Annotated in this window: 111 protein-coding genes, 1 tRNA gene and 1 pseudogene (2 of these 113 only partly in view); 66 read left to right on the forward strand and 47 right to left on the reverse strand. The window is 63.7% G+C overall.

The window, feature by feature from the left end:
- On the forward strand, nucleotides 1–118 hold the final stretch of the coding sequence (locus ACR0LD_RS11685) for a helix-turn-helix transcriptional regulator (protein ID WP_480637060.1). Its footprint begins 404 nt before the window's first position; 118 of the gene's 522 nt are visible here — the last part of the coding sequence; the start codon falls outside the window, past its left edge; its stop codon occupies nucleotides 116–118.
- 6 nt (nucleotides 119–124) lie between these two features.
- Here the strand turns inward: ACR0LD_RS11685 and mtaB are convergent, their stop codons facing one another.
- Nucleotides 125–1,381: a tRNA (N(6)-L-threonylcarbamoyladenosine(37)-C(2))-methylthiotransferase MtaB gene (gene mtaB, locus ACR0LD_RS11690; RefSeq protein ID WP_480637061.1), complete on the reverse strand. Its 1,257-nt coding sequence runs from the start codon at nucleotides 1,379–1,381 to the stop codon at nucleotides 125–127.
- Nucleotides 1,378–2,220 (reverse strand): diaminopimelate epimerase, encoded by an 843-nt coding sequence (dapF, locus tag ACR0LD_RS11695; RefSeq protein ID WP_170361322.1) that lies wholly within the window; start codon nucleotides 2,218–2,220, stop codon nucleotides 1,378–1,380. The genes mtaB and dapF overlap by 4 nt, the downstream gene beginning before the upstream one ends.
- Before the next feature lie 211 nt (nucleotides 2,221–2,431).
- Between dapF and ACR0LD_RS11700 the strand changes: the two genes are divergently transcribed.
- Nucleotides 2,432–2,507: transfer RNA gene (locus tag ACR0LD_RS11700), tRNA-Lys, on the forward strand.
- 33 nt (nucleotides 2,508–2,540) lie between these two features.
- Here the strand turns inward: ACR0LD_RS11700 and ACR0LD_RS11705 are convergent.
- The 5 genes from ACR0LD_RS11705 to ACR0LD_RS11725 are packed head-to-tail and all read right to left on the reverse strand — an operon-like array spanning nucleotide 2,541 to nucleotide 6,729.
- Nucleotides 2,541–3,062, reverse strand: a complete 522-nt coding sequence (locus ACR0LD_RS11705; protein WP_480637416.1) for a DUF3833 family protein — start codon at nucleotides 3,060–3,062, stop codon at nucleotides 2,541–2,543.
- An 8-nt stretch (nucleotides 3,063–3,070) separates the two neighbouring features.
- A complete protein-coding gene (locus tag ACR0LD_RS11710; protein WP_480637063.1) occupies nucleotides 3,071–3,688 on the reverse strand; it encodes a DUF3833 domain-containing protein in 618 nt (205 codons plus the stop codon).
- Nucleotides 3,685–4,908, reverse strand: coding sequence for an MFS transporter (locus ACR0LD_RS11715; RefSeq protein WP_480637065.1), 1,224 nt, complete (start codon nucleotides 4,906–4,908; stop codon nucleotides 3,685–3,687). The genes ACR0LD_RS11710 and ACR0LD_RS11715 overlap by 4 nt, the downstream gene beginning before the upstream one ends.
- Nucleotides 4,908–5,444: a hypothetical protein gene (locus ACR0LD_RS11720; protein ID WP_170360385.1), complete on the reverse strand. Its 537-nt coding sequence runs from the start codon at nucleotides 5,442–5,444 to the stop codon at nucleotides 4,908–4,910. Before ACR0LD_RS11720 ends, ACR0LD_RS11715 begins: the two co-directional genes overlap by 1 nt.
- Entirely contained in the window at nucleotides 5,395–6,729 is a 1,335-nt protein-coding gene (locus tag ACR0LD_RS11725) for an NAD(P)/FAD-dependent oxidoreductase (RefSeq protein ID WP_480637067.1), read from the reverse strand. Before ACR0LD_RS11725 ends, ACR0LD_RS11720 begins: the two co-directional genes overlap by 50 nt.
- A gap of 239 nt (nucleotides 6,730–6,968) precedes the next feature.
- On the opposite strand from ACR0LD_RS11725, the gene ACR0LD_RS11730 reads away from it, so the two are divergent.
- Entirely contained in the window at nucleotides 6,969–7,694 is a 726-nt protein-coding gene (locus ACR0LD_RS11730) for an SDR family NAD(P)-dependent oxidoreductase (RefSeq protein ID WP_170360389.1), read from the forward strand.
- 3 nt (nucleotides 7,695–7,697) lie between these two features.
- On the opposite strand, the gene ACR0LD_RS11735 is transcribed toward ACR0LD_RS11730, so the two are convergent.
- Together ACR0LD_RS11735 and ACR0LD_RS11740 are read right to left on the reverse strand one after the other, a co-directional pair.
- Nucleotides 7,698–9,350, reverse strand: coding sequence for a Y-family DNA polymerase (locus tag ACR0LD_RS11735; RefSeq protein ID WP_480637069.1), 1,653 nt, complete (start codon nucleotides 9,348–9,350; stop codon nucleotides 7,698–7,700).
- A 67-nt stretch (nucleotides 9,351–9,417) separates the two neighbouring features.
- On the reverse strand, nucleotides 9,418–9,705 hold the full coding sequence (locus tag ACR0LD_RS11740; protein ID WP_170360393.1) for an I78 family peptidase inhibitor: 288 nt from the start codon (nucleotides 9,703–9,705) through the stop codon (nucleotides 9,418–9,420).
- Nucleotides 9,706–9,835: 130 nt separating this feature from the next.
- Here ACR0LD_RS11740 and ACR0LD_RS11745 point away from each other — a divergent pair, with 130 nt between their 5' ends.
- A complete protein-coding gene (locus tag ACR0LD_RS11745) occupies nucleotides 9,836–10,948 on the forward strand; it encodes an S-(hydroxymethyl)glutathione dehydrogenase/class III alcohol dehydrogenase (RefSeq protein WP_170360395.1) in 1,113 nt (370 codons plus the stop codon).
- An 89-nt stretch (nucleotides 10,949–11,037) separates the two neighbouring features.
- On the forward strand, nucleotides 11,038–11,757 hold the full coding sequence (locus ACR0LD_RS11750; RefSeq protein WP_170364572.1) for an NYN domain-containing protein: 720 nt from the start codon (nucleotides 11,038–11,040) through the stop codon (nucleotides 11,755–11,757).
- A gap of 8 nt (nucleotides 11,758–11,765) precedes the next feature.
- Here the strand turns inward: ACR0LD_RS11750 and ACR0LD_RS11755 are convergent, their stop codons facing one another.
- The 3 genes from ACR0LD_RS11755 to ACR0LD_RS11765 form a co-directional block, all read right to left on the reverse strand.
- Nucleotides 11,766–12,704 carry a DMT family transporter gene (locus ACR0LD_RS11755; protein ID WP_170360399.1) on the reverse strand — a complete coding sequence of 313 codons (939 nt, stop codon included), beginning with the start codon at nucleotides 12,702–12,704 and terminating at the stop codon, nucleotides 11,766–11,768.
- A gap of 115 nt (nucleotides 12,705–12,819) precedes the next feature.
- Nucleotides 12,820–13,233, reverse strand: a complete 414-nt coding sequence (locus ACR0LD_RS11760; RefSeq protein ID WP_170364574.1) for a group III truncated hemoglobin — start codon at nucleotides 13,231–13,233, stop codon at nucleotides 12,820–12,822.
- A gap of 16 nt (nucleotides 13,234–13,249) precedes the next feature.
- Nucleotides 13,250–16,204 (reverse strand): error-prone DNA polymerase, encoded by a 2,955-nt coding sequence (locus ACR0LD_RS11765; protein ID WP_480637072.1) that lies wholly within the window; start codon nucleotides 16,202–16,204, stop codon nucleotides 13,250–13,252.
- Nucleotides 16,205–16,326: 122 nt separating this feature from the next.
- On the opposite strand from ACR0LD_RS11765, the gene ACR0LD_RS11770 reads away from it, so the two are divergent.
- Nucleotides 16,327–16,797, forward strand: coding sequence for a DUF1203 domain-containing protein (locus ACR0LD_RS11770; protein ID WP_170340942.1), 471 nt, complete (start codon nucleotides 16,327–16,329; stop codon nucleotides 16,795–16,797).
- Here ACR0LD_RS11770 and ACR0LD_RS11775 read toward each other — a convergent pair.
- Nucleotides 16,787–17,779 (reverse strand): ABC transporter ATP-binding protein, encoded by a 993-nt coding sequence (locus tag ACR0LD_RS11775; protein ID WP_170370318.1) that lies wholly within the window; start codon nucleotides 17,777–17,779, stop codon nucleotides 16,787–16,789. The two genes, ACR0LD_RS11770 and ACR0LD_RS11775, sit on opposite strands and share 11 nt — an antisense overlap.
- An 89-nt stretch (nucleotides 17,780–17,868) precedes the next feature.
- Here ACR0LD_RS11775 and ACR0LD_RS11780 point away from each other — a divergent pair, with 89 nt between their 5' ends.
- The 3 genes from ACR0LD_RS11780 (at nucleotide 17,869) to polA (ending at nucleotide 21,466) form a co-directional block, all read left to right on the forward strand.
- On the forward strand, nucleotides 17,869–18,045 hold the full coding sequence (locus ACR0LD_RS11780) for a zinc-finger domain-containing protein (RefSeq protein WP_149774196.1): 177 nt from the start codon (nucleotides 17,869–17,871) through the stop codon (nucleotides 18,043–18,045).
- Between the two features lie 81 nt (nucleotides 18,046–18,126).
- Nucleotides 18,127–18,597, forward strand: coding sequence for a hypothetical protein (locus tag ACR0LD_RS11785; protein ID WP_480637074.1), 471 nt, complete (start codon nucleotides 18,127–18,129; stop codon nucleotides 18,595–18,597).
- Between the two features lie 70 nt (nucleotides 18,598–18,667).
- Nucleotides 18,668–21,466: a DNA polymerase I gene (polA, locus tag ACR0LD_RS11790; protein ID WP_480637076.1), complete on the forward strand. Its 2,799-nt coding sequence runs from the start codon at nucleotides 18,668–18,670 to the stop codon at nucleotides 21,464–21,466.
- Between the two features lie 49 nt (nucleotides 21,467–21,515).
- On the opposite strand, the gene ACR0LD_RS11795 is transcribed toward polA, so the two are convergent.
- Both ACR0LD_RS11795 and ACR0LD_RS11800 read right to left on the reverse strand, forming a co-directional pair.
- A complete protein-coding gene (locus tag ACR0LD_RS11795; protein ID WP_480637078.1) occupies nucleotides 21,516–21,746 on the reverse strand; it encodes a DUF2798 domain-containing protein in 231 nt (76 codons plus the stop codon).
- Nucleotides 21,747–21,822: 76 nt separating this feature from the next.
- Nucleotides 21,823–22,575, reverse strand: coding sequence for a hydroxypyruvate isomerase family protein (locus ACR0LD_RS11800; RefSeq protein ID WP_480637080.1), 753 nt, complete (start codon nucleotides 22,573–22,575; stop codon nucleotides 21,823–21,825).
- Nucleotides 22,576–22,749: 174 nt separating this feature from the next.
- On the opposite strand from ACR0LD_RS11800, the gene ACR0LD_RS11805 reads away from it, so the two are divergent.
- Nucleotides 22,750–23,694 carry a DMT family transporter gene (locus ACR0LD_RS11805; RefSeq protein WP_480637082.1) on the forward strand — a complete coding sequence of 315 codons (945 nt, stop codon included), beginning with the start codon at nucleotides 22,750–22,752 and terminating at the stop codon, nucleotides 23,692–23,694.
- Here the strand turns inward: ACR0LD_RS11805 and ACR0LD_RS11810 are convergent.
- Entirely contained in the window at nucleotides 23,691–24,266 is a 576-nt protein-coding gene (locus ACR0LD_RS11810) for a DUF1285 domain-containing protein (protein WP_480637084.1), read from the reverse strand. The two genes, ACR0LD_RS11805 and ACR0LD_RS11810, sit on opposite strands and share 4 nt — an antisense overlap.
- Nucleotides 24,267–24,331: 65 nt before the next feature.
- Here ACR0LD_RS11810 and ACR0LD_RS11815 point away from each other — a divergent pair, with 65 nt between their 5' ends.
- The 6 genes from ACR0LD_RS11815 to ACR0LD_RS11840 all read left to right on the forward strand — a co-directional run bounded on the left by ACR0LD_RS11815 (nucleotide 24,332) and on the right by ACR0LD_RS11840 (nucleotide 33,766).
- Entirely contained in the window at nucleotides 24,332–25,339 is a 1,008-nt protein-coding gene (locus ACR0LD_RS11815; protein WP_170364062.1) for an AAA family ATPase, read from the forward strand.
- A complete protein-coding gene (locus ACR0LD_RS11820) occupies nucleotides 25,336–26,211 on the forward strand; it encodes a DUF58 domain-containing protein (RefSeq protein WP_480637086.1) in 876 nt (291 codons plus the stop codon). Before ACR0LD_RS11815 ends, ACR0LD_RS11820 begins: the two co-directional genes overlap by 4 nt.
- Entirely contained in the window at nucleotides 26,208–28,970 is a 2,763-nt protein-coding gene (locus tag ACR0LD_RS11825; RefSeq protein ID WP_480637087.1) for a DUF4159 domain-containing protein, read from the forward strand. Before ACR0LD_RS11820 ends, ACR0LD_RS11825 begins: the two co-directional genes overlap by 4 nt.
- On the forward strand, nucleotides 28,967–31,009 hold the full coding sequence (locus tag ACR0LD_RS11830) for a hypothetical protein (protein WP_480637089.1): 2,043 nt from the start codon (nucleotides 28,967–28,969) through the stop codon (nucleotides 31,007–31,009). Before ACR0LD_RS11825 ends, ACR0LD_RS11830 begins: the two co-directional genes overlap by 4 nt.
- Before the next feature lie 72 nt (nucleotides 31,010–31,081).
- Nucleotides 31,082–33,295 carry a response regulator gene (locus tag ACR0LD_RS11835; protein WP_480637091.1) on the forward strand — a complete coding sequence of 738 codons (2,214 nt, stop codon included), beginning with the start codon at nucleotides 31,082–31,084 and terminating at the stop codon, nucleotides 33,293–33,295.
- A 9-nt stretch (nucleotides 33,296–33,304) separates the two neighbouring features.
- Nucleotides 33,305–33,766, forward strand: a complete 462-nt coding sequence (locus tag ACR0LD_RS11840) for a VOC family protein (RefSeq protein WP_170364067.1) — start codon at nucleotides 33,305–33,307, stop codon at nucleotides 33,764–33,766.
- On the opposite strand, the gene yaaA is transcribed toward ACR0LD_RS11840, so the two are convergent.
- The 3 genes from yaaA to ACR0LD_RS11855 form a co-directional block, all read right to left on the reverse strand.
- The gene (yaaA, locus tag ACR0LD_RS11845; RefSeq protein ID WP_170600360.1) at nucleotides 33,757–34,527 is read right to left on the reverse strand and encodes a peroxide stress protein YaaA; all 771 of its coding nucleotides are present in this window, start codon (nucleotides 34,525–34,527) and stop codon (nucleotides 33,757–33,759) included. The genes ACR0LD_RS11840 and yaaA overlap by 10 nt on opposite strands.
- A 34-nt stretch (nucleotides 34,528–34,561) precedes the next feature.
- Nucleotides 34,562–36,601, reverse strand: a complete 2,040-nt coding sequence (recQ, locus tag ACR0LD_RS11850; protein ID WP_480637093.1) for a DNA helicase RecQ — start codon at nucleotides 36,599–36,601, stop codon at nucleotides 34,562–34,564.
- A gap of 76 nt (nucleotides 36,602–36,677) precedes the next feature.
- Nucleotides 36,678–36,965 carry a YggT family protein gene (locus tag ACR0LD_RS11855; protein ID WP_005980077.1) on the reverse strand — a complete coding sequence of 96 codons (288 nt, stop codon included), beginning with the start codon at nucleotides 36,963–36,965 and terminating at the stop codon, nucleotides 36,678–36,680.
- 131 nt (nucleotides 36,966–37,096) lie between these two features.
- On the opposite strand from ACR0LD_RS11855, the gene ACR0LD_RS11860 reads away from it, so the two are divergent.
- The 10 genes from ACR0LD_RS11860 (at nucleotide 37,097) to smpB (ending at nucleotide 45,282) form a co-directional block, all read left to right on the forward strand.
- Nucleotides 37,097–38,464, forward strand: a complete 1,368-nt coding sequence (locus ACR0LD_RS11860) for an MFS transporter (RefSeq protein ID WP_480637096.1) — start codon at nucleotides 37,097–37,099, stop codon at nucleotides 38,462–38,464.
- On the forward strand, nucleotides 38,461–39,324 hold the full coding sequence (mepA, locus tag ACR0LD_RS11865) for a penicillin-insensitive murein endopeptidase (protein ID WP_170364071.1): 864 nt from the start codon (nucleotides 38,461–38,463) through the stop codon (nucleotides 39,322–39,324). Before ACR0LD_RS11860 ends, mepA begins: the two co-directional genes overlap by 4 nt.
- A complete protein-coding gene (locus tag ACR0LD_RS11870) occupies nucleotides 39,297–40,181 on the forward strand; it encodes an esterase-like activity of phytase family protein (protein WP_480637098.1) in 885 nt (294 codons plus the stop codon). The genes mepA and ACR0LD_RS11870 overlap by 28 nt, the downstream gene beginning before the upstream one ends.
- Nucleotides 40,182–40,272: 91 nt before the next feature.
- Complete coding sequence (locus ACR0LD_RS11875; RefSeq protein WP_170340977.1) at nucleotides 40,273–40,917, forward strand: queuosine precursor transporter; 645 nt, start codon at nucleotides 40,273–40,275, stop codon at nucleotides 40,915–40,917.
- Between the two features lie 262 nt (nucleotides 40,918–41,179).
- On the forward strand, nucleotides 41,180–41,599 hold the full coding sequence (gene arfB, locus ACR0LD_RS11880) for an alternative ribosome rescue aminoacyl-tRNA hydrolase ArfB (protein ID WP_170360441.1): 420 nt from the start codon (nucleotides 41,180–41,182) through the stop codon (nucleotides 41,597–41,599).
- Between the two features lie 60 nt (nucleotides 41,600–41,659).
- Nucleotides 41,660–42,406 carry an SDR family oxidoreductase gene (locus ACR0LD_RS11885; protein WP_480637100.1) on the forward strand — a complete coding sequence of 249 codons (747 nt, stop codon included), beginning with the start codon at nucleotides 41,660–41,662 and terminating at the stop codon, nucleotides 42,404–42,406.
- 82 nt (nucleotides 42,407–42,488) lie between these two features.
- Nucleotides 42,489–43,502 carry a P1 family peptidase gene (locus tag ACR0LD_RS11890; RefSeq protein WP_480637102.1) on the forward strand — a complete coding sequence of 338 codons (1,014 nt, stop codon included), beginning with the start codon at nucleotides 42,489–42,491 and terminating at the stop codon, nucleotides 43,500–43,502.
- 112 nt (nucleotides 43,503–43,614) lie between these two features.
- Nucleotides 43,615–44,028, forward strand: coding sequence for a c-type cytochrome (locus ACR0LD_RS11895; RefSeq protein ID WP_170405871.1), 414 nt, complete (start codon nucleotides 43,615–43,617; stop codon nucleotides 44,026–44,028).
- 187 nt (nucleotides 44,029–44,215) lie between these two features.
- Nucleotides 44,216–44,758 carry an isopentenyl-diphosphate Delta-isomerase gene (idi, locus tag ACR0LD_RS11900; protein ID WP_093964071.1) on the forward strand — a complete coding sequence of 181 codons (543 nt, stop codon included), beginning with the start codon at nucleotides 44,216–44,218 and terminating at the stop codon, nucleotides 44,756–44,758.
- Nucleotides 44,759–44,805: 47 nt separating this feature from the next.
- Nucleotides 44,806–45,282 carry an SsrA-binding protein SmpB gene (smpB, locus tag ACR0LD_RS11905; protein WP_170360447.1) on the forward strand — a complete coding sequence of 159 codons (477 nt, stop codon included), beginning with the start codon at nucleotides 44,806–44,808 and terminating at the stop codon, nucleotides 45,280–45,282.
- A 28-nt stretch (nucleotides 45,283–45,310) separates the two neighbouring features.
- Here the strand turns inward: smpB and glpK are convergent, their stop codons facing one another.
- From glpK to panB, 3 genes are all read right to left on the reverse strand, one after another.
- Nucleotides 45,311–46,789 carry a glycerol kinase GlpK gene (gene glpK / locus ACR0LD_RS11910; RefSeq protein WP_480637105.1) on the reverse strand — a complete coding sequence of 493 codons (1,479 nt, stop codon included), beginning with the start codon at nucleotides 46,787–46,789 and terminating at the stop codon, nucleotides 45,311–45,313.
- Between the two features lie 72 nt (nucleotides 46,790–46,861).
- A complete protein-coding gene (gene panC, locus ACR0LD_RS11915) occupies nucleotides 46,862–47,713 on the reverse strand; it encodes a pantoate--beta-alanine ligase (protein WP_480637106.1) in 852 nt (283 codons plus the stop codon).
- Nucleotides 47,710–48,549, reverse strand: a complete 840-nt coding sequence (gene panB, locus ACR0LD_RS11920; RefSeq protein WP_480637108.1) for a 3-methyl-2-oxobutanoate hydroxymethyltransferase — start codon at nucleotides 48,547–48,549, stop codon at nucleotides 47,710–47,712. Before panB ends, panC begins: the two co-directional genes overlap by 4 nt.
- A 171-nt stretch (nucleotides 48,550–48,720) precedes the next feature.
- Between panB and ACR0LD_RS11925 the strand changes: the two genes are divergently transcribed.
- The 6 genes from ACR0LD_RS11925 to ACR0LD_RS11950 are packed head-to-tail and all read left to right on the forward strand — an operon-like array spanning nucleotide 48,721 to nucleotide 56,207.
- Nucleotides 48,721–50,208 (forward strand): ABC transporter substrate-binding protein, encoded by a 1,488-nt coding sequence (locus tag ACR0LD_RS11925; protein WP_480637110.1) that lies wholly within the window; start codon nucleotides 48,721–48,723, stop codon nucleotides 50,206–50,208.
- Nucleotides 50,209–50,261: 53 nt separating this feature from the next.
- A complete protein-coding gene (locus tag ACR0LD_RS11930) occupies nucleotides 50,262–51,323 on the forward strand; it encodes a ligand-gated ion channel (RefSeq protein ID WP_170444018.1) in 1,062 nt (353 codons plus the stop codon).
- Nucleotides 51,324–51,372: 49 nt separating this feature from the next.
- Nucleotides 51,373–52,320, forward strand: coding sequence for an ABC transporter permease (locus ACR0LD_RS11935; RefSeq protein WP_170360460.1), 948 nt, complete (start codon nucleotides 51,373–51,375; stop codon nucleotides 52,318–52,320).
- Entirely contained in the window at nucleotides 52,317–53,132 is an 816-nt protein-coding gene (locus tag ACR0LD_RS11940; RefSeq protein ID WP_170341884.1) for an ABC transporter permease, read from the forward strand. Before ACR0LD_RS11935 ends, ACR0LD_RS11940 begins: the two co-directional genes overlap by 4 nt.
- A complete protein-coding gene (locus ACR0LD_RS11945; RefSeq protein WP_480637112.1) occupies nucleotides 53,129–54,727 on the forward strand; it encodes an ABC transporter ATP-binding protein in 1,599 nt (532 codons plus the stop codon). The genes ACR0LD_RS11940 and ACR0LD_RS11945 overlap by 4 nt, the downstream gene beginning before the upstream one ends.
- 34 nt (nucleotides 54,728–54,761) lie before the next feature.
- Nucleotides 54,762–56,207, forward strand: a complete 1,446-nt coding sequence (locus ACR0LD_RS11950; RefSeq protein ID WP_480637114.1) for an aldehyde dehydrogenase family protein — start codon at nucleotides 54,762–54,764, stop codon at nucleotides 56,205–56,207.
- A 6-nt stretch (nucleotides 56,208–56,213) separates the two neighbouring features.
- Here the strand turns inward: ACR0LD_RS11950 and pncB are convergent, their stop codons facing one another.
- On the reverse strand, nucleotides 56,214–57,506 hold the full coding sequence (gene pncB / locus ACR0LD_RS11955; RefSeq protein WP_480637116.1) for a nicotinate phosphoribosyltransferase: 1,293 nt from the start codon (nucleotides 57,504–57,506) through the stop codon (nucleotides 56,214–56,216).
- Nucleotides 57,507–57,672: 166 nt separating this feature from the next.
- On the opposite strand from pncB, the gene ACR0LD_RS11960 reads away from it, so the two are divergent.
- Complete coding sequence (locus tag ACR0LD_RS11960; RefSeq protein ID WP_170391289.1) at nucleotides 57,673–58,206, forward strand: hypothetical protein; 534 nt, start codon at nucleotides 57,673–57,675, stop codon at nucleotides 58,204–58,206.
- Nucleotides 58,207–58,210: 4 nt separating this feature from the next.
- On the opposite strand, the gene pncA is transcribed toward ACR0LD_RS11960, so the two are convergent.
- Complete coding sequence (pncA, locus tag ACR0LD_RS11965) at nucleotides 58,211–58,804, reverse strand: bifunctional nicotinamidase/pyrazinamidase (protein WP_480637118.1); 594 nt, start codon at nucleotides 58,802–58,804, stop codon at nucleotides 58,211–58,213.
- Between the two features lie 96 nt (nucleotides 58,805–58,900).
- On the opposite strand from pncA, the gene trhO reads away from it, so the two are divergent.
- The gene (gene trhO, locus ACR0LD_RS11970; RefSeq protein ID WP_480637119.1) at nucleotides 58,901–59,806 is read left to right on the forward strand and encodes an oxygen-dependent tRNA uridine(34) hydroxylase TrhO; all 906 of its coding nucleotides are present in this window, start codon (nucleotides 58,901–58,903) and stop codon (nucleotides 59,804–59,806) included.
- 79 nt (nucleotides 59,807–59,885) lie between these two features.
- Nucleotides 59,886–60,404, forward strand: coding sequence for a potassium channel family protein (locus ACR0LD_RS11975; RefSeq protein WP_170364636.1), 519 nt, complete (start codon nucleotides 59,886–59,888; stop codon nucleotides 60,402–60,404).
- Nucleotides 60,405–60,423: 19 nt separating this feature from the next.
- Here the strand turns inward: ACR0LD_RS11975 and ACR0LD_RS11980 are convergent, their stop codons facing one another.
- Complete coding sequence (locus ACR0LD_RS11980; protein WP_170364639.1) at nucleotides 60,424–60,753, reverse strand: hypothetical protein; 330 nt, start codon at nucleotides 60,751–60,753, stop codon at nucleotides 60,424–60,426.
- A gap of 186 nt (nucleotides 60,754–60,939) precedes the next feature.
- On the opposite strand from ACR0LD_RS11980, the gene betB reads away from it, so the two are divergent.
- The 3 genes from betB (at nucleotide 60,940) to ACR0LD_RS11995 (ending at nucleotide 66,336) form a co-directional block, all read left to right on the forward strand.
- Nucleotides 60,940–62,394: a betaine-aldehyde dehydrogenase gene (betB, locus tag ACR0LD_RS11985; RefSeq protein WP_480637120.1), complete on the forward strand. Its 1,455-nt coding sequence runs from the start codon at nucleotides 60,940–60,942 to the stop codon at nucleotides 62,392–62,394.
- A gap of 142 nt (nucleotides 62,395–62,536) precedes the next feature.
- Complete coding sequence (locus ACR0LD_RS11990) at nucleotides 62,537–64,981, forward strand: GcvT family protein (protein ID WP_480637122.1); 2,445 nt, start codon at nucleotides 62,537–62,539, stop codon at nucleotides 64,979–64,981.
- Nucleotides 64,978–66,336 (forward strand): MmgE/PrpD family protein, encoded by a 1,359-nt coding sequence (locus ACR0LD_RS11995; protein ID WP_480637124.1) that lies wholly within the window; start codon nucleotides 64,978–64,980, stop codon nucleotides 66,334–66,336. Before ACR0LD_RS11990 ends, ACR0LD_RS11995 begins: the two co-directional genes overlap by 4 nt.
- Here ACR0LD_RS11995 and thpR read toward each other — a convergent pair.
- From thpR to ACR0LD_RS12025, 6 genes are all read right to left on the reverse strand, one after another.
- The gene (gene thpR, locus ACR0LD_RS12000; RefSeq protein WP_170364647.1) at nucleotides 66,309–66,872 is read right to left on the reverse strand and encodes an RNA 2',3'-cyclic phosphodiesterase; all 564 of its coding nucleotides are present in this window, start codon (nucleotides 66,870–66,872) and stop codon (nucleotides 66,309–66,311) included. The two genes, ACR0LD_RS11995 and thpR, sit on opposite strands and share 28 nt — an antisense overlap.
- Before the next feature lie 123 nt (nucleotides 66,873–66,995).
- Entirely contained in the window at nucleotides 66,996–69,140 is a 2,145-nt protein-coding gene (locus ACR0LD_RS12005; protein WP_480637126.1) for a hypothetical protein, read from the reverse strand.
- Nucleotides 69,137–70,006 carry a flagellar motor stator protein MotA gene (motA, locus tag ACR0LD_RS12010; RefSeq protein ID WP_170364651.1) on the reverse strand — a complete coding sequence of 290 codons (870 nt, stop codon included), beginning with the start codon at nucleotides 70,004–70,006 and terminating at the stop codon, nucleotides 69,137–69,139. Before motA ends, ACR0LD_RS12005 begins: the two co-directional genes overlap by 4 nt.
- A 46-nt stretch (nucleotides 70,007–70,052) precedes the next feature.
- On the reverse strand, nucleotides 70,053–70,634 hold the full coding sequence (locus ACR0LD_RS12015) for a MotE family protein (RefSeq protein ID WP_170364654.1): 582 nt from the start codon (nucleotides 70,632–70,634) through the stop codon (nucleotides 70,053–70,055).
- Nucleotides 70,634–71,188 carry a hypothetical protein gene (locus tag ACR0LD_RS12020; protein WP_170364656.1) on the reverse strand — a complete coding sequence of 185 codons (555 nt, stop codon included), beginning with the start codon at nucleotides 71,186–71,188 and terminating at the stop codon, nucleotides 70,634–70,636. The genes ACR0LD_RS12015 and ACR0LD_RS12020 overlap by 1 nt, the downstream gene beginning before the upstream one ends.
- Before the next feature lie 9 nt (nucleotides 71,189–71,197).
- Complete coding sequence (locus ACR0LD_RS12025; RefSeq protein WP_170364659.1) at nucleotides 71,198–71,695, reverse strand: flagellar basal body-associated FliL family protein; 498 nt, start codon at nucleotides 71,693–71,695, stop codon at nucleotides 71,198–71,200.
- Nucleotides 71,696–71,814: 119 nt separating this feature from the next.
- Between ACR0LD_RS12025 and fliF the strand changes: the two genes are divergently transcribed.
- Genes fliF through fliP form a run of 4 tightly spaced genes read left to right on the forward strand, consistent with a single transcriptional unit; the run spans nucleotide 71,815 to nucleotide 75,014 of the window.
- Nucleotides 71,815–73,410, forward strand: coding sequence for a flagellar basal-body MS-ring/collar protein FliF (gene fliF, locus ACR0LD_RS12030; RefSeq protein WP_480637128.1), 1,596 nt, complete (start codon nucleotides 71,815–71,817; stop codon nucleotides 73,408–73,410).
- Nucleotides 73,410–74,006, forward strand: a complete 597-nt coding sequence (locus tag ACR0LD_RS12035) for a FliH/SctL family protein (RefSeq protein ID WP_480637129.1) — start codon at nucleotides 73,410–73,412, stop codon at nucleotides 74,004–74,006. Before fliF ends, ACR0LD_RS12035 begins: the two co-directional genes overlap by 1 nt.
- Nucleotides 73,999–74,286, forward strand: coding sequence for a FliM/FliN family flagellar motor switch protein (locus ACR0LD_RS12040; RefSeq protein WP_480637131.1), 288 nt, complete (start codon nucleotides 73,999–74,001; stop codon nucleotides 74,284–74,286). Before ACR0LD_RS12035 ends, ACR0LD_RS12040 begins: the two co-directional genes overlap by 8 nt.
- Nucleotides 74,286–75,014 carry a flagellar type III secretion system pore protein FliP gene (gene fliP / locus ACR0LD_RS12045; protein WP_437342547.1) on the forward strand — a complete coding sequence of 243 codons (729 nt, stop codon included), beginning with the start codon at nucleotides 74,286–74,288 and terminating at the stop codon, nucleotides 75,012–75,014. Before ACR0LD_RS12040 ends, fliP begins: the two co-directional genes overlap by 1 nt.
- Before the next feature lie 17 nt (nucleotides 75,015–75,031).
- Here the strand turns inward: fliP and ACR0LD_RS12050 are convergent, their stop codons facing one another.
- Together ACR0LD_RS12050 and ACR0LD_RS12055 are read right to left on the reverse strand one after the other, a co-directional pair.
- Nucleotides 75,032–76,471: a sensor histidine kinase gene (locus ACR0LD_RS12050; protein WP_480637133.1), complete on the reverse strand. Its 1,440-nt coding sequence runs from the start codon at nucleotides 76,469–76,471 to the stop codon at nucleotides 75,032–75,034.
- On the reverse strand, nucleotides 76,468–77,205 hold the full coding sequence (locus ACR0LD_RS12055; RefSeq protein ID WP_170341928.1) for a response regulator transcription factor: 738 nt from the start codon (nucleotides 77,203–77,205) through the stop codon (nucleotides 76,468–76,470). Before ACR0LD_RS12055 ends, ACR0LD_RS12050 begins: the two co-directional genes overlap by 4 nt.
- A gap of 218 nt (nucleotides 77,206–77,423) precedes the next feature.
- On the opposite strand from ACR0LD_RS12055, the gene ACR0LD_RS12060 reads away from it, so the two are divergent.
- From ACR0LD_RS12060 to ACR0LD_RS12075, 4 genes are read left to right on the forward strand one after another with little or no spacing between them, the layout of a single operon-like run.
- Entirely contained in the window at nucleotides 77,424–78,668 is a 1,245-nt protein-coding gene (locus ACR0LD_RS12060) for an ABC transporter substrate-binding protein (RefSeq protein WP_170360522.1), read from the forward strand.
- A gap of 57 nt (nucleotides 78,669–78,725) precedes the next feature.
- Nucleotides 78,726–79,598 carry a carbohydrate ABC transporter permease gene (locus ACR0LD_RS12065; protein WP_170360524.1) on the forward strand — a complete coding sequence of 291 codons (873 nt, stop codon included), beginning with the start codon at nucleotides 78,726–78,728 and terminating at the stop codon, nucleotides 79,596–79,598.
- Nucleotides 79,591–80,490, forward strand: a complete 900-nt coding sequence (locus tag ACR0LD_RS12070) for a carbohydrate ABC transporter permease (RefSeq protein WP_093964103.1) — start codon at nucleotides 79,591–79,593, stop codon at nucleotides 80,488–80,490. Before ACR0LD_RS12065 ends, ACR0LD_RS12070 begins: the two co-directional genes overlap by 8 nt.
- Before the next feature lie 3 nt (nucleotides 80,491–80,493).
- Nucleotides 80,494–81,591: an ABC transporter ATP-binding protein gene (locus tag ACR0LD_RS12075; RefSeq protein ID WP_170341040.1), complete on the forward strand. Its 1,098-nt coding sequence runs from the start codon at nucleotides 80,494–80,496 to the stop codon at nucleotides 81,589–81,591.
- Between the two features lie 61 nt (nucleotides 81,592–81,652).
- Here the strand turns inward: ACR0LD_RS12075 and ACR0LD_RS12080 are convergent, their stop codons facing one another.
- Both ACR0LD_RS12080 and ACR0LD_RS12085 read right to left on the reverse strand, forming a co-directional pair.
- Nucleotides 81,653–82,261: an MlaC/ttg2D family ABC transporter substrate-binding protein gene (locus ACR0LD_RS12080; RefSeq protein WP_480637136.1), complete on the reverse strand. Its 609-nt coding sequence runs from the start codon at nucleotides 82,259–82,261 to the stop codon at nucleotides 81,653–81,655.
- Nucleotides 82,251–83,078 (reverse strand): MlaA family lipoprotein, encoded by an 828-nt coding sequence (locus ACR0LD_RS12085; RefSeq protein WP_170341043.1) that lies wholly within the window; start codon nucleotides 83,076–83,078, stop codon nucleotides 82,251–82,253. Before ACR0LD_RS12085 ends, ACR0LD_RS12080 begins: the two co-directional genes overlap by 11 nt.
- Before the next feature lie 296 nt (nucleotides 83,079–83,374).
- On the opposite strand from ACR0LD_RS12085, the gene ACR0LD_RS12090 reads away from it, so the two are divergent.
- From ACR0LD_RS12090 to ACR0LD_RS12105, 4 genes are read left to right on the forward strand one after another with little or no spacing between them, the layout of a single operon-like run.
- Entirely contained in the window at nucleotides 83,375–83,830 is a 456-nt protein-coding gene (locus tag ACR0LD_RS12090) for a RidA family protein (protein ID WP_005980179.1), read from the forward strand.
- Nucleotides 83,827–84,594: a glycerophosphodiester phosphodiesterase family protein gene (locus tag ACR0LD_RS12095; RefSeq protein WP_170341045.1), complete on the forward strand. Its 768-nt coding sequence runs from the start codon at nucleotides 83,827–83,829 to the stop codon at nucleotides 84,592–84,594. Before ACR0LD_RS12090 ends, ACR0LD_RS12095 begins: the two co-directional genes overlap by 4 nt.
- A gap of 47 nt (nucleotides 84,595–84,641) precedes the next feature.
- Nucleotides 84,642–85,829, forward strand: coding sequence for a GNAT family N-acetyltransferase (locus ACR0LD_RS12100; protein WP_480637139.1), 1,188 nt, complete (start codon nucleotides 84,642–84,644; stop codon nucleotides 85,827–85,829).
- Complete coding sequence (locus ACR0LD_RS12105; RefSeq protein WP_170341049.1) at nucleotides 85,826–86,119, forward strand: 4a-hydroxytetrahydrobiopterin dehydratase; 294 nt, start codon at nucleotides 85,826–85,828, stop codon at nucleotides 86,117–86,119. The genes ACR0LD_RS12100 and ACR0LD_RS12105 overlap by 4 nt, the downstream gene beginning before the upstream one ends.
- On the opposite strand, the gene ACR0LD_RS12110 is transcribed toward ACR0LD_RS12105, so the two are convergent.
- The 4 genes from ACR0LD_RS12110 to ACR0LD_RS12125 all read right to left on the reverse strand — a co-directional run bounded on the left by ACR0LD_RS12110 (nucleotide 86,116) and on the right by ACR0LD_RS12125 (nucleotide 87,687).
- The gene (locus ACR0LD_RS12110; RefSeq protein WP_170360533.1) at nucleotides 86,116–86,427 is read right to left on the reverse strand and encodes a hypothetical protein; all 312 of its coding nucleotides are present in this window, start codon (nucleotides 86,425–86,427) and stop codon (nucleotides 86,116–86,118) included. The genes ACR0LD_RS12105 and ACR0LD_RS12110 overlap by 4 nt on opposite strands.
- Nucleotides 86,428–86,476: 49 nt before the next feature.
- On the reverse strand, nucleotides 86,477–86,824 hold the full coding sequence (locus tag ACR0LD_RS12115; protein ID WP_170360535.1) for an EF-hand domain-containing protein: 348 nt from the start codon (nucleotides 86,822–86,824) through the stop codon (nucleotides 86,477–86,479).
- A gap of 11 nt (nucleotides 86,825–86,835) precedes the next feature.
- A complete protein-coding gene (locus tag ACR0LD_RS12120) occupies nucleotides 86,836–87,081 on the reverse strand; it encodes a glycine zipper 2TM domain-containing protein (RefSeq protein ID WP_170439942.1) in 246 nt (81 codons plus the stop codon).
- Between the two features lie 120 nt (nucleotides 87,082–87,201).
- Nucleotides 87,202–87,687 (reverse strand): peroxiredoxin, encoded by a 486-nt coding sequence (locus ACR0LD_RS12125; protein WP_170360950.1) that lies wholly within the window; start codon nucleotides 87,685–87,687, stop codon nucleotides 87,202–87,204.
- 99 nt (nucleotides 87,688–87,786) lie between these two features.
- Between ACR0LD_RS12125 and ACR0LD_RS12130 the strand changes: the two genes are divergently transcribed.
- The 4 genes and pseudogenes from ACR0LD_RS12130 (at nucleotide 87,787) to ACR0LD_RS12145 (ending at nucleotide 90,390) form a co-directional block, all read left to right on the forward strand.
- Nucleotides 87,787–88,998 (forward strand): NAD(P)/FAD-dependent oxidoreductase, encoded by a 1,212-nt coding sequence (locus tag ACR0LD_RS12130; protein WP_480637142.1) that lies wholly within the window; start codon nucleotides 87,787–87,789, stop codon nucleotides 88,996–88,998.
- Nucleotides 88,995–89,558: a 16S rRNA (guanine(966)-N(2))-methyltransferase RsmD gene (gene rsmD, locus ACR0LD_RS12135; protein ID WP_480637144.1), complete on the forward strand. Its 564-nt coding sequence runs from the start codon at nucleotides 88,995–88,997 to the stop codon at nucleotides 89,556–89,558. The genes ACR0LD_RS12130 and rsmD overlap by 4 nt, the downstream gene beginning before the upstream one ends.
- Nucleotides 89,551–90,187, forward strand: a pseudogene (locus tag ACR0LD_RS12140) (HAD family hydrolase). Before rsmD ends, ACR0LD_RS12140 begins: the two are co-directional and overlap by 8 nt.
- Nucleotides 90,188–90,210: 23 nt before the next feature.
- Complete coding sequence (locus tag ACR0LD_RS12145) at nucleotides 90,211–90,390, forward strand: hypothetical protein (RefSeq protein WP_170596459.1); 180 nt, start codon at nucleotides 90,211–90,213, stop codon at nucleotides 90,388–90,390.
- On the opposite strand, the gene map is transcribed toward ACR0LD_RS12145, so the two are convergent.
- Entirely contained in the window at nucleotides 90,378–91,190 is an 813-nt protein-coding gene (map, locus tag ACR0LD_RS12150) for a type I methionyl aminopeptidase (RefSeq protein ID WP_170360548.1), read from the reverse strand. The two genes, ACR0LD_RS12145 and map, sit on opposite strands and share 13 nt — an antisense overlap.
- Before the next feature lie 251 nt (nucleotides 91,191–91,441).
- Here map and ACR0LD_RS12155 point away from each other — a divergent pair, with 251 nt between their 5' ends.
- The gene (locus ACR0LD_RS12155; protein WP_254429964.1) at nucleotides 91,442–91,837 is read left to right on the forward strand and encodes a RidA family protein; all 396 of its coding nucleotides are present in this window, start codon (nucleotides 91,442–91,444) and stop codon (nucleotides 91,835–91,837) included.
- A gap of 29 nt (nucleotides 91,838–91,866) precedes the next feature.
- Here the strand turns inward: ACR0LD_RS12155 and sfsA are convergent, their stop codons facing one another.
- Nucleotides 91,867–92,574 carry a DNA/RNA nuclease SfsA gene (sfsA, locus tag ACR0LD_RS12160; RefSeq protein WP_480637147.1) on the reverse strand — a complete coding sequence of 236 codons (708 nt, stop codon included), beginning with the start codon at nucleotides 92,572–92,574 and terminating at the stop codon, nucleotides 91,867–91,869.
- Between the two features lie 50 nt (nucleotides 92,575–92,624).
- Between sfsA and ACR0LD_RS12165 the strand changes: the two genes are divergently transcribed.
- From ACR0LD_RS12165 to ACR0LD_RS12180, 4 genes are read left to right on the forward strand one after another with little or no spacing between them, the layout of a single operon-like run.
- Nucleotides 92,625–93,347, forward strand: a complete 723-nt coding sequence (locus tag ACR0LD_RS12165) for a competence/damage-inducible protein A (protein WP_170360552.1) — start codon at nucleotides 92,625–92,627, stop codon at nucleotides 93,345–93,347.
- Nucleotides 93,344–94,054: a GNAT family N-acetyltransferase gene (locus ACR0LD_RS12170; RefSeq protein ID WP_480637150.1), complete on the forward strand. Its 711-nt coding sequence runs from the start codon at nucleotides 93,344–93,346 to the stop codon at nucleotides 94,052–94,054. Before ACR0LD_RS12165 ends, ACR0LD_RS12170 begins: the two co-directional genes overlap by 4 nt.
- A 12-nt stretch (nucleotides 94,055–94,066) precedes the next feature.
- Complete coding sequence (locus ACR0LD_RS12175) at nucleotides 94,067–94,639, forward strand: peroxidase-related enzyme (protein ID WP_170360556.1); 573 nt, start codon at nucleotides 94,067–94,069, stop codon at nucleotides 94,637–94,639.
- A complete protein-coding gene (locus tag ACR0LD_RS12180; protein ID WP_480637152.1) occupies nucleotides 94,636–95,535 on the forward strand; it encodes an OmpA family protein in 900 nt (299 codons plus the stop codon). Before ACR0LD_RS12175 ends, ACR0LD_RS12180 begins: the two co-directional genes overlap by 4 nt.
- A gap of 56 nt (nucleotides 95,536–95,591) precedes the next feature.
- Here ACR0LD_RS12180 and ACR0LD_RS12185 read toward each other — a convergent pair whose 3' ends face one another.
- Nucleotides 95,592–96,497, reverse strand: a complete 906-nt coding sequence (locus ACR0LD_RS12185) for a LysR family transcriptional regulator (RefSeq protein ID WP_093964122.1) — start codon at nucleotides 96,495–96,497, stop codon at nucleotides 95,592–95,594.
- Between the two features lie 229 nt (nucleotides 96,498–96,726).
- Between ACR0LD_RS12185 and ACR0LD_RS12190 the strand changes: the two genes are divergently transcribed.
- Complete coding sequence (locus ACR0LD_RS12190) at nucleotides 96,727–97,164, forward strand: DUF4399 domain-containing protein (RefSeq protein WP_170341071.1); 438 nt, start codon at nucleotides 96,727–96,729, stop codon at nucleotides 97,162–97,164.
- 125 nt (nucleotides 97,165–97,289) lie between these two features.
- Entirely contained in the window at nucleotides 97,290–98,222 is a 933-nt protein-coding gene (locus ACR0LD_RS12195) for a glycosyltransferase family 8 protein (RefSeq protein WP_480637155.1), read from the forward strand.
- Nucleotides 98,223–98,329: 107 nt separating this feature from the next.
- On the opposite strand, the gene ACR0LD_RS12200 is transcribed toward ACR0LD_RS12195, so the two are convergent.
- Nucleotides 98,330–100,357 (reverse strand): FAD-dependent oxidoreductase, encoded by a 2,028-nt coding sequence (locus tag ACR0LD_RS12200; RefSeq protein WP_480637157.1) that lies wholly within the window; start codon nucleotides 100,355–100,357, stop codon nucleotides 98,330–98,332.
- A 135-nt stretch (nucleotides 100,358–100,492) separates the two neighbouring features.
- Between ACR0LD_RS12200 and ACR0LD_RS12205 the strand changes: the two genes are divergently transcribed.
- On the forward strand, nucleotides 100,493–100,984 hold the full coding sequence (locus ACR0LD_RS12205; protein ID WP_170364701.1) for an RNA pyrophosphohydrolase: 492 nt from the start codon (nucleotides 100,493–100,495) through the stop codon (nucleotides 100,982–100,984).
- An 81-nt stretch (nucleotides 100,985–101,065) separates the two neighbouring features.
- Entirely contained in the window at nucleotides 101,066–102,331 is a 1,266-nt protein-coding gene (locus tag ACR0LD_RS12210; protein ID WP_170364703.1) for a SulP family inorganic anion transporter, read from the forward strand.
- Nucleotides 102,332–102,555: 224 nt separating this feature from the next.
- Here the strand turns inward: ACR0LD_RS12210 and ACR0LD_RS12215 are convergent, their stop codons facing one another.
- Entirely contained in the window at nucleotides 102,556–103,545 is a 990-nt protein-coding gene (locus ACR0LD_RS12215; RefSeq protein ID WP_170364705.1) for an adenosine kinase, read from the reverse strand.
- Nucleotides 103,542–104,186: an endonuclease III gene (gene nth, locus ACR0LD_RS12220; RefSeq protein WP_170364707.1), complete on the reverse strand. Its 645-nt coding sequence runs from the start codon at nucleotides 104,184–104,186 to the stop codon at nucleotides 103,542–103,544. The genes ACR0LD_RS12215 and nth overlap by 4 nt, the downstream gene beginning before the upstream one ends.
- A 132-nt stretch (nucleotides 104,187–104,318) precedes the next feature.
- On the opposite strand from nth, the gene ACR0LD_RS12225 reads away from it, so the two are divergent.
- Together ACR0LD_RS12225 and ACR0LD_RS12230 are read left to right on the forward strand one after the other, a co-directional pair.
- A complete protein-coding gene (locus ACR0LD_RS12225) occupies nucleotides 104,319–105,170 on the forward strand; it encodes a bifunctional helix-turn-helix domain-containing protein/methylated-DNA--[protein]-cysteine S-methyltransferase (RefSeq protein WP_170364127.1) in 852 nt (283 codons plus the stop codon).
- Nucleotides 105,171–105,347: 177 nt separating this feature from the next.
- Nucleotides 105,348–105,782: a glyoxalase superfamily protein gene (locus tag ACR0LD_RS12230; RefSeq protein WP_170364710.1), complete on the forward strand. Its 435-nt coding sequence runs from the start codon at nucleotides 105,348–105,350 to the stop codon at nucleotides 105,780–105,782.
- Nucleotides 105,783–105,845: 63 nt separating this feature from the next.
- Here ACR0LD_RS12230 and ACR0LD_RS12235 read toward each other — a convergent pair whose 3' ends face one another.
- Nucleotides 105,846–107,285: an aldehyde dehydrogenase family protein gene (locus ACR0LD_RS12235; RefSeq protein WP_480637161.1), complete on the reverse strand. Its 1,440-nt coding sequence runs from the start codon at nucleotides 107,283–107,285 to the stop codon at nucleotides 105,846–105,848.
- 217 nt (nucleotides 107,286–107,502) lie between these two features.
- Here ACR0LD_RS12235 and ACR0LD_RS12240 point away from each other — a divergent pair, with 217 nt between their 5' ends.
- Entirely contained in the window at nucleotides 107,503–108,153 is a 651-nt protein-coding gene (locus ACR0LD_RS12240; RefSeq protein WP_093964131.1) for a peroxiredoxin, read from the forward strand.
- Nucleotides 108,154–108,206: 53 nt separating this feature from the next.
- Here ACR0LD_RS12240 and ACR0LD_RS12245 read toward each other — a convergent pair whose 3' ends face one another.
- Nucleotides 108,207–108,819 carry the 3' portion of a type 1 glutamine amidotransferase domain-containing protein gene (locus tag ACR0LD_RS12245; protein WP_170439133.1) on the reverse strand. The gene runs 83 nt beyond the window's last position, so only the last 613 of its 696 coding nucleotides appear in the window; its start codon lies off the right edge, out of view; the stop codon is at nucleotides 108,207–108,209.

A 108,819-nucleotide genomic window follows, 5' to 3' on the forward strand; every position in this document is an offset into this window, starting at 1 on the left:
CGTGGGTACCGTACGCGCGCAGTCGGCTTCGATCTATGGAAAAGCCGGCGTGGACGGACGCGCCCAACTGATCAGTGTCTTCATGGAAGAGCTTCTGGCAAGCGACGGTCCGGCCTGAGAGACGTCAGGCCACCAACTGCTGATCGCGAACCCCGGTGATGGTGGCAGTCACGATCTGCCCTTCGGGTTGCGCGTTCGCAAATGTTACCTCGGTGAACTGCTCGGTCCGGCCCATGTGGGGATTTTCCATCAGTATGTGATGGGTCTTGCCCAGCTGGGCTTCCAGGTGTCTGGCTACCTGCGCGTCACCCGCCTCACGTAGCCTGGCGGCACGTTGCTTTGTCACCTTGCCGTTGACCTGCTGCGGAATGCGCGCCGCCGGCGTGCCTTCGCGCTTGGAATAGGGGAAGACGTGCAGCCAGGTCAGGTCGCAGTCGGTGACCAGTTTCAGCGAGTTCTCGAAATGGGCCTCGGTTTCCGTCGGAAAGCCCGCGATGATGTCGGCACCAAAGGTGATCTCGGGGCGCAGCCTGCGGGCCTCTTCGGTGAAGCGTATGGCGTCGTCGCGCAGGTGGCGGCGCTTCATCCGTTTCAGGATCAGGTCGTCACCATGCTGCAGCGACAGGTGCAGATGCGGCATCAGGCGCGGCTCGGTCGCGATGGCCTGCATCAGGTTCTCGTCCACCTCGATCGAATCGATCGAGCTGATGCGCAGGCGCGGCAGGTCGGGCACCAGTTTCAGGATGCGCATGACCAGATCGCCCAGCTTGGGGCTTGCGGGTAGGTCGGCGCCCCATGAGGTCAGGTCGACCCCGGTCAGCACGACCTCGTTGTAGCCCCGGTCCACCAGCCGCTTGATCTGGTCCACCACCACGCCCGCCGGGACGCTGCGCGAGTTGCCGCGGCCATAGGGGATGATGCAGAAGGTGCAGCGATGATCACAGCCGTTCTGGACCTGCACATAGGCGCGCGAGCGGGTGCCGAATCCGTCGATAAGGTGGCCGGCGGTTTCGGTGACCGACATGATGTCATCGACCTGAACCGTCTCGGTCTCGCCGATGAAATCGGCGGCCATGCCTTTCCAGGTTTCGGGGCGCATCTTTTCGGTGTTGCCGATCACCGCATCGACCTCGTCCATCTCGGCAAAGGTCTGGGGTTCGGTCTGGGCCGCGCAGCCGGTGACGATCAGCCGGGCGTTGGGGTTCTCGCGGCGCAGCTTGCGGATCTCCTGCCGGGCCTTGCGGACGGCTTCGGCGGTGACGGCGCAGGTGTTCACGATCACCGCGTCCGTCAGCCCGGCCTGCTGCGACAGCTCCTTCATCGCCTCGGTCTCATAGGCGTTGAGCCGGCAGCCCAGCGTGGTGAATTTCGGCGGGATCATCCCAGCGACTCCAGAAACTCGGGCTTCAGCGTGCCCGAGAAGACATGGCAGGTGGGGCCGGTCATCCAGACGCCGTCCTCGCGCCAGTCGATCCAGATGGTGCCGCCGTCCAGTTCGATCTGCACCTTGCGTCCGGTCAGGCCGCGCCGCGCCGCGGCCACGGCCGTGGCGCAGGACGACGAGCCCGAGGCCAGCGTAATGCCCACGCCGCGCTCCCACACCCGCATGCGGATTTGATCCGGGCCGATGATCTGGGCGACCTGCACATTGGTGCGCTGCGGATAGAGCGGGTGATGCTCATAGCGCGCGCCGAATTCCTCCAGCGGAATCGCCTCGGCGTCTTCGACGAAGAAGGTGCAATGCGGGTTGCCCATGCCGGTTGCCACTGGTCCGCCTTCGATCGGCAGTTCCAGCGTATCCACCTCTTCGGCCAATGGAATGTCGGCCCAGTCCAGCTGTGGGTGCCCCATGTTGACCGAAGTCAGCCCGTCGCCCGCGTCCCGCGCCTGCAGCGTGCCGTGGCTGGTGGTCAGCGTCAGTTCGGATTTGCCGCTTTCCTGCATCAGGAACCGGGCGATGCAGCGGGTGGCGTTGCCGCAGGTGGCCGAGATCGACCCATCAGCATTGTAGAACACCAGATGCGCATCCGATTCGCCGTTTTCGATGACGGCCAGCTGGTCGAATCCGACCCCGAACTGCCGGTGTCCGATCCCGCGCGCCAGCGCCGGCGTGATCTGCACCGGATGCGCGCGCGCGTCCACAATGACGAAGTCATTGCCAAGCCCGTGCATCTTCATGAAGGGCAAACCGGTGTCGGATCGTTGCTGCATGGCGGGCATATAGCCTTGCCGCAGACATGAATCCAGCCCGGCGCGAAGATTCCTGAAAAAAGGGGTTGACCCCCCGCCGCCTCAACCCTAATTAGGCCGCCTATCGGGACGCCGGGAACACAATGATTTCAGGCGGAACGCGGTGCGAAAAAGGGCTTGTACCCGGTCGGGAAAATGCCTTAGACAGCGCCACGGATCGCAACGATCCGATGAAAAGAGTGGGCCGTTAGCTCAGTTGGTAGAGCAACTGACTTTTAATCAGTGGGTCGCAGGTTCGAATCCTGCACGGCTCACCACTTTTTCCAAAGATTGATCGAGACGCCGCGCGGTCACTTCTTTTCAAAGAACAGCACGACTTCGCCCAGCCGGATGCCAAAGCGCGAGACATAGGCGCGGTTCAGCAGGCGGTCATCGTCCAGCAGCCACATCCAGTCGTCGAAATCGACACGCATCGTACCGTCCTTCACTGGCAGGTCGATGCGGTACTTCCAGTTGAACGTGTCACCACGCTCGGTTCCCGACGCCGTGCCCAGAACGCCGGGCGCGGTGCCGGTCCAGGTATCCTCGCCGGTTTTGGTCAGGGTCCAGATGCGCTGTTCGGTGGCGCCGTCGTCATAGACGAAATCCTCGACCAGAGTCAGCATCTGGCCGTCCCATGTTCCGTTGATGTCGACCGTGAACCGGCGCGGGATGTTGCCCAGAACGTCCTGGAACTGCCCATAGGCAACGGTGTGGCCCTCAAAGAACTCTTCGAGGTTCAACTGGCGGTCCGACAGAAAAGTGGTCGGAACTTTCGGTTTGAAGGCACAGGCCGCCGTCAGTAGCAGGCACGTGAAGGCCAGTCGTTTCATGAGCCGGGTCATTGCAGGGCCCTCGGGTCGGCGGTCCGGTCATGGCCGTTTGCGCCGGGCACATGCGCGGTCTTTTCCGGCGGGGCGGGGCGCATCGTGGCGACCAGCTCGGCCACCTTCAGCCCGAACTTGCGCATTTCCGAGCGGTTCATGATCGCCCCGCTCTCGGTCAGGTACATCCAGTCGGTGACGTCCAGGGTGTGGCCTCCGGCGTCTTCGGGCAGAACGATGCGATAGGTCAGCTTGACCGTCGCGCCCGAGATCGCACCGCGGCCTTCGCCGACGATGTCGTCGGCGGTTGCGGTAAAGCTGTTGCCTGTGCCCATGGTCAGGTACCATTTGCGGGTCATCTGCTTGCCGTTCGAATAGGTGAAATACTCGGTCAGGGTGCCGGAATTGCCGTTCCATTCCCCGATCATCCGCGCCACGAAGCTGTTCGACATCTTGCCGGTCGGGCCATAGATCAGCCCTTCTGACAGGATTTCTCCATTCAGATTGTCCTTCAGCGAGAAATCGGGGCCGGTTCCGGCATAGTCCGACGGCGATTGCGCCCGAAAGCTGAGAAGGCGGGTTTTGACCGCGATCAGGGCCAATACGGCCAGTGCGGCAATCAGAAGGAATGTCATTTTGCGGGTACCTCTGTAGGCAGCGTCAGGACCATTCCGAACGCGCCGAGTTTCAGGATGCAGGGCAGCACGGCATAGGCCAGGTTGAGCGTTTCCAACGCCTGCGCCGAATTCGTCTGACCGGGCACGAAGCCGCTGCGTTCCAGCAGCGGAAGGGTGAAGAATGCGGCCAATGCCAGCCCCAGTTTGCCGGCGAAAGACCAGATTCCGAAGGCCGCCGAGGCATTCAGCCCCGCGCGTGTCAGCACCACCGAGAACATGGCCGGCAGAACCACCATGTCCGCCCCCAGCGCCGCCCCCGACGCCAGGCAGATCACCGCGAACCCGGCCAGGTTGCCGGCTGCCAGCATGGCCGCGCCGACAAAGCCCAGAATGGCCAGCGGCATCGCGATGATCAGAGTCTGTTTCGGGCCGATCCGGTTGCTGAGCCGCGCCCAGAGCGGCACTGTGGCCCCGGCGCTGAGGAAGAACAGGATCAGCAGCGGCCCGGCCTTGCCCGGCAATTGCAGCCGGTCCTCGACGAAGAACAGGAACAGGGTCGAGGTGATCGCAACCGGCAGGCTGTTGACCAGCGCCAGCGCCAGCAGACGCAGGGCCCCGGCCTGACCCAGCCCGTCGAAGGACAGGCCCTGCCCGGTGACGGGCGCGCGCCGCCAGATCGGCAATGTCAGCGCCATGGTGACCAGCGCCAGCGCGCCCAGAAACAGCCCGAAGGCCGGATAGCCCTGCGCGCCCGCGCCCAACGCCACGAACAGCGCCGGTGCGCTGGCGGCCAGAACCACGCCGGCCAGTTGCCCGCCCTCACGAAAGGCGGCGAGGGTCATCAACTCGCGCGGGGTGGCCTGTTTCGCCAGCGTCGCGCTGCGGCCATAAAGCAGGATCGTGCCCAGGCTGTAGGCGGAAAACAGCAGGATCAGGATCGCCACAAGAGCGCCGACGCTCGCCCCCTGCGGCAGTGAGAACAACAGCGGAAAACCGATCGCTAGGCCTCCGGCGGCCAAGACGGCAAAACCCATCTGCGCGCCGGGCCAGCGGTCAATCGCCCAGCCGATCAGCGGGTCTTGTACCAAATCCACCAGCCGGATCAGCAACAGAACTGTGCCGATCACGCCCAGGCCGATCCCGAGGTTCACCGCCGCAAAGCGCGGCAAGTGGATGTAGAGCGGGATACCCGCCGCAGCAAGCATCAGCGCATAGAGGCTGACACGCGGATACAGCATCACTGACCCCGCAGCTGACGCGTGAAAGCAGCGGACCGGGTGTTGTTGCCCAGAAAGATCGACATGAAGCTGCGCTTGATCCCCGGATAGGAGAGGGTGCAGGTCTTGCGCCCGTTGCGCCAGAACTCGATCGCGTCGGGGCCTTTGGTGACGGCCAGATAGCTGTCACCGGCGCCGACCGCCTGATAGCAGGTTTTCAACTGCGCCTCGATCGGGGCGCTGTTGCCCTGCCGGGCCATCTCGTCCAGCGTGGATTCGATCAGCGCCTTCTGCTTCAGCGATTTCCGATAGGTCAGCTTCAGCCCGAAATCCTGCGACCAGCTGAGCGGGCCGCCGCCTTTGGTGAACAGCTGCGCGTCGTAGATCGGCAGACCGAGGAACCGGAAGGTGGCAGTGCCACGCAGCTCGGCATCGGGCAGCAGGTTGGTGACGGGGGTGGCCGCAAGCCCGGCAGGGGCCAGCAGAACCAGGCTCAGGATCGCTGCGTTACGGGCTGGCCGTAACCGGGACAGCGACGCTTGGATCAGATATCGCATTTTCAGCTCCGTTGGTTTGCGGATCGCCGGTCAACAGCCCGACCACGTGCATCGCGCTGGCGATTCCGTCTTCGTGGAACCCGTGCCGGTTGTAGGCGCCGGCGAACCAGGTCCGGTTGCGGCCCTGCATCTCGCGGATCTGGCCCTGCGCTTTCAGCGCGGCCTTGTCGAACACCGGATGGGCGAATTCCACCTCGTCATAGATTTTGTCTGGCGCGATGTCGGAAGACGGGTTCAGGGTGACGAACAACGGGTCGATTTCAGGGATGTTCTGCAACCGGTTCATCCAATAGGTCACGCCCACGTTGCCCGCCTGCGAGCGGTAGGTCCAGCTGGACCAGCAGGCGCGGCGGCGCGGCATCTGGCTGGGGTCGCAGTGCAAGACCGCGTGGTTGGGCTGATAGCGGATCGCGCCCAGCGCCGCGGCCTCGTCGGCGGTGGCGTTCTGGCCCAGAATGGCCAACGACTGGTCGGAATGGGTGGCCAGGATGATCTCGTCATACTGATCCGAGCGGCCCTGCGCCTGAACGGTCACGCCCAAGGCATCGCGTTCGACGTTAGAGACCGGCGCGCCCAGGCGGATGTCGCAACCCCGGCCGCGTAACGCGGATTCGATCCGGCGGACATATTCGATGCTGCCACCCTTTACCGTCCACCACTGGTGCTGGGCGCCGCGTTTGCTGGACAGCAAGGCGTGGTTGCGGAAGAACTGCACCAGCGACCGCGCCGGAAACTGATCGACGAACTCCACCGGAGTTGACCAGATCGCGCCGCACATCGGCATCAGGTAATTGTTGCGGAACCAGTGGCCCAGCCGCATCTGGTCAACCAGCTCACCAATCGTGGTGTCATCATCCCGGGCGGCCTCGGGCGCTTCTTTGCCAAAGCGCAGGATGTCGGCGATCATCTTGTAGTAGGAGGGCCGCACGAGGTTGCGCTTCTGCGCGGTGATGGTGCGCAGATTGTTCAGGCCATATTCGATGCGACCATTGTCGATGGTGGCGCCAAAGCTCATCTCGCTTTTGATGACCGGCACGTCCAACTCGCCAAACAGCTTGGTCAGGTAGGGATAGGTGGCGTAGTTGAAAACGATGAACCCGGTATCGACAGGTTGGTCGCCGTTGCGCCCGGCCATCACTGTGCGCGCATGTCCGCCCAGACGGGGTTCGGCCTCATACAGGGTGACGTCGTGACTTTCCGACAGGTAATAAGCCGCTGATAATCCTGAGATGCCTGCGCCTACAATTGCGATTTTTTTCCGTACGCCCCGGGTTTCGTCGAACATGCCATCCTCTTTATGCGACATTTTACAATAAGATACGCAGGGTAGGCCGGAGCGGATCAAATCCGGGCCATGTTTTTACCTGTTTCCCGCTGATCGGCGGGCTGTGCGTCAGGATTGCATCAATCGCGTTTGCTGGTGATCCGAGGTATGCCCTTCCGCGTAATGAAAGGTGTTATGATCGAGACAACCCAACCCAAGACCGCGGCTGTTCACGCTTCGGCACATGTGAACCGCGCGGTATGAGTAGTTTTGACGGAAAAATCTATTGGATCATCGGCGCCAGCGAAGGGCTGGGCCGGGCGCTGGCCGAGGCCTTGGGCGGTCAGGGCGCGCACCTTGTGCTGTCCGCGCGTAGTGCCGAGCGGCTGGAGCAGATCTGCGCCGCGCTGCCCAATGCCCGTGCGGTACCGCTGGACGTGACCGATCTGGCGCAGGTGCGCCGCGCCGTGGCCGAGATCGGCCAAGTTGACGGTCTGGTCTACAACGCCGGGGCCTATGAGCCGATGCGCGCGCAGGACTGGCAGACCGAAGCCGCGCTGGCCATCAGCGACGTGAACTACTCAGGCGCGCTGCGGGTTCTGGGGGAAACCGTGCCGGCCATGGTGAAGGCGGGGCGTGGCGACATTACCCTGATCGGGTCGCTGGCGGGCTATCACGGACTGCCTGCGGCGATCGGGTACGGGTCCAGCAAGGCGGCGCTGATCTCGCTGGCCGAAACGATGCGGCATGACCTGGCCGGAACCGGGGTGACGGTGCGCATCGTCAATCCGGGGTTCATCAAGACCCGGCTGACCGACAAGAACAGCTTCAAGATGCCGATGCTGATGGAACCCGAAGACGCCGCGCAGCGCGTGCTGCGCGCAATGGCGCGCCGGCGCTTCCGGACCGACTTTCCGGCGCCGTTCTCGTGGGTCATCCGGCTGATCGATTACCTTCCGGATATTCTGGTCTATCGTGGAAAATAGACTCTAACCAAGGCGCCCTTGGCAGAACCAGCCCGCCGACATGGTGCCGCCATGGCCGTAGAACAGCCACAGCCGCTCGCCCTGTTCAGTCACCACCACCCAGTAATCGCGCACGCCGCTGCGCCAGTTGGGGTCGTCCAGCCACCATTCCGGGGCGATCCGCTCCGGGCCGGTGGCCTGCGCCAGGTGCCAGTCGCGCCCGCGCCAGCGGAAATTGGCGGGCACATCGGGACGGTCGGGGGCCATCACCGGCTCGGGCCGCCACATCAGCAGGGGGCGCGGGCGCGGCGGGGCGGGCCAGTCGCGCGCCGGTTCCGACCAGGCCGCCGCCAGCGTCTGTGCGGTTTTCTCAGGGATGTGCGAGGCCGCCGGGTGCTGCCGCGTGATCGCCTCGAGCCCCACCCGCGCGCCCAGCTTTCCGATCAGATCGTCCAGCGCGGTGTTCCCCTCCAATCGGTTGCGGACGGCGCGGCTGGCTTCGGCATGGCCGGTCAGGGTGCGGGCATGCACCGGCTCGGTCTGCACCGCCGCAAGGCGCAGCATGTCGATGCCATAGCCCGCGTCGATCTGGTCGATTTTTATCTCTAACAAAGGGCGAATGCGGTGTTTGTCGTGGCTCGGCCGGGCCAGCCCGATCTCGATGATCTCGGCCGCCTGATCGGTGCGGTGCGCCTCGAGCCGCAGGGTCCGCGCCCCGCGCGCCTTTTCTTCCAGCCGCGCGCACAGGGTCGGCAGCATCCGGTCGATGGCGGCCATCACGTCCTCGGCCAGGCCGATCGGGTTGGGCAGGGTCATCCGCACCGCAAAGTGATGCGGGGGCCGCGCGGGCGAGACCGGCTCGGGTGCGCTGCCCATCGCCTGATCCAGCCGCAGAACCAGCCCGCGCCCGAACCGGCGGGCAAGGGACGCGCGCGGCTGGCCCAGCAGGTCGCCGATCCGCCGCAGGCCCAGCCGGTTCAGCTGCGCCACGGTCTGGTCGTCCAGCCGCAGCGCGGCGATGGGCAGGGGGGCAAGCGCGCCATAGGCCTGCCCCGGCGGCGCGATCCTGGCTCCGCCGCCCACGGTCACCACCTGCGGCGCGGCGCCGCCCTTGGTCCAGTGCCGCCGCTTGCCAGCCCGGGCGCGGGTGGCGCGGGCCTCTTGGGAAATGGCGTCGCCATTGCGGTCGGACGTGGCCTCTTGCCCGGCATAGCGCGCCAGCGCCCAGGCCGCGCCCAGCGTGTCGGCGATGCCCATCTGCACGCTCAACCCCATGTCGGCGCAGTCGGTTTCGATCACGTCCAGCAGCGCCTCTTCCCCGCCGAACAGATGGGCGCAGCCCGACAGATCGACGATCAGGCCATCGGGGGCCTCTTCGGCCACCCAGGGGCTGAACTTGCCCGCCCAGCGGCGCAGCGCGGTCAGAAATGCGGCCTCGGCCGGGGCGTTGCGGGGGCGGGTGACAAGGGCCGCGCACATGGCATGGGCATCGCGCACCGGCTGGCCCACGCGCAGACCGGCTGCTTGTGCCTCGGCATTCAGCGAGGTGATGACCTGCATGTTCGACTGTTCGGCCACCACCGCCAGCGGGCCTGTATGCAGGCCCCGCGCGGCGCGGATCAGCCGTTCGGCCCCCAGACGGGGAAACCACAGCGAGAGTATTCGGCGTTTGGGCATCGGGCAGACATCAAAATGTTCTCATTTTGTTCTTATCCGAGAATCATGCTCCGAGTCGAGTCCGCCCTTATCCGCAGGTCAGCCGCTGAATGACCCCGGCTCCGTTCACATAGACGTTCAGCCGGTCGATGCGGTAATCCTGCGTGGCGATGTCATCAGGGCCCAGAACGCGGCTCCGTTCCGGCAGGCTGGCCTGAATGGTCGAGACCGGTTGCCCCACGGACTGGGCAAAGGGTTCGCCCTTGCAGAAGGCCAGATCCACCGGGGCGGCATCCAGCTCGGCAGAGCCCGGTTCGGGCAGGTCGGTTTCGGCGCAGGCGGCCAGGACGATCAGGATCGGGATGAACCGGTACATTGGCGCTCCTCTTTTCGGCAATGTCGTTTCTGAAATATCAAAAGCTTACAGAGACTGCCATGAAAGCGCAGTTGAAAACACCCTGTATTTGACGCAGGGTCGGGTCAAACAAGACAGGGAGACAAGCAACATGCGAACCCGTGCCGCCGTCGCCGTTCAGGCGGGCAAGCCCTTGGAAGTGATGGACGTGAACCTCGAAGGCCCCAAGGCGGGCGAGGTTCTGGTCGAGATCAAGGCCACCGGCATCTGCCATACCGACGAATTCACCCTGTCGGGCGCCGACCCCGAAGGCCTGTTTCCGGCCATTCTGGGCCACGAGGGCGCGGGCGTCGTGGTCGAGGTCGGCCCCGGCGTGACCAGCCTGAAGCCGGGCGATCACGTGATCCCGCTCTACACCCCCGAATGTCGCGAGTGCGAATACTGCCTGCACCCCAAGACCAACCTGTGCCAGGCCATCCGCGAGACGCAGGGCAAGGGTTTGATGCCCGACGGCACCTCGCGTTTCTCGACGCTGGATGGGGATCCGATCCTGCATTACATGGGATGCTCGACTTTCTCGAACCACACGGTTCTGCCCGAGATTGCACTGGCCAAGGTGCGCGAGGACGCGCCGTTCGACAAGATCTGCTATATCGGCTGTGGCGTGACCACCGGCATCGGCGCGGTGATCAACACCGCCAAGGTGGAAATCGGCAGCCGCGCCATCGTGTTCGGCCTGGGCGGCATCGGACTGAACGTGATTCAGGGCCTGCGTCTGGCCGGGGCCGATCAGATCGTCGGCGTCGACCTGAACCCCGCCAAGGTCGAGATGGCCGAAAAGTTCGGCATGACCGATTTCGTGAACCCGTCCGAGGTCGAGGGCGATCTTGTCCCCTATCTGGTGAACCTGACAAAGGGCGGAGCGGATTACACCTTTGACGCCACCGGCAACGTGCAGGTGATGCGCGCGGCGCTGGAATCGGCGCACAAGGGCTGGGGCGAATCGATCATCATCGGCGTGGCGCCCGCGGGGGCCGAGATCTCGACCCGTCCGTTCCAGCTGGTCACCGGCCGATCGTGGCGCGGCACCGCCTTCGGCGGCGCGCGTGGACGCACGGACGTACCCAAGATCGTCGACTGGTACATGGAAGGGAAGATCGAGATCGACCCGATGATCACTCACACCATGGGTCTGGACGACATCAACACCGGCTTCGACCTGATGCACAAGGGCGAAAGCATCCGGTCGGTGGTGGTTTACTGACAATCGGAAATTGCAAGGGCGGGGTTTATCCCGCCCTTTTTGTCGCCTATCATCAGAACATTGATGAATATCTGAATAGAGAGATCAAATTGACCACTGAAACAACGGAACGTTTGGCCGTTCTGATTGACGCCGAAAACGTACCGGCAAAGCATGTTGCCGAGATTTTCGAAGAAGTTGCCACATTGGGTGAGGCCGGTCTGCGCCGGATTTATGGCGATTTTTCGAACAGCACGCTACAGGGTTGGAGCGCTGAGAAACTGGCGGAATACGCCATCGTTCCGCACCAGCAATTCGCCAATACCACCGGTAAAAACGCCGGGGATATCGCCCTAGTAATTGATGCCATGGATATACTGCATTCTGCCCGATTTGGCGGCTTTGTGCTGGTGTCGTCAGACAGCGATTTTACGCGGTTGGCCAGCCGAATCCGCGAGCAAGGGTTGAGCGTGTTTGGGATCGGCGAGGAAAAGACGCCCAACGCCTTCAAGAAAGCCTGCAACCGCTTCATTCTTATTGAGAACATCAAAAAGGAAGAGACGAATGGCGGCGAGAAGGTAAAGACAGTTCAGCCCAAAAAAGAACTGAATCATGCGTTCCAGTTGATTCGGAATGTCGTGCTTAAGTCCGAGGAACCGGACGGCTGGGCGGACCTTGGTTGGATAGGTAGTCAGCTCAGTATGAACTATTCGGATTTTGACACGCGAACTTATGGCTTCAAGCGGCTGAGCGACTTGGTACGAGCCACCGGAAAGTTCGAGGAAACAGGCGAAAACGGCGGCCTTAAGATCAGACTGAAGGATCAGTAGCCGCCGCGTTATGACCCCGGCCGTGCTGAGGCGCCGGTGTCAGAGCGCGGTGAACGCACGCGCAGAACCGGCTTATTCGGCGATACATTTGCGCGGCTTTCGCGCCAGACGACGAAGATGCCCGATGCGATGATGATCGCGGCCCCCACGGCCACCCATTTGTCGGGCTTTTCCCCAAAGAACACCGCGCCGAAAATCGTGGCCCAGATGATCTGGCTGTACTGGCTGGGGGCGACCACGCCTGCTGGTGCCGCGCGATAGGCCAGGATGATCAGGTGCTGGGCGATCACCGAAAACACGCCGACCAAGGCCATCATCGCCAAATGGATCAGCGAAGGCGGCTGATAGACCGCCGGTTGCGCAAGGCTCATGACCGCGATCGCCAGCAGCATCGGATACAGGATCAGCACTGCCGAGCGTTCCTCGTTTCCGATCTTGCGCACCAGCACGGATGCGAAGGCGCTGCAGAACGCGGCCGTCAGGGCGGCAAGGTGGCCGAGGGTGATCTCGGTCGCGCCGGGGCGCAGGACGATCAGCACTCCGATCAGGCCCACGCCCACTGCGGCCCAGCGTTGGGCGCGCACGACCTCGCCCAGTATCGGGATCGACAGGACGGTGACGATCAGCGGAAAGGAAAACAGCAGCGAATAAACCTCGGCCAGGGGCAGGACCGAAAAGGCGTAGAAGGCACAGGACATCGACGTGACCATCAGCCCCGAGCGTAGCATCACCAGCCACGGGTGATGCGGCCGAAAATTGCCAGCGGTCCGGTCCGCGAGGATCGTGACCGCCATCGGCACAAAGGAAAACAGCGTGGCAAAAAAGATGATCTGCAGCACGGAATAGGTGCCGCCCAGCGTCTTGATCAGCGCGTCATGGGTGGCAAAGACGGCAAACCCGAGAAAGGCAAAGCCAAGTCCCTGCAGGGTCGAGTTCTGTGTGCTCATCTGGCTGGTCCCGGGCGATTGGATGCTGTGGCAGGTGTCTGAGGCCTGATTAAACCCAATCGGCAGAGTCGGATAGTCCAAACTTTACCGCTAACATCCCTGCAGGGCCGGCCGTTCAGCGCAGGATCGGCGGAGCCCCGGCCGGTTGGCGGGCGGCCGCGACACCGGCCTGCATCCCCGCGCCGATGCGTCGGGCCAGCGCCACCCAGGGCGTGGCCGTTTCCGGGGGCAGGGTGCCGTGGGCGACCTCTTCGAACAGGTCCAGCCAATGGGCAAACATTTCGGGTTTCACGTCCGGACGCTCGATATGCACACGCTGCGGATTGCCGCTGTAGCCGCGCTCGTACAGGATGGCGTTGCGCCAGAAGGCGGCGATCCGGTCCTCATGCGCGGGCCAGTCGGTGACGTGGCGGTTGAAGATCGGGCCCAGCAGGGGGTCCTGCCGGACGCGGGCGTAGAATGCGGTGACCTGCGCCTGGATCTGGTCGGGCGTGGCGGGAAAACGCGGGGGCAGTACGGGCCGGGTCATGATCGGGGCTTTCGATTCAGGCTCTGTTCCGGGCAGATACCGCGTTTTTCGGCCCGGATGCAGGGGCGGAATTGTCGCGCTGCCCCGGCGTCAGCAGGTGCCGCAACAGGGCCACCGGGTGTGCCCGCAGGCTCAGGCGGGTGGCGACGTAATCCTCGACCACCTGCTCACCCAGCGACATCTGCGGCAGATGGGCGGCGGGTTCGTCCAGCGCCTCGCCTTCCAGATCCTGCGCGAACAGGGGCAGGGGTTTGGCGGTGGCGATCGCCTTGGCCTGCCACAGCGCCTCGCGCCGGGTCAGGCCGCAGGCGGCAAAGGCATCGGCCTCGGCCAGACGCTCGATCACCGAGGGGCCAAGGCCCGCGCGGCGCCAGACATCCTCGACCTGGGTATAGCCGTTGCCGCGCGCGGCGGTCAGCCAGCTGGCGTCCTCTTCGCTGAGGCCCTTGATCTGGCGAAAGCCCAGCCGCAGGGCCAGCCCGCCATGGCCGTCGGGCTCCATCACGTTGTCCCAGAAGCTGGCATTGATGCAGACCGGGCGCACTTGCACGCCATGCTCGCGCGCATCGCGCACGATCTGGGCGGGAGCATAGAACCCCATCGGCTGCGAATTCAGCAGCGCGCAGGCAAAGATGCCCGGATGGTGGCACTTGATCCAGGCGCTGGCATAGACCAGCAGCGCAAAGCTGGCCGCATGGCTTTCGGGGAAGCCGTAGGAGCCGAACCCCTCGATCTGCGAGAAACAGCGCTCGGCAAATTCGGCGTCATAGCCGTTGCGCTGCATCCCGCGCAGGAACAGGGTGCGGAATTCGCTGACATTGCCGTGCTTCTTGAAGGTCGCCAGCGACCGCCGCAGCCGGTCGGCCTGTTCGGGGGTGAAGCCCGCGCCGACGATGGCGATCTGCATCGCCTGTTCCTGAAACAGCGGTACGCCCAGCGTCTTGCCTAGCACCTCGCCCAGCGCGTCCGAGGGGAAGCTGACCTCCTCTTCGCCGTTCCGACGCCGGATATAGGGATGCACCATGTCGCCCTGGATGGGGCCGGGGCGAATGATGGCGACCTCGATCACCAGATCATAGAAATTGCGCGGCCGCATCCGGGGCAGGAAGTTCATCTGAGCACGTGATTCCACCTGGAACACGCCCACCGAATCCGCGCGGCACAGCATGTCATAGACCGCCGGGTCCTCGGGCGGCAGGGTGGCGAGCGTGTAACTCGTCTGATGGTGCTGGGCGATCAGGTCGAAGGCCTTGCGGATGCAGGTCAGCATGCCAAGGCTCAGGACATCGACCTTGAGGATGCCCAGACTGTCGATGTCGTCCTTGTCCCAGCAGATGACCGTGCGGTCCTCCATCGTGGCGTTCTCGATGGGCACCAGCTCGTCCAGACGGCCCTCGGTGATGATGAACCCGCCCACATGCTGGGACAGGTGGCGGGGGAAGCCGTTGATCTGATGCACCAGTGTCAGAGTCTGTTTCAGGCGGCGGTCCTCGGGGTCGAGGCCGATTTCGCGCATCCGTTCCGCCTCGAGCCCTGCGGTCGAGAAGAACCCCCACAGCTGCGAGGACAGGGCGGAAATCGTGTCCTCGGTCAGGCCCATGGCGCGGCCCACCTCGCGGATGGCGCGCTTGCCGCGATAGTGGATCACCGTGGCGCACAGCCCCGCGCGGTGGCGGCCATAGCGTTCATAGATGTGCTGGATCACCTCTTCGCGGCGTTCATGTTCGAAATCCACGTCGATGTCGGGCGGCTCGTCCCGCGCCTCGGAGACGAAGCGTTCGAACACCATGGTGCCCATCTCGGGGCTGACCGAGGTGACGCCCAGGCAGTAGCAGACCACCGAATTGGCCGCCGAGCCGCGCCCCTGGCACAGGATCCCGCGACCGCGGGCGAAGTGCACGATGTCGCGGACGGTCAGGAAATAGGGCTCGTATTTCAGCTTGCCGATCAGGGTCAGCTCATGCGCCAGCATCGCCTTGACCTTTTCGGGCGCGCCGGCGGGATAGCGCCAGGCCAGCCCCTCATGCGCCAGACGGTGCAGGCGCTGGGCGGGGGTTTCGGTGCCGCTGACCTCGCTGGGGTATTCATAGCGCAGCTCGTCCAGCGAGAAGGTGAGGTCCTGGCTGAGCGCATACGCACGGGCCACAGCGCCTTCATGCCCCTTGAAGATGCGCAGCATCTCGGGTTCCGAGCGCAGGCGCTGTTCGCCATTGGCCAGCGCGTGACGGCCCAGATCGTCCACCTTGCGGCGCAGCCGGATCGCGGTCAGCACATCGGCCAGCCGGCGGCGCGAGCCGTGATGCATCATCGGCGCGGCGCTGGCGATGGTGAGCAGGCCCAGATGGCGCGATTCAGTCTCTAACAAATGGAAAAACATCGAATCCGCCCCGTCATAGCGCGGATGCATCAGCAAATGCATGCGCCCGGCAAAGCGGCGCGTCAGCTGTTGCGCCTGTGTCCGCCATCCGCTCGCGCCGCCGGTCGGACGGCCCGCCTGTGGCCAGAGCAGCAGGTGGAGGCCGTCGGAAAACTCCAGCAGGTCGGACAGGTGCAGGATGCAGTCGCCTTTGGCCGCGCGCAGCCGTCCGGTGGACAGAAGGCGGCACAGGCTGGCCCAGCCCTGCCGGTTGAGGGGCAGGGCGGTGACGGGCGGGGCGTCGGTAAAGATCAGCCGCGCCGCCGGGATCAGGCGCGGCACCGCATGCACCGGGAACGAGGGCGGTTTCGGGATGTGATCGGGGCGGGGCGGGCCGATGGGCGTGTTCTGCTCCTCCCACGCGCGGCGCTCGCGCACCTTGCGGGCGATCTCGCGCGCCTGGGTATGGGCGCGGACGATGCCGGCCACCGAGTTGTCATCGGCGATGGCGATGGCGGGCAGGCCCAGGGTGACGGCGCGCTCCATGTACTCCTCGGGGTGCGAGGCCCCGGTGAGGAAGGTGAAGTTCGACGTGATCGACAGCTCGGCATACATGGCGATTCCACATTATATTCACGTTTTGTTCTTTTTCGAGTCCCTGTCTGCATTGCGCAGGAAACGGGTCGTCTGCCCGCGTGTGGCAGGCGCATTGTCAGGGCAACAAAAGGAGACTCGAGATGTTCAAGATCACCGCCCTGCCCACCGACGAAGTACGCGCCTTTCAGGCAGGCGCGCCCGATGCCTACGGACACGCGCCTGAACGCGCGGTATCAACCGGAACCGGAAATCCGTGCCGCCATTGCTTGCAGCACATTCCCGAAGGTGCAGAAATGCTGATTCTGGCCCATCGGCCTTTTGCAGAGACACATCCTTATGCCGAAACGGGGCCGATCTTCCTGTGTGCAAGCCCTTGTGAACGGTATGAAGGGACTGATCTGCCAGAGGTTCTGACCTCATCGCCCGATTATCTGATCAAGGGCTATGGCCGCGATGACCGGATTGTCTACGGTACCGGCGTCGTGACACCCACCGGACGGATCAGCGCGGCGGTGGATGCAATACTTGCCCGCCCCGAGGTGGCCTATATCCATGTACGCTCGGCCCGGAACAACTGCTATCAGGCGCGGATCGACCGGGTCACAGCTTGACCCGGTGCAGGCCCCGGCGCGGCTGGTCCTGATCGTCGGCCGGGGCATCGTCGGCGCGCGAGGAGGTGAGGGCAAGGAACACGTCCTCGAGATCGGCCTCTTCGGTGCGCACGTCGCGGATGCGGATGCCGGCCTGGCGGACCGCCTCGAGCACTTGCTCGGCGCTGGTTTCCGGGCTGCGGTAGTGCAGCGCCAGGCTGCCGTCGTCGCGCAGGCTGGCCTGAACGCCGGGGGCGGCGGGCAGGGCGGTTACCGGGGCCTCGGGGGTGATGACCATGGTGCGTCCGTCCATGCGGCCCAGCAGGTTGGCGGTGCTGTCCTGCGCCACCTTCTCGCCGTGGTTGATGATGGCGATCTCGTCGCACATCTCCTGCGCCTCTTCCAGGTAGTGGGTGGTCAGGATGATGGTCATGCCCTGCTGGTTCAGCTTGCGCACATTGGCCCACAGCATCTGCCGCAGTTCGATGTCCACGCCGGCGGTGGGTTCGTCCAGAACCAGGATTTTGGGGTGGTGCACCAGTGCCTTGGCCAGCAGCAGGCGCCGCCGCATCCCGCCTGACAGCGTGCGGGCATAGGCCTCGGCCTTGTCGCTGAGGCCGACCAGTTCGAGGATCTCGTCGCTGCGCCTCTGCGATTTGGGAACGCCATACAGCCCGGCCTGCACCTCGAGCGCGCCGCGGGGAGTAAAGAACGGGTCGAGGTTCAGCTCCTGCGGCATCACCCCGATGGCCGCGCGGGCCTGGCGCGGGTTGCGATCCTGGTCATACCCCCAGATCGTCACCTGGCCCGCGGTCTTGATCACCAACCCCGCCAGGATGTTGATCAGGGTCGATTTGCCGGCCCCGTTCGGCCCCAGCAGGCCAAAGACCGATCCGCGCGGGATCTCCAGATCGATGCCCTTCAGCGCATGTTTCTCGGGCTGGCCCTTGCCGCCGCGATAGGTTTTGCGCAGGCCGCGAAGGCTGATCGCTGCATCGGTCATTGCTGGCTCTTGCCCCCGGTTTCCTGATCCCTCATAAACGCAACTAATGCATGCCCGCGAGGCCGACAACCAGTGAAGGATCGCACGCCGTGACAATCGAAGCTCCGGAAACCAAGATCGTCGAGACAAGCCGTGTCGCCTGTGATGGCGGTGAGGGCGCGCTGGGCCATCCGCGCGTCTGGTTGCAGATCCCCGAGGATCAGGGCTGGGTCGAGTGCCCCTATTGCGATTGCAAGTATGTTCTGAAGGACGCACGGCAACACTGATTGCCTGCCCAACCGAGGTCCGCCCAAATCTCGCCGCGATTTTCACCTAGTGCGTTGGTGTGACCAACGTGGGTGCGAATGATGGCTGATATGACTGCTGCCGTTACCGGCAATCCGGTTTTTGGATGGGCTGGCTTTTGCCTTGCGGCACTGGCCCTGTTTGCAGCCCTGTTCGTGTTCTGGGCGGGGCCGTTCGCACCGCAGCAATCCACCGGCGTGACGCTGGGCGAATTGGCCGCCGAGTTGGGTAAATCGACCCTGCGGGCCGCCGCGGGGATGGAGCAGCCTGCGCCGGTCGCGCCCACCCGCGATCTGGATGACTTTCTGCAGATCGGCGTCGCCATGCTGGGCGGGTTGGCGATCGTCGTCTCGGTCATCGGCATCCTGCGGCACGAAAAACGCCGCCCGGCCATCGCCGGTTTGGTCATCGGAACGGGCGCGATCCTGTTCCAGTTCTTCGCGATGGCGTTTTTCGCGTTCCTCGGTGCGCTGGTCATCATGGCGCTGCTGAACAGTTTCTCGGATGTTTTCAGCGGTCTGTTTGGCGGCTAGGGCGCGTTCCTGACTGGTCACCCGGCTGCCCCTGTGGCAGAACCGTCCCTGACCGACAGGGAGAGCGCGCATGAGCAAATTCGGAAAAGGCTGCCATCTGCATCTGATCGACGGATCGGCCTTCATCTTTCGCGCCTATCACGCCCTTCCGCCGCTGACGCGGAAATCGGACGGGATGCCGATTGGCGCCGTTTCGGGCTTTTGCAACATGCTGCAGCGTTACGTGGATGGCGACCACGGCCCTGACGCGCCGACCCATCTGGCAGTGATCTTCGACAAGGGCTCGCACACCTTCCGCAATGACATGTACGACCTCTACAAGGCCAACCGCGAGGCGATGCCCGAGGACCTGCGCCCGCAGATCCCGCTGACCCGGCAGGCGACCGAGGCCTTCAACATCGCCTGCAAAGAGCTGGAGGGGTACGAGGCCGACGACATCATCGCCACGCTGGCCTGCCAGGCGCGCCAGGCCGGCGGGCGGGTTACCATCGTCAGTTCCGACAAGGACCTGATGCAGCTGGTGGGCGACGGTGTCGAGATGCTGGATGCCATGAAGAACAAGCGCATCGACCGCGAGGGGGTGTTCGAGAAATTCGGCGTCTACCCCGAGCGCGTCGTCGATGTGCAGGCGCTGGCTGGTGACAGCGTGGACAATGTACCGGGCGCGCCGGGGATCGGGATCAAGACGGCGGCGCTGCTGATCAACGAGTTCGGCGATCTAGAGACGCTGCTGGACCGCGCCGAGGAGATCAAGCAACCCAAGCGCCGCGAAACCCTGATCGAGAAACGAGATCAGATCGAGTTGTCGAAGAGGCTGGTGCAGCTGGATTGCGAAACACCGCTGGACTTCACGCTGGAAGATCTGGAGCTGCGCGACCCCGATCCGGAAAAGCTGATGGAGTTTCTGGCCGAGATGGAGTTCCGCACTCTGACCAAGCGGATCGCCGACAAGCTGGGGGTCGAACCGCCGGTGATCGCGGATACTCCGGCGCCGGCGGCAGATGAGCCGCAGGCCGAGGACATTGCGTTCGATGCCAGCAAATACGAATGCGTGCGCGATGCGGCCGCGCTGCGGAAATGGATCGATCAGGCCTATGAGCGCGGCTGGCTGGCCGTGGACACCGAGACCACGGGCCTGAACGAAATGATCGCCGATCTGGTCGGCATCTCGTTGTGCATCGAGCCGGGCGAAGCCTGTTACATCCCGCTGACCCACCGCGATGGGTCCAGCGACGACCTGTTCGGCTCGGACGCGCTGGCCGAGGGGCAGATGCCGCTGGACGAGGCGCTGGAGATGCTCGAGCCGGTGCTTGAGGACCCGTCGATTCTGAAGATCGGGCAGAACATGAAATATGACGCCAAGATATTTGCGCGCTATGGCGTGGATGTGGCCCCGATCGACGACACGATGCTGATGTCCTATGCCATGCATGCAGGTGAGCATGGACACGGCATGGACACGCTGTCCGAACGCTATCTGGGCCATACGCCGATCCCGATCAAACCGCTGCTGGGCTCGGGCAAATCGGCGATTACCTTCGACAAGGTGCCGATCGACGAGGCCACCGCCTATGCCGCCGAGGATGCCGACATCACCCTGCGTCTGTGGAAGCTGTTCAAGCCGCAGCTGCACCGGGTTCAGGTGACCACCGTCTATGAAACGCTCGAGCGCCCCCTTGTGCCGGTTCTGGCCGAGATGGAGATGCATGGCATCAAGGTCGACCGCGACGTGCTGAGCCGTATGTCGAACGCGTTTGCCCAGAAAATGGCTGGTTTAGAGGCTGAAATTCACGAGCTGGCCGGAGAAACCTTCAACGTCGGCTCGCCCGCGCAGCTGGGCGAGATCCTGTTCGACAAGATGGGTCTGGAAGGCGGCAAGAAGGGCAAGACCGGCAAGTATTCGACCGGTGCCGACGTGCTGGAAGATCTGGCGACCGAGCATGAACTGCCGCGCCGTGTTCTGGACTGGCGGCAACTGTCCAAGCTGAAATCGACCTATACCGACGCGCTGCAGACCCATATCAACCCCGACACGGGGCGGGTGCATACATCCTATGCCATCACCGGGGCGAACACGGGGCGTCTGGCTTCGACCGACCCCAACCTGCAGAACATCCCGGTGCGCACCGAAGAAGGCCGCCGCATTCGCGAGGCTTTCATCGCCGAGCCGGGCAATGTGCTGGTGTCGCTCGATTATTCACAGATCGAGCTGCGCATCCTGGCGCATATCGCCGACATTCCGGCCTTGAAACAGGCCTTTGCCGACGGGCTGGACATTCACGCCATGACCGCGTCCGAAATGTTTGACGTGCCGCTGGACGAGATGACGCCCGAGATCCGCCGCAAGGCCAAGGCGATCAATTTCGGCGTGATCTACGGCATTTCGGGCTTTGGTCTGGCGCGCAACCTGCGCATTCCGCGGGCCGAGGCGCAGGGCTTCATCGACCGCTATTTCGAACGCTTCCCGGGCATCCGGCGCTACATGGATGACACCATCGCGTTTGCCAAAGAGCATGGCTATGTGCAGACCCTGTTCGGGCGCAAGATCGACACGACAGAAATCAATGCCAAGGGGCCGCATGCGGGGTTTGCCCGCCGGGCGGCGATCAACGCGCCGATCCAGGGCACAGCGGCGGACGTGATCCGCCGGGCGATGGTGCGGATGCCCGAGGCGATCGACGGGCTGCCGGCCAAGATGCTGCTGCAGGTGCACGACGAACTGCTGTTCGAGGTGGCCGAAGACGCGGTGGATCAGACCATCGAGATTGCCCGAGACGTGATGGAAAACGCGCCCGATCCGGCGGTGAAGCTGGACGTGAAACTGACGGTGGATGCGGGCAAAGGCGCCAACTGGGCCGAGGCGCATTAGGCAAGCGCCGTGCCGCTCATCAGGCCCTGTGGGCCATCTTCGCGGCATGTCAGGCCTCGGGCCTGACCAACAGCGCGACCAGCCGACGGGTCAGCGGTGCCATGACCAAAACCACTGCGAAGGCCACCGGCCAGCTGACGCTCCAGGCGCCCATCCAGCTGGCAAAGGTCTCGGGGCCCAGCCCGATCTCTTTGACCGTTGCGATGCAGGTCACGATGCAGGACATCAACCCAGACAGGATCAATCCGAACAGGACGGGGGCAAAGCGGGCGGGGATCATGCGGCTGTTCCTCTGCTGAATTGCCGCTTCGTATGCGATATCCAAGATGTGATTTCCAGTGCGCAGGTGCACAGGCCTATCGCATCCAGTGCAGAGAGGCGTCGGTGCGCCGCGTCGAGGGCGTGTATTCGGCGCTGACCCAGCCGTCATAGCCGCTGTCGTCGATCGCTGCGAACAGGGCGGAGAAATCGGTCTCGTCTCGGCCGGGTTCTGAGCGGTCGGGGGCCGAGCCGATCTGAATATGTACGATCCGGCCGCGGAATCTGTCCCAGATGGCATGTGCATCGCCATGGATCATCCGGGCATGAAAGCTGTCGAACTGCAGGCCCACATTCGGACGGTCGATTCGGTCCAGGCACGCGGCGGCCAGATCATAGTCATTCAGGAAGTATCCCGGTTGCGAGACGGGGTTCAGCGGTTCGATCGTGAACCGTTGATGCGGCGCAAAATCCGCAGCCCATTGCAGATTGCGCACAAAACAGTCCAGTGCGTCCGCCCCCGAGGCATAGCCCGCCATCACGTGGATCAAACCGGGCTTCAGCGCCTCGGCATAGCGCAGGACGCGGCGGATGTCGGACTGGAACCGCCCCTCGCCCCCCGGAACGGCTGCATAGCCCGGCTGGCCGCCGGTATAGTTGGGCGGCGGCGCGTTGATCAGCACAAGGTCCAGACCGTTGGTCATCAATGCGCGACGGGTTTCCTTGGCCGCCAGGTCATAGGGAAACAGGATCTCGACTGCCTTGAACCCGGCATCCGCGGCCGCCTTGAATCGGTCGAGATAGGGCAGCTCGGCAAAGAGCAGCGAGATATTGGCGGCAAATCGGGGCATTGTCCTCTCGGTCCGATGGCGTGCTGACCTTAGTCGCGGGCGGCGCGCAGAGAAAGGGTTTGAAAACGACAATATGTCGAAAATCGGCCAGACCGTCGCGGGCCGAATGTGAAGGGTCGGGGTATTGCAGCGAATCATTTTCGTGGCGCTGCACCAACAAAAGGATTGAAACCGATGGCGATGAGTCCGGACCCCGTTCGCGGGCCAAGTTTCGCTGTGCCCGGTGCGCGGCAATCCGCCTTGTCCGGAAACGGGTTGGCGGTGGCGTCGATGCTGGCCTGGGCGGCCGGATTCCCGGCGGCCGAAATCCTGCTGCAGACCTGGCCGCCAGTTGCCTTGCTGGCTGCGCGGCTGATGCTGGCGGTGGCCGTGATGATCCCGATCTGGCTGTGGATCGATGGCGCAGATGCGGTGCTGCGGGCGCGTTGGGCCCATGCGATGAGAGTGGGCGGGTTTGGCCTTGGATTGGGCATGTTCCTGATCATCCTCGCGCAGAAACTGACCGATCCCGTAACCGTTGCCATCATCGCCTCCTGCGCGCCTTTGATTGCGACACTGCTCGAGCTGGCTGCAGGAACGCGCAGATTGCGGTGGAACTTCGCGCTGGGTGTTGCTGTTTCGATCATCGGTGGACTGATCGCAACCAGCGCGGTGGCGCCGGCCCAGCTGGGACTGGGCGCGCTTTGCGCCATCGCCTCGACCGCGCTGTTCTGCTGGGCCAGCATGGCGACCGCGCGGGACTTCCCGGACCACAGCCAGACCGGACGTACCACGATCACGCTGATCGGCGGCACGTTCATGGCCGGCGCGCTGTTCTATCTGTCGAGCGTCCTCGGGTTCGAAGTCTGGCCATCGTCGCCGATCGACCCGCAGCAGGCAGGAATGCTGGCGATCTACGCCGTGATCTCTCTCGGCCTCAGCCAGGTTCTGTTCATCGCTTCGATCGGCCGGCTGGGTGTTGCTCTGGCGTCATTCCACATCAATGTGGCCCCGTTCTACGTGATGCTCATCATGGTGGTTCTGGGTTCGGAGTGGAACTGGACCCGGGCGCTGGGCGCCGGAGTCGTGGCGCTGGCGGTTGTCCTTGCGCAAGACCGTCCCGCACGGCGGGTTGCCTAAGGCGCGTCTTCAGCGCGACCCAAGACAAAGAACTGCCCGCCGGACCAGACCCCGACCTGCCCGACGCGTTCCGTCGCAATGTCCACAAGGCGGTAAAAACTCTTGCGGTCGATCCGCGCCTCGAGGTTCGATCGCACCAATATATAGGGTCTGGGCTCGTTTGTTTTCGGGTCGATGGCCACCCGTATCGGGTGATCCGGACCCGCCGACACCGTATCGCCGACATGGGTGGTAAAGGTCAGAACCTGATCCTCTTCCGCGCCGGTCCGGTCGAAATCGACCGCCACAAACGGCGCGTCTTCGACCCTGATGCCGACCTTCTCGACCGGGGTGACCAGAAAATAGGCGTCCCCTTCTTTCTTAAGAATTGAGGAAAAAAGCTTCACAAGCTCGAACCGGGTGATGGGCGACCCTAGGTAATACCAGGTGCCATCGCGCGCGATGCGCATGTCCAGATCGCCGCAGAACGGAGGATTCCAGCTGTCGACAGGGGGCAGACCCCGCGGTTTGGCCGCCTTGACCGAGGCCGCCAGACCCTCAGGGGACGGTTTCACAGGATTTTGTCCGCTCATTGTTTTTGCCATTTCCTCTCAGCGCGATACACTTCAACCATAATAAGTCCACGGAAGGGAAAGTCATGACCGAACCTGCCGACCTCGTCTCCGAGATCGAAGCGCTGGAAGAGAAACTGCAACAGGCCAAATCCTCGATCACCCGCCGCTTCATCGGGCAGGAGAGGGTCGTCGACCTGACGCTGACGGCGCTGCTGTGTGGCGGTCATGCCCTGCTGATCGGGCTGCCGGGCCTGGGCAAGACGCGGCTGGTGGAAACCCTGTCGACCGTCATGGGCCTGCATGGCAACCGCATCCAGTTCACACCCGACCTGATGCCGGCCGACATTCTGGGGTCCGAGGTTCTGGACACCGCCGAGGATGGCAGCCGCAATTTCCGATTCATTCCCGGCCCGATCTTCTGTGAACTCTTGATGGCGGACGAGATCAACCGCGCCAGTCCGCGCACCCAGTCGGCGCTGCTGCAGGCGATGCAGGAACGCACGGTGACCGTCGCGGGCGAGGATCGCGCGCTGGGCGTGCCGTTCCACGTGCTTGCCACCCAGAACCCGATTGAACAGGAGGGCACCTATCCGCTGCCCGAGGCCCAGCTGGACCGTTTCCTGGTGCAGGTCGACGTGAACTATCCCGACCGCCAGACCGAGCGTGACATCCTGCTGGCCACCACCGGCGTGGCCGAGGAAGAGGCGCACCAGATCTTCACCAAGGAAGAATTGCTGGCCGCGCAGGTTCTTCTGCGCCGGATGCCGGTGGGCGAGTCGGTTGTTGAACTGATCCTCGATCTGGTGCGCGCGTTCCGCCCCGAAGAACCTGGCGTGTCCGAGCGCGTGTCCGAGACCGTCGCCTGGGGCCCCGGCCCGCGCGCGGCGCAGGCGCTGATGATGACGGTGCGGGCGCGGGCGATGCTGCAGGGCAGGCTGGCTCCCAATGCCGAAGACGTGCTGGACATGGCGCGCCCTGTGCTCAGCCACCGGATGGCGCTGAATTTCGCCGCGCGGGCGCGCGGTGACAGCCTGCCCGACCTGATCGAAACCACCGCGGCCGGGCTTGTCCGGGCTGAGGCGGCGGCGTGAACGCGGCCCGCACCCTTCGCGAAAGATCCGAGGCCGAGGCGTCCCGGCTGCCGCCGCTGCTGGCGCGGGCCGAACACCTGGCCGGAACCGTGCTGCTAGGCGATCACGGCCGGCGGCGTTCGGGGTTGGGCGATGATTTCTGGCAATATCGACCGGCCCAGATCGGCGACAGCCGGCGGATGATCGACCATCGCCGCTCGGCCCGCGGCGATCAGCAATATGTGCGCGAACGCGAATGGCAGATCGCGCAGTCGATCATGCTGTGGGTCGATCAGGGCGCCTCGATGCGCTTTGCGTCCGATAAATCCCTGCCCACGAAGGCCGACCGGGCGCGTTTGCTGGGGCTGGCCACGGCGATCCTGCTGGTGCGCGGGGGCGAGCGTGTGGGCCTGACTGGAACCACCCTGCCGCCCCGGCGCGGCAATGCCCAGATCATCCGGCTGGCGCAGGCCCTGTCCGAAGATGCCGAGGCCGATTATGCCCCGCCCGAGCATCGCGCCATGATTCCCCATGCCCGTGCCGTGTTCATCTCTGACTTCCTCGGCCCGCTGGACGAGGTCGAACTGGCCCTGACCAAGGCCGCCGACCGCGGCGTGCGCGGTGTGCTGCTGCAGGTTTTGGACCCGGGCGAGGAGAACTTCCCCTATCGCGGGCGCACCATCTTCGAAAGCGTCGGCGGCACGGTCCGGCACGAGACACTGAAGGCCGGCGACCTGCGAGAGCGGTATCTGGCGCGGCTGGCGCGGCGCAAGGATGACCTGACCCGCCTGTGCCGGGTGACCGGCTGGCAGCTGGGCCTGCACCATACGGGCGACAGCGCGCAGGCGGCCCTGCTGTGGCTCTATCGTGCGCTGGACGGAGCGGCGCGATGACGGTTCTGGCGGGCATCGGCTTTACCGCACCATGGGTGCTGCTGGGTCTTCTGACCCTGCCGATCCTGTGGCTGATCCTGCGCGCCGTGCCGCCCGCGCCGATCCGCCGGCTGTTCCCGGCGGTGACCCTCTTGCTGGGCCTGAAGGACGACGAGAGTGTATCCGACCGCACCCCGTGGTGGCTGCTGCTGCTGCGGATGCTGGCGGCAGCGGCGATCATCATTGGTCTGGCCGGCCCGGTGCTGAACCCGTCGCGCGACCAAACCGGATCGGGGCCGCTGCTGCTGGTGCTGGATGCCAGCTGGGCCGGGGCCACGCGCTGGCCCGCCACGCTGGAGCAGATCGACGCGCAGCTGACCGAAGCCGGGCGGGCCGGGCGCCCGGTGTCGATTCTGCGACTGACCGAGCCGGAACCGCCGGTTTTCCAGGCCGCCGAAGCCTGGCGCAACCGCCTGCCCGGGCTGGTTCCGCAGCCGTGGCAGCCGGACGCGGCGCAGATCGAACAGGCGCTGGCCGACCTGTCGGCGGTCGAGGGCGGGTTCGACACGCACTGGTTCACGGACAAGCTGGACTATCCGGGCCGTGAAACCCTGCTGTCTGCGCTGCAGGCCCGGGGCGGGGTCACGGTCTATCGCGCGGCGGCGCCGATCCTGGCGCTGCTGCCGGCGACCTATCAGGACGGGGCGATCCGGCTGACCGCGGTGCGCGCCACACCCGGTCCGGCGCAGACCGTCACCATCAATGCGCAGGGGCGCGACCCTGCGGGCGTGATGCGCCTGCTGCAATCGGTCGAGGTCAGCTTTGACAGCGGCACGCCCCAGGCACAGGCCGATCTGGCCTTGCCGTCCGAGCTGCGCGCCCGCATCACGCGGTTTGAGCTGCAGGGCCAGCGGTCGGCCGGGGCGGTGTCGCTGACCGATGACAGCCTGCGCCGGCGCGAGGTCGCTCTGATCGCCGGAACCGTCAATCGCGAGGGGCTGGAGCTGCTGTCGCCACTGCACTATCTGACGCAGGTGCTGATCCCCACCGCCGATTTCGTCGAGGGCGGGCTGACCGAGGTTCTGCCCGCCAACCCGGATGTGATCGTGCTGGCCGATGTGGCCAAGCTGACCCCCAGCGAACAGGCCGGTTTGGTCGAATGGGTCGAACAGGGCGGGCTGTTGCTGCGCTTTGCCGGTCCGCACATGGCAGGCAGCGATCTGGGCCGCGATGCCGAAGACACGTTGCTGCCGGTGCGGCTGCGCAGCGGTGGCCGCTCGGTCGGCGGCGCGATGAGCTGGGGCGAAGCCAAGGGGCTGGCGCCTTTCCAGGAAGGCTCGCCCTTTTACGGGTTGCGCATTCCAGACGACGTGACCGTCAGCACCCAGGTGATGGCGCAGCCCGACCCGAACCTGGCCGACCGGGTGATCGCCGCGCTGTCGGATGGCACCCCGCTGGTGACGCGCAAGCCACTGGGCCTGGGTCAGGTGGTGCTGTTCCACGTCACCGCCGATGCCGAATGGTCGACGCTGCCGCTGTCGGGCCTGTTCGTCGAAATGCTCGACCGGCTGGCCGTGGCCTCGGCCGCCAAGACGCGGCAGGTCGAACAGCTGCAAGGCACCACGTGGGAGCCGATTCAGGTGATGGACGGGTTCGGAACCCTGTCTGATGCGGGCAATCTGGCCGGTGTCGATGGCCCTGCGCTGATATCCGGCGCCCTTGGCCCCGACTTGCGCCCGGGTCTGTATGAAAGCGGCAAGCAGAAACTGGCCCTGAACGTGCTCACCGAGGACAGCACGCTGCGCCCGATAAGTTGGCCTGCGGATGTGCCGATCAAGGGGCAGGAGGTCAGTGCCGAGACGCCGATCGGGGGTCTGCTGCTGAGCCTGGCCCTGATCCTGCTGGCGGTTGACGTCGTGGCCTCGCTGGCGCTGTCGGGGCGTCTGGGGCTGGCGCGGGCGGCGGCGGTCGCGCTGGGTGCGGTTCTGATCGCACCGCAGGCGCATGCGCAGACGCCCGAGGAGACTGAATTCGCCCTGCAGGCGACCAAGGAATTGGTGCTGGCCCATGTACTGACCGGCAATGCCCAGATTGACGACGTCGCCCATGCCGGGCTGCGCGGCCTGTCGCAAACTCTGTTTTATCGCACGTCCGTCGAACCGGCCGAGCCTATGGGTGTGGACCTTGAACGTGATGAACTGGCCTTCTTCCCGTTGCTCTACTGGCCGATCACGCCGGATCAGCCCCAGCCTTCGGCCGAAGCTTATACTAAGCTGAATGGCTATCTGCGGTCGGGCGGGATGATCCTGTTTGACACGCGGGACGCCAACATCGCTGGGTTTGGCGCCTCGAGCCCCAATGGCCGCAAGCTGCAGCAACTGGCTGCTCCGCTGAATATCCCTGCGTTGGAGCCTGTTCCGCGCGATCACGTCCTGACCCGCGCGTTCTACCTGTTGCAGGATTTCCCCGGCCGCTTTGCCGGAACCGAGGTCTGGGTCGAGGCCGCGCCGCTGGACGCCGAACAGATCGAAGGCATGCCATTCCGCAACCTCAACGACAACGTCACCCCGGTGGTGATCGGTGGCAACGACTGGGCCGGGGCCTGGGCAATCGACCGGAACGGGCAGGCGCTGCTGCCGGTCGGGCGCGGCTATGCCGGAGAACGCCAACGCGAGCTGGCCAACCGGTTCGGCGTCAACCTGGTCATGCACGTGCTGACCGGGAACTACAAATCCGATCAGGTGCACGTGCCTGCTCTGCTTGACAGGTTGGGCCAATGACCGGTTCCGTCATCTTTGACCCGCTGATCCCGTGGCCTGTGCTGGTGGTCATCGGTTCGATCGCTTTGGCCGCGACGGTTCTGGCGCTGTGGCGCGGGCTGTCAGGTTGGGCGTTGCGCGGACTGGCCGCGCTGGTGCTGTTGGCAGCCTTGTCCGGCCCGGTCTACCAGATCGAGGACCGCGCCCCGCTGACCGACATCGTGTTGATGATCGAGGATGAAAGCGCCAGCCAGACCCTGTCGGACCGCGCCGAACAGACCGCGCAGACCGCCGAGGCCCTGGCCGCCGAGATCGAGGCCCGCGACAACACCGAACTGCGCCGCATCACCGTGGGCGACGGCGACGGAGACGAAGGTACCCAGGTGATGGCGGCGCTGAATGCCGCGCTGGCCGAGGAACCGCGCGCCCGGATCGCCGGAATTCTGGTCCTGTCGGACGGCCTCGTGCATGACGTCGATCAGGCCCCCGACCTGCCCGCGCCGATGCACCTGTTGCAGACCGGTCGCGCGCAGGACTGGGACCGCCGCCTGATCGTGCGCAACGCGCCGGCCTTTGCCATCATCGACGAGCCCGTCACTCTGACCTTGCGGGTCGAGGACAGTGGCGCGGTGCCCGCCGGTCCGGCGTCCGCCCCGCTCGAGATTGCGGTGGACGGGGGCGAGCCGCAGCAGTTCAGCATCCCGATCGGTGTGGATGTCGAGCTGCCGGTGACCCTGCCCCATGGCGGGCGCAACGTCATCCAGTTCACGGTTCCGCAGGCCGACGGCGAACTGACCGACCGCAACAACACCGCCTTGATCCAGATGAACGGCGTGCGCGACCGGCTTCGGGTTCTGTTGGTCTCGGGCGAGCCGCATCCGGGCGGGCGAACCTGGCGCAATCTGCTGAAATCCGACAGCTCGGTCGATCTGGTGCATTTCACCATCTTGCGCCCACCCGAGAAACAGGACGGGGTTCCGGTGGACGAACTGTCGCTGATCGCATTCCCCACGCGCGAGTTGTTTCTGGAGAAGATCAACGATTTCGACCTGATCATCTTTGACCGCTACAAGCGGCGCGGCATCCTGCCCGCGATCTATCTGGACAACGTGACCAACTACATCAATGACGGCGGTGCGGTGCTGATTGCGGCCGGGCCTGACTTTGCCACCGCCGACAGCATCTTCCGCTCGCCCCTGTCTGCGATCCTGCCGGCGCAACCCTCGGCCCGGGTCATCGAAGAACGCTACGTGCCCACGGTGACAGACCTGGGCCAGCGTCATCCGGTGACCGCCGATCTGGGTGAGACGGGCGACTGGGGCGCATGGCTGCGGCAGATCGACGTGAAACAGCGCTCGGGTGAATTGCTGATGACCGGCGTCGACGACCGTCCGCTGCTGGTGCTGGACCGTGTGGGGGAAGGGCGCGTGGCGTTGCTGGCCTCGGACCACGCCTGGCTGTGGAGCCGTGGCTACGAGGGCGGTGGCCCGCAGTTGGAACTGCTGCGCCGCCTTGCCCACTGGATGATGAAAGAGCCCGAGCTTGAAGAAGAGGCGCTGTGGGCAGAGGCCAACGGGCAGTCAATGCGCATCATCCGCCAGACCCTGAACGAAGAGGTGGGCCCCGTCACGGTCACCCGACCCAATGGCGACACGCTTGAAGTGCCCTTGCGCGAATTGTCCCCCGGTCGGTTCGAGGCGCAGTATTTCGGCCCTGAAATTGGGCTTTATCGCCTGCAGGAAGGTGAGCTGTCCTCAGTCATCGGCCTTGGCCCTGCGGCGCCGCGGGAATTCGAACGCACCATCGCAACAGCCGAAATCCTTGAACCGGTCATGGCCGGGATGCGCGGCGGGGTGATCCGGGTCGAGGACGGGCTGCCGGCAATCCGCAACGTGCGCGCCGGGCGTCCTGCGGCCGGGCGTGGCTGGATCGGTCTGACCCCGCGCGAGGCACATGAAACCCGTGACGTGACCCAGGCCGGACTGTTGCCTCCCTGGCTGGTGCTGCTGCTGGCGGGTGGCTTCCTGCTGGCGGGCTGGCTGCGCGAAGGACGGCGCTGACCGGCCTTTGGTCTTAAACAGATTTTCACGGTCTGCGGGAATGCTGATCCCGAACCGACCGGGAAGATGACCATGAGTCTTGCAGAAAAACTGGCACAGGAACGGCGGGCGCGTCTGGCCGCCGAACGCATGCTTGCACTTAAGCAAAGTGAACTGTCCGAGGCCAATCGCAAGCTGGGCGAATATGCGATGGCCCTGACCAAACGTATCGGCGAGACCGAGGCCGAGGTCGAAACCGTGCGTGGCGAGAATGAAAAGGTCAAATCGGACCTGACCGTTGCAAATGCCAAGATCGAAGTGGCCGAACGCCGCCTCTGGCACTCGATCCAGACGATCCAGGACGGTTTCGCCTTCTTCGACGGCAGTGATCGGTTGATCAGCGCAAATACGGCCTATCTGAGCGTGTTCGAAGGATTGGACGAGGTCGCGCCCGGGATTTCCTATACCCGCATTCTTGATCTGCTGGCCACCGAGGGCATCATCGATATCGGGTCGGAACCGGCCGAGGCGTGGAAAACCCGCATGATGCGCCGCTGGACCCGGATCAACCCGCCGCCCGAAGTGATCCAGCTGTGGAATGGGCAATATATCAAGCTGATCGACCAGCGCGGGCAGGGCGGCGATGTGGTCAGTCTGGCCCTGAACATCACGGCCTCGGTCCAGCATGAGGCGCAACTGCAAGCCGCGCGCGAAAAGGCCGAGGCCGCCAACCGGGCCAAGTCGGCTTTCCTTGCCAATATGAGCCATGAGATCCGGACCCCGATGAATGGCATCGTCGGGATGACCGACCTGCTGTCGGAAACCCCTCTGAATGAGGAGCAGAGGCTTTATGTCGAGACGATCCGCAATTCGGGGGACGCGCTGCTGGTCATCATCAATGACGTTCTGGACTATTCCAAGATCGAAGCGGACAAGCTTGTGCTGCATCCCGAGGATTTCGATCTTGAACGTTGCATCCTCGAAGTTGCGATGTTGCTGCAGCCCACGGTGCGCGACAAGGGGCTGACCTTGCTGGTCGACTATGACCTGTTCCTGCCGACGCTGTTCGTGGGTGATCCGGGCCGGGTGCGTCAGGTGCTGACCAATCTGGTGGGCAACGCGGTCAAATTCACCGCCCAAGGCCATGTTCTGATCCGGGTCACCGGAGTACCGCATGCCGATCAGAAGACCTGCGACATCCATATTGCGATTGAAGACACCGGAATCGGCATCGAAGCGGAGAAGATCGAGCACATATTTGGCGAGTTCAATCAGGTTGAAAACGAAAAGACCCGCGCCTTTGACGGCACTGGCCTTGGTCTGGCCATCACCAAACGCCTGATTACATTGATGGGTGGCTCGATCTGGGTCGAGAGCGAGGCCGGCAAGGGGTCGTGCTTTGGGTTCCGCATCACGCTGCCCACCGCCGAAGGCCCTCAACCGGCTCCGCCTGCCTTGGCGGACAGGTTGAAACATGTCCTCGTGGTCGAGGATCTGGCGGTCAATCGGGCCATTCTGAACAAGCAGCTGCGGCGTTTGGGGGCCGAGGTGACGGTTTGCGCCACAGGCACCGAAGCGTTGAGGGCGGTGGATGCGTCGGTCGACCTGATCCTTTGCGATCACGATCTGCCTGACATGGACGGGCTGGATTTGGCGGAAACTCTGCGCAAGCGAGGCTGGTCCGACGTTCCGATCGTGCTGATGTCCGCAAACCCGGCCATCGTGCACACCGATCCGAACCATCGGCTGATACAAGGGGTGGTTCAGAAGCCGATCCCACGGGCCGAGCTGTTCTCACGGCTTCAGGCGCTGGACGCGGCTGTGTTGCCTGCGCCTGTTCCCCCGCCCTGCCGCGCGGAACCGGCCCAATCGCCCGGCGGAGACACGAAGCTGCGCAAGATGCGGGTTCTGGCCGCCGAGGACAATCGCACCAACCAGTTGATCCTGAGCAAGATGACCAAGGATCTGAACATAGACCTCAAGCTGGTGGCCAACGGACTTGAGGCTGTCGAAGCCTTTGCGGAATTCGCCCCTGACCTGATCCTCATGGACATCTCGATGCCCAAGATGGACGGAAAGCAGGCCACGGGTGAGATCCGTAGACGCGAAATCGGCACAGGGCAGCATGTGCCGATCGTGGCGCTGACCGCTCATGCCTTGGCGGGTGACGAGCACAGCATCCTAGCGGCCGGGCTGGATCACTACCTGACGAAACCGCTTCAGAAGAAGCTGATTTGCGAGATGATCCAGTCCAACTGCCCGACGGATGTGCAACCCGTCATTGTCGCGCCGGCCGGTGCGGTCTAGGCTGTCGCTATGTCACAGGAACGAGGTTTTCGCCCCCGCGCTTTGGGTGAAATAGCAATACGCTGCGCCGACATGGCAGCGATGGTCGATTTCTATGAAAACGTCATCGGGCTGACCCGCCTGCATGGCGGTCATGACAGCGCCATCACATTCTTTCGGATTGCGGAAGGGTTCGAAGGACACACACAAGTTCTGGCGCTGTTTCACCATGGGGCAGCGCCGCGGCCGGGTTTGCACCCCACCGGTGCCGACAAACCCATGACCGGGGCGCAATCGTCGTTGCACCATATCGCCTTGTCTCTTCCTTTTGCGGAACAGGAGGCCGTCATGCGCTGGTATGATCAAATCGGCCAGCCCTATCGCGTCGAACGGTTCGGCTGGATCGGTTGGCGCGGCGTGTTTACCACGGACCCTGAGGGCAACACGGTCGAACTGGTAGCGTATGATGCCTCGATGCTGGATCAGGCCTGATAGGGGCGCACGAATACCGGTTTGTCCGGTTCCGACAAATCAGACCGATACACATAGCCGCCGGTGTCGAAATCCCGCAGGCCCGCAGGGTCGGTCAGCCTGTGCTGGATGATGTACCGCGCCATCGAGCCGCGAGCCTTCTTGGCAAAAAAGCTGACGATCTTGGGTGCGCCGCCCTTGTCCTCCATGAAGACCGGGGTGATGACCCGCAGTTTCAGCGCCTTGGGGGCCACCGCGCCGAAATATTCCTGGCTGGCGCAGTTCACCAGCGTCTCGGTGCCGATCTCGTCGGCCTGCGCATTCAGCGCCCTGCTCAGCTGGTCGCGCCAATAGTCATACAAGGACGTGCCGCGCCGGGTCTTCAACCGGCTACCCATTTCCAGCCGATAGGGCTGAATGGCGTCCAGAGGTCGCAGCAGGCCGTAAAGCCCCGACAGGATGCGCAGATGGTCCTGCGCCCAGGCCAGTTCGTCGGCGTCCAGCGAAGCGGCCTCGAGCCCCTGATAGGTGTCGCCGGCAAAGGCCAGCGCGGCCGGACGGGTGGCTTCGGGCGGCGGCGCGTCGGCAAAGGCGCGGAACCGGTCGCGGTTCAGCCGGGCCAGATCGTCGCTGAGGCTCATCAGCTTTTTCAGATCCCCCAGCGTCAGGTTGCGCGCGGTTTTCGCCAGCCGGATCGCATCGTCCTGAAAATCGGGCCGGGTAGGTGTCGCGTCCCGTTCTGCCCAGTCCAGCCGTTTGGCCGGAGAGATCACCACCAGCATGTCTGCCCCCTTGTTCGTGCCTGCCCGTCGATACCTAGCCCGCTGCGCGCAGCACGTCCAGAAAGGCGGCCGCGAAACGTTCGGCGCGGCGGTCGCCCAGCACCTGTTCCAGAGTGCGCGCGTCGTTCGGGCGCATCTGCGCCACCTTGGCCAGTTGCGCGGCTGAGCAGCTCAATGGTTTGTCGATCCCGTCCGGGCCTCGGGCCAGCTGCGCCTGCACCTCGAGCAGACGGTCGTAGATATTTCCCTGTTCACGCCCGGCCAGCTTGCGGCGTGCCGGATGCAGGGCCTGCGCCTCGCCCGCGATCACCTCAAGGAAGGTGTCGCCATAGCGGTCCAGCTTTTTGGCGCCCACGCCGCCGATCCGGGCCATCTCGTCCAGGGTCATGGGGCGTTTTTCCGCCATCTCGATCAGCGTGCGGTCGGGAAAGATGACATAGGCGGGCACGCGAGCGGCCTCGGCCAGCGCGCGGCGCTTGGCCTTGAGGGCCGACAGCAGGGGCGCGTCCTCTTCCGAGACCATCATCTTGACCGCGGGCCGCCGGGTGGCCTTGCGCAGCGTGTCCTTGCGTAGGGTGATCTGCGCCTCGCCCTTCAGGATCGGCTTGGCTGCCTCGGTCATGCGCAGGGCGCCGTGGCGTTCGGGGTCGGGGCGCACCAGGTCATGGCCCATCATCTGCCGGAAGATCGCCTGCCATTGCGGGCGCGACCAGTCCTTGCCGATGCCGTAGGTGGGCAGCGCGTCATGCCGGCGCGCGCGGATCTTGTCGGTTTCGTTGCCCAAAAGGATGTCGATCAGGTGGCCCGAGCCGAACCATTCCTCGGTGCGCAGGATGGCCGACAGGGCCATGCGCACTGGGGTGGTGCCGTCGAACAGCTCAGGCGGGCTGTCGCACAGATCGCATTTGCCGCAGGGCTCGGCCTCTTCCCCGAAATAGCCCAGCAGGGTTTGGCGGCGGCAGTGCAGCGCTTCGGCCAGCCCCAGCAGCGCGTTCAGGCGGGCGTGGTCGGCGGCGCGGCGTTCGGGCGGGGCGAGCCCCTCGTCGATCTGGCTGCGGCGCAGGCGGATGTCGTCGGGGCCGAACAGGGTCAGGGTCTCGGCCGGCCCACCGTCGCGTCCGGCGCGGCCGATTTCCTGGTAATAGGCCTCGATCGATTTCGGCAGGTCCGCATGGGCGACCCAGCGGATGTCGGGCTTGTCGATGCCCATGCCGAAGGCCACGGTGGCCACCACGATCAGCCCGTCCTCGCGCGCGAAACGGGTTTCGACGATGCGGCGGTCCTCGGCCTCCATCCCGCCGTGGTAGTGGCAGGCGCTGTGGCCCTGTTCGCGCAGGGCCTGCGCCAGCACTTCGGTCTTGTTGCGGGTGCCGCAATAGACGATGCCCGACTGGCCCCGGCGGGCGTCGGCGAAATCCAGGATCTGCTTGCGCGGGCTGTCCTTGGCGGCAAAGGCCAGGTGGATGTTCGGGCGATCAAAGCCGCGCAGGAACTTGCGCGGGGGCGTGCCGTCGAACAGTTTTTCTACGATCTCGTCCTGCGTTTCCGCATCCGCCGTGGCGGTGAAGGCGGCCAAGGGCACGTTCAGCGCGCGCCGCAGCTCTCCGATCCGCAGGTAGTCGGGGCGGAAATCATGGCCCCACTGGCTGACGCAATGCGCCTCGTCCACGGCGATCAGGCTGACATTGATCCGCCGCAGCATGCCCAGCGCCGAGCCCGCCGCCAGCCGTTCGGGCGCCATATACAGCAGCTTCAGCCGCCCGGCCTCGAGCGCCTCCCACACGGCGTCGGTTTCCTCGGGCGTGTTGCCCGAGGTCAGCGCACCGGCTTCGACCCCGGCCTCTTGCAGCCCCCGCACCTGGTCGCGCATCAGGGCGATCAGCGGCGAGATCACCACCGTGACGCCGTCGCGCAGCAGGGCAGGCAGTTGGAAACACAGGGATTTGCCGCCCCCGGTGGGCATGATCGCCAGCACGTTCTCGCCGGCGGTCACGGCATCGACGATCTCTTCCTGCCCGGGGCGGAAGTCATCGAATCCAAAGACATCTCGCAGCAGAGGCGCGGCGTCGAACATGTGCGGGGGTGCCCTGTTTCAAGATTTGACTGCTCTTGAACGGACAATCACACAGTCGGAATCGGGGAACAAGAGGTCAGTAGAAATAGACCGCGTTGTTGATAAGGATGATCCGCAGCGCATAGACCCCGATCAGCACCACCAGAGGCGTCAGGTCCAGACCGCCCATGTTGGGCAGAATGCGGCGGATCGGGCCGTATATCGGCTCGAGCAGGCGGTTCAGGCCGTACCAGATCTGGGCGACCAGCTGTTGATGCAGGTTCAGGACCTGGAAGTTGATCAGCCAGCTCATGATCACATGGGCCAGGATGATGAACCAGACGATGTCCAGGATCAGCAGCAGGATTTGGATCAGCGACAGCATGGGCACCTCGTTTTCCGTACGGCCTGAGACCTAAGTGCCCAAGCGGCAATAGGCAAGCCCGCAGTCACAGAACGCTTGCGAAATGGCCCAAAGGCCCGTCTTATGAAATCAAAAGCAGGCAAGGGGCAGAGATGGCAGAGATTTCCAAGCGCAGGCGCATCTGGGGCTGGTGGTTTTTCGACTGGGCCAGCCAGCCGTATCACACCCTGTTGGTGACCTTTGTCTTTGGCCCGTATTTCGCCGGTGTTGCGGCTGAATATTACGCAACCGCCGGGATGGATGCCGAAGCTGCCGCCGCGCAGGCGCAGACGGTCTGGGCCAACTGCCTGACGATCACCGGTCTGATCATCGCTTTCGGCGCGCCGCTGCTGGGGGCCATGGCCGATGTCTCGGGGCGGCGCATCCCGTGGATCTTTGCCTTTTCGGTGATGTATGCCGTGGGGTCTGCTGCGCTGTGGTTCACGCTGCCGGACGGGTCGAACATGTGGCTGATGCTGTCGGCCTTCGGTCTGGGCTTCGTGGGGGCCGAATACGCGCTGATCTTCATCAACTCGCAACTGCCCGATCTGGGGGGCGACGATGAGGTGGGCGAGATCTCGGGCTCGGGCTTTGCCTTCGGCTATTTCGGCGGGCTGATTTCCTTGGCGATCATGCTGGCGCTGTTCGTCGAGCAGCCCAACGGCAAGACGCTGATCGGGATGGAGCCGCTGTTCGGTCTGGACGCCGGCACGCGCGAAGGCACGCGTTTCGTGGGGCCGTTCACCGCCGGGTGGTTCATCCTGTTCATGGTCCCGTATTTCCTGTGGGTTCGCGACGATCCTGCCGCCGACAAGAAAGGCAGCGTATCCGAGGCGCTACGCCTGCTGGGCAAATCCGTGGCCGCCTTGCGGTACCGGGTCAGCCTTGCCAGCTATCTGGGGTCATCGATGTTCTACCGGGACGCGCTGAACGGGCTGTACAGTTTCGGCGGCGTCTATGCGCGGCTGGTGCTGGAATGGGACCTGATCAAGATCGGCGTCTTCGGCATCATCAGCGTGCTGGCTTCGGCGGTCTTCGCCTGGGTCGGCGGAAAGCTGGACCGGAAATTCGGCCCCAAGCCGGTGATCCTGACCGCGATCTGGGTTCTGATCCTGGTCTGCACCACCATCGTGTCGATGGACCGGACGCAGATCTTCGGCATCGCCCTGCCCCAAGGGTCGGGCCTGCCGGACATGGTGTTCTTTGGCTGCGGCATCCTGATCGGCGGGATGGGGGGCATTCTGCAATCGGCCAGCCGTTCGTTGATGGTGCGCCACACCGACCCGGCCGCCCCGGTCGAGAGCTTTGGCCTCTATGGTCTGTCGGGCCGCGCCACCGCTTTTGCGGCGCCTTTGCTGATCGGAATTGCAACAACCGCGACCGGCAGCGCTCGGTTGGGGGTGTCTCCGATCGTCGGGTTGTTTATTCTGGGATTGTTCCTAATGCGCTGGGTCAAACCGGAAGGGGATCAGAGTAGATGATTTCATTACGTTTTTTGGTATTTTTGGCAGGAATTGCGCTGGCCGGGGCGGCTGGTGCCCAACCGCTGGCCAAGCAGTTGTTCGGGGCTCAGAAGGACAGTTCGCAACAAAAACCGGCCGCTTTCGGCAGTTATTCGCGCGGATGCGCCGCCGGATCGGTGCAACTGCCCGAGACCGGACCCACCTGGCAGGCGATGCGTCTGTCGCGCAACCGCAACTGGGGCCACCCGCAGTCCATCGACTTCGTGCAGGACCTCAGCCGTTTTGCGGCAAAGCAACCGGGGTGGAACGGGCTTTACATCGGGGATATCAGCCAGCCGCGGGGCGGGCCTATGACCTCGGGCCACCGCAGCCACCAGCTTGGCTTGGACATCGACATCTGGATGCTGCCCGGTGACAACATGCGCCTGTCGCGCAAGGCGCGCGAGAACATCTCGTCGATCTCCTTGCGGCGCTCGAACGGCGCCTATGTGAACGGCAACTGGACGAAACAGCACCACGCCATCCTGCGCGAGGCGGCCAAGGACAAACGCGTGGCCCGCATCTTCGTGTTTCCGGGCGCCAAGGTGCAGATGTGCAAGGAAGAGAAGGGCAACCGTGCCTATCTACGCAAGATCCGGCCCTGGTGGGGGCATCATTATCACTTCCACGTCCGGCTGAACTGCCCGCGCGGCTCGCGCGGGTGCGTCAATCAGGATCCGCCGCCCAAGGGTGACGGCTGCGCCGAGGCCGAACAGTGGGTGCGCAACATCCTGAACCCGCCGCCGCCCGACCCCAACGCGCCGCCTCCGAAGAAACGTCGTGAGTATGTTCTGGCGGATCTGCCCCAGCAATGCGCCGCCGTCTTGCAGTCCAACTGATCGCCAGCCTGTTTCTGGCCGGTTCCGCCTGGGCGGTCGAAGTCAAATCGGCCGAATATCTGGGCAGCTTTGCATGGCGCGCCGGCCATGACTGGTTCGGCGGGTTTTCCGCCATCCATGTCTCGGATGACGGGCAGCGCGCATGGGTGCTGAGCGACCGCTCCACCCTGGCATCGGTCCGCATCGACCGGGATGGCGATGAGATTGTCGGCATCCGTATTGTTGGCCACTGGCCGGTTCTGTCCAGCCGGGGACGGATCATGCCCGGCAGCTCGGGTGACTCCGAGGGGCTGGCGCTGGCGCCGGATGGCAGCTTCTACATCTCGTTCGAAGGCGTGCATCGCGTGGCCCGTTATGCCGCGCCCGGTGCCCATGCTCAGGTGCTGCCGCGCCCCAAGGCCTTTGACGCGCTCGACCAGAATGGTTCGTTCGAGGGGCTGGCCATCGACGCCCAGGGTCGCCTGTACACGTTGCCCGAGAAAAGCCGCACGGCAAATGGCGACATTCCGGTCTATCGGTGGAACGGGCGCGCCTGGTCCACGCCCTTTGTCCTGGCGCAGCGGGACGGTTTTCTGCCCGTAGCGGCCGATTTCGGTCCGGACGGGCGGTTCTACGTTCTGGAACGCGCGGTCTCGCTGACCGGGTTCCGGTCGCGTTTGCGTCGGTGGCGGATCGCGGGTGATACACCTGCGGCCGAGGAAATCCTGTTCCAGACCGGAACCGGAACCCATGACAATCTCGAGGGGCTGTCGGTCTGGCGCGACGGGCAGGGGCGGTTGCGGGCCACGATGATCTCGGACGACAACTTTCTGGCGCTGCAGCGTACCGAACTGGTCGAGTATCTGCTGCCGGATTGACACGGGCCGATCCCGGGTCTAGAAGCGCGGCTTGCCTTGGGACGGTCCCTTGGCCAAGTCGCCGCTACCTTGTCAAAACGGGCATCAGAACATGCAACGCAACTTTATCCCCGGCATTCTTGCCATGGCCGCCATCGTCGTGGCCTCGAACATCCTGGTCCAGTTCCTGATCTTTGATGGGCTGTTGACCTGGGGTGCCTTCACCTACCCGCTGGCCTTTCTGGTCACCGACATCATGAACCGCGTCTATGGCGTGGGCCCGGCCCGCAAGGTCGTCTTCGCGGGCTTCGTCACCGGCGTGATCTGCTCGCTGATCGGCAGCCAGATCATGCTGCAGGGCGACGGCTTCACCTACGTCGCCGTGCCGCTGCGCATCGCCGTGGCTTCGGGAACGGCGTTCCTGATCGCGCAGCTGACCGACGTCACCGTGTTCAACGCCATGCGTGAAGGCCGCTGGTGGCGCGCGCCGCTGGTATCCACCCTGGTCGGATCGGCGCTGGATACCGCGATCTTCTTCACCATCGCCTTCTCGGCCTCGGTGACCTTCTTCGGCGCCGATGCGGATGCGGCCATCAACTGGGCGTGGGAGCCTGTGCCCTTCATGCTGTCGGGCCCCGAGGCGCCTCTGTGGGTGACGCTGGCATTTGCAGACTGGCTGGTGAAGCTGTCGCTGGCTTTGGTCGCGCTTATCCCCTTCAAGGTGATCGTCGCGCGCCTGACCGCACAGCCCGCGTAAAAAACGCTTTGAGAATGGCACAAGTTGTGTCACCATCCCTTTCAACCGCAACAGATAGAAAAGGAGGTGATCCAGTGTCGAGAAAGAGATTGGAGAGAGGTGTCGGAACAACCGGGGGGACCGCCTGCTAGGGCAGCCCTTGGCGGAGCGCGCGCTCCGGCTGGTCGATTGATCTAACCGACCCGACCTCCTGAACTTTCGAAGGGCCGTCCCGCCGGGGCGGCCCTTTCTGTTTCCGGGTGGCGCCTGTAAGGTCGCGCCCATGTTGCGCATCACCGAAGATATCACCCTGCACGATTGGGAAATGACCGAGAGCTTCATCCGCGCTTCGGGGCCCGGCGGGCAGAACGTGAACAAGGTCTCGACCGCGGTCGAGCTGCGCTTCGAGGCGGCGCGCTCGCCCTCGCTGCCCGACCCGGTCAAGGCGCGGCTGAAACGGCTGGCCGGGCGGCGCTGGACCAAGGATGGCGCGATCATCATCCAATGCGACGAAACCCGCAGCCAGGCCCGCAACCGCGAGATCGCCCGCGCCCGTCTGGCCGAGCTGATCGGCAAGGCGCTGGTCAAACCCAAGCGGCGGATCGCCACGAAACCCACCTATGGCTCGGTCAAGCGCCGGCTGGCGGCGAAAAAGGCCCGATCTGACGTCAAGGCGCTGCGCGGCAAGGTGGCGGAAGATTGATCTGGCATCTTTCCCTGCCGTTGCTAGTCTGACCGCAACAGGCGGCAGGGAGGCAAGGCCATGAGGCTGGAGGGAAAAACCGCAATCGTGACCGGCGGCGCATCCGGGTTCGGGGCTGGGATCGTGCAGAAATTCCTGACCGAGGGCGCGCGGGTGACGATCGCCGACATCAATGGGGATGCCGCGCGTCACATGGCGGCAACGCTTGGCCCTTTGGCCAACCACTGCCAGGTGGATGTCTCCGACGGCGACTCGGTCCAGGCGATGGCGGATGCGGCGCTGGGACTTTACGGCCATCTGGACATTTTGGTGAACAATGCCGGTGTGACCCACCTGCCGACGCCGCTGGAGCAGGTCAGCGAAGAAGATTTCGACCGCGTCTATCGCGTGAACATGAAGTCGGTCTTTCTGACTGCGCGGGCGCTGGTGCCACATATGAAATCGCGCGGGGCGGGGGCGATCCTGAACGTCGCCTCGACCGCCGGATTGTCGCCGCGCCCGAATCTGAACTGGTACAACGCCTCCAAGGGCTGGATGATCACCGGGACCAAGACGATGGCGGTCGAACTGGCCCCCTCCGGTGTCCGCGTGAACGCGATCTGCCCGGTAGCGGGGGAAACGCCCCTGCTGAAATCCTTCATGGGCGAGGACACGCCCGAAATTCGCGCCAAATTCCTGTCGACCATCCCGTTGGGCCGGTTCTCGACCCCGCAGGACATGGGCAACGCCGCCTGTTTCCTATGCTCGGACGAGGCCAGCATGATCACCGGTGCCGCGCTTGAGGTGGACGGGGGCCGCTGTATCTGAACACCCCTTCATCTGGCCCGAAATATCCCCGCCGGAGGCAGCGCGCGCCAGCGCGCTTTTCCGCAGAAAAGGACGAAACCGCATGACCCCCGGACCCAGAAACCTGATCACCGACGTGCCCGGTCTGCTCGTGGGCAATGCACAGGACGCGGCCCTGAAATCAGGTGTCACCGTCCTGACCGGAGATCAGCCCCTGCGGGCCTCGGTTCATGTGATGGGGGGCGCCCCCGGCACGCGTGAGACCGATCTGCTGGCGGCCGACAAGACCGTCGACCGGGTGGATGCGATCGTGCTTTCGGGGGGCTCGGCCTTCGGGCTGGATGCCTGTTCGGGCGTGATGGATGCGCTGCATGCACAGGGTCGCGGGTTTCAGGTGGGGCCGGCTGTGGTGCCGATCGTACCCGGGGCGATTCTGTTCGACCTGCTGAACGGCGGCGACAAGGCGTGGGGTGAAAACCCGTACCGCGCCTTGGGCCGGGCCGCATTTGACGCCGCGGCGGAGACGTTCGATCTGGGCAGCGCCGGGGCCGGAACCGGCGCGCTGACGGCCATGTGCAAGGGCGGGCTGGGCTCTGCCTCGGCGGCGTTGCCTGGCGGCGTGACCGTGGGTGCGCTGGTTGCGGCCAACCCGCTGGGCAGCGTCACCACTCCGGGCGACCGGCATTTCTGGGCCGCCCCGTTCGAGATCGGGGCCGAGTTTGGCGGGCTGGGGCCGGATGCGGCGTCCGGTCTGGGGGACCCCGCGCCCAGCCGCAAGGCCCGGGCGATGGGCCATCCCCCGCCCGACAAGGCCAACACGACCATCGCCATCGTCGCCACCGATGCCGCCCTGACCAAACCGCAATGCCAGCGCATGGCGGTGGCCGCCCATGACGGGATCGCCCGCGCCATCCTGCCCGCCCACACGCCGGGCGATGGCGACCTGGTGTTTGGCGTCAGCACGGGACGGATCCCTTCCTCCGAGGCCGATCTGGCCCTGCTGAGCCATGCTGCGGCTCAGTGCCTGACCCGCGCCATCGCACGCGCGGTATTCCATGCGAAACCGGCGCCGGGCGACCTGTTGCCGTGCTGGTCGGATCTGCAAAATACGCCTTGAAAATATACCTTTTCGGCTGCGTCAGGTCGCCGCCGCGCGTCAAATTGCGCATTGACTCTGCGTGCGTTTGATACTGGTTAAAGGGCAGCTAATTCATATCGGAGCAACGCCAATGAAACGTATCATCGCGACTGCCATCGTCGGCCTGCTGGCTGTGCCGGCCCTGGCCGAAGGCGACGCCGAAGCCGGCGCCAAGACCTTCAACAAGTGCAAGTCCTGCCACATGATCGCAACGCCCGACGGCGAAGCCATCGTCAAGGGCGGCAAAACCGGGCCGAACCTCTACGGCATTGCAGGCCGTACCGCCGGCACCGAGGAAGGCTTCAAATACGGCGACAGCCTGGTTGCGGCCGGCGAAAAAGGTCTGGTCTGGGACGAAGAAAGCTTTGTCGCCTATGTTCAGGACCCCAAGGCGTTCCTGAAAGACTACCTGGGTGAAACCTCGGCCAAGTCGAAGATGACCTTCAAGCTGAAAAGCGGTGGCGAGGACGTCTTTGCCTATCTGCAGAGCGTTTCGGCCGAATAAGCCGCACTTGCTGAAAAATCGGAACAAGTACAAAAGGCCGCAGCCCTGCGGCCTTTCGTGCGCTTGATTGAAACGTCGATCATCGCCAGTTTTGTCGCAGACAAAAAACACTGCGCCCAACCCGCCAGCGCATCGCGCCCAGTCGCCGATGCCGCCAGACCGGCGCAGTCACATCAGGAGAGGACAGATGGGAATCATGATCCCGGCTTGGGTTCATGGCGAGCTGACACCCGTGGACAAGCTGGAAGCCCACGAAAAGGGGCTCAAGCACAAGGCGGTCTCGGTCTTCGTCGTACGGGGCACCGAGATTCTGATGCAGCGCCGCGCGCTGGGCAAGTATCACACGCCCGGCCTGTGGGCGAATACCTGTTGCACCCATCCCGACTGGGACGAAAACTCCTCGGACTGCGCCGTGCGCCGCCTGCGCGAGGAGTTGGGCATCACCGGGCTGTATCCCGAATACCGGCACCGGCTGGAATATCACGCGGATGTCGGCAACGGGATGGTCGAGAACGAGGTCGTGGACGTGTTCCTGGCGCATGTACGCGGGCCGCTGAAGATCGAGCCCAATCCCGACGAGGTGATGGAGATCCGCTGGATCGACTACCACGATCTGCTGGCCGAAGTGCGCCGTCATCCCGAACGGTTCACCCCGTGGCTGAAGATCTACCTGCACAACCACGCCGACACGATCTTTGGCCCCGACCTGATCATCTCGGCCAAATCCTGACGCGCCCATCTTGCAAGGGCTGACGAAGCCGCATACATCACGGCGTCATGGCCAAGCAGAAGACAGACCCCAACTACAAGGTGATCGCCGAAAACCGGCGGGCCCGCTTCGATTACGCGATCGAAGAGGATATCGAGTGCGGCATCGTGCTGGAAGGGTCCGAGGTCAAGTCTCTGCGCGCGGGCGGGGCCAACATCGCCGAAAGCTATGCCGCGGTCGAGGATGGCGAACTGTGGCTGATCAACAGCTACATCGCGCCCTACGAACAGGCCAAGGCGTTCAAGCACGAGGAGCGCCGCCGGCGCAAGCTGCTGGTGTCCCGCAAAGAGCTGTCGAACCTGTGGAACGCCACGCAGCGCAAGGGCATGACGCTGGTGCCGCTGGTGCTGTATTTCAACCACAAGGGCCGGGCCAAGCTGAAGATCGGCATCGCCAAGGGCAAGAAGATCCACGACAAGCGCGAAACCCAGGCCAAGCGCGACTGGTCTCGCCAAAAACAGCGCCTGCTGAAGGATCACAGCTGACCCGGGCTGCTCCGCGGATCAGGATGAATCAGAACGCTATGGTGGCCTGCACCGCCCGCTGCCAGCGCGCATAGGCCGCTTCGCGGTCAGCCTCGGGCAGGATCGGTTCGAACCGCTGGTCCAGCGCCCAGGTGTCGGCGAATCCCGCCTGATCGGGATAGACCCCGGCCTTCATCCCGGCCAGCCAGGCCGCGCCCAGCGCCGTGGTTTCCTGCATCACCGGCCGGTCGACCGGCGCGCCCAGAATGTCCGACAGACCCTGCATCGCCCAGTCGGACGCGCTCATCCCGCCATCGACCCGCAGGATCACGTCGGCCTCGGCGCCCCAGTCGCCCTGCATCGCGTGCCAGAGGTCGCGGGTCTGGAAAGCGATGCTCTCCAGCGTGGCCCGTGCGATCTCGGCCCGGCCCGAGTTGCGGGTCAGACCGAACATGGCGCCGCGGCAGTCGGGCTTCCAATAGGGCGCGCCCAGCCCGGTGAAGGCGGGCACCAGAACCACATGCTGGTTGGGGTCGGCCTGCGCGGCCAGTTCGCCGCTTTGCGGGGCCGAGTCGATGATCCGCAGCGCGTCGCGCAGCCACTGCACCGCCGCGCCCGCGATGAAGATCGAGCCTTCCAGCGCATAGGTCCGCTGACCGTCCAGCTGATAGGCGATGGTGGTCAGCAGGCGATTTTTCGACTCCACCGGCTGCGTGCCGGTGTTCAGCAGCGCAAAACAGCCCGTGCCATAGGTCGATTTCATCATCCCCGGTTGGAAACAGGCCTGCCCGATCGTGGCGGCCTGCTGGTCGCCGGCCACGCCCAGAATCGGGATTGCTCCGCCGAACAGGCCGGTCTGGCCGAAATCGGCCGCGCAGTCGCGCACCTCGGGCAGCATCGACAGCGGCACGTCCAGAAGATCGCAGATCTCGGCGCTCCAGTTGCCCTTGTGGATGTCGAACAGCAGGGTGCGTGCGGCATTGGTGGCGTCGGTGGCGTGGACACGGCCCTCGGTCAGGCGCCAGATCAGGAAGCTGTCGATGGTGCCGAACAGCAGCTCGCCCGCCTCGGCCCGGTCGCGCGCGCCGGGTACGGTGTCCAGTATCCACTTGACCTTGGTACCCGAGAAATACGGGTCGAGCAGCAGGCCGGTCTGGGCGGTCACGTCATCCTCGCAGCCCGCGTCGCGGAACCGCTGGCAGATTTCGGCGGTGCGGCGGTCCTGCCAGACGATGGCGTTGTGGATGGCCTTGCCGGTCACCTTGTCCCAGACCACGGTGGTTTCACGCTGGTTGGTGATGCCGATCCCGGCGATCTGGTCGGCCGCGACGCCCACCTCGCCCGTCACCTGCCGGCAGACGTTCAGGACGCTGTCCCAGATTTCCTCGGGGTCGTGCTCGACCCAGCCTTCCTGCGGGAAATACTGGGTGAATTCCTGCTGTGCGGTGCCCACGCGCTGCATCTGCGCGTCGAACAGGATCGCGCGCGAGGACGTGGTGCCCTGATCGATTGCCAGAATATAGGTCATGCCCGTGTTCCCCCCGGTCGTCATTTTCAGGGGACATTAGGCGATTGGCCGGAGCCGTTCCAGACCCCAGTTTCAGGCCAAAGGCACGTCGGTATTGTCGATCAGGCGCACGCCTTCCAGCCAGGCGGTGGCGAACAGGCGCGCGGGGCGGGTGGCGGCGGTCAGCGGCGCAAGCGTTTCGGCGCAGCGCAGGTCGATATATTCCACCTCGGAAAAGCCCGCCGCCAGCAGCGTGTCGCGGGCCGGCCCCACCAGATCGGCGAACGCGACGCCCTGCGCCAACTGCCCGGCCATGTCCTGCATCACCGCATGCATCCGCGCCCCGGTAGCCAGCCCCTGGTCCGACAGGCGCAGATTGCGCGAGGACATCGCCAGCCCCGAGGGCTCGCGCACGGTGGGGCAGCCGATCACCTCGATCGGGATGTCCAGATCGCGGGCCATGCGCTGCACGACCATCAACTGCTGATAGTCCTTTTCGCCGAAATAGGCTCTGTCTGCCTGCGTCTGCAGGAACAGTTTTGCCACGACGGTTGCCACGCCGTCGAAATGTCCGGGGCGGAATTCGCCCTCCATTACGTCGGTCAGGCCGGCGACGGACACGGTGGTGACGAACCCGTCCGCATAGATCTGGTCCGGGTCGGGGACATAGATCGCATCGACCCCCAGCGGCGCCAGCTTGGCCGCGTCGTCCTGCTCGGTGCGCGGGTACTTGGCCAGATCCTCGGGGTTGTTGAACTGCTTGGGATTGACGAAGATCGTCACGATCACCCGGTCGCAATCGGCCCGCGCCGCCTGTGCCAGCGACAGGTGCCCCTGATGCAGCGCGCCCATGGTGGGCACCACGCCGATGGTCTGGCCCGCCCGGCGCCAGGCCCGGGTCTTGGCGCGTAGCTCCGAAAGGGTGCGCAGGATGGGCGCGGTCATGCCTTGCCCCCCTTGGCAGGGGCCTGATCGGCAAACACATGCTCGGCCGCGGGGAAGGTGCGGGCGTGCACCTCGGCGGCGTATTCGGCGATGGCGGCCTCGGCCAGCGGGCCCAGATCGGCATAGCGTTTGACGAATTTCGGTTTGAAGGCCGTGAAAAAGCCCAACATGTCGTCAACCACCAGGATCTGACCGTCACAGCCGGCCGAGGCTCCAATGCCGATGGTAGGGATGGGCAGCTCGGCGGTGATCCGGTCGGCCAGTCCCTGCGGAACCTTCTCGAGCACGACCGAAAACGCCCCGGCCTCGGCCACGGCGCGGGCGTCGGCCAGCACCGTCTCGGCCTGTTCGTCGCGGCCCTGCACCTTATAGCCGCCCAGCGTGTTGATCGATTGCGGCGTCAGACCCACATGCGCCATCACCGGGATGCCGCGCTTGACCAAAAAGCGGATCGTCTCGGCCATCTCGACCCCGCCTTCCAGCTTGACCGCGCCGGCGCCGGTCTCGGCCATCAGCCGGGCCGCGTTGCGGAAGGCCTGCGCAGGGCTTTCTTCATAGCTGGCAAAGGGCATGTCGATGACCATCATCGCCGTCTCCAGCCCGCGCGCCACGGCCTGCCCGTGCAGGATCATCATCTCCATCGTCACGCCCAGGGTCGAGCTCAGCCCGTGCAGCACCATGCCCACGCTGTCACCCACCAGGACGAAATCGCAATGGGGGTCCATCAGCCGGGCCATCGGCGTGGTATAGGCGGTCAGGCTGACCAGCGGATCGCCCCCTTTGCGGGCGCGGATATCCTCGGCATTCGGGGCTGTCTTGCGGGCGGTGGCGCTCATGCTCGCTCCTCGCGGGGTTCATGTTGCAGCGCGGCATAGCAGATCGGCAGGGGCCAGAGAAACCCCGGTTGCGCGAACATTTCCTTGAATGACCCAAGGTTTGCAGGGACATTGATTCCGTCAGGGCCGCGTCATCCGCCGCCCATCCGCACATTCTGGGAGGGAATTTACATGACCAAGCCGTTCTTTCGCACCTTTGCCGGCGCCATGGCGCTGGGCGTGGGGCTTCTCGCCTCGCAGGCCATGGCCCGGTCGGACATCACAATCGCCATGCAGCTGGAGCCGCCGCATCTGGACCCGACCAGCGCCGCCGCACAAGCCATCGATTCGGTCGTCTACACCAACGTGTTCGAAGGGCTGACCCGGTTCATGGGCGATGGCTCGGTCGTGCCGGGGCTGGCCGAAAGCTGGGAGATTTCCGAGGACGGAAAGGTCTATACCTTCACGCTGCACGATGGCGTCACCTTTCACGATGGCACCACGATGGATGCCGAGGACGTGAAGTTCAGCCTCGACCGCGCCACCGCCGAGGACAGCGCCAATGCGCAGAAGGCCCTGTTCGCCGGGATCGAAAGCGTTGAGGTCGTGGACCCGCTGACCGTCAGAATCACTCTGGCGGAACCCAACGGCAATTTTCTGTTCAACCTGGCCTGGGGCGACGCGGTGATCGTGGCGCCCGAAAGCATCGAGGGCATCAAGACCAACCCGGTGGGCACCGGTGCCTACAAGTTCGCCGAATGGGTCCAGGGCGACCGCATCACCTTGGAGCGCAACCCGGACTACTGGGGCGATCAACCCGCGCTGGAGAAAGCCACGTTCAAGTTCATCTCGGACCCCACCGCCGCCTTCGCCGCGATGATGGCCGAGGACGTGGACGTGTTCGACAATTTCCCCGCCCCCGAGAACCTGCCGCAGTTCGAGGCCGACCCGCGATTCCAGGTGCTCGTCGGTTCGACCGAGGGCGAGACCATTCTGGCGACCAACAACAAGAAGCCGCCCTTTGACGACGTGCAGGTGCGGCAGGCGCTGGCCCATGCGATCGACCGTCAAGCGATTATCGACGGCGCGATGTTCGGCTATGGCACGCCGATCGGCACGCATTTCGCACCGCACAACCCGGCCTATGTCGATCTGACCGGCAATTCGGCGCATGACCCGGACAAGGCCCGCGCCCTGCTGGCCGAGGCCGGGTTCGCAGACGGGTTCGAAACTACGCTGCACCTGCCGCCGCCCTCCTACGCCCGCCGCGGGGGCGAGATCGTGGCCGCGCAGCTGGCCGAGGTCGGGATCAAGGCCGAGATCATCAACGTGGAATGGGCGCAGTGGCTGGAAACCGTGTTCAAGGGCAAGGATTTCGCCCTGACCATCGTCAGCCATACCGAGCCGATGGACATTGGCATCTATGCCCGGCCGGATTACTACTTCCAATATGACAACCCGGACTTCCAGGCCCTGATGGCGACGCTGAACGCCACCACCGACCCCGATGAACGCACCCGCCTTATGGGTGAGGCGCAGCGCATGATCGCCGAGGATTACGTCAACGCCTATCTGTTCCAACTTGCCAAACTGGGCGTGGCCAAGGCCGGGGTTCAGGGCCTGTGGGAAAACGCGCCCACGGCGGCCATCGACCTGACCGCGATCAGCTGGGCGGAATGAGCCTTACGGGTCCGCCCGGCGGGCCTGTTTCCCCATATTAGGGTCTGTTTCAGATGACACGTTGCCTGGTTTCGGTGTTTTTCTTCATGGTCGCCCTGACCCTGTCGGGGCCTTTGGGTGCGCAAGGGTTGTTTCAGGATGGCCACAGCGCGCTGTTGGGCACCCCGGAGAACCCGGTCGAGGTCGGCGTCGGCATCAAGATCGACCAGATCACCTCGGTCGATCAGAAGGCCGAGAACTATGGCGCCGTGGTCGTGCTGCGGTTTGAATGGAGCGATCCGGCCCTGGCGTTCGATCCGGATGAGCTGGGCCGCGATTTCCGCGTGTTCGATCCGCCGGCCTTCGTGCGGCATGCAGCCACACGGGATGCGGTGGTTCCGGCCTTCGTCATCCACAACCAGCAATCCAACCGCTGGGTGCACGAATCCGCGGCCGCCCTGCGCTATGATGGGCATGTGACGTTTGTCGAGAAATCCTCGCTGACGCTGCAGGCGCCGCATTTCAACTTCCTCAGGTTCCCCTTCGACACGCAGGAGTTCCATTTCGAGGTCGTCTCGGTCTTTCCGTCCGACTTCGTGCATTACTACGCGCTGGACCAGTTTTCGGGGCTGGGCGACACGCTGGGCGAAGAGGAGTGGATTCTGGGCAATGCCCGTATGCTGGCCTCGACCACGACCGGCCTGTCGGGCAATGAAAGCGATCAGGTGTCGCTGGTCTTTCAGGGCAAGCGCCACCTGACCTATTATGTCATTCGGGTGTTCCTGCCGATGCTGGTGCTGGTTCTGGTCGGCTGGGCGCTGTTCTTTCTGGACGAATACCGCAAGCGGATCGACATCGCCGGGGCCAACCTGCTGGTCTTTGTCGCCTTCAACTGGGCGATCTCGGCCGATCTGCCCAAGCTGGGCTATCTGACCTTTCTGGATTTCATCCTGCAATGCATGTTCCTGATGACCGGGGCGCTGGTGGTGTTCAACGTGATGCTGCGGCGGCTCAAGGTCTCGGGGCGCGAGGACACGGCGCGCAAGCTGGACAACTACGCGATCAAGTGGATCTATCCGCTGGGCTATGCCGCGATCGTGGGCTACGCGGTCTGGGCGTTTCTGATGCAGTCCTGACGCGCTGTGCCGCTGGACCGGCGGCCAATCCCGGCCTAACGTGGCGGCAATGCTCCGATATGCGCTCAAACGTCTGATTTCGCTGGCACTCAGCCTGGCCGCCGCCTCGGTGGTCATCTTCGCGGTGATCGAGGTGGCGCCAGGGGATCCGGCCTCGTTCATGCTGGGGGTGAACGCCCAGCCCGAAACGCTGGCTGCCCTGCGCGCCGAGCTGGGCTTGGACGTGTCACGGCCGCAGCGCTACCTGAACTGGGTCAGCGGCATGCTGGCCGGAGATTTCGGCACCTCGTACACCTATCGCACGCCGGTGGCGCAGATGGTGGCCGACCGGCTGTGGGTGTCGCTGCCGCTGGCGCTCTATGCGCTGACACTGTCGACGTTGATCGCCTTTCCGGTCGGTATCTTCGCCGCCGCGCGCCGGGGGAAACCGGGCGATCTGGCGGTGATGGGAGCCACGCAGCTGGGCATAGCGGTGCCGAACTTCTGGTTTGCGATGATGCTGGTGCTGATCTTCGCAATCAATCTGCGCTGGTTCAACGCGGGCGGGTTCGCGGGGTGGGACACTGGCCTGTGGGCCGGGCTGCACTCGCTGACCTTGCCGGCGATTGCGCTGGCTCTGCCACAGGCGGCGATTCTGTCGCGGGTCATGCGCTCGGCACTGCTGGACATTCTGGGTGAGGATTTTATGCGCACCGCCCGCGCCAAGGGCCTGTCGCGCCGTCAGGCGCTGTGGCGGCACGGGGTGCGCAACGCGCTGATCCCGGTGTTGACCATCATCGGGCTGCAGTTTTCCTTCCTGCTGGCCGGATCGATCATCATAGAGCAGGTCTTCTATCTGCCCGGGTTGGGGCGGCTGGTGTTCCAGGCGATCTCGGCGCGGGACCTGATCGTGGTGGAGTCGGTGGTGATGCTGCTGGTCTTTGCGGTCATCACGGTGAATTTCCTGGTCGATCTGGCCTATGCCGCGGTCGACCCCCGGTTGCGGAGCCGCACATGAGCCGGTCTCTGATTCTGGGGGCGGCGCTGTCCTCGGTGGTGGTGCTGATGGCGCTGCTGTCCTTCGTCTGGACACCCTATGACCACGCCGCGCTGAACATCCCCGACAAATTGCAGCCGCCCAATGCGCAGCACTGGTTCGGTACCGATCATTTCGGGCGCGATATATTCTCGATGATCATGGTCGGCGCGCGCACCTCGATCGCGGTGGCTCTGGTGGCGGTGGGCATCGGCATGGCGCTGGGCGTGCCGCTGGGTCTGACGGCCGCGGCGCGCAAGGGGTCGTGGCTGGACGAGCTGATCATGCGCGGCAACGATCTGGTCTTTGCCTTCCCCTCGCTGGTCATCGCCATCCTGATCACCGCCGTCTTCGGTCCCGGTGCGGTGAACGCGATCATCGCCATCGGCATCTTCAACATCCCCGTCTTTGCCCGCATCACCCGCGGCGCGGCGCTGTCCCTGTGGGAGCGCGAGTTCATCCTGGCCGCCCGTGTCGCGGGCAAGGGCGCGGCGCGGATTTCGGCCGAGCACATCCTGCCCAACGTCGCCAATTTGCTGATCGTGCAGGGCACCATCCAGTTCAGCCTTGGTATTCTGGCCGAAGCGGGGCTGTCCTATGTCGGCCTCGGTGCGCAGCCACCCACGCCCAGCTGGGGCCGGATGCTGGCGGATGCGCAGACGATGGTCAGTTTTGCCCCGCATTTGGCTCTGATTCCGGGGCTGGCGATCATCGTGACGGTGCTGGGGCTGAACCTGCTGGGCGACGGGCTGCGCGATTGGCTTGACCCTCGCATCCGGGTGGCCCGCGCATGAGCCTGCTGGAAATCCATAACCTGTCGCTGTCGATCCACGGGGTCCCTGTTCTGGACCAGGTCAGCCTGTCCATCGACCCCGGGCAGATCGTGGCCGTCACCGGTGAGAGCGGCTCGGGCAAGTCGATGTCGGCACTGGCGGTGATGCAGTTGCTGCCCGCAGGGGCCGTGGCCAGCGGCTCGGTCCGCCTTGACGGGCACGAGGTTCTGAACAGCCCCGAGGACGAGATGTGCCGCCTGCGCGGCGCGGCCGTCGGGATGGTGTTTCAGGAGCCGATGACGGCCCTCAATCCGGTGAAGACCATCGGTGATCAGGTGATGGAGACCATCCTGATCCACAAGGCCATGCCCGCCGACGCCGCCCGCGCGCGCGGCCAAGAGGTTCTGACCCGCGTCGGCCTTCCGCCTGATCGCTTTCCCCTGTCGCGCTATCCGCACGAACTGTCGGGCGGGCAGCGGCAGCGGGTGGTGATCGCCATGGCCATCGCGCTGCGTCCCCGGCTGCTGATCGCGGACGAGCCGACAACTGCGCTGGACGTGACCACGCAGGCGCAAATCCTCGATCTGCTGCGAGGGCTGGTCACGGAATACGGCATGGGCCTGCTGATGATCACCCACGATCTGGCGGTGGTGGCCGACATGGCCGACCGGATCGTGGTGATGCAGAAGGGGCGGGTGGTCGAAACCGGGGCCACCGACCACCTGCTGCGCCACATGCAGCATCCCTATACGCGGATGCTGTTTCAGGCCTCGGGCCACCGGGTCGCATTACCTGCTCCGCCCGCGCCCGCGCCGCTGCTCGAGGTCCGCAACGTGGTGCGCGACTATCGCCTGCCGCGCACGCGGTTGTTTGAGAAGCCCGGCCATCACCGGGCCGTGGATCACGTCAGTTTCACGCTGAACCGGGGCGAGCGCCTTGGACTTGTGGGCGAGTCCGGCTGCGGAAAATCGACCCTGACACGGGCTGTTTTGGGGCTTGAGGAGGTTCAGGGCGGGCAGATCCTGCTGGGCGGCCTGCCAGTGTTCACCGGTCGCAAACCCAATCTGGCCGTGCGCCGCAAGATGCAGGTGGTGTTCCAGGACCCGTTCGGCAGCTTCAACCCCCGCCACCGTGTCGCCCGCCTGATCACCGAGCCTTTTCACCTGCTGGGAACGCCGCCCACCGGGTCCGAACGGCAGCATCGGATCGCCGAGATGCTGACCGCCGTAGGCCTCTCGCCGGACGATGCGGGGAAATACATCCACGAATTCTCGGGCGGGCAGCGCCAGCGCATCGCCATCGCCCGCGCCCTGATCATCCGGCCCGAGCTGATCCTGTTCGACGAAGCCGTCTCGGCACTCGACGTGTCCGTGCGGGCGCAGATCCTCGACCTGCTGGCCGAGCTGTGTGCGGCCTATGACCTGACCTACCTGTTCATCAGCCATGACCTGAGCGTGGTGCGCACCATCACCGACCGGGTGATGGTGATGCAAGCAGGCCGGATCGTCGAGCAGGGCGAGACCGAGCGCGTGTTCGCGGACCCGCAGCACCCCTATACGCAATCCCTGATCCAAGCCGTGCCGAAATTGCCCGAGATCGGGCAGGGCGCAGCATGAAATCCCATTGTTAGAGCCTATTTTGGAGGCAGATATGCTAAATCCCATCTGGTTTGACCCCACCCTGTGCCTGATCGGCGGCGATTGGGTCGCAACCGACGACACGCTTGATCTGACCAACCCGTCCGACGGCACGCCGCTGTGCCGGATTGCGCGCGGTGGGGCGCCGCAGATCGATGCCGCCGTGCAGGCCGCGCAGGCGGCGCTGGACGGTGACTGGGGCAGGACGACCGCGCTGGAGCGGGGCCGCATCCTGACCCGGCTGGGGCAGTTGGTGCGGGACAGGACCGAAGAGCTTGCGCTGCTCGAAGCGTTGGACGTTGGCAAACCGCTGACCCAGGCGCGCGCCGACGCACTGGCGCTGGCGCGGTATTGCGAATTCTACGGCGGTGCGGCGGACAAGGTGATGGGTCAGACCATCCCCTATCTGGACGGCTACACCGTCTATACCCTGCGCGAGCCGCATGGCGTGACCGGCCATATCGTGCCGTGGAACTACCCGATGCAGATCATCGGCCGCTCGGTCGGGGCGGCGCTGGCCATGGGCAATGCCTGCGTTCTGAAACCGGCCGAAGAGGCCTGTCTGACAGCACTGGCCTTTGCCCATCTGGCCACCGAGGCCGGCCTGCCGCCGGGGGCGCTGAACGTGGTGTCCGGCATCGGGTCCGAGGCGGGCGCGGCCCTGTCGGCGCATCCGGGTGTGCATCATATCTCGTTCACCGGGTCCGTGGCGACGGGTGCGCTGGTGCAGCAGGCGGCCGGAAGCAACGTGGTGCCGGTGACGCTGGAACTGGGCGGGAAATCTCCGCAATTGGTGTTCGATGATGCCGATTTGCAGGCCGCGCTGCCGTTTCTGGTGAATGCGGGCATCCAGAACGCGGGTCAGACCTGCTCGGCCGGGTCGCGCGTTCTGGTGCAGCGCGGGGTCTATGCCGAGGTCAAAGCGCGCATGGCTGCCGCCTATGCCGACCTGACCGTCGGCCCCGCGACCGAGGATCTGCGGGTCGGGCCGCTGATTTCGGACCGGCAGAAACAGATCGTGACCGGGTTTCTGGCGCAGGGGGCTGATCTTGAGATCGCAGCACAGGGCCGGATCGTGGATCACGCGCCGCCGGGCGGGGCCTATGTGCGCCCGACGCTGTTTGGTGACGTGCCGCCCGATCATCCGCTGGCGCAGAAGGAAATCTTTGGCCCGGTGCAGGTCCTGATCCCATTCGACACCGAGGAGCAGGCCATTCAAATCGCCAACGGCACCGATTACGGGCTGGTGGCCGGGGTCTGGACGCGGGACGGCGCGCGGCAGATGCGGCTGGCCAAACGGCTGCGCGCGGGGCAGGTGTTCATCAACAATTACGGCGCGGGCGGCGGGGTCGAGCTGCCGTTCGGCGGGGTCGGCAAATCGGGCCATGGCCGAGAAAAGGGGTTCGAGGCGCTGTACGGTTTTTCCCAGTTGAAAACCGTGGCCGCCCATCACGGCTGAGCCGGGCTAGACGATCACTTCGATCGCTTCTTGTTCCCCTACGCCAAAGACGCGCTTGTAGCGCTCGATCTCGTCTTTCGGCCCCATCGCCTTTTCGGGGTTGTCCGAAAGTTTCACCGTCGGACGCCCATTGGCCGAGACCGCCTTGCACACCAGCGAGAACGGCGCCAGCGCATCCCCCGGCACCAGCCCGCGGAAATCGTTGGTCAGCAATGTGCCCCACCCGAACGAGACCTTCACCCGGCCCGCGAATTGGCCATGCAATTCGCGGATCTTGTCCACGTCGAGCCCGTCCGAGAAAATGATCCGCTTCTGGCTGGGATCCTCGCCGCGCGATTTCCACCAGTCGATGGCGATCTCGGCGCCCTTGGCCGGATCGCCGCTGTCGATGCGGATGCCGGTCCATCCGGCCAGCCAGTCGGGCGCGCGGTCCAGAAACCCCTTGGTGCCATAGGTGTCGGGCAGGATGATCCGCAGGTTGCCATCATGTTCGTCATGCCAGTCGCTCAGCACGTCATAGGGCGCGCGGGCCAGTTCTTCGTCGGTTTCGGCCAGCGCCGAATAGACCATCGGCAGTTCATGTGCATTGGTGCCGATCGCCTCGACCTCGCGCCGCATGGCGATCAGGCAGTTCGACGTGCCGGTAAACGCTGGGCCCAGCCCTTCGATCATCGCCTGCACGCACCAGTCCTGCCACAGGAAGGAATGCCGCCGCCGGGTTCCGAAATCTGCGATGCCCAAACCGGGAATGCCGCGCAGCGTTTCGATCTTTTCCCAGACACGGGTCATGGCGCGGGCATAGAGAATCTGAAGTTCGAACCGGCGCATGTCGTTCAAAACCGCGCGCGAGCGCAGCTCCATCAGCACCGCCAGCGCCGGGATTTCCCACAGCATGACCTCGTGCCATTTGCCTTCGAATGTCAGCTCGTACTGATCGCCGCGGCGTTCGAGGTGATAGGGCGGCAGGCGCAGATTCTCGAACCATTCCATGAAATCGGGGCGGAACATCTGGCGTTTGCCGTAGAATGTATTGCCTCGCAGCCAGGTGCTTTCACCCCGGCTGAGGCTGAGCGAGCGGATGTGATCCAGCTGTTCGCGCAACTCGCCCTCGTCGATCAGATTGGCCAGGGGGACGTGATTCGACCGGTTGATCAAGGAAAACTCGACCGTTGTTTGAGGTCGGTTTCGAAACACTGACTGGCACATCAGCAGTTTGTAGAAGTCTGTGTCGATCAAAGACCGGACAATCGGGTCGATCTTCCATTTGTGATTGTAGACACGGGTCGCGATGTCGACCATGGGGAACTCCTGCCATTTCCGTTGTTAGATCAATCGGGGCGGTGAATGGCAAGAGTCGCGGATTTGGTAACAATGCCAAGGACAGGCCATAATGCGGGCATAATGTCTGTTCTTTTCGCGGTCTAGTTAAACGGTGGGATGGTACGAGAAGGTAGTAGTTGGTTGAATGGGTCTGGCTTACGACTTTGATATTGTAACGATTGCAAAAGATGGGGGCGATTGCGGTTCGTCGGCTAAGACCGAGCCGAAAACCGCAACGGTCTGTGCGCGTTTTCGCGACGTGAAGACGGCCGATGCTCTGAGGGGGGCGTCACCGAAGCTGCGTCAGGTGTTCGTGGATGCCGGGTTCATTCTGGACAGCCACGGCAGTGGTGAATCGCGTGGTTTCTATCCGCCCGAAGACGCCGCGGCCCGCGAAAAGATCCTGCGCCAGCTGTTTGCAAATATTCGGGCCACGGGATTGCGCGGCCAGTATTGCGGTGAATTCGATCTGCGCGACTTTCTGCGCCATGTTCGCAGCGCGCAGCCTGGGATCGGCATCAAACGCCGCGATCCGGTGCGCCGCCCGCAACCGGCCACACCTGCGCCCGCAAAACCTGACCGAAGAACCGTGCCTGGGCGCATTGGCTTCGCCCTTGGCCTTGCGGTGATCGTGTTCGTCCTGCTGAAATACCTGGCTGCGGCGGGAGCGACGCCCTGAATCGCTAGGCCAACGTAACACCCGTGTCGCGCATGGCCTGTTCCGCCGCTGCGAGCGATCCATCCAGATCGATCGCCCGGCAGGCGTCGGTTCTGACGGTCACGTCAAACCCCAGCCGGGCCGCATCCACAGCTGAATAATGCACGCAGAAATCGGTCGCCAGGCCCACCAGCGTCAGCCGGTCGATCCCGCGGTTGCGCAGATAGCCTTCCAGCCCGGTGGGCGTGGTGCGGTCGTTTTCGAAGAAGGCCGAATAGCTGTCGATCGCGCTGCGAAAACCTTTGCGCAGGATCAGGTCGGCATCGGTACGCAGGTCGGGGTGGAATTCGGCGCCGGGCGTGCCCTGAACGCAATGGTCGGGCCACAGGACCTGCGGGCCATAGGGCATCTCGACCACGTCATAAGGCGCCTTGCCCGGATGGGATGACGCGAACGAGGAATGACCCGCCGGGTGCCAGTCCTGCGTCAGGATCACCGCATCGAAATCGGGCATCATGGCGTTGATCGGGGCAACGATCTCATCCCCGCTGGGAACCGCCAGCGCGCCGCCGGGGCAGAAATCGTTCTGGACATCGATCACGATCAGGGCATGGGTCATGGCGGCCTCCTTTGCGTGTCCTATCGGTAGGGGGGCGGGCGGGGGTCGTCAATGCGGTCTCTTGCGTTGCGGGGGGCCGCGCATTAGATCGCGGCCATGTACACGATCGCAGCACTGTATCACTTTACCCGTTTTGCCGACCCGGACGCCCTGCGCGCGCCGCTGCTGGAGCTGTGCCGCGCGCAGTCGGTCAAGGGCACGCTGCTGCTGGCGCATGAGGGCATCAACGGCACCATCGCCGGCCCACGCGCCGGGATCGACGCGGCTCTGGCGCATATCCGGGCGCTGCCGGGCTGCGCCGATCTGGAATGGAAAGAGGCCACCGCCAGCCAGCCGCCTTTTGGAAAGATGAAGGTGCGCCTGAAGAAAGAGATCGTGACCATGGGCCAGCCGGATGTCGATCCGCGCGCCCGCACCGGCCACTATGTCGAGCCGCAGGACTGGAACGATCTGATCCGTTCGGATGATGTGGTGGTGATCGATACGCGCAATGATTATGAGGTGTCGATCGGCACGTTCGACGGCGCAATCGACCCTAAAACGGCCAGTTTCCGCGATTTTCCTACCTGGTGGGAGCATAACAAGGACCGGTTCCACAACAAGCGCGTCGCCATGTTCTGCACAGGCGGCATCCGCTGCGAGAAATCCACCAACTATCTGCTGGGGCAGGGGGTCGAGGATGTCTATCACCTGAAGGGCGGCATCCTGCGCTATCTCGAGGAGGTCCCGCCCGAGGACAGCACCTGGAAGGGCGAGTGCTTCGTGTTCGACAATCGCGTTTCCGTAGGGCACGGGTTGGCCGAGGGACCGCACCAGCTGTGTCATGGCTGCCGCCACCCGATCCTGCCCCAGGACATGGAGCGCCCCGAATACGAGCACGGCGTGTCCTGCCACCAATGCATCCACGAGACGTCCGAGGCCGACAAGGCCCGGTTCCGCGAACGGCAGAAACAGATCATGCTGGCAAGGGCGCGGGGCGAAGAGCATATCGGCGGCCAATAGCTTCGAATCCCGCAAAAAAGCTTGCGATGATGCGCCCGGCGTTAAAAAATGGCCGGTACCCGTGCTTGGGAGGGGGACGATGGCGCATGATCCAACCACATTGCAGGATTGGAAGCCCACGCTGATCGCAGCGATGGGCCTTGTCATGCTAAGCGCTCTGGCTTGGTACATCCTTTCACACCTGACCGAATCCGCCGCCGGCGACACGATCGGAGCTGCAGCCACCATCGGGTTGGCGATTTGGCTGTTCTCGCAAACCTGGTACTACATTGCGCTTGTGCGCTCGCCCAAGCGGCAGTTGCTGCTGATGGGGATTTCCTTCATCCAGGTCGTGCCGTTCCTGTTCGCTGCAGTCTACGGGTCATACGGGTACTACGATCTGTGCGTTGAAGGCGCCCGCGGTCCGGCGGATGTCCTGTATTTCTCGTATGTTACCTTCACGACGGTTGGTTTTGGTGACTTGCGGCCAGTTGGCGTGTGCCGCGCCCTTGCCGTGGCTGAGGCGATTACCGGCTATATTCTACTGGGCCTGTTCGTGGCAGCGGCCGTAGGGCTGTATGGTCGGTCGCATCGCCATCGCCATGACAAAGACGCCTGAGCCCGCCGGCCCCATTTCTTCACTTGTTCTGATCAATCCATCGCGACATCGCGCGTTTGTCGCGGAAGCACTCGCTGGGGATCGGGCGTCGTTTGGTGCGCGAGATCCGCTCGGCAAAGGCCACCTGTTTGCCCGTCGGGTAGTCGGCAAAAGGGGAGGGATCGTGCGGCTTGTGCGCCGAGATCCAATCGGACATGGATCGCCGGTCGCGCTGCGCCTCGACCGGAATCTCCAACGCGGACTGCTGGGCGATCGCGCGCGCATAGCGCATCTGACGGTCCGTGACGGGCAGAATGTGGTAGTCGTTGGTCGGCCCCATCGGGGTGGTTTTGCGCAATGACTGTTCCATCTGGTGATCCTCCGATCATGTAGAACAGAAATGGAACATTAACCATTTTTTTCAAGAGGCCCCCTTTTTTTGTTGGCAAGAATTCGCCCAAAGCAGTGCTTTATTGACTGATCAATCAATAATCATTACCTGCGGATGAAACCGACCGGCACCGGTTCCCCGGGGCCCGAGTAAAAAGGATCCGCGATGAAAGTTCAGCCCAAGGCCAGCCACTTTATTGATGGCGAATATGTCGAAGACACCGCAGGCATCCCGATCGACGTGATCTATCCAGCTACGGGCGAGGTCATCGCCCGCTTGCATTCGGCGACGCCGCAGATCATCGAACAGGCTCTAACAAGCGCAAAGCGCGCGCAAAAGGCCTGGGCGGCGATGACCGGGACCGAGCGCGGCCGCGTCCTGCGCCGCGCCGCCGACATCATGCGCGAGCGCAACCGCGAGCTGTCGATCCTGGAAACCCATGACACCGGCAAGCCGTTGCAGGAAACGCTGGTGGCCGATGCGACCTCGGGCGCGGATGCGTTGGAATATTTCGGCGGGCTGGCCGGGTCCCTGACCGGTGAGCATATCCGGTTGGGCGGCGGCGACTTCGTCTATACCATCCGCGAGGCGCTGGGCGTCTGCGTTGGCATCGGCGCGTGGAACTACCCGACCCAGATCGCCTGCTGGAAGGGCGCCCCGGCGCTGGCCTGCGGCAATGCGATGGTGTTCAAACCCTCGGAAACCACCCCTTTGTCGGCGTTGAAAGTGGCCGAGATCCTGATCGAATCCGGCGCGCCCAAGGGCATCTACAACGTGGTTCAGGGCTATGGCGATGTGGGCGCCGCGCTGGTCACCGACCCGCGCGTGGCCAAGGTGTCGCTGACCGGCTCGGTGCCCACGGGCCGCAAGGTCTATGCCGCCGCGGCCGAGGGCATGAAACACGTCACGATGGAACTGGGCGGCAAGTCGCCCCTGATCGTGTTCGACGATGCCGACATCGAAAACGCCGTCTCGGGTGCGATCCTGGGCAATTTCTACTCATCCGGTCAGGTCTGTTCCAACGGTACGCGCGTCTTCGTGCAGAAGGGTATCAAAGAGGCCTTCCTGAGCCGTCTGACCGAACGCCTTGCCAATGTGAAGATCGGCGACCCGATGGATGAGGCCGTGAATTTCGGGCCGATGGTCAGCGAGGCCCAGATGAACATCGTTCTGGGCTATATCGAGAAGGGCAAGGCCGAGGGCGCGCGGCTGGTCCATGGTGGCGCGCGGCTGGATCTTCCGGGCTACTACATTCAGCCCACTGTCTTTGCCGACGTGACCGACGACATGACCATCGCCCGCGAGGAGATCTTCGGCCCCGTCATGTCGGTGCTGGATTTCGAAACCGAAGACGAGGTGATGGCCCGTGCCAACGCCACCGAGTTCGGCCTGGCCGCCGGCGTGTTCACCAACGACCTGACCCGCGCCCATCGCGTGGTGGCAGGGTTCGAGGCGGGCACCTGCTACATCAACACCTACAACCTGGCCCCGGTCGAGGCCCCGTTCGGCGGGTCGAAAATGTCAGGCGTCGGGCGCGAGAATTCGAAGCTGGCGATCAACCACTATTCGGAAATGAAAACCGTCTATGTCTCGATGAATGACGTCGAGGCACCCTACTAGACGTTCCCAAATCGGGATTCCGGCCCAACTTGCCCTGTTCCCGACATTTGGGGTCGGGAACAGAGCATACGGTGTCCACACACTGTGGCTGACTTCTGAGGCAGAGGGGTGACGCGCCCCCGCCAGTCAGGAGAAAAGCCCAATGAGAACCCATGCACAGGCCGTCGTGATCGGAGGGGGCCTGGTCGGTTGTTCGATCCTCTACCATCTTGCCAAGCTGGGCTGGACCGACGTGATCCTGCTGGAGCGGGACGAACTGACCAGCGGTTCAACGTGGCACGCTGCGGCCAACATCCACGGGCTGCACGACAACAACAACGTAACGCGCATCCAGCACTACACGATGAACCTGTACAAGCAGCTGGAGCAGGAAACCGGGCAGGGCTGCGGCGTGTTCCAGCCGGGATCGCTGTATCTCGCCCAGACCGAAGCGCGCGAGCACCAGTTGCGCCTGCAAGAGGCCAAGGCGCGGTTCTACGGCTTGAACTTCCATGAGATCAGCCGCGAACAGGCGATGGAGCTGCACCCGCTGGCGCAGTTCGATGACATCCGCTGCATCATGTATGAACCCGACGGCGGCAACGTGGACCCCTCGGGCGTGACCCATGCCTATGCCGCCGGCGCGCGGGCGCTGGGGGCCGAGATTCAGCGGTTTTGCCCCGTAACAGGGACTGAACAGCAGCCCGACGGCTCGTGGATCGTGCGCACGGAAAAGGGCGACATCCATACGCAATGGGTGGTCAACGCCGCCGGGTTGTGGGGGCGTGAGGTGGCCGCGCTGGCGGGACTGGAACTGCCGCTGCAACCGACCGAGCACCAGTATTTCGTAACCGAGGCGATTGACGAGGTTGCCGCCCTTGGCCGCCGTCTGCCCTCGATCGCCGACCGCGACGGCGAGTATTACTTCCGGCAGGAAGGCAACGGGCTGCTGATCGGCGCCTACGAGAAGGACATGCGGTTCTGGGCCGAGGATGGCACGCCGCTGGATTTCGCCCATGACCTGTTTCCCGACGATCTGGACCGGATCATGGAAAACGTGATCCGCGCGACCGAGCGTGTGCCGGTGGCCGCCACCGCAGGCGTGAAACGGGTGATCAACGGCCCGATGATCTGGTCGCCGGACTCCAACGCCATCTGGGGGCCGGTGCCCGAGCTGTGCAACTATTTCTGCTGCACCGGCATCATCCCCGGCTTCTCGCAATCGGGCGGGCTGGGGCTGTTGGCTGCGCAATGGATGATCGAGGGCGAGCCGCAATACGACATGTTTGCCTGGGATCTGGCGCGGTTCGGCGACTGGGCCGGCAAGAACTTCACCAAGGCGCGGGTCGCCGACCAATATTCCCACCGCTTCGCCATCCATTTCCCGAACGAGGAACGCAGCGCCGGCCGCCCCGCTCGCGTGCGGCCGGCCTATGAAATGCAGCACCAGATGGGCGCGGTCTTCGGCCTCAACTGCGGCTGGGAACACCCGCTGTGGTTCGCCGACCGGCCCGGGACGGTCGAGACCACCGGCTTTACCCGCCAGAGCTGGTTCGAACCGGTGGGGCACGAGGCCCGGATGCTGCGTGAAAGCGTGGGCGTGATCGACATCTCGAACTTTGCCAACTACGTCATCAAGGGGCCGGGCGCCCATGACTGGCTCGACCGGCTGGTGGCCAACCGGGTGCCGACCGAGGTGGGGCGGTCTTGCCTGACCCCGCTTATTTCCGTGCGTGGCGGCGTGGCGGGCGATTTCACCATCACCAAAACGGCCCAAGACGAATACATGATGATCGGCTCGGGCATGGCCGAACGCTATCACCAGAGGTTCTTCAACATGGTGGACCTGCCCGAGGGCACCACCTTCGACGTTGCCACCAACCGCATCGCGGGCTTCAACATCGCCGGCCCGAAATCGCGCGAGGCCTTGCAACGGCTGACCAACGCCGACCTCTCGAATGAGGCGTTCCGCTTCATGCGCTCGGCCACGATCGAGGTTGCCGGGGTCACCTGCCTTGCCATCCGCGTCAGCTTCACCGGCGATCTGGGGTGGGAGCTGCACTGCGCCGAAGAGGACCAGATCAGACTCTATACAGCGCTTCTGGATGCTGCCCGCGCCTGCGGTGGTGGACCGGTCGGCAGCCGGGCTCTGGGCGCGTTGCGGATCGAAAAAGGCTATGGCTCATGGGGGCGCGAGTATTCGCAGGAGTACTGGCCGCACGAGGTCGGTCTGGATGGGTTGATCAAGCCAGACAAGGATTTTCTGCACAAGGCGGCCTGGCTGGCGATCAAGGACAATCCCGCGCGCGAGGTGCTGTCGATTTTCGAGGTCGATGTCACCCACGATGCCGATGCCAGCGGGGGCGAGCCGATCTTTACCCCAGATGGTACGCCCGTGGGGCGCGTCACTTCGGGCGCCTATGGCTATACGGTCGGCAAGTCGCTGGCCATCGGATACGCCAACCCAGCCGTGGCCCAGCCGGGTGACGAGGTGCATGTCTTTATCCTGGGCAAGCCGCACAGGGCGCGGATCCTGCATGCGCCTCCGTTCGACCCAAAGGGCCTGCGCCTGCGAGACCAAAAACCGGCGATGGAGGGCGCCAGGTGACCGAAACCTTCGCCCGCGTTGCCGAGTTTGTTCTGAACCGCCCGGCGGACCAGATGCCCGACAGCGCGCGCGAAGCGGCAGCCCTGATGCTGCTGGATACTTTGGGCATCGTGATCGCTTCGACCCCGATGGAGGCCGGCGTGATCGCCCGCGACACTGCCGCACTTCTGTACGGAACGACCGATCATGCGTTCTCGGCGCGGATGCTGTGCGACGGACGCCGGGTCAGTCTGGCGGGCGCGGCCTACGCGGCCGCCACGCAGACCGACAACCTAGACGGGCACGACGGCTACAACCCGACCAAGGGGCATATCGGCGTGGTGGTCGTGCCCGCGCTGTGCGCATTGGCCGAGCATTGCCCTGACCTGTCCGGACCCGATGCGCTGGCTGCCGTCATCACCGGCTATGAAATTGCGGGCCGCGCAGGTATCGCGCTGCACGCCACCGTCAGCGACTATCACACCTCGGGGGCGTGGAACGCACTGGGCGTGGTTGCCATGGCGGCCCGCTTGCGGGGCCATTCACCGGACCAGTTGCGCCAAGGCCTTGGTATTGCCGAATATCACGGCCCTCGCAGCCAGATGATGCGCGAGATTGCCAACCCCACCATGCTGCATGACGGCTCAGGCTGGGGCGCGCTGGTGGGCATGTCGGCGGCAATTCTGGCCGAGCGCGGCTTTACCGGCGCCCCCGCCATCACCATCGAGGAGGACCGCGCCGCACCCTATTGGCAGGACCTCGGAACGTTTTGGCAGATGGAACGTCAATATGTGAAACCCTATCCGATCTGCCGCTGGGCCCATGCCGCCATCGACGGGCTGCGCATGGTGATGAACTCGCACGGTCTGACCCATGACCAGATCGCCCGCGTCGAGATCCACAGTTTTCACGAAGCAGTTCAACTGTATTCGGGGATGCCCGAGACGACTTCGCAGGCGCAATACTCGCTGCCATTTGCCGTCTCGACTTTTGCGGTACACGGGCGGATCGGGGTCGAGCACATCAGCGGCGATGGATTGTCCGATCCGATGGTCGCCGATTTCCTGAGCCGCATCACCGTATCCGAGTCGGACCGCCATAATTCCCGCTTTCCCGCCGGGCGCTGGGCCGACGTTCAGGTAACGACGCATGACGGTCGCGTTTTCCGCTCGGGCGACATCCATGCCGGGGGCGGGCCTGAGTCTCCGATGTCGCGACAGGACGTCATCGACAAGTTTGTCGAGTTTTCTTCTCCGGAAATCGGAGAGTCTGCTGCCAAGAATCTGAGCAGGGCGGTTTTGAACCTTACCGATCACGGCACCCGGTTTAGTGACATGGTGCAGCCTCTCTACCGGTCGGCGAAGTCGTCAGCCTGACCGGACCAACCTTGCAGCTGCAGAGGATAGGTCGACAGCGTTTCATATCGTGCCCCGTCCGGCCGAAGTGTCGAAGAGTTCAGGTTGAACTGGGTCACCACCATGGTGGCCTGGGGAACTAGGATATGCAAAATGGCCTTGTTTAGAGACGATTCAATACCCCGAACTATGGTGATATGCGGTCGAAAGCGGCGGCGTCGCAGCGTCAGCCCGGCCCGCCTAATGCACTGCAGGACGCTTTCATGCAGGCGCAGGAGTTCGGGATCGGGCTCTACCACCATGTGCAGCGAGTTTCCGAAACTGCCCAGCCCGGACAGTCTGATGGAAAAGGCCGGGCGCTTCAGCGCTTCGAGGTGATCATTCAATTCGATCAAGGCGTTTCGGGTCTGGTCGCCCAGGAAAGCCAGCGTCAGATGAAGGTTTTCAGCAGGCAAACTTCGACCGCAATGTGCTGCGCGAGCGACGTCGGCGCATATCTGGGCGATTTCGGAAGATACGGGAATGGCGACAAAACATCGAATGAGCGCTTCGGACATCCGTTGCCCCTGACCTGGATAAGGTTGAATTTGCGGGGCAGTCTGGCGGTGCTTGCTCTTTCAGACAAGCGCATGCTCTCAATGCGAGGCGCACAAGTCGGCTGTTCGTCGCGCGGATCCTGACTATTCCAATTCAGTTGTCACGTTCAGCAATTCGACTATCTTCTGCCGCGTGTCGGCGCTGGCCTCAAGCAGCTGTTCAGCGTCAGAAATCGGCTTGTCCGGTTCTCGCTGTACTGGCGCACGCAGGGCCGAGCTCAGATCTATGACCTGCCCCAGCGTGGTGTCCTTCGCCCCAACTTCTTCCAAGTTGAACCCCGCCCACCATGACAGGCGCGCCGCGGAATCCTCATCCCCTATGTCCCGCCAAGCCTCAACGGCGGCCGCGTAATTGCCCATATCGGTCAGGGCTTGTGCCCGCAGCCTTTCAGCGTCATCTGAGGGATCCTCGGCCAATTCGCGAAGGGCCAGATCCGGTCGGCTTTCCAGCAGCGCGGCCCGCGCCCGAAGGATGGCGCGGTCGCGCCTGCGTGTCCCATCCGAACCTGCACCCGTCAAGTCTCGGGCTTGCTTGGCAAAGCCGAGGTCCGCAAAACGCTTGGCAAGCAAGAGCGAAGTCCCGGTCGAAATAGACTCTAAATCATGTGGTTTCAGGGTACTTGCATACAGCAGAAAGGTCAGGTCATCCGCGCGCTCTGCTGCCAGATGCAAGATACGATTGCGCGTGCCGGCCCAGGTCTCGTCTCTGCGATGGGCATCAAGAATATTGAAGGCCGCAGAAAACTCGCCGGCCAGGGCAAGCGCCAGGGCGTGACCGCGGGCCATGACCGGGCCCAATTCAGAATTGCGCAGTTCGATCGCGTAGCCCGAGATCAGATCGATTTGGCGTCGCGAAACGGCCCCACCCTCTGCCCACTTCTTTTCAACAAGCCGGGCCAGGGCAAGCGGGGCTTCCAAATCCGAGCTTGGGTTGTCGATGACGTCGTTCAACAAAATGTCGCTGGTGTCGGCATCTCCCTCAGCGGCGGCAACAGTTGCCTGCGCGAGTGTCGTCTCGGGGTGTTGCAGAGTTTGGACGCGATCTACCGAACGCAGTACCCGCCGGGCGGCCTCAAGCCGGCCAGAGTTGACGAATATCTCGGTCAGCCGGGGGCCGAGGATCCGGCGTAGATGCTCAGGAAGCTTCAGGTACGCCTGTTCCATCCGTTCCTGCTGCGCATCATCCCGCAACTGGCCATCCGCCATCGCGGCCCACATGGCAACCGCGCCGTCGCAGCGTTGCGACCCAAGCAGTTGATTAGGCTCTGATACAGGCTGATCATCAATTATTTGCGCGACCGCTCGAACCCATTCCTGTTCCGGCGATGCATCTTCCATCAACTGCAGAACCTGAATGGCCTCTGAACCGAAACCCCAGTGTGCCAACAGCTTTGCGAGCTTGAGCGCGATGGATCTGTCGACCCTGTCGAACTCCAGGAACAGCCCTGCACGCAGCTCAGCCACCTGATGCGCAAAGGGTCGACCGTCAGACCAGGTGTCGAACCCCAATTCGGCATCCGAAATACACGCTGGCAGCGACTCCAGAGGTTGCAGAGGTGGCTCTCCCAGTTTGCCCAACTCGTCAAGGATCGAGCTTACCTGGATATGGGCAGGCAGATCCCGCGCGATGTCTGGAAGCGCTTCCGGCACCGAAGCACGCGGACCCGGAGGTGTGACGTTCAGGTCGACAAGCTCGCGATCCGCGCCTTGCAACAGACGGGTCGAAAGGCGCTGCTGCAGGCCATCGCGATCCAGTTGCAGAAGGGGGGCAACCAATTCAATTGATGGGGCTTCGGCCTGTGGACGACGTTTGGAAGTCTGCTCCGGGATCATGATCGATGGAATGTCCAGACTTGGCGGAGGCAAGGCTTTTTGCGCCGCTATGTCCACAACGATCATCGTATCCTTGTACAAAAAAGCGGTCGCGGCGCAGTCACAGCCGAAGTCCAGCTCAAGCGGTGCGCCGGGATCGGCCTGCGATATCGCCTCAAGCCGGCCTGCGGACAATCGTGCAAAGACCGATCCGGTCTTGAATTCCACGTCGTCCAATTCGACCGCCAGGCGCGCACCGTTTTTCCGGTGGGCGAGGCTCCAGTTGGTGCCCGCAGGAACGCTGAGAACAAGCCGCGTGAAGCCGTCATGTTCGCCGGACCGCACCGGAACATCCTTTGCCAGCACTCCAGTTGCCGATGCGCTCAGGCCAAGGGTCAGGAGCAAAACCCGGATCATGCTGCTGCCTGCTTGATCTCTTTCAAGGCTTCTTCCAATTCGGTGAAGCCGGGGCGATTGTGGGTCGGCGTGTTCTGGCGACCAACCTCGATACACATTGCGGGGTTGTGATTGTGCAAGTTGGCAACCAGAACTTCCCGGATCAGTTGATAGAAGTGATTGTCTTCCTCCACGACCGCTTTCAGCTTTCCGGCGAAGGGGCCGACCAGACCGTAGGCCAGAAAGACGCCCAGGAAAGTCCCGACAAGGGCACCACCGATCAACTTGCCCAAGACCTCGGGCGGTTGGTCGATCGAGCCCATGGTCTTGATCACACCGAGAACCGCCGCAACGATTCCCAGTGCCGGCAACCCGTCCGCCACGGTTTGCAGGGCGTGGCTGGAATGCATGGCGTGGTGGAAATTGGCATCCATCCGCTTTTCCAGAACCTCTTCAACCTGATGGGGATCGTCATAGTTCATCGCCGCCGACCGCATGGTGTCGCAAATCAGGTCCACCGCCTCTTTGTCCGCCTGTATTTTGGGGAAAGCCGTAAAAATGGCCGAGTTTTCAGGGTCTTCGATGTGCTGCTCGAGCTCGACCGGATTTGAACGGGCGAGCCGGATCAGCGAGAACAGAAGGCATAGCAGATCGCGGTAGTCCTCGGGCTTCCATTTCGGGCCTTTGAAAACCTTGCCCAGATCCTTGACCGTGTGTTTGACCGCCGACATGTCATTGCTGATCAGAAAGGCGCCGATGGCGGCCCCGCCGATCATCATCATCTCGAACGGCAGAGATTTGAGGATGATGGCCATCTTGCCGCCGGCGGCGAGGTAGCCGCCGAACACCATTACGAAAATAACGACGATTCCAAGAATTCCGATCATGTGGTCTCTCCGGCAGAGCGGTCTTTGAGGGTGGGGCTCATGGCGGCTACTCAGTGGGGGCGTTGGCGTTGCGTCCGGCCATTACGACGCTGATGGTATAGGCGGCCTCGGGGCTGAGACCGGCCATCACACCCGCAGCAGCCTCAGGCGGCATACGCGACAGGAAACCGGCCGCAAAAACCGGGTCCATCGTTTCGAACAGCGCCGCGGCGTCCTTGGGCTTCATGTTCTGATAGACATCGGTCAGACGGGTAAGGTCGGTTTCAGCCGCCTTGTCCGCCACGGCCAATGTTTCGCGCAGCGATACCTCGGCCTCTTGCAAAGCGGAAAGGCGCGTCGCAATGGCCTCGTTGGCAATCTCCAGGGCACGCTCCCTGTCGCGCAGCGAGCTCTCACGCTGTCTGACGACCGCTTCCCGACGCAGCAATTCGGTCAGCAAGGCTTGCATGTCCGGCTTTTCGTCCGAGCCGGCGCTGTGTGCCGAGACTTCCGAGGGGTCAGACCCCCTTGCCAAAGCTGGCCCAGCCTCCAGCCCCAGCCGTATGATGGCGGAACTGATCATCAAGGCTGAAATGAGGGTCAGAACGCCACCACGTGGTCGACGCTGGGCAGGTTGCAGGCTGCGCATCAGGATCGGGCCTCGCTACCTTGCGCCTTGTGCCTGAAGAACAATACGCCCTTGGGAATCGGGGCCGGATCCTCTGCGGGGTCGTTGGTGGATTTGACCTCGGCTTCCGGCCTGGATGGAATTTGTTCCACAGCCGCAGGCTCGGCGGGTTGCTCGGGGTCCTTTGGCCCGACCTCTTCTTCCAACGAGACCGGTTCTACCTCAAGAGGTGACGGCTTTTTGGTTTCGGCCGAGGAATTTGCAGGCTCTTCAGCCGCGGGTTTGTCCTCGGGGATCACGTCGTGCATCGACGCCATGATCAATTCAAGCCGCTGTGCGACTGACTCGGCGCGCTCGGTCAGATCCTGCAGTTTGTGCCCGGACTGGTCAGATGCAGCACGCGCGGCATCCAGGGATTTTTTCAGTTCTTCCGCCTGTGCGGACAGCACGGAAACCGCACCACCGACGCCCCGCTCCAGGTCCGTGAACCGCCTGAGGCGTCGGGCCAGAACAAAACAGTACAATCCGGCCCCCAAGGCGCCGGCGACCAGCAAAATGTCCGAGATCAGTTCCAATTTCGCCTCCTAGTTCAATACGAATTCCGTGACCAGAACGTCACGTACCCGACCTTCGCCAACGACGATGCCGATGCGCCGCAGCAGGTGCCCGCGGATGCGAACCAGAGCCAGCGAGTCTTCGAGGTCGGACAGGTTGATGGCCCGGAGATAGCCGTTCATCACGTCCATGATGCGGGGAATCATCTTTTCCACCTCGGCCTCGTGACCGGCGGCCACCTCAAGTTGAGCGTGGAATTTCAGATGGCGCGAATCGCCGGAATTCACGGACACGATCACGGGCGGCAGGTCGACGAACCCGACATCCGGCAACGCATCGATCGCATCTCCGGCGTCCGCGTTTTCCGCTGTTTCTCCCTCGGCCTCTGGGCCTTTGCCCAAAAGCCCGGACGCGGTCACATAGTACCCGCCCGCAGCACCTAGCAGCGCCAGAACCGCGCCAATCATCAGTCCGTTTTTGCTCGACTTCTTCGGGCCTTCTGCCTCATCCACGGTCGCGTCTGTCATGGCGTCCTCATTCTTGCGTTCGGCACCCGTCATAACCCCGCAGGGACTAACCGATTGTTAAGGGCAATCGTTCAAACAGGGCACGAGCCGCACAGAATGTCGGCGAGTCGGAGGTGAGCGTGCAGCAGATCGGAACTGTCTGGGCAAGTTTGGGCAGGCGCAAACAAATCATCGTGGCGGGGGCGGCTGTCGTCGTGTTCCTGAGTGTCCTGGCGATGTCGCGGTTGGTGACATCTCCGTCCATGACACTCCTCTATGCGGGGCTGGAAAGCGGGGCGGCGGGGGATATCGTCCGCGCCCTGGATCAACGCGGTGTCACCTACGAAATTCGTGGCGGCTCAATCTATGTTCCGGGCTCGCAACGCGACGAGTTGCGCATGACCCTGGCAAGCGAGGGTCTGCCTGCAAATGGCAACCGGGGTTATGAACTGCTGGATACGCTGAGTGGGTTCGGTACGACCTCGCAGATGTTCGACGCTGCCTATTGGCGCGCCAAGGAGGGTGAACTGGCGCGAACCATCGTCAGCAGCCCTCATGTGGGGCAGGCGCGGGTTCACATTGCCAGCGGGTCCACAAGCCCGTTCCAGCCCAGCGTTTCGCCAACCGCTTCGGTCTATCTGGTGCCATCCGGGGCAAAGATCACGGTCGAACAGGCCAAGGCGATCCGTTTTCTGGTGGCCTCCGCCGTGACCGGCCTCGCGCCCGAGGATGTTGCGGTGATCGATTCCAACGGTGCGGTGATCGGCCCGCAAGAGACGGCGGTTGCCGCCGACACTGCCGATGACAAGGCCAAGGTCCTGCGCGACCGCGTCCTGCGGCTGGTCGAGGCGCGCGTCGGACCTGGCAATGCGGTGGTCGAAGTCAGCGTCGACACGGTTACCGAGACCGAATCCATAAGAGAGCGGCGGTTCGACCCCAAGGGCCGTGTCGCAATCAGCACCGATGTCGAGGAACGGTCGGATACCTCCCGCAATCAATCGTCTGATGTGACGGTCGCGTCCAACCTGCCGGACGGGGACGGCAATGGCACCGATGAATCGAATTCTTCAGCCACGCAAACCCGCGAGCGGATCAACTATGAGGTTTCAGAGACCGAGCTTGAAGTTCTGCGGGTGCCGGGGGCCATCAAACGCTTGACGGTTGCCGTGCTGGTCAACGGAACCCGAACAACGGACGCCACCGGTGCCGAGGTTTTTATGCCGATGGCACAGCCGGAACTTGACGCTCTGGAAGAGCTTGTCGCCTCGGCCGTGGGCTTCAATGCGGATCGCGGGGATGTCATCACGCTGAAATCCCTGGAACTGCCCAATGTCGAACCGCAAGGAACAATGGCGACCGCTTCGGTCTGGCAAAGCATCCATCTGGATACGATGTCGCTGATACAGATGGCAGTGTTGGCCATCGTATCGCTGGTCATGGGGCTGTTCGTGATCCGGCCGATCCTGACCGGTTCGGCCGCAGTGCCAGCCTTGCCGCCTGCCGCAGCCTCCGCCGAGGGCGGCGCGCCATATCTTGTCGGTGAAATCTCAGATGCTGATGGACAGGAATTCAGCGCTCCCACCGGCCAGGGTGAAAACGGAGGCTCTGTGCCTGCGATTGGGTCCACGGCAAGCGAAGATGCGGTCGGCCGTCTGCGCGCCATGATCGGGGACAAACAGGAAGAGACGGTCGAAATTCTGCGGAGCTGGCTGGAAGAAAACGAGGATAAGGTGTGATGTCGATCGCCCACCTGCTCGAGGATTTCACGGCTCAGGCCGACGGCGCGGATCTGCGATTGCTGGACGAAGAAGCTTTGGAGGAAGAGCGGCTTGCCGCTTTCGAACGCGGATATGGTGCGGGGTGGGAGGATGCGTTGCAGACCCAAACCCAAGGTCGTGCTGCGCTGGCCGAGGATATGCGGGCAGCCTTCTCCGACATGTCCTTCACCTACCAGGAAGCTCTGACCCGGATGACCTTGTCGCTTGAACCGATGTTCAGCGCTCTGGTTCAGACCGTCCTTCCCCAGGCGTTGGATCGGGGACTTGCCGCCCGCGTGATCGAGCAGTTGAGCGAAATGGCCAAGGCGCAGGTTGCACAACCGATCCTTCTGTTGGTTCCACCCGGTGTTGAAGGGGATGTCGAGGCGTTGTTGCCCGTCGACATCACGCCCCTCCCCAAGGTCGTCGCGGACCCCGAGTTGCTGCCAGGTCAGGCGCGGTTGCAGGTCGGCACCGCCCGGTCCGAGGTTGATTGCACCGCGCTGCTGGACGCGATCGCCGCCGCTTTCGACGCATATGTTTTTGAGGCAAAAGAGGCTTTGTCAAATGAGTGACGCACCTGCATCCAAACCTGAAAGACCCAACCCGTTCGAAGCCGTTCCCATCGAGGTGACGGTTTCCGTCGGTCGGGCGCGCCCCCTGATACGCGACCTGTTGACCATGGGTCAGAACGCCGTTCTGACCTTGGACAAACGGGTCGAAGATCCGGTGGATCTGTATGTCGGCGACCAATTGGTCGCCCGTGGTCTGCTCGAGGAAATGGAGGGGGACAATGCCGGTCAATTGGCGGTGCGTCTGACCGAGATTTCGGATTTCCAGAACGGACTTGGATGATGCGCCGGGCGGCCTGGTGTGCATTGGCGATCCTTGTGCTGACACCAGCACTGGCATCGGCACAGGAGCTGTCGCTGTCATTGGGCGACGGCGGATCCATATCGGCGCGAACCATTCAGTTGATCCTGCTGATCACGGTGCTCAGCCTGGCACCCGGCCTTGCGATCATGGTGACCTGTTTCCCCTTTTTGGTCACGGTACTGGCCATTCTGCGGCAGGGGATCGGGTTGCAACAGTCCCCGCCCAACATGCTGATCGTCAGCCTGGCGCTGTTTCTTACCTATTTCATCATGGAGCCGGTCTTTACCCAGGCTTGGGACACCGGGATCCGACCGATGGTCGAAGAAACACTTGCGGTAGAGCCTGCATTGGAACGTGCCATGGTGCCGTTCCGCGAGTTCATGGTGGCGCGGCTGGATGGTGACACGTTTCGGGCCATGGCGGCCTTGCGCCCCGACACCGCGTCGATGGAGCTGTCGCCGGAGGCGCCACTGTCGGTTCTCATGCCGTCGTTCATGCTGTCCGAGGTTGCCCGCGCGTTCCAGATCGGATTCCTGATATTTCTACCGTTTCTGATCATCGATCTTGTAGTGGCTGCGGTACTCATGTCGATGGGGATGATGATGGTGCCGCCCGCCACGGTTTCGCTGCCGTTCAAACTGGCGTTTTTCGTGATTGCAGATGGGTGGTCCCTGATCGCCAGTGCCTTGGTGCGAAGCTATTCCTAGCCTGCGTGTGGACGGTCTCAGCGCCGGATCTGCAGCCGTGCCCGCATACCCTGATCACCCGCTTCAAAGCGCAGCGAGCCGCCATGCTGCTCTGCCACGGTTGCAACGATTGTCAGGCCCAGCCCGAACCCGTCGGACGACCCGATGTTCGAACCGCGCCGGAACGGGGCCATCAGCGCCTCGATATCCGAAACGGACAAGTTGGTTCCCTTGTCTTCGACGACAATCGTGGCGGTTTCCGCGTCGGTTTCCAGTTCAACCGTTGCGTGGCGCCCGTATTTCAGCGCGTTGTCGATCAGGTTCGTCAACGCCCGTTTCAATGAGATCGGTCGCGCCATGACAAGGATGCGGCGGGTTTCCGGAAGCGAGCCATGCCCGCGCCGCGACATGAAGAGCGACGCCGCGCCCTCCACCTCGACCGGGGCGACCTGTTTCAGGGTCACAGGCAGATCCATGTCCTGATAGTCGGCAACCAGCGACTCGACCAGTGAGGTGAGGGAGATTTGGCGCGGGTCCTCGATGCTCAGTTCCGAGCGGGTGTAGGTCAACACGCTTTCGATCATGCCCGTCATCTGGTCGACATCGGACTCCAGCTTCTCTCGCAATTCGGCGTCCGGAATCAGCGCCGCGCGCAGACGCACGCGGGCCGCTGGCGTCCCAAGGTCGTGGCTGACGCCGGACAGGACCGTGGCACGCTTTTCCAGCTGTGCGCGTTCGTCCTCCAGATGCGTATTGACCGCCGATACGATGTCGCGCAGTTCGGCCGGCCCGGACATGTCGTAGCTGTCCGGACCCCCGCTGCGCCGGCGGTCACGCAGCGACTGGGAGAACCGCGAAAAGCTGTCTGTCACATTGCCGACTGATGTCAGAATGATCGCAAGTGCCACGACGGCCAGAAAGATCGCAGGCAGGCGCAGGTCGGTCGGGGCCGCATCGCACCCCCAGACCTGCGTACCGTCGATCTTCTGCCAAGCGCCCTGTCCGAACCGGGCCACCAGAATGGGTTCGCTGCAATAGGTGGCCAGCAGGCGTGTCAGGTTGCCCATCTTCTGCGGCCCGGTCTGGTCGTTGCCTGACACGATGTCGGATACCGGATAGACCAGCCGGTCGGACAAGACCGCAAGCGTCAGGTTCCGCCCGCTGAGCGGCGCGGAGCTGTCGGTCAGAATGGACAGGTTGGTCAGAAACCGGCGTCCTGCAAGGTCGGGCAACTGCTCGAATTCACCCGCATCGGCCAGACTTGCGGCCTCGGGCGGCAGTGGCGTGATCAACACGTCGGGATGCGAGGCGCGACCTGTGCGCAGATCTTCGTAGACCGAGAACCCGGCAACATAGGCCCGGGTCAGATAGGCGTCCCAGTTGCGAACGGATGAAAACCACAGTCCTGCCGCCAGCAGCCCGGCAGCAAACGCACCCAGGCTCCAGGCCCAGCCCAGATCCCGCAGGCGCAGGGTCATGCCTCCTGTTCCACGGTGACCTCGCAGGCGAAGACATAGCCGACACCGCGGGCCGTGCGCAGCATCTGCGGATCTTTGGGGTTGGTCTCGATCTTGGACCGCAGCCGCCCTACCAGGACGTCGATGGCCCGACCCTGCGCTTCGGGTTTGTCACCGGTGCCGGTCACGTCCAGCGCGGCGGCGATCTCGTCGCGGGTCAGCGGAATGTGCGGGTTGGCCAGCAGCACCTTGAGCAGCGCGGTTTCGCGCTGCGACAGTGACACCTGGTACCCATCCGGGGCATGCACCTCGTCGCGTTTGCCGTCATAGACCCATCCGCCAAAGCGGAACGTACGGATCCGCCGGCGATAGGCCAGCGATGGCGTGCGCCGCGCGCGCTGCATCACCGCGCGCACGCGCGCCAGCAGCAGTTGCGGGTTGAACGGCTTGGCGATGTAGTCGTCGGCGCCCACCTCGTACCCGGCCATGCGCTGATGATCGGCAGACAGGGCCGACACGAAGATGATAGGCACGTCCTGTTCGCGGCGCAGCCGGGCGCAGATCTCGACCCCGTTCTCGTCACCCAGCATCACATCCAGAAGGATCAGGTCGATGCGGCCTGATTTCAGGTGTGCCTGCACCTCGCGCTCGGTGGCTGCTGGCAGGGCAATGAACCCGTTCTGGTGAAAGAACTGGGTCAACATCGACCGGATTTCCGGATCGTCATCCACAACCAGCAGACGTGGAATGCTCACGCTGTTCCTCCCCGATTTCCCCCTCGACGCTGCCCTCAATTGTAACGGACTGCAACAGATTCAAGGTCAACGTAACACGCTGTAACAAAAGGCGGGAAAATTTGCAGCCCGCGCCGGATACATGGGAAATTTGCCATTGCCAGACGGCAAGCGGCTACCGGTAATGTCCCGCATCGCTGCCCCGCGGCAGCAAACAAGGATCTGGGAGGATACCAAACATGAAACGTTTCGCACTCGCCACGGCGTCGTCGCTGGCCGTTCTGGCTGGCACGTCGGTGATGGCCGAACCGCAGGCCGAAGTTCTGCACTGGTGGACATCGGGCGGCGAGGCCAAGTCGGTCGCCGTTCTGCAGGAAGAATTCGCGGCCAATGGCGGCACCTGGACGGATATGCCCGTTGCAGGCGGCGGCGGAGACGCGGCGATGACCGCGCTGCGCGCCCGCGTTCTGGCCGGCAACGCGCCGACCGCCGTTCAGCTGAAAGGCCCGGCGATCCAGGAATGGTATGAAGAGGGTGTTCTGGCGGACATCTCGAACGTTGCCGAGGCCGAGGGCTGGGCCGAAGTCCTGCCCGCCTCGATCGCGGCGCATATGCAGTGCGAAGGCACCTGGTGTGCTGCACCGGTCAACGTGCACCGCATCGACTGGATCTGGGCAAATGCCGACATCCTGGCCGCCAATGACATCGAGATGCCGACCACCTGGGACGAGTTCAACGCCGCTGCCGAGAAGCTGCAGGCCGCAGGCATCATCCCGCTGGCCCACGGTGGTCAGGCCTGGCAAGACGCAACCGTCTTCGAAGCAGTTGCGCTGGGCATCGGTGGACCCGAGTTCTTCAAGAAGGCTTTTGTCGATCTGGACCCCGAGACTCTGACCTCGGACACGATGGTTCAGATTTTTGACCAGATGCGCACCCTGCGCGGGTTCGTTGATGAGAACTTCTCGGGCCGCGACTGGAACCTGGCCACCGCGATGGTCATGAACGGTGAGGCCGCCTTCCAGATCATGGGTGACTGGGCGAAGGGTGAATTCCTGGCCGCGGGCAAGGTCCCCGGCGAAGACTTCCTGTGCGCCTCGACCCCCGGTGACGGCTACCTGTACAACGTCGACAGCTTTGCCATGTTCGACGTGGACGGCGACGACAAGCGCGCCGGTCAGGAACTGCTGGCCAAGCTGATCGTGGCCCCCAAGTTCCAGGAAGTGTTCAACCTGAACAAGGGTTCGATTCCGGCGCGGACCGATGTGGCGCTGGACAAGTTTGACATCTGCGCCAAGATCTCGGCCGAAGACATGGGCGCTTCGTCCGCCAATGGCTCGCTGCTGCCGTCCTACGCGCATGGAATGGCGCTGCGCGGTGCGCAGGCTGGTGCGATCACCGACGTCGTGACCGCACATTTCAACTCGGATATGTCCTCGGCTGACGCGGTTCAGCAACTGGCGGACGCGGTGGCAAACAGCTACTGATCCAACACGCTCTGCCCCCTATACTGCGGGGCAGAGCATCTTTCCCCGGAGGAAAAAATGTCCGAATGGCTGGAAAACCACCTTCCCAAGGTGGTGCTGGCACCGTCGTTCATCGCCGTATTGATCTTTGTCTACGGATTTATCGGATGGACCGCCTGGGTGTCGCTGACCCGATCGAAACTGCTGCCGAAATACGAGATCAAGGGCTTCATCCAATATGACCGCCTGTTTGACTCGCCCCGCTGGGACACGGCGATCAACAACCTTTACGTCTTTGGCGCGCTGTTCATCGTGATCGCGATGGTTCTGGGCCTGCTGCTGGCGATTCTGCTGGATCAGAAGATCCGCGTCGAAGGCGCGATCCGTACGATCTATCTCTACCCGATGGCGCTGTCGATGATCGTGACCGGCACCGCGTGGAAGTGGATCCTGAACCCGGGTCTGGGTATCGAGGCCATGGTCCAGGGCTGGGGCTTTCCGAATTTCAAGTTCGACTGGCTGGTGAACCCGGACTACGCGATCTACACGATCGTCATCGCCGCGATCTGGCAGAGCTCGGGTTTTGTCATGGCGCTGTTCCTGGCCGGACTGCGCTCGGTGGATGGTGAGATCATCAAGGCCGCGCAGGTCGATGGCATCCCCACTTGGCGGATCTATACTGCAATCATCATTCCGTCGATGGCTCCGATCTTCCTGTCGGCCTTCATCGTGTTGGCGCACCTTGCGATCAAGAGCTTTGACCTTGTCATTGCCCTGACAGGCGGTGGTCCGGGTTACGCAACCGATTTGCCCGCAACATACATGTACGCGATGGCGTTTTCGCGCGGCGATATCGGCCAGGCGGCGGCGTCCGCGATGATCATGATGCTGGTCGTCTTTGCCATCGTGGTTCCTTACCTCTACTCAGAACTGAGGGCGAAAAATGACTGATCTGTCGATGCCCCAAACCCGAACCCGCAGCCAGAGTGCCACGGGCAAGATTGCCCTGCGTTGGTTGCTGTATGTCCTGCTTGGTCTTTTTGCGCTCTACTACCTGATGCCGCTTTTCGTGATGCTGACCACATCGCTCAAAAGCCTCGAGGAAATTCGTACGGGATCGCTGATCTCGCTGCCGCGCGAGGTCAGTCTGGATGCCTGGAAAACAGCCTGGTCAGGCGCCTGCACCGGTATCCAGTGCGAAGGCCTGCGGCCCTATTTCTGGAACTCGGTCCTGATTGCGGTCCCTGCCGTGGCAATCTCGACCCTTCTGGGGGCGTTGAACGGATTTGTCGTCGCGCAGTGGCGTTTCAAAGGGGCCAACATCATCTTTTCTCTGATGCTGTTCGGTTGCTTCATCCCGTTCCAAGTGGTCCTGCTGCCGATGGCGCGTCTGTTGGGCCTGATGGGGATCGCCGGAACCATTCCGGGCCTGATCTTCGTCCACGTGATCTATGGGCTTGGCTTCACAACGCTGTTCTTCCGCAACTACTACGTCACCATCCCGGCCGAGCTGACCAAGGCGGCGCGAGTGGATGGTGCCGGGTTCTTTCGGATCTTCTGGTCGATCTTCCTGCCGCTGTCGCTGCCCATCATCGTGGTGACCGTGATCTGGCAGTTCACCCAGATCTGGAACGATTTCCTGTTCGGCGTTTCGTTCAGCCAGGCGGGCACGCAGCCCGTGACCGTGGCGCTCAACAACATCGTCAACTCAACCACCGGCGTCAAAGAGTACAACGTCGACATGGCCGCCGCGATCATCGCGGGGCTGCCGACGCTGCTCGTCTATGTCGTTGCCGGTAAGTATTTCATCCGCGGCCTGACCGCCGGTTCCGTGAAGGGATAACCCATGGCTCCCATCCTCGATATCCAAAACCTGTACAAGAATTACGGCGCAACCGAGATTCTGAAGGACATCAACATCTCGATCGAACCGGGCGACTTCCTGGTGCTGGTCGGCCCTTCCGGCTGTGGCAAGTCGACCCTGCTGAACTGCATCGCCGGGCTCGAGCCGATCTCGGGCGGGACGCTGTCGATCGGCGGCAAGGACATGACCCATGTCAGCCCCAAGGACCGCGACATCGCGATGGTGTTCCAGTCCTACGCCCTGTACCCGACCATGTCGGTGGCCAAGAACATCACCTTTGGCATGAAGGTGCGCGGGGTCGATCAGGCAACTCAGGACGCCAAGCTGAAAGAGGTCGCCTCGCTTCTGCAGATCGAGCCGTTGCTGAACCGCCGCCCCAGCCAATTGTCGGGTGGTCAGCGACAGCGTGTGGCAATGGGCCGGGCTCTGGTGCGTGACCCCAAGCTGTTCCTGTTCGACGAACCGCTGTCAAACCTGGACGCCAAGCTGCGGGTCGAGATGCGGACCGAGATCAAGAAGCTGCATCAGACGCTGGATGCCTCGATCGTCTATGTGACCCATGATCAGATCGAAGCGATGACCCTGGCCACCAAGATCGTGGTGCTGAAGGGCGGTGTGGTGCAGCAGATCGGCACTCCGGCCGAGATCTACAACCGCCCCGCCAACCTGTTCGTGGCCGATTTCATGGGCTCGCCGGCGATGAACCTGATCCCGGCGCGGGTCCAGCGCAACGGGACCGGCACGCAGGTCGCCATTGCGCGGGATGGGGCTGATCCGATCGTGCTGACGGATACGCGCGATCTGGACCTGCCCGAAGAGGTGATCCTGGGCCTGCGCCCCGAGGACATCGCTGAATCCGGGTTCCGCGCTGGTGCCGGTGTGCAAGAGGCCGCCTGCCTGGTCGATATGGTGGAACCGGCCGGTGCCGATACCTACGTCGTGTCGGAACTGGGCGGCAAACAGGTCACAGCCCGCCTGCATGCCGAGACCAGCGCCAGGGCCGGTCAGATGCTGAACCTGGCCTTTGACATGAGCAAAGTGTCCTATTTTGCGAAAGCGACAGGCGAACGCCTGAACTGAGCCACAAAAAAACGCCGCGCAGGGATCCTGCGCGGCGTCATCACTACTCTGACCGGTTGGTTCAGCCGGTCTTTTTCAGGTCATTGATCAGCTGATCCAGGTTGCCTTTGCGTGCATCCAGCATGGCGCCGATCTCGGTCCGCTCTGTCAGCAGCAGGTTCACCCCTTCGATGAACATGTTGTAGAACTTGTCGCGACCCGACTTGTCCGACACCAGGAAGGTCACCTCGAACGGCGCTTCGCCGCGCAGCTTGACGCTGCTGCGAACCTCGTAACCGGCCTTGATCTTGCGGGCATTCTTGACGGTAACCTCACCCCCGATGAATTCGCGGAAGCGTCGACCGTATTTGCGCGAGATATACCCCTGGAAAGCCTTGGTGAATTCGCGCATCTGCGCCTTGCTGGCGCTGCGCGCATCGGCGCCCAGCGCATAGCGTGCCATGATCGGAACGTCGGCATATTGCACGAAGATCTTTTCGAAATCGCGCAGCATGGCGCTTTCGGATTTGCCCGACTCGATCACGCGCGTGATGTCGGCAACGACGCTGTTGACCAGTTGTGTCGCGCTGGCCTCGGTCAACGCCAGGGTCTGCTGCGGAAGGCCAGCCACGGCCAGCCCGGCCAGGGCGGTGGCGGTAAAGGTGCGGCGGTTCATGGCGTTATTCAGCATAGGGGTCCTCATATGGGTCCTCGTAAGGGTCAAGGTATGGGTCCCTGACCGGGTCGGTGCCGGTATCGGCGTAGGGATCGGAATACAGACCCAGATAGGCATCCTCATCGTCCCTTGCCAGTTCGAACCGGCGGTTTTGCAAATAGATCAGGCGGGCCTGAGCGTAACTGTCTGCGCTTTCGTACAGAATCGAGTCGACCGTGTCCGAGAATCTGCCCCGATCGCCCATCCGCCGTACCACCTCGGCATAGACGCCCAGGTTGTCGGCCGGTCGCGTCGGCGAGAAGTTGATCGGGTTCGAGAACAGGTTGACCACAACGCCGACCGCATCCCGGGTCGTCGAGGGGCCGTAGAACGGCAGTTCGACATAAGCCCCTTCGCCGAAGCCCCAGACATGAAGCGTTTCGCCGAAATCGGTATCAACCGGCGGCAGGTTCAACTCATCCGCCGGTTTGGACAGACCGAACCCGCCCACGGTCGAGTTGATCACGAACCGCAGCAGGGCGTTGCCCGACTGTTTCAGATTGCCCTGCAGCAGATAGTCGACGGCCTGTCCGGGCAACGAGATGTTTTCCGCGAAGTTGTTGAAGCTGGTGACCATCGGGTCGGGTACGATTTTCACATAGCCTTTCGAGGCCGGGCGGAACAGGAACCGGTCGACGCCCAGATTGAACTTGTGAATGCCGCGATTTGCGTTTTCGTAGGGGTCGAAGACCTCGCCGCGGGCCGCTGCGTCCTGGGGCTGCGACGCGCAGGCCGACAGAACCGCGAACAGCGACACTGCGACGATGTGCTTGAAACGGATCCGGTTGGACACGGTCTTGGTTACTCCCGATCGTCCGGATGTAATCCAGCCGGACACTCAATCAATACGTTTTCTCGTTGGCACAACGGACCAATTCAACGGCACATAGTCGTTTCGCACTCGAAAGGAAACTCCTAGCGTTTAACCCGCGCGCCGGACCCGGGTAAAGTGGCCTGCATTCAACACATCCGCATGAGTGGAGACCTGCCCAAATCGCGGGCAAATGCGAAATTGCCGGTTTCCGGCTTTCCGTGGGCGGTGTTCCCGGTTAGCGTCCGCCCGAGTCACATGAAGTTGAGGACAATCACATGAGCATCGCAGCCAAACTGGAATCCCTGGGCGTGACCCTGCCGGACGCCCCCGCACCGGCAGCCAATTACGTGCCGTTCGTGCGGGTGGGCAACATCGTCTATGTGTCGGGCCAGATCTCGAAGGACGATGCGTTGATCACCGGCAAGCTGGGCGCCGACATGGATGTCGCTGCCGGTGCGGCGGCGGCACGGGTCTGCGCCATCAACCTGCTGGCCCAGGTCAAGGCGGCCTGCGGCGGGGACATCGACAAGCTGGTGCGGGTGATCAAACTGACCGGCTTCGTGAACTCGACCGCCGATTTCACCGACCAGCCGCAGGTGATCAACGGCGCGTCCGACTTCCTGGTCGAGGCGCTGGGCGATGCCGGCCGCCATTCGCGTTCGGCCGTCAGTGCCGCGTCGCTGCCATTGGGCGTCGCGGTCGAGATCGAAGGGATTTTCGAGATCCAATGACACCGTCTCTGCCTCGTGTGTTCATGGCCGCGCCGATCGCGCATCGGGCGCTGCATGACGTTCGCCAGAACCGCCCAGAAAACAGCCGGGCGGCCATCCGGGCCGCCATTGCTGCGGGCTACGGGATCGAGATTGACCTGCAGTTGACGTCGGACGGCCATGCCATGGTGTTCCACGACTATGACATGGCGCGTCTGACCGGCCGGTCCGGCGCGATCCAGCAGATCACCCGGGCCGAGGCCGCGGACCTACCGCTGCTGCACGGGGACGAGGGTATCCCCTCGCTTGAGGAAGTTCTGCAACTGGTGGCGGGCCGCGTGCCGTTGCTGATCGAGTTCAAGGATCAGCACGGTGCGATGGGGCCTGTGGACGGGCGGCTGGAGCAAGACGCGGTCGCGCTGCTGAAGTCCTATGACGGTCCGGTCGCGCTGATGTCGTTCAACCCCAATTCCGTGGCCGAGCTGGCCCGGCTGGCGCCGGAAATTCCGCGTGGATTGACGACCTGTTCCTACAAGCCCGAAGTCGAGCATCTGCCGGCCGAGGTCTGCGACCACCTGCGCGGCATCCCCGATTTCGACCGGGTTGGCGCCAGCTTCATCAGCCACGAGGTGCAGGACCTGTCCCGCCCCCGCGTGGCCGAGTTGAAGGCCCAAGGCGTGCCGATCCTGTGCTGGACGGTGCGCTCGGCCGAACAGGAGGCCGAGGCGCGCAAGGTGGCCGACAACGTGACCTTCGAAAATTATCTGGCCGCCATTCCGGGTTGAACCCGGCTGCCGGCGTCACAGATAGTTCAGGGGACGCAGGAGGGCACATGGACCAGTCACAGATCGAGATACGGGTTCTGTCGACGCTGGATCAGATCCCGGCGGCCGAATGGGACAGTTGCGCCTGCCCCGAGGCCGCCGACGGCACCCGCCCACTGGACCCGTTCACCACGCATCGGTTCCTGCGCGCGCTGGAAGACAGCGGATCGGTCGGGCGGGGCACCGGCTGGCAGCCGCAATACCTGACCGCCTATCTGGACGGCCTGTTGATCGGGGCCGCGCCGATGTTTGCCAAGTCGCATAGCCAGGGCGAGTACATTTTCGATCACAGCTGGGCCCATGCCTATGAAAACGCGGGCGGGCGGTATTACCCGAAATTGCAGATCGCGGTGCCCTTCACCCCGGCCACCGGGCGGCGGTTTCTGACACGGCCCGGCTATGACGGGATCGCCATGTCGGCGCTGGTGCAGGGGGCGGTGCAACTGGCCGCCGACAATCGCCTGTCGTCGCTTCACGTCACCTTCTGCACCCAGGACGAGGCGCTGGCCGGGCAGCAGATGGGCCTGCTGGCGCGCGACTCGCAGCAGTTTCACTGGCTGAACGACGACTATGCCGATTTTGAAGCCTTTCTGACCGCGCTGTCCTCGCGCAAGCGAAAGAACATCCGCAAGGAACGGGCGCAGGCCAATGCCTTTGGCGGCGAGATCCGCACCCTGACCGGCGCCGATCTGCGCCCCGATCACTGGGACGCGTTCTGGGAGTTCTATCAGGACACCGGCGCGCGCAAGTGGGGCTCGCCCTATCTGACGCGGCAATTCTTTGACATCGTTCACGAAGCCATGGCCGATGACGTGGCGCTGGTGCTGGCCGAGCGGGGCGGATACCCGATCGCGGGGGCGCTGAACTTCATCGGGCGCAAGACCTTGTTCGGGCGCTATTGGGGCTGCAACGAACATCACCCCTGCCTGCATTTCGAACTGTGCTACTATAGGGCGATCGACTTTGCCATCGCGCATGGTCTTGACCGCGTCGAAGCCGGCGCGCAGGGAGAACACAAGCTGGCGCGGGGTTATCTGCCCACGCGCACGCACAGCCTGCACTGGATCGCCGATCCCGGCTTTGCGGACGCCGTCGCGCGGTATCTCGAGGCCGAGGCCCGCGCGGTGGGGGAAGAGATCGAAATTCTGACGGATTACGGCCCGTTCAGAAAAGCCAACCCGGAGGAACAGCAATGAGCGAACTTCTGTCGACCGAGACCCGTGGCCCGCTGCTGGATCCGCTGTTCAAGAACGGCTGGACCATGGTCAAGGATCGTGACGCGATCACCAAGACCTTCATCTTCGACGATTTCGTCGATGCCTTCGGCTGGATGACCAAAGTGTCGATCTTCGCGGAAAAATGGAACCATCATCCCGAATGGTCCAACGTCTACCGCACGGTCGAGGTGGTGCTGACCACCCATGACGTAGGCGGCCTGTCGTCTCAGGACGCCAAGCTTGCGCGCAAGATGGACAGCCTGCTTTAGCCGCGGTCGCCCCGCGACCCCATGCCCCCAGCCAACATCGCTACCTCGCCCAGACGGCGGAACTCGGCTGGGGTCACGGTACCGTCGCTCACGTCGATGTCGCGCGGGATTCCGGCGGTGCGATTGCCCATCATCCGTACGCTACGCGCCGCCGGATTGATGTCCAGACAGCGCGTCTGATAGCAGGTCAGACCTGCCGTATTGATCTGAATGTGCGCTTGCCCGTCCGGCCCGGTCACGACCGGCGCCTGCGGGACGTCGCACGCTGCCAGCAGAACGACCGCGCCAAGCCAATAAAATACTCTCATGCCTGCGCTCCTATTGGTCACAGGGTCAGCCGTGCCGGGGCGCCGGGCCTCAATCCAACTGACCGTTCCGGTCTTTGTCCGCAGACAGGAAATCGTCATTCATCTGCGAGTCATACTCTGACCGAGAGATAGAGTTGTCGCGATTGCGGTCAATCTTCTGGAACATCTTGATATCCATGAACGGCTTGGCCTCGTCCAGACCGAGCGTGCCATTCTTGTCATCGTCCATTTCCTGATAGGCGTAATCCGAAAAGGCATCGAATTCGTCGCGCGACAGGAAACCGTCGTTGTTGGCGTCGATCGCGTTCAATTCGCGCTCATTCAGTTCGGCCACGCTGTCTGCGGCGGCAGGTGCTGCCATCATCAGGGCCGTCATCAATAGAACCGAGTGTTTCATCCTGGCGCTCCTCAGCATGCGAATCTCTGGCCTTCGACCCCGCCGGCCACGGCGCCGGCTGCGGTCAGAATATCCTTGCCCGACCCACCGCCGAACTGGTTGCCGATGGCGCCGCCGATCAACGCGCCGCCCAGGGTGCCGCCAAGACAGGCGATTTCGTGCTGGCGCGCAGCCTGTTGCTGCGGTGTTGGCGCAGGCCCGCACGCGGTCAACAGCCCCGCGCCACCCAAAGTAATGACTGCTAGAATTCTTTTCATGAATGAGCTCCCGGTTCCCATGCAGGAACACTGGCACAATCCGCGGGTGCGGGCCAAGTTAATTGGCCTTCATCCAACGTGATCTGTGGCATGGCCCCGGTGCGCACCGGGGCCGTCCTGTCAGATGACTTCGAGCAAGCCTTCCCCGGCCGAAATCTCGCAGGCGCCGGGGCTTTCCTCCAGGTTCAGCGCCACGACCTTGCCGTCTTCGACCAGCATCGCATAGCGCTTGGAGCGCGCGATCAGGCCGGCTGGCGGGGCGTCGAAATCCATGCCGATCGCCTTGGTGAATTCCGAGGCCGGATCGGCCAGCATGGTCAGTCCGGCCGCAGTTGCGCCCGTGGCCTCGCCCCAGGCCTTCATCACGAAGGGGTCGTTGACCGACACGCAGATGATCTCGTCCACGCCTTTGGCCGCAAACTGGTCCTTGGTGCGCATGAAGCTGGGCACATGGGCCGAGTGGCAGGTGGGGGTGAACGCGCCGGGCACGGCAAAGATCACCACCTTGCGGCCCTTGACCTTGCTGGAGACCCGCACCTCTTCCGGTCCGTCAGCGCCCATCTGGATCAGGGTTGCTTCGGGCAGGGTGTCGCCGGTTGAAATCATCTTCATGCTCCTGTCGATTGAAATTGCAAACTCGCTCCTTGCCGCAATATAGGTGGGCGGGTGGCACAAGCCACGGGAAATTGACAGGGGGCGGACCAGATGAGCCATATCGTCGTGATCGGAGCCGGGCAGGCGGGGTCATCACTGGTGGCCGGGCTGCGCAAAGGCGGGTTTGACGGGGCGATCACCCTGATCGGGGCGGAACCCGTGCTGCCCTATCAGCGCCCGCCGCTGTCCAAGGCCTATCTGCTGGGCGAGATGGAGCTTGAACGGCTCTACCTGCGCCCCGAAAGTTTCTATGCCGAGAACGATATCACCCTGCGTCTGGGCCAGCAGGTGGGCGCGATCGACCCGGCGGCCAAGACCGTGACCATAAGCGGTGAGGTGATATCCTACGACCAGCTTGCCCTGACCACCGGCTCGCATCCGCGCCGCCTGCCTGCCGCGATCGGCGGAGACCTGGCGGCCGTGCATGTGGTGCGCACGCTGGCCGATGTGGACACGATGGCCCCCGCCGTCACCCAAGGCGCGCGGGCGCTGATCGTGGGCGGCGGTTATATCGGGCTCGAGGCCGCGGCGGTCTGCGCCAAACGCGGCGTGCAGGTGACGCTGGTCGAGATGGCTGACCGCATCCTGCAGCGTGTCGCGGCCCCCGAGACCAGCGACTATTTCCGCGCACTGCACAGCGCGCATGGCGTGGACATCCGCGAAGGCGTAGGGCTGGACCGGATCACCGGCGAGAATGGCAAGGTCACCGGCGCGGTGCTGGGCGACGGGACCGAACTCGAGGTCGATTTCGTGGTGGTCGGCGTGGGCATCACTCCGGCCACCGAACTGGCCGAAGCGGCCGGGCTTGCCATCGAAAACGGTATCAAAACCGATGTGCATGGCCGCACCTCTGCCGCCGATATCTGGGCGGCGGGCGATTGCGCCTCGTTCCCCTACAAGGGCCGGCGAATCCGTCTGGAAAGCGTGCCCAACGCCATCGACCAGGCCGAGGTGGTGGCGCAGAACATGCTGGGCGCGGGCAAGGATTACGTGGCCACGCCCTGGTTCTGGTCGGACCAGTATGACGTGAAGCTGCAGATCGCCGGGCTGAACATGGGTTATGACCACGTCGTAACCCGTCCGGGCGAGGGAGCGACCACCTCGTTCTGGTATTACCAGGGCGATCAGCTGCTGGCCGTGGATGCGATGAACGACCCGCGCGCCTATATGGTCGGCAAGCGCCTGATCGACGCGGGAAAAACCGCCGATCCGGCGGTGGTGGCCGACCCCGCAGCGGATCTGAAACCGCTGCTCAAGGCGTGAGGATCATCGCCGGAGATTTCCGGGGCCGGGCGCTGGCCTCGGTCGGCAAGGGGGATGCGGGCGCGCATCTGCGCCCCACCACCGACCGGGTTCGCGAAAGCCTGTTCAACGTGCTGAACCACCTGATCGATTTCGACGGGCTGCGGGTGCTGGACCTGTTCGCCGGCACCGGCGCGCTGGGGCTCGAGGCGCTGTCACGCGGCGCGGCGCATGTCATCTTCGTCGATGACGGGCGGGTGGCGCAGGGGCTGATCCGCAAGAATATCGACCTGACCCGCAGCGCCGACCGCACCGCCCTGATCCGCCGCGACGCGACGCGGCTGGGCGATAATCCCGAAGCGCCGTTCGACCTGATCTTTCTCGACCCGCCCTATGGCAAGGGAATGGGGCAAAAGGCGCTGGTGGCGGCACTCAAGGGCGGCTGGCTGGCCGATGACACGCTGGTGGTCTGGGAAGAGAACGCCCCGATGGCCCCGCCCGAAGGCTTTACGCTGCACAATGCGCGCAAATACGGCGACACCCATGTCTCTCTGATGTGGCGGGACGGAACGCATGCATGATCTGGTAATCTTTGATTGCGACGGTGTCTTGGTCGACAGTGAAACGATCTCCAACCAAGTGATGGTCGACAACCTGGCCGGGTATGGGCTGAACCTGTCGCTGCAGGACTGCATGTCGATGTTCGTGGGCGGCACCATGTCGGGCGTCCGGGACTCGGCTCGCAAGATGGGCGCTGACCTGCCCGATGACTGGACCGAGCAGATCTATGCGCAGATCTATGATGTGCTGCGCGCAGGTGTTCCCGTGATTCCGGGAATCCCCGAGTTGCTGCGCCATCTGGACGAACAGCGCATTCCATTCTGTGTGGCCTCGAACGGGCGGCGCGAGAAGATGCAGATCACCTTGGGCCAGAACGGGCTGTGGGACAGGTTCCAGGGCGCGATCTTCTCGGCCCCATGAGGTCGGCAGCGCCAAGCCCGAGCCGGGGTTGTTCCAGACCGCGGCCCGACATTTCGGTGCGAAGTCGCCCGTCGTCATCGAGGACAGTGTGAACGGTGTGACCGCCGCGATCCGGGCCCAGATGAGGTGCCTTGCCTATGCGCCGCACGATGACGGCGCGCGCCTGGCCGGGCTCGGGGCTGAAGTCATCCGTGACATGAAGGAGGTGCCGCAGCTTTTGGGTCATTGACGGGTCTGTGCTAGACTGCGGTCATGGACCGCGCACTTTCACGCCCACTCTGGCCCGCCCGGTTCGAGAGGCAGGCCACCTCAGGACCCGAGCCACAGCCTCGGCCCGCACCCGTCTTCATTCAGGACGCGGTGACACCTTGGGGCCCGGACACCCTGCTGCTGAAGCTTCTACGCGATCAGGCCGCTGATCAGGAGGAATAGGTCGGGTGGAACTTTCCGCCCGGTGACAGGGTAAAGATCTCGACCCCGTCCGCCGTCACACCCACCGAATGCTCGAACTGCGCCGACAGCGACTTGTCGCGGGTCACGGCGGTCCAGTCATCGGCCAGCGTCTTGGTCTCGGGGCGGCCCAGATTCACCATCGGCTCGATGGTGAAGAACATGCCTTCTTCCAGAACCGCGCCGGTGCCCGGGCGGCCATAGTGCAGCACGTTGGGCGGCGCGTGGAACACGCGGCCAAGCCCGTGCCCGCAGAAATCGCGCACCACGCTCATGCGGTGGGCTTCGACATAAGACTGGATCGCGTGGCCAATGTCACCGAAGGTGTTGCCCGGCTTGACCATCTCAATGCCTTTGAACAGGGCGTCGTGGGTCACCTGGATCAGCCGCTCGGCCTTGCGCGGCAGCTTTCCGGCCACATACATGCGCGACGTGTCGCCGAACCAACCGTCGACGATCACGGTCACGTCGATATTCAGGATGTCGCCATCCTTGAGCTTCTTGTCCCCGGGAATCCCGTGGCAGACCACGTGGTTCACGCTGATGCAGCTGGCGTGCTGATAGCCTTTGTAACCGATGGTGGCCGATTTCGCGCCGGCGTCCTCGACCATCTGGGTGATGATCCGGTCGATCTCGCCAGTGGTCTGGCCGGGAAAGACATGCTCGGCAATATCATCCAGGATGCGCGCCGCCAGAGCCCCTGCCGCGTGCATGCCGGCAAAGTCAGCCTGTTCGTAGATGCGGATACCGTCCTTCGTCAGACGGCCACGATGCTCTTTCATTCGTGCGGGGCTCCAAAAAATTCTGCGCAGCATCCTTTCTACGCTGCTTGTGCAGAAAGTACCAGAGGGCGCAGGGACGCGGGTGCCTGCCCTGATCTGAATTTGGATGCGGGGGGCGAAACGTCAAGGGACGTTGCCGCGTTTTGCGCGGGTGGTCCGGCCCGGCGTCAAAAGGCCTCGACCGATGCCCGGATTTGGGGCCAAATGAATGTACACAGACTCATTTGGTCGGGAAGAGAGGAGCCGGATGAATGTCGCAGAAACGGGAACTGATATCGAATGGAAACCCCATGGAGGCGGTCGTCGGCTTCAGCCGCGCCGTTCGGGTGGGGAATTTCATCGCGGTCGGGGGGACTGCCCCGGTCGATGCGCAAGGCAAGACAGTCGGGGTCGGGGACGTCTATCTGCAGACCAAGCAATGCTTTGAGATCATCAAGGATGCGCTGGAGCGTGCCGGATCGGGTTTGCAGGACATCGTCCGAACCCGCGTGATCCTGACCGATATCGACAATTGGAAGCAGGCGATTGAGGCCCGCAAGCTGTACTGTCTGGGCGCGCGACCCGTGGACACGATCATGGCGATCAACAGGTTCGTAAATCCCGAATGGTTGGTTGAAATCGAGGTCGACGCCGTCGTCCCCGATTGAATTGCTGTGCGGCGGAAATCGACCGGCCTTCAGTCGCTGGAGATCGTCGCCTGCGGCTGAACCCAGACGCCATCCGGTGAGATGCGCGTACCACAGACCACGTGTTCAACCCCATTGGCCCGGGCAGTCGCAAACGCTGCCGCGTAGGCCGGATCGATATCCGCGGCCAACGCGAATTTGCGGCAGTCCGTGCGCTGAACAAGGTAGAGCAGGATGGCCCGGTGTCCTTGCGCGGCCATTTCAGCCAGTTCCCCCAGATGTTTGGTGCCCCGAGCGGTGACGCTGTCGGGGAATTCGGCCAGCCCCGGTTCGCGCGACAGGGTCACGCTTTTGACCTCGACATAGGCGTCGGGCAGCCCGGGTTGCGTCAGCAAAAAGTCGATGCGGCTGTTCTGGCCGTATCTGACCTCGGGCCGCACGGTTTCATAGGCGGCCAATGCGGGGATCTCCCGGGCTTGGAGCGCAGCGCGCAAGGCCCGGTTGGGGACCGAAGTATCAACGCCGGTAAAATGGCCGTTTTCATGATCGACCAGCCGCCAGCCGAATTTGAGCTTTTTCTTCGGGTCTTCATTAGGCTCAAGCCAGATCTTTTCGCCCGGTTCGGCCAGACCCATCATCGAACCCGGATTGGCGCAATGGGCCGTCACCTCGCGCCCGTCCTCAAGCCTGCAGTCGGCCAGAAAGCGTTTATAGCGGCGGATCAGGCGGGCGGGCACAAGAGGGGTTTGAAAGCGCATGGTTCCGGGCCTATACCTGCCGCAAAGGTCGATCAAGAGGAGAGCGTGCCATGCCCAACCCAACCGCTGCAATGCTGGTGATCGGGGATGAAATCCTGTCCGGCCGAACCCGCGACGCGAACATGCACTTTCTGGCGCAGGAGCTGACCAAGCATGGCATCGACCTGAAAGAAGTTCGTATCGTCAGCGATGACGCCGAGGCCATAGAATCCGCCGTCAAGGCGCTGTCGCAGGCCTATGACCATGTGTTCACCAGCGGGGGCATCGGCCCGACCCATGACGACATCACCGCCGATTGCATCGCCCGCGCCTTCGGGGCCCATATCGACGTGCGCGAGGACGCCCGTGCCCTGCTGCAGGCGCATTACGACCAATCGGGGCTGGAGTTGAACGAAGCGCGCCTGCGCATGGCGCGCATCCCTGACGGGGCAACGCTGATCGACAACCCGGTTTCCACCGCGCCGGGCTTCACGCTGGGCAACGTCCACGTGATGGCCGGGGTGCCCTCGGTGTTCCGGGCAATGGTGGCCAGCGTGCTGCCCACCCTGACCGGAGGCAAACCGTTGTTGTCGCAGACCCTGCGCGTGAACCGGGGCGAGGGCGACATCGCCGCCAATCTGTCGGCCCTGGCGCAGGATTTCGGCGACCTGTCGATCGGCTGCTACCCGTTTCAGGTCAACGGCGTGTTCGGCGCCAACGTGGTGGTGCGCGGCACCGACGGCGCCCGCATCGACGCCGCCATCACCCGCCTGGCAAGGGAGCTTGACCTTTGAGCGTCGACTGGGCCGCCGTCGTTGACGGCACTTGGCCTGCCGCTCGGTACTCGCAACTGGGTCCGTTCCTGCTGCGCGAAGGGCAGGGGGGCGGCTCGCGCGTGTCGGCGGCCAGCCGTATCGGCCCGGTCACCCCGCCGGATATCGACGCGGCCGAGGCGGCCATGCTGGAGATGGGCCAGAAACGCATCTTTTGCCTGCGCCCGGGTGATGAGGCACTGGATGAAATGCTGGCCGCGCGGGGCTATGGGATCCTCGATCCGGTCAACATCTATGCCTGCCCGGTCGCGCGGCTGACCGACCAGCCGGTGCCGCCGGTCACCGTCTTTACCCTGTGGGAGCCGCTGGCCATCATGCGCGAGATCTGGGCGCAGGGGGGCATCGGCCCCGAACGCCTAGCGGTGATGGAGCGCGTCCCCGGGCCCAAGACCGGCCTGTTGCTGCGCCACCGCGATCAGCCGGCGGGCACCGGTTTCGTGGCCATCCACGACGGCATCGCCATGCTGCACGCGCTTGAGATCGTACCCGCCCACCGCCGGCAGGGGTTGGGCCAATGGGCAATGCGCGCCGCGGCCTTTTGGGCGCTGGACAACGGCGCGCATACCCTTAGCGTGATCTGCACCAAGGCCAATACCGGCGCCAACGCGCTCTACCACTCTCTGGGGATGGAACGCGTCGGAGAGTATCACTATCGCCAGCTGGTCTGAGAGGAGACAGACGTGACCGATCGAGACATGCCCACCGCGCTTGACCTGCCAATGGTGGATCCGCTGCCGCCCGAGACGCAGAAATACTTCGATATCTGCGTCGAGAAGCTGGGCATGGTCCCGAACGTACTGAAGGCAAACGCCTTTGACATCGACAAGCTGAACGCGTTCACGGGCATGTACAATGACCTGATGCTGGCGGACAGCGGGCTCAGCAAGCTGGAACGTGAGATGATCGCAGTCGTGGTCTCGTCGATCAACCGCTGCTTCTATTGCCTGGTGGCCCATGGTGCTGCCGTGCGTCAGCTGTCAGGTGATCCCAAGCTGGGTGAAATGCTGGTGATGAACTACCGTGTAGCGCCGCTGGATGCCCGCCAGCGCGCGATGTTGGACTTCGCCGCAAAGATGACCACCGCCAGCGCCGAGATCGAGGAACCGGACCGCCAGCGCCTGCGCGATGCGGGGTTCACCGACCGCGATATCTGGGACATCGCAAATGTTGCGGGCTTCTTCAACATGTCCAACCGGGTCGCCAGTGCCACGGCGATGGTGCCCAATGACGAGTATCACGCGCAGTTTCGATGACCCGATTTGCTGTCCTTCTTTTCTGTCTGATCGCGGGTCCTGTGGCGGCGCAGGACCTGTCGCTGCCGGCGAGCGCGCGACAAATCAGCCAGCGCGTCAGCCCGCTGGACAGCTACCAATTGCCGATCGGCCCGTTTGCAGACAACGCCGTTCCCGCGCGCACGGTCGAAGGCCGGATCGAGCGCACCACATGGCGCTTGCAGGCCGGATCCAGCACGACGCTGCAGATCCTCGACCCGCTGCGGGATCAGCTCAGGGCGCAGGGTTTCGAGATCGCTTTTGAATGTGAGGCCCGCACTTGCGGTGGGTTCGACTTCCGCTTTGGAACCGAGGTGGTGCCGACGCCCGACATGTATGTGGCAATCAATGACTATCGATTTCTGTCAGCCACTCGTGGAGCCGAAGCCCTGACCTTGCTGATCAGCCGAAACCAGCCCGACGGGTATGTGCAGATGATCCGCGTCACTCCGAAGGGTAAGACCCCACCGCCGCTGGTGGTCGAGGAAACGGTGATTGGCGGCGACGGGCTGGTTGCCAGCCTTGTACGGGATGGACACGTGATACTCGGCGATCTCAGCTTTGAGACGGGCGAGGTCGCCTTGGGGGCCGGGCCATTCGAGTCGCTGGGCCTGCTGGCTGGCTACCTGGCCGAAACCCCCGGCGCGCGGCTGGCGCTGGTTGGGCACACCGACGACACCGGCGACCTGCAGGCCAATATCGAGGTCAGCACGCGCCGCGCTCAGGCTGTCCGTGCGCGGTTGATCGAGGCACATGGAGTGGCCGAAGACCGCGTGCAGGCGCAGGGCGTCGGCTACCTCGCCCCGATCGTTTCCAACGCCACCCCGGAAGGGCGCGAACAGAACCGCCGGGTCGAGGCTGTTCTGCTGTTGAACTGACCAAGAAAAAAAGCCCGCGCAACTTGCGCGGGCCGGTCAGTCTTCACTGGGAGGTCTTACCAATCCATCGGACCTTTTTCGGCAAAGGACTCGACAAGGAAATCAATGAACGCCCGCACCTTGGGCTGGGTGAACCGGCCCGGCGGGTACACCGCATAGACGCCCTGAACCTCGTCCGGCAACGATGGCATCGCGTCGACCACCTGGCCGGATTTCAGCGCGTCCGCGTAAAGATAGCTGGGCAGATAAGCGATTCCGAGGCCCGAGATCGCCGCATTCAACAGGGATTGTCCGTCGTTCACGCTCAGCCAACCGGCCGTGCGCACCTGCCTCTTTTCGCCCGAGGGCGCAGTCAACTTCCAGACGTTGCCCGAGGACTGGCTGGAGTAATGCAGCAGCTTGTGTTCGTTGAGGTCATCGATCTTTGCCGGGCGCCCGAACTTCTCGATATAGCTGGGGGCCGCAACCATGCGTTTGACCGTTTCGGTCAGCTTGCGCGCGCGCAGGGTGCTGTCTTCCAGTTCGCCGATACGCACGGCCACGTCGAACCCTTCGGAAATCAGTTCGACATAGCGATTGTTCAAGACCATGTTCACGGTGATGTCGGGATAGGCCGCCAGGAAACCCGAAAGAACGGGTGACAGGTGGTTCACCCCGAAATCAGTGGCCACACTGATGCGCAGCAGACCCGAAGGCGCCGATTGCATCGACGTCACCAGCGCGTCGGCTTCGCCTGCATCATTCAGCACACGGCGTGCGCGGTCGTAATAGGCCAGCCCGATCTCGGTCGGCGACACGCGGCGCGTCGTGCGGTTCAGCAAACGCGCGCCCAAGCGGGCCTCCAAGCTCGACACGTGCTTTGACACGGCTGATTTGGAAATGCCCATCTTTTTGGCCGCGTCGGTGAAACCACCTTGGTCCACCACGTTGGCGAAGGCCTCCATTTCTGTCAGTCGGTCCATTCTCGTTCCCCAGGTCGTCTGTTCGTTGACCGACCATCGCCTCCAATCTGGGCGGAAACTGGGCAGACATGGGATAATATCAGGGTTTTGAATCGGATCGTTTGCGCTTCGGAAACGCGGAAACAGTGGTTTCCCGCCTGCATCCGCCCCCTGTTTGCGTGTTCTTTTCTGGTAATTTCTCGCAACGTGCTAAAGTCAGAATGGCATTTTTGTGACCAGGGAGGAGATCATGAAAGCCATTCTAGCAACTATTTTTTGCCTGTTTGCCCCCTTGGCCTGGGCCGGAGGGGAGACGCCATCGAACCCGGACGCCGAAGTCTATTTCGTCAACCTGTCGGACGGCGACACGGTAACGTCGCCGGTGACGGTGGTCTTTGGCCTCCGCGGTATGGGCGTTGCGCCAGCCGGGACCGAAAAGGAAAACACCGGCCATCACCATTTGCTGATCGATCGCCCCCCATTGGGTCAGGGTGAGGACGGGGCCGACGAACTGGCCTATGGACTGCCGGCTGATGACAACCACCTGCACTTTGGCGGTGGTCAGACCGAAGTCACGTTGGAGCTTGCCCCCGGGACGCACACGTTGCAACTGGTCCTGGGCGATGCGGGTCATGTGCCTCACGCGACGCCGATCGTTTCCGAGGTGATAACGATCACCGTGGAGTAGCCCGTACCGACCAACCGCAGCGCCGGGACCAACCCGCCGACAGCGGCGGGACGGTTTCGGTTTGATTGCATGTGCTTGCCTCGCCTATACACGATCCCGATCAGGGGCGGAGCCATGGTATTTGAATGAACGTTGTTTTTGGGGTCGACCGGAACTTTCTGTATCCCGCATTGCTGTCGGCCTATTCCGTGGTCAAGAACGCCAGCCGGCCTGTTGACGTTACCATTTTCGGTCAGGATTTCACCGCACAGGACATCGCAGCCGTCGAACAGCTGGACCGCGCCGTCGACAACGGCACGGTCCGCTATCGGGAGTTCCAGTCCGAGACGCTCGGCCGATTTTCAGAGTTCAAGACGAAATACCCGAAAATCACGCTGCTGCCGTTGTTTCTGCCAGACTTCTTTTCGGGCCGGTGTCTGTTCATTGACGCCGACACTCTTGTGCTGGGCGATGTCTGCGAGTTGCAGGAGCTCGACATGAATGGCCACGGGATCGGGGCCTGTGTCGACATGGGATTGGTCACGCTGGGCGAAGGTCGCTTTCTGCGCCCATCCATGCAGAGTGTTCTGAGGCCGGGGCACGAACACCAAAAGTCGGTGACGCGCGTTTTGCGCAGCATCCGGTTGGGCTTTCTGCCCGGCGAGAACTACTTCAATGCGGGCATCCTTCTGATGGATTGCGAAGCGATCCGGAACTCACCCGCAGGCAAGGAGCTGGGCGATTTCGACAAGCTGATCCCGCATATCCACGACCTGCCCGAGCAGGATCGGATGAACCAGATTTTTGCGGGCCAGTGGCTCAGACTTCCTCAGCAGTGGAACACGCGGCCGCAGATTTGGTACGACGCGCACAGTCCGAAATTCCGGCATACCTCTGCCGAATTTCGAGACCAACTGAAACAGGCAAGCCGAAACCCGAAGATGTGGCACTATATCGGGGGCAAGAAGCCCTGGCGCGCGAAGCCAGCGTCACAAATTCTTCTGCGCCGCGCCTTTCGGGACTACCAGGAATACCTGGCACTGTTCGAGGACGAGACAGGTCTGACTTTTTCCGTTTAAGGCGGGGAATTGGCTCAACTCTCAAAAAAGCCACCCGGGCATCGTTCGGGTGGCTTTCTTTTGTCTGGGTGTTCTCGCCTTGGGGCAGTGGACGGAACGGGTCTTCCCTAAAGTGCAGCGGCCAGCCGCGTGCCCTGGTTGATCGCCCGCTTGGCATCCAGTTCCGCGGCCACATCCGCGCCGCCGATCACATGCGGGGTGATCCCGCGTTCGATCAGTGCATCGGCCAACGACCGCTCGGGCACCTGTCCGGCACAAAGGACAATCGTTTCGGCTTTGATAACCGTCGGGTCCGCGCGCTCTTCTCCGAATGAGACATGCAGCCCCTCGTCGTCGATGCGCTCGTAGTTCACGCCGCCCACGAAGTTCACGTCCTTCATCTTCAGCGTCGCGCGGTGGATCCAGCCGGTGGTCTTGCCCAGCCCCTTGCCATGCGCCTGCTTCTTGCGTTGAAGCAGCGTGACCTGCCGCTTGGGCGCCTCGGGCTGCGGGCCTTCGGGCGCCAGGCCCGAGCGGTGTTGTTCAGGGTCGGCGACGCCCCATTCCTTCATCCACAAGGGCAGGTCGGTGGTGGGCGAGTGGCCTTCCTCGAGCAGGTATTCCGACACGTCGAAGCCGATGCCGCCGGCGCCGATCACGGCCACCGATTTGCCCACCGGGGCCTTGTCGCGCAGCACGTCGATATAGTTCACGACATTGTCGCGGTCCTCGCCGGGGATCTGCGGGTCGCGCGGGTTGACGCCGGTGGCGATCACCACCTCGTCGAACCCGGCCAGATCGTCGGCGCCAACCGCGCGGCCCAGTTCCACAGTGACGCCCAGCGTGTCCAGCATGGTGCGATACCAGTCCACCAAGCCCCAGAACTCTTCCTTGCCCGGCACCTGCTTGGCCATGTTCAGCTGGCCGCCGATCTCGTCGGCCTTGTCGAACACGGTCACGTCATGGCCGCGTTCAGCCGCCGTCATCGCGGTGGACAGGCCCGCCGGACCCGCGCCCACGATGGCCACGCGCTTGGGCGCGGCGGCCTTTTCGATCACCAGCTCGGTCTCGTGGCAGGCGCGCGGGTTCACCAGGCACGATGTCAGCTTGCCGCTGAAGGTGTGATCCAGGCAGGCCTGGTTGCAGGCGATGCAGGGCGCGATCTTGGCCGATTCACCGGCTATCGCCTTGGCCACGAAATCCGCATCCGCCAGCATCGGCCGCGCCAGCGAGACCATGTCGGCGCAGCCGGTCGACAGCACTTCTTCGGCGACTTCGGGCGTGTTGATCCGGTTCGAAGTGATGACCGGAATCCCCACCTTGCCCATCAGCTTCTTCGTCACCCAGGCAAAGGCCGCGCGCGGGACGCTGGTGGCAATTGTGGGAATCCGAGCCTCGTGCCAGCCGATGCCAGTGTTGATGATCGTCGCCCCGGCCTTCTCGACCGCTTGCGCCAGCTGCACCACCTCTTCATGGGTCGAGCCATTGGGCACAAGGTCGATCATCGACAGGCGGTAGATGATGATGAAATCGGTGCCCACCGCCGCGCGGGTGCGGCGCACGATTTCCAGCGGCAGGCGCATCCGGTTCTCATAGGACCCGCCCCAGCGGTCGGTGCGCTTGTTGGTATGGGTCACCAGGAACTGGTTGATGAAATACCCCTCGGACCCCATGATCTCGACCCCGTCATAGCCCGCCTTCTGGGCCAGCACGGCGGCGTTCACGATGTCGCTGATCTGCTTCTCGATGCCCTCTTCGTCCAGCTCGTTGGGGGGGAAGGGCGAGATTGGTGACTTCACCGGGCTGGGGGCCACACATTTCGGGCCATAGGCATAGCGGCCTGCGTGCAGGATCTGCATGGCGATCTTGCCGCCCGCCTGATGCACCCGGTCGGTGACGACAGAATGATTGGCCACATCCTTGTCGCTGGCCATCATCGCCGCCCCCGGCAGGACCGAGCCTTCGAGGTTCGGTCCGATGCCACCCGTCACCATCAGCGCCACGCCACCACGTGCGCGCGAGGCGTAGAATTCGGCCACCCGGTTCCAGTCGCCGGTTTCCTCCAGCCCGGTATGCATCGAGCCCATCAGGACCCGGTTCTTCAACGTGGTAAAGCCCAGATCCAGCGGGGCCAGCAGGTTCGGGTACGCAGTCATCTTGAAACTCTCCCTCAATTCGGGGCCGACAATCGCGCCGCACCGCGCCGGTGTCACGCGAAACCTGACGTCACCCCCTTTGCCGCCGCTTTGCCAGTTGCTACAGCTTGGCCAACCACATCGCGAGGCCCGCCCATGACCCCAGAACAGATCGCCAAACTGCCTTATCGCCCCTGCGTCGGCCTGATGCTGATGAACGATCAGGGCAAGATCTTCGTCGGCCAGCGCAACGACCGCTTCGAGGACGCCTGGCAGATGCCCCAGGGTGGCGTGGACGAGGGTGAATCTCCGCGCGCGGCGGCCCTGCGCGAATTGCAGGAGGAAATCGGCGTCACCCCCGACCTCGTGGAAATCGTGGCCGAGACCGACGGCTGGCTGCCCTACGACCTGCCGCATGACGTCGTGCCCCACATCTGGAAGGGCCGCTTCCGCGGGCAGGAGCAGAAATGGTTCCTGCTGCGGTTTCTGGGAACCGACGACCAGATCGACATCGAGACCGACCACCCCGAATTCACCTGCTGGAAATGGCAGGACCCCGACCGCCTGATTGCCGAGATCGTACCCTTCAAGCGCGAGGTCTACGAGCGGGTGATGGAGGCATTCGGCGCGCATATTCGTCGCACTTGACGCGGGCTTGAAACAGGCGCAAGTCTTGCGCGCTTTTTTGGGCCGCGCAGCAGTAGCGGCCTTTTGCGGATGGTGAATTTCATGCGCCAGCCAAAGATTCTGACGACGCTCAAAACCTATGACATGGCTCAGTTCACGGCGGATCTGATCGCCGGGATTTCGGTTGCCATGGTGGCCCTGCCGCTGAGCCTGGCGATCGCCATCGCCTCGGGCGCGGACCCGGCGCAGGGGTTGGTCACGGCCATCGTCGCGGGGTTCGTCATTTCGGCGCTGGGGGGCAGCCGGGTCCAGATCGGAGGCCCGACCGGCGCCTTCATCGTGGTGGTGTTCGGCGTGATTGCCGAACACGGATATGACGGGTTGGTCATGGCCACCTTCATGGCAGGGTTCATCCTGCTGATCGCGGGTTATTTCCGGGCCGGGCGATTGATCTCATTCGTGCCCGAGGCCGTTGTCAACGGCTTTACCATCGGCATCGCCGTCATCATCGCCACCAGCCAGATCAAGGATTTCTTCGGCCTGTCGATTCAAAATCTGCCCGCCGAATTTCTTGAGAAAGTACCCGCGCTATGGGACGCGCGCGACACGCTGAACCTGCCGGCCACGGGAACCGCCCTGCTGGCGGCCGTTCTGATCGTTGCCCTGCGCCGGATCGCGCCGCGTTTTCCGGGGCTGATCATCGCGGTCGGCGTTGCCTCGGCGCTGGTCGCGCTGATGGGGCTGGGGGTCGACACGATCCATTCGCGGTTCGGTGATCTGCCCTCGACCCTGCCTGCGCCCCAGCTGCCCGACCTGTCGCTGTCGCGCTTTGTCGAGCTGTTCCCTTCGGCGGTCGTGATCGCCTTTCTGGCCGGAGTGGAATCGCTGCTGTCGGCCATGGTTGCCGACCGGATGATCGGCGGGCAGCACAGGCCCAACGCGGAATTGACGGCCCAGGGCGCGGCCAACATCGCCTCGGCCCTGTTCGGAGGGTTGCCGGCCACCGGGGCTATCGCGCGCACGGCGACGAACATCAAGGCGGGCGGCAAGACGCCGGTTGCGGGCATCATCCACGCGTTGACGATCCTGCTGATCCTGCTGGTTGCGGCCCCGGCGGCGGGCTATCTGGCCATGCCGGCGTTGGCCGCGCTGTTGATGATCACCGCGTGGAACATGAGTGAGCCGCACAAATGGGGTGAATATGCCCGCGCGCGCCCCAGCGATCGGGCGCTGCTGGTTCTGACCATGCTGCTGACCGTCTTCATCGACCTGACCGTGGCCATCGGTGTCGGCGTCGCCATCGGGCTTGCCCTGCGGCTTAGCCGGCGCGAGTCGGTCCAGACGGACTGGACCCCGCCAGATCGGTGAGGAACTCACGCGCCCTCAACTGAACAGGTTGAACTGGCTGGCGTCCACCGGCGCTATATGGCCGGTTGCTGAATTTTGGTGTGCAAAGCACAGCGAACCTGTGCGTGGTGCCGGAGAACACCCAAACTACGCCCAAGCTCATCCGCTGGATTCGGCGGGACCCCGACGGCTTGATTGCCGAGATCCTGCCCTTTAGGCGGTAGCCTTTGAGCGGGTGCCCCCGCTCAAACCAACCCTTCGTCCCGCAGCAGTTCCAGCATGTTCGCCTCGGGGCGCGGGCCGATATGGCTGATCACTTCTCTGGCGCAGACGTTGCCGATGCGGGCGCATGTCTCCATGTCGCGGCCCGTCGCCATGCCGAACAGGAATCCGGCGGCGAACTGGTCGCCCGCGCCGGTAGCGTCCACCGGCACAACCTTCTCGACCGGCACGTCGATGCGAATGCCGTCATGCAGAACCGTCACCCCGTCGCCCGAGCGGGTGCAGACCACCAGCGGGCAGATCGCAGCCGTGCGCCGCAGCGCCTCTTCCAGGTCGTCGGTCTCGAACAGCGATTTGATCTCGGCCTCGTTGCCGATCACGAAATCCAGCTCGTGTTCGATCAGCAGCAGGAAATCGGTGCGGTGACGCTCGACGCAGAACGGGTCGGAGATAGCGATGCCGGTCTTGCCGCCGCCGTTGCGACAGTCGCGCGCGGCCTCCAGGAAGGCGGTCTTGCCCTTCTCCTTGTCGAACAGATACCCCTCGAGGAACATGATCTGGCTGTTGCCCGCCACCTCGGCCGGCACGTCGGCCGAGGACAGTTCCGAGGAAATCCCCAGATAGGTGTTCATCGACCGTTCGCCATCGGGCGAGACGAAGATCATCGAGCGCGAGGTCGGCAGTTCGCCCCCCGGCACGGGCGGGTTTACGAAATCCACGCCGTCCTCGTTCATCGCATCGGCATAGAACCGGCCCAGTGCATCATCATGCACCCGCCCGATGAAGGCCGCGTCCAGACCCAGCGCACCCGCGCCCGCGATGGTGTTGGCCACCGACCCGCCCGGCGTCTGCACCCGGTTTTCCATGGCTGCATACAGCACCTCGCCGCGTTCGCGTTCGATCAGCTGCATGATCCCTTTTTCGATTCCCATCATCTCGAGAAAGCTGTCGTCGGCCTGAGAGATGACGTCCACAACGGCGTTGCCGATGCCGGTCAGGTGATAGGTTTTCATAGGGTCTTGTCCTCGAATTGGCACAGGTCGCGGATCAGGCAGGTGCCGCATTGCGGCTTGCGCGCCTTGCAGTGGTACCGGCCGTGCAGGATCAGCCAGTGATGGGCGTGAAGCTGAAAGTCCACCGGAATATTGTCTTCGATGGCGCGTTCCACGGCATCCACATCCTTGCCGGGGCAGATACCCGTGCGGTTGCCGACGCGAAAGATATGGGTGTCCACCGCCTGCGCCGGGTATCGCCACCACATGTTCAGCACCACGTTCGCGGTCTTGCGCCCGACGCCCGGCAGAGATTGCAGCGCCGCGCGCGAATTGGGCACCTCGCCGCCGTAGTCCTCGACCAGGATGCGCGACATCTTGATGACGTTCTTGGCCTTCTGGCGGAACAGGCCGATGGTCTTGATGTGCTCGATCAACCCCTCTTCGCCGAGGTCGAGCATCTTCTGCGGCGTGTCCGCGATCTTGAACAGCGCGCGGGTGGCCTTGTTGACGCCCGCATCGGTCGCCTGCGCCGACAGCGCCACGGCGACGACAAGCGTGTACACGTTCACGTGCTCAAGCTCGCCCTTGGGTTCGGAGTCGGCCTGCTGGAACCGGATAAAGATCTCGCGGATCGTGTGATAATCAAGCTGCTTTGCCATCCGGGCCTTAATGCCGCCCGCGGTGCCGGGTGACAAGCCCAAAGCCGGCCGTGCCGCCAATGCGCAAGTTTCGGGTCGCACCGTCGGGCCCGGCGCGGCTAGGATGGGACAAGCCATAGCAAGGTGAATGCCATGAACGTCCAGACATCCGAATCCGGTTACCACTACAACGTGATGCGGCGCGCGATCGATCTGATCGACCAGGGCGGCGAGTCGCTGTCGCTGGAAGAGCTGGCCCGCCAGATGGATATGAGCCCCGCCCATTTCCAGCGCCTGTTCTCGCGCTGGACGGGCGTGTCGCCGAAACGCTACCAGCAATATTTGACGCTCGGCCATGCCAAGGCGCTGCTGCGCGAGCGGTTCACCACGCTGGAGACCGCGCACAGCGTCGGTCTGTCCGGCAGCGGCCGCCTGCACGACCTGTTCCTGAAATGGGAGGCGATGAGCCCCGGCGAATATGCCCGCAAGGGGGCCGGGCTGACCATCTATTGGGGCTGGTTCGAAAGCCCCTTTGGCCCGGCGCTGGTGATGGGCACGGCCAAGGGCATCTGCGGCATGGCCTTTGCCGCCGAGACCGGCGAAGAGGCCGCGATGCAGGACATGCTGTCGCGCTGGCCCCTGGCGGAATACGTCGAGGATCCGATGCGCCTGCGCCCGTGGGTCCTGTCGGCCTTCGGCGCGGCCAGCGACCGGCTGGAGCCTACGCCGTTGTACCTGATCGGCTCACCCTTGCAGATCAAGGTGTGGGAGGCGCTGATGCAGATCCCCTCGGGCCAGGTGACGACCTATTCCCAGATCGCGCAGGCCGTGGGCACGCCGCAGGCGGTGCGGGCAGTGGGCACGGCGGTGGGCCGCAACCCGGTCAGTTGGCTGATCCCCTGCCACCGCGCGCTGCGCAAATCGGGGGGCCTGGGCGGCTATCACTGGGGGTTGCCCGTCAAACGCGCCATGCTGGCCTACGAGGCGGCGCAGGCCGATGCCTGATTGACTTGGGGTCTCGCGCCTGCCAAAAGGCGCGCAGGTTCGGGTCTCCTGCCGCTCGCGGCCCTTTGGCTTTGGTGAAACCCGGTTCAAACCACATCTGTTGCCCTTTCCCGGCGCGCGGATGGCAAGGCGAGCCCCGTCCAATACTCGCGCCCGTTTCTGGAAACGAGGCAAGACATGACACAGATCCGAACCATCGCCCCCGTGGGCGAGCTGAAAGTGCAGGCCAAACGCCTGCGCGAGAAACTGCGTGGCGCCGGCGTGGCCCTGAGCCATGCGCAATCGCTTGAGATGATCGCCCATCAGCATGGCGCACGCGACTGGAATACGATGCACGCGATGGCCGGAAACCGGCTGCACCTGAAGGTCGGAGACCGCGTGCGGGGTACCTATCTGGGCCAGCCCTTCACCGGGGAAATCCGCGGCCTGACGATGCTGGGCGACGGCGCGCAGCGGCGGATCACGCTGCAGTTCGACACCCCGGTCGACGTGGTGACCTTTGACAGCTTCTCGGCCTTTCGCCAGCGCGTCAGCGGTCAGATCGGCTGGGACGGTCGGTCAGCTCGCCATACGTCGAACGGCGAGCCACAACTGGTGGTGCGTCCGGCCTGACGCAAACGGGGCAAGGTGCCTGTCCGCGCCTTGCCCCACATTTTGTGCGTTCCCGTGCGGGGGTTATTCCGGGGTCCAGCCGCTGACGGCCTTGACCTCCAAAAAGTCCTCCAGCCCCCAGACACCGCCTTCACGCCCGTTGCCGGACTGTTTCATGCCGCCAAAGGGCGAACCGGCAGCGCGCGACTGGCCGTTCATCTCGACCATGCCCGAGCGCAGTTTGCGCGCCATGCGGTTGGCGCGGGCGCCGTCCTGCGTCTGGACATAGTTGGTCAGGCCATAGGGCGTGTCATTGGCGATCTCGATGGCCTCTTCCTCGGTATCGAAGGGGATCATGGTCAGGACCGGGCCAAAGATCTCCTCGCGCGCGATGGTCATCTGGTTGTTGGCGTCGGCAAACACGGTGGGGCGCACGAAATAGCCTTTGTTGAACCCTTCGGGGCGACCGGGACCGCCGGCGATCAGGCGCGCACCCTCGTCGATGCCTTTCGTGATCAGGGCCTGGATCTTGGTCCATTGCAGCTCGTTCACGACGGGGCCGATATGGCGGCCTTCCTGCATCGCCGGGCCCACGGTGACCTTATTGGCGACCTCGGCCGCGGTTTCCACGGCTTGATCATAGATCGGGCGCTGCACCAGCATCCGGCTGGGCGCGTTGCAGCTCTGGCCGGTGTTGTTCATCATGTGCAGCACGCCGCGCTTGACCGCCTTGTCATCGGCATCGGCAAAGATCACGTTGGCGCCCTTGCCGCCCAGTTCCAGATGCACCTTCTTGAGCGTGTCGGCGGCGTTCTTGGAAATCGCCGTGCCCGCACGGGTCGAGCCGGTGAAGCTGACCATGTCGACGTCCGGATGCCCCGACAGTTGCGAACCCACGCCCACGCCGTCGCCGTTCACCAGGTTGAAGACACCCGGCGGAAAGCCCGCCTCGTGCATCATCTCGGCAAAGATCATCGCGTTCAGCGGGCTTTGCTCGGACGGTTTCAGAACCATGGTGCAGCCCGCGATCGCCGCCGCGCCCACCTTGAGCGTGATCTGATTCATCGGCCAGTTCCACGGGGTGATCAGCGCGGCGACGCCGACTGCCTCGTAGATGATCCGGTCATTGGGGGCATGATCGCCCAGGGGGCGCTCGAACTGGAAACTCTTGGCTGCTCGAATGAAATTCTTCAGGTGCCAGATCCCGGCGCCCACCTGCTGGGTGCGCGACATGTCGATCGGCGCGCCCATCTCCATCGACATTGCCTGCGCGAGGTCTTCGGCGCGGGTGGGGTAGATCTCGATCAGCTTTTCCACCAGCGCGATGCGCTCTTCGACCGGCGTGGCCATCCAGCCCGGCAGCGCCGTCTTGGCCGCCGCCACGGCCGCGTCGGTATCGGCCTGACCGCCCAGAGAAATCACCGTGCAGGGCTCCTCGGTCGAGGGGTCGATCACATGGAAATTATTGGCTTGGCTGGGGGCGACCCACTGGCCGTTGATGTAAAAGTCGCGTTTCTCGATCATGGCGTGTCCTCTTGATCCGCATTCATTCGACCGCGCGGTCGGTTTTCCCGGGCACTCTGTCACTGCGGCCCCCTTGGGGCAAGGCAATTCTGGAAATTTGATCAAATTATTGATCGCACGTTTTTTGCCCCTGTGCCACATCAATGGTTTAACCTGAGGGCAAAGTGATTAGGTTTGCACCAACCGACTCGGGTTTTCACAGGAAAGGAGATGCATCATGGGTTTGCGCATCAACGATACCGTCCCCAATTTCACCGCTGAAACGGACCAGGGCACCATCCAGTTCCACGACTGGATCGGCGACAGCTGGGCGATCCTCTTCTCGCACCCCAAGGATTTCACTCCGGTCTGCACCACCGAGTTTTCGGCCGTGGCGCAGTTGAACGACGAATGGGCCAAGCGCAACACCAAGGTGATCGGTGTTTCGGTCGATGGGGTCGAGGACCACAAGAAGTGGAAGAAAGACATCGAGGCCTATGGCAAGGCCAACCCCGGCTTTCCGATCATCGCCGATGACGGACTGGCAGTGTCCAAGGCCTTCGACATGCTGCCCGCCGAGGCATATCTGCCCGACGGCCGAACCCCGGCGGACAGCGCCACGGTGCGCTCGGTCTTCATCATCGGGCCGGACAAGCAGCTGAAACTGTCGATGACCTATCCGATGACCGTGGGCCGGAATTTCGCCGAGATTCTGCGGGCGCTCGACGGCCTGCAAATGAGCGCCAAGGGCGTGGCTACCCCGGCCAACTGGGTGCCCGGCGAAGACGTAATCATCCCGCCGTCGGTTTCAAATGACGAAGCCAAGGAGAAGTTCGGCGAGTTCGAGACGATCTTCCCCTATCTGCGCAAGACCAAGGCGCCGAGCTGACATCAAAAGGGGCGGGGCACATCATGTCCCGCCCCGTACCGCATTGAACGTCCTCAGGCCTCAAGCGCCTCAAGCACTTTCCTTGCAACCGCAGCGGACGACGCCGGGTTCTGCCCGGTAATCAGTTTGCCGTCCTGCACGGCATGCGGTTGGAACGGCTCCACCTTGCTGAACTGCGCACCCCTGTCTTTCATCGTATCCTCGACCAGCAAGGGCACGATTTCGGTCAGGCCGACGGCGTCTTCTTCTTCATTCGTGAAGCCGGTGACGGTACGACCCTTGACCAAGGGCGACCCGTCCGCGGCCTTGGCGTTCGCCAGAACGATCGGGGCGTGACACACGGCGCTGACCGGTTTCCCCGCTGACCAGAACGTCTCGATCAGATCAATCGATTTCTCATCCGACACAAGGTCCCACAGCGGCCCGTGCCCACCGGGATAGAAGATCGCGTCATAGTCGTGGGCGTTCACCTCGGACAGTTTGACCGTGTTGGCCAATGCCGCCATCGCTTCGGGGTCGGCCTCGAACCGGCGGGTGTCGTCGGTCTGGCTGTCGGGTGCGCTGCTTTTGGGGTCCAGCGGCGGCTGGCCACCTTTGGGCGAGGCCATTGTCAATTCGGCCCCGGCATCCTTGAACACGTAGTACGGAGCGGCCAGCTCCTCGAGC

It is taken from the genome of Ruegeria sp. BF8 (genome assembly GCF_056538625.1).

Excerpts from the sequence above, each read along its gene's own strand:
- mtaB (WP_480637061.1), bottom strand. The coding sequence starts at position 1,381 with ATGATCCCGCCGAAATTCACCACGCTGGGCTGCCGGCTCAACGCCTAT.
- dapF (WP_170361322.1), bottom strand. The coding sequence starts at position 2,220 with ATGCCCGCCATGCAGCAACGATCCGACACCGGTTTGCCCTTCATGAAG.
- ACR0LD_RS11705 (WP_480637416.1), bottom strand. The coding sequence starts at position 3,062 with ATGAAACGACTGGCCTTCACGTGCCTGCTACTGACGGCGGCCTGTGCC.
- ACR0LD_RS11710 (WP_480637063.1), bottom strand. The coding sequence starts at position 3,688 with ATGACATTCCTTCTGATTGCCGCACTGGCCGTATTGGCCCTGATCGCG.
- ACR0LD_RS11715 (WP_480637065.1), bottom strand. The coding sequence starts at position 4,908 with ATGCTGTATCCGCGTGTCAGCCTCTATGCGCTGATGCTTGCTGCGGCG.
- ACR0LD_RS11720 (WP_170360385.1), bottom strand. The coding sequence starts at position 5,444 with ATGCGATATCTGATCCAAGCGTCGCTGTCCCGGTTACGGCCAGCCCGT.
- ACR0LD_RS11725 (WP_480637067.1), bottom strand. The coding sequence starts at position 6,729 with ATGTTCGACGAAACCCGGGGCGTACGGAAAAAAATCGCAATTGTAGGC.
- ACR0LD_RS11730 (WP_170360389.1), top strand. The coding sequence starts at position 6,969 with ATGAGTAGTTTTGACGGAAAAATCTATTGGATCATCGGCGCCAGCGAA.
- ACR0LD_RS11735 (WP_480637069.1), bottom strand. The coding sequence starts at position 9,350 with ATGCCCAAACGCCGAATACTCTCGCTGTGGTTTCCCCGTCTGGGGGCC.
- ACR0LD_RS11740 (WP_170360393.1), bottom strand. The coding sequence starts at position 9,705 with ATGTACCGGTTCATCCCGATCCTGATCGTCCTGGCCGCCTGCGCCGAA.
- ACR0LD_RS11745 (WP_170360395.1), top strand. The coding sequence starts at position 9,836 with ATGCGAACCCGTGCCGCCGTCGCCGTTCAGGCGGGCAAGCCCTTGGAA.
- ACR0LD_RS11755 (WP_170360399.1), bottom strand. The coding sequence starts at position 12,704 with ATGAGCACACAGAACTCGACCCTGCAGGGACTTGGCTTTGCCTTTCTC.
- ACR0LD_RS11760 (WP_170364574.1), bottom strand. The coding sequence starts at position 13,233 with ATGACCCGGCCCGTACTGCCCCCGCGTTTTCCCGCCACGCCCGACCAG.
- ACR0LD_RS11765 (WP_480637072.1), bottom strand. The coding sequence starts at position 16,204 with ATGTATGCCGAGCTGTCGATCACGTCGAACTTCACCTTCCTCACCGGG.
- ACR0LD_RS11770 (WP_170340942.1), top strand. The coding sequence starts at position 16,327 with ATGTTCAAGATCACCGCCCTGCCCACCGACGAAGTACGCGCCTTTCAG.
- ACR0LD_RS11775 (WP_170370318.1), bottom strand. The coding sequence starts at position 17,779 with ATGACCGATGCAGCGATCAGCCTTCGCGGCCTGCGCAAAACCTATCGC.
- ACR0LD_RS11785 (WP_480637074.1), top strand. The coding sequence starts at position 18,127 with ATGGCTGATATGACTGCTGCCGTTACCGGCAATCCGGTTTTTGGATGG.
- polA (WP_480637076.1), top strand. The coding sequence starts at position 18,668 with ATGAGCAAATTCGGAAAAGGCTGCCATCTGCATCTGATCGACGGATCG.
- ACR0LD_RS11795 (WP_480637078.1), bottom strand. The coding sequence starts at position 21,746 with ATGATCCCCGCCCGCTTTGCCCCCGTCCTGTTCGGATTGATCCTGTCT.
- ACR0LD_RS11800 (WP_480637080.1), bottom strand. The coding sequence starts at position 22,575 with ATGCCCCGATTTGCCGCCAATATCTCGCTGCTCTTTGCCGAGCTGCCC.
- ACR0LD_RS11805 (WP_480637082.1), top strand. The coding sequence starts at position 22,750 with ATGGCGATGAGTCCGGACCCCGTTCGCGGGCCAAGTTTCGCTGTGCCC.
- ACR0LD_RS11810 (WP_480637084.1), bottom strand. The coding sequence starts at position 24,266 with ATGAGCGGACAAAATCCTGTGAAACCGTCCCCTGAGGGTCTGGCGGCC.
- ACR0LD_RS11815 (WP_170364062.1), top strand. The coding sequence starts at position 24,332 with ATGACCGAACCTGCCGACCTCGTCTCCGAGATCGAAGCGCTGGAAGAG.
- ACR0LD_RS11825 (WP_480637087.1), top strand. The coding sequence starts at position 26,208 with ATGACGGTTCTGGCGGGCATCGGCTTTACCGCACCATGGGTGCTGCTG.
- ACR0LD_RS11830 (WP_480637089.1), top strand. The coding sequence starts at position 28,967 with ATGACCGGTTCCGTCATCTTTGACCCGCTGATCCCGTGGCCTGTGCTG.
- ACR0LD_RS11835 (WP_480637091.1), top strand. The coding sequence starts at position 31,082 with ATGAGTCTTGCAGAAAAACTGGCACAGGAACGGCGGGCGCGTCTGGCC.
- ACR0LD_RS11840 (WP_170364067.1), top strand. The coding sequence starts at position 33,305 with ATGTCACAGGAACGAGGTTTTCGCCCCCGCGCTTTGGGTGAAATAGCA.
- yaaA (WP_170600360.1), bottom strand. The coding sequence starts at position 34,527 with ATGCTGGTGGTGATCTCTCCGGCCAAACGGCTGGACTGGGCAGAACGG.
- recQ (WP_480637093.1), bottom strand. The coding sequence starts at position 36,601 with ATGTTCGACGCCGCGCCTCTGCTGCGAGATGTCTTTGGATTCGATGAC.
- ACR0LD_RS11855 (WP_005980077.1), bottom strand. The coding sequence starts at position 36,965 with ATGCTGTCGCTGATCCAAATCCTGCTGCTGATCCTGGACATCGTCTGG.
- ACR0LD_RS11860 (WP_480637096.1), top strand. The coding sequence starts at position 37,097 with ATGGCAGAGATTTCCAAGCGCAGGCGCATCTGGGGCTGGTGGTTTTTC.
- mepA (WP_170364071.1), top strand. The coding sequence starts at position 38,461 with ATGATTTCATTACGTTTTTTGGTATTTTTGGCAGGAATTGCGCTGGCC.
- ACR0LD_RS11870 (WP_480637098.1), top strand. The coding sequence starts at position 39,297 with ATGCGCCGCCGTCTTGCAGTCCAACTGATCGCCAGCCTGTTTCTGGCC.
- ACR0LD_RS11875 (WP_170340977.1), top strand. The coding sequence starts at position 40,273 with ATGCAACGCAACTTTATCCCCGGCATTCTTGCCATGGCCGCCATCGTC.
- arfB (WP_170360441.1), top strand. The coding sequence starts at position 41,180 with ATGTTGCGCATCACCGAAGATATCACCCTGCACGATTGGGAAATGACC.
- ACR0LD_RS11885 (WP_480637100.1), top strand. The coding sequence starts at position 41,660 with ATGAGGCTGGAGGGAAAAACCGCAATCGTGACCGGCGGCGCATCCGGG.
- ACR0LD_RS11890 (WP_480637102.1), top strand. The coding sequence starts at position 42,489 with ATGACCCCCGGACCCAGAAACCTGATCACCGACGTGCCCGGTCTGCTC.
- ACR0LD_RS11895 (WP_170405871.1), top strand. The coding sequence starts at position 43,615 with ATGAAACGTATCATCGCGACTGCCATCGTCGGCCTGCTGGCTGTGCCG.
- idi (WP_093964071.1), top strand. The coding sequence starts at position 44,216 with ATGGGAATCATGATCCCGGCTTGGGTTCATGGCGAGCTGACACCCGTG.
- smpB (WP_170360447.1), top strand. The coding sequence starts at position 44,806 with ATGGCCAAGCAGAAGACAGACCCCAACTACAAGGTGATCGCCGAAAAC.
- glpK (WP_480637105.1), bottom strand. The coding sequence starts at position 46,789 with ATGACCTATATTCTGGCAATCGATCAGGGCACCACGTCCTCGCGCGCG.
- panC (WP_480637106.1), bottom strand. The coding sequence starts at position 47,713 with ATGACCGCGCCCATCCTGCGCACCCTTTCGGAGCTACGCGCCAAGACC.
- panB (WP_480637108.1), bottom strand. The coding sequence starts at position 48,549 with ATGAGCGCCACCGCCCGCAAGACAGCCCCGAATGCCGAGGATATCCGC.
- ACR0LD_RS11925 (WP_480637110.1), top strand. The coding sequence starts at position 48,721 with ATGACCAAGCCGTTCTTTCGCACCTTTGCCGGCGCCATGGCGCTGGGC.
- ACR0LD_RS11930 (WP_170444018.1), top strand. The coding sequence starts at position 50,262 with ATGACACGTTGCCTGGTTTCGGTGTTTTTCTTCATGGTCGCCCTGACC.
- ACR0LD_RS11935 (WP_170360460.1), top strand. The coding sequence starts at position 51,373 with ATGCTCCGATATGCGCTCAAACGTCTGATTTCGCTGGCACTCAGCCTG.
- ACR0LD_RS11940 (WP_170341884.1), top strand. The coding sequence starts at position 52,317 with ATGAGCCGGTCTCTGATTCTGGGGGCGGCGCTGTCCTCGGTGGTGGTG.
- ACR0LD_RS11945 (WP_480637112.1), top strand. The coding sequence starts at position 53,129 with ATGAGCCTGCTGGAAATCCATAACCTGTCGCTGTCGATCCACGGGGTC.
- ACR0LD_RS11950 (WP_480637114.1), top strand. The coding sequence starts at position 54,762 with ATGCTAAATCCCATCTGGTTTGACCCCACCCTGTGCCTGATCGGCGGC.
- pncB (WP_480637116.1), bottom strand. The coding sequence starts at position 57,506 with ATGGTCGACATCGCGACCCGTGTCTACAATCACAAATGGAAGATCGAC.
- ACR0LD_RS11960 (WP_170391289.1), top strand. The coding sequence starts at position 57,673 with ATGGGTCTGGCTTACGACTTTGATATTGTAACGATTGCAAAAGATGGG.
- pncA (WP_480637118.1), bottom strand. The coding sequence starts at position 58,804 with ATGACCCATGCCCTGATCGTGATCGATGTCCAGAACGATTTCTGCCCC.
- trhO (WP_480637119.1), top strand. The coding sequence starts at position 58,901 with ATGTACACGATCGCAGCACTGTATCACTTTACCCGTTTTGCCGACCCG.
- ACR0LD_RS11975 (WP_170364636.1), top strand. The coding sequence starts at position 59,886 with ATGGCGCATGATCCAACCACATTGCAGGATTGGAAGCCCACGCTGATC.
- ACR0LD_RS11980 (WP_170364639.1), bottom strand. The coding sequence starts at position 60,753 with ATGGAACAGTCATTGCGCAAAACCACCCCGATGGGGCCGACCAACGAC.
- betB (WP_480637120.1), top strand. The coding sequence starts at position 60,940 with ATGAAAGTTCAGCCCAAGGCCAGCCACTTTATTGATGGCGAATATGTC.
- ACR0LD_RS11990 (WP_480637122.1), top strand. The coding sequence starts at position 62,537 with ATGAGAACCCATGCACAGGCCGTCGTGATCGGAGGGGGCCTGGTCGGT.
- thpR (WP_170364647.1), bottom strand. The coding sequence starts at position 66,872 with ATGTCCGAAGCGCTCATTCGATGTTTTGTCGCCATTCCCGTATCTTCC.
- ACR0LD_RS12005 (WP_480637126.1), bottom strand. The coding sequence starts at position 69,140 with ATGATCCGGGTTTTGCTCCTGACCCTTGGCCTGAGCGCATCGGCAACT.
- motA (WP_170364651.1), bottom strand. The coding sequence starts at position 70,006 with ATGATCGGAATTCTTGGAATCGTCGTTATTTTCGTAATGGTGTTCGGC.
- ACR0LD_RS12015 (WP_170364654.1), bottom strand. The coding sequence starts at position 70,634 with ATGCGCAGCCTGCAACCTGCCCAGCGTCGACCACGTGGTGGCGTTCTG.
- ACR0LD_RS12025 (WP_170364659.1), bottom strand. The coding sequence starts at position 71,695 with ATGACAGACGCGACCGTGGATGAGGCAGAAGGCCCGAAGAAGTCGAGC.
- ACR0LD_RS12035 (WP_480637129.1), top strand. The coding sequence starts at position 73,410 with ATGTCGATCGCCCACCTGCTCGAGGATTTCACGGCTCAGGCCGACGGC.
- ACR0LD_RS12040 (WP_480637131.1), top strand. The coding sequence starts at position 73,999 with ATGAGTGACGCACCTGCATCCAAACCTGAAAGACCCAACCCGTTCGAA.
- fliP (WP_437342547.1), top strand. The coding sequence starts at position 74,286 with ATGCGCCGGGCGGCCTGGTGTGCATTGGCGATCCTTGTGCTGACACCA.
- ACR0LD_RS12050 (WP_480637133.1), bottom strand. The coding sequence starts at position 76,471 with ATGACCCTGCGCCTGCGGGATCTGGGCTGGGCCTGGAGCCTGGGTGCG.
- ACR0LD_RS12060 (WP_170360522.1), top strand. The coding sequence starts at position 77,424 with ATGAAACGTTTCGCACTCGCCACGGCGTCGTCGCTGGCCGTTCTGGCT.
- ACR0LD_RS12065 (WP_170360524.1), top strand. The coding sequence starts at position 78,726 with ATGTCCGAATGGCTGGAAAACCACCTTCCCAAGGTGGTGCTGGCACCG.
- ACR0LD_RS12070 (WP_093964103.1), top strand. The coding sequence starts at position 79,591 with ATGACTGATCTGTCGATGCCCCAAACCCGAACCCGCAGCCAGAGTGCC.
- ACR0LD_RS12075 (WP_170341040.1), top strand. The coding sequence starts at position 80,494 with ATGGCTCCCATCCTCGATATCCAAAACCTGTACAAGAATTACGGCGCA.
- ACR0LD_RS12080 (WP_480637136.1), bottom strand. The coding sequence starts at position 82,261 with ATGCTGAATAACGCCATGAACCGCCGCACCTTTACCGCCACCGCCCTG.
- ACR0LD_RS12090 (WP_005980179.1), top strand. The coding sequence starts at position 83,375 with ATGAGCATCGCAGCCAAACTGGAATCCCTGGGCGTGACCCTGCCGGAC.
- ACR0LD_RS12095 (WP_170341045.1), top strand. The coding sequence starts at position 83,827 with ATGACACCGTCTCTGCCTCGTGTGTTCATGGCCGCGCCGATCGCGCAT.
- ACR0LD_RS12100 (WP_480637139.1), top strand. The coding sequence starts at position 84,642 with ATGGACCAGTCACAGATCGAGATACGGGTTCTGTCGACGCTGGATCAG.
- ACR0LD_RS12105 (WP_170341049.1), top strand. The coding sequence starts at position 85,826 with ATGAGCGAACTTCTGTCGACCGAGACCCGTGGCCCGCTGCTGGATCCG.
- ACR0LD_RS12110 (WP_170360533.1), bottom strand. The coding sequence starts at position 86,427 with ATGAGAGTATTTTATTGGCTTGGCGCGGTCGTTCTGCTGGCAGCGTGC.
- ACR0LD_RS12115 (WP_170360535.1), bottom strand. The coding sequence starts at position 86,824 with ATGAAACACTCGGTTCTATTGATGACGGCCCTGATGATGGCAGCACCT.
- ACR0LD_RS12120 (WP_170439942.1), bottom strand. The coding sequence starts at position 87,081 with ATGAAAAGAATTCTAGCAGTCATTACTTTGGGTGGCGCGGGGCTGTTG.
- ACR0LD_RS12125 (WP_170360950.1), bottom strand. The coding sequence starts at position 87,687 with ATGATTTCAACCGGCGACACCCTGCCCGAAGCAACCCTGATCCAGATG.
- ACR0LD_RS12130 (WP_480637142.1), top strand. The coding sequence starts at position 87,787 with ATGAGCCATATCGTCGTGATCGGAGCCGGGCAGGCGGGGTCATCACTG.
- ACR0LD_RS12145 (WP_170596459.1), top strand. The coding sequence starts at position 90,211 with ATGGACCGCGCACTTTCACGCCCACTCTGGCCCGCCCGGTTCGAGAGG.
- map (WP_170360548.1), bottom strand. The coding sequence starts at position 91,190 with ATGAAAGAGCATCGTGGCCGTCTGACGAAGGACGGTATCCGCATCTAC.
- ACR0LD_RS12155 (WP_254429964.1), top strand. The coding sequence starts at position 91,442 with ATGTCGCAGAAACGGGAACTGATATCGAATGGAAACCCCATGGAGGCG.
- sfsA (WP_480637147.1), bottom strand. The coding sequence starts at position 92,574 with ATGCGCTTTCAAACCCCTCTTGTGCCCGCCCGCCTGATCCGCCGCTAT.
- ACR0LD_RS12165 (WP_170360552.1), top strand. The coding sequence starts at position 92,625 with ATGCCCAACCCAACCGCTGCAATGCTGGTGATCGGGGATGAAATCCTG.
- ACR0LD_RS12180 (WP_480637152.1), top strand. The coding sequence starts at position 94,636 with ATGACCCGATTTGCTGTCCTTCTTTTCTGTCTGATCGCGGGTCCTGTG.
- ACR0LD_RS12185 (WP_093964122.1), bottom strand. The coding sequence starts at position 96,497 with ATGGACCGACTGACAGAAATGGAGGCCTTCGCCAACGTGGTGGACCAA.
- ACR0LD_RS12190 (WP_170341071.1), top strand. The coding sequence starts at position 96,727 with ATGAAAGCCATTCTAGCAACTATTTTTTGCCTGTTTGCCCCCTTGGCC.
- ACR0LD_RS12195 (WP_480637155.1), top strand. The coding sequence starts at position 97,290 with ATGAACGTTGTTTTTGGGGTCGACCGGAACTTTCTGTATCCCGCATTG.
- ACR0LD_RS12200 (WP_480637157.1), bottom strand. The coding sequence starts at position 100,357 with ATGACTGCGTACCCGAACCTGCTGGCCCCGCTGGATCTGGGCTTTACC.
- ACR0LD_RS12205 (WP_170364701.1), top strand. The coding sequence starts at position 100,493 with ATGACCCCAGAACAGATCGCCAAACTGCCTTATCGCCCCTGCGTCGGC.
- ACR0LD_RS12210 (WP_170364703.1), top strand. The coding sequence starts at position 101,066 with ATGCGCCAGCCAAAGATTCTGACGACGCTCAAAACCTATGACATGGCT.
- ACR0LD_RS12215 (WP_170364705.1), bottom strand. The coding sequence starts at position 103,545 with ATGAAAACCTATCACCTGACCGGCATCGGCAACGCCGTTGTGGACGTC.
- nth (WP_170364707.1), bottom strand. The coding sequence starts at position 104,186 with ATGGCAAAGCAGCTTGATTATCACACGATCCGCGAGATCTTTATCCGG.
- ACR0LD_RS12225 (WP_170364127.1), top strand. The coding sequence starts at position 104,319 with ATGAACGTCCAGACATCCGAATCCGGTTACCACTACAACGTGATGCGG.
- ACR0LD_RS12230 (WP_170364710.1), top strand. The coding sequence starts at position 105,348 with ATGACACAGATCCGAACCATCGCCCCCGTGGGCGAGCTGAAAGTGCAG.
- ACR0LD_RS12235 (WP_480637161.1), bottom strand. The coding sequence starts at position 107,285 with ATGATCGAGAAACGCGACTTTTACATCAACGGCCAGTGGGTCGCCCCC.
- ACR0LD_RS12240 (WP_093964131.1), top strand. The coding sequence starts at position 107,503 with ATGGGTTTGCGCATCAACGATACCGTCCCCAATTTCACCGCTGAAACG.